Origin of the sequence: Streptomyces sp. NPDC086989 (assembly GCF_044745505.1) — a bacterium.
GTDB lineage: Bacteria > Actinomycetota > Actinomycetes > Streptomycetales > Streptomycetaceae > Streptomyces.
In genome coordinates this window covers 151,778-265,939 of the sequence record NZ_JBIVAL010000004.1, presented here as the reverse complement: position 1 = coordinate 265,939, position 114,162 = coordinate 151,778, and the positions used below count along the sequence as shown (strand labels likewise).

At 72.6% G+C, this 114,162-nt stretch carries 101 protein-coding genes and 2 riboswitches (1 of these 103 running past the window's edge); of the genes, 44 read left to right on the top strand and 57 right to left on the bottom strand.

The features are described from left to right. The 3 genes from ACIPK4_RS10880 to rsmH form a co-directional block, all read right to left on the bottom strand. Positions 1-1,144, bottom strand: the 5' portion of a protein-coding gene (locus ACIPK4_RS10880) for a peptidoglycan D,D-transpeptidase FtsI family protein (RefSeq protein WP_402311074.1). The gene continues 851 nt to the left of window position 1, outside the view; only the first 1,144 of its 1,995 coding nucleotides appear in the window; the start codon lies at positions 1,142-1,144; the stop codon falls past the left edge of the window. Between the two features lie 138 nt (positions 1,145-1,282). Next, positions 1,283-1,873 (bottom strand): hypothetical protein, encoded by a 591-nt coding sequence (locus ACIPK4_RS10875; RefSeq protein ID WP_402311071.1) that lies wholly within the window; start codon positions 1,871-1,873, stop codon positions 1,283-1,285. After that, positions 1,870-2,799 (bottom strand): 16S rRNA (cytosine(1402)-N(4))-methyltransferase RsmH, encoded by a 930-nt coding sequence (gene rsmH, locus ACIPK4_RS10870; protein WP_402311780.1) that lies wholly within the window; start codon positions 2,797-2,799, stop codon positions 1,870-1,872. Before rsmH ends, ACIPK4_RS10875 begins: the two co-directional genes overlap by 4 nt. Positions 2,800-3,141: 342 nt before the next feature. Between rsmH and ACIPK4_RS10865 the strand changes: the two genes are divergently transcribed. The 4 genes from ACIPK4_RS10865 (at position 3,142) to ACIPK4_RS10850 (ending at position 8,680) form a co-directional block, all read left to right on the top strand. Next, positions 3,142-3,693 carry a carbonic anhydrase gene (locus ACIPK4_RS10865; RefSeq protein WP_054225572.1) on the top strand — a complete coding sequence of 184 codons (552 nt, stop codon included), beginning with the start codon at positions 3,142-3,144 and terminating at the stop codon, positions 3,691-3,693. 135 nt (positions 3,694-3,828) lie between these two features. Continuing rightward, positions 3,829-4,875 (top strand): AAA family ATPase, encoded by a 1,047-nt coding sequence (locus ACIPK4_RS10860; RefSeq protein ID WP_402311069.1) that lies wholly within the window; start codon positions 3,829-3,831, stop codon positions 4,873-4,875. Continuing rightward, complete coding sequence (locus ACIPK4_RS10855) at positions 4,875-6,239, top strand: DUF58 domain-containing protein (protein ID WP_402311067.1); 1,365 nt, start codon at positions 4,875-4,877, stop codon at positions 6,237-6,239. Before ACIPK4_RS10860 ends, ACIPK4_RS10855 begins: the two co-directional genes overlap by 1 nt. Next, positions 6,236-8,680: a transglutaminaseTgpA domain-containing protein gene (locus tag ACIPK4_RS10850; protein ID WP_402311064.1), complete on the top strand. Its 2,445-nt coding sequence runs from the start codon at positions 6,236-6,238 to the stop codon at positions 8,678-8,680. Before ACIPK4_RS10855 ends, ACIPK4_RS10850 begins: the two co-directional genes overlap by 4 nt. A gap of 376 nt (positions 8,681-9,056) precedes the next feature. Here ACIPK4_RS10850 and ACIPK4_RS10845 read toward each other — a convergent pair whose 3' ends face one another. From ACIPK4_RS10845 to ACIPK4_RS10835, 3 genes are read right to left on the bottom strand one after another with little or no spacing between them, the layout of a single operon-like run. Then, positions 9,057-9,683, bottom strand: coding sequence for a TetR/AcrR family transcriptional regulator (locus tag ACIPK4_RS10845; protein ID WP_402311062.1), 627 nt, complete (start codon positions 9,681-9,683; stop codon positions 9,057-9,059). Between the two features lie 29 nt (positions 9,684-9,712). Then, the gene (locus tag ACIPK4_RS10840) at positions 9,713-11,797 is read right to left on the bottom strand and encodes a YhgE/Pip family protein (RefSeq protein WP_402311060.1); all 2,085 of its coding nucleotides are present in this window, start codon (positions 11,795-11,797) and stop codon (positions 9,713-9,715) included. Continuing rightward, complete coding sequence (locus ACIPK4_RS10835; RefSeq protein ID WP_402311058.1) at positions 11,769-12,647, bottom strand: ATP-binding cassette domain-containing protein; 879 nt, start codon at positions 12,645-12,647, stop codon at positions 11,769-11,771. Before ACIPK4_RS10835 ends, ACIPK4_RS10840 begins: the two co-directional genes overlap by 29 nt. 195 nt (positions 12,648-12,842) lie before the next feature. Between ACIPK4_RS10835 and ACIPK4_RS10830 the strand changes: the two genes are divergently transcribed. The 5 genes from ACIPK4_RS10830 (at position 12,843) to ACIPK4_RS10810 (ending at position 17,205) form a co-directional block, all read left to right on the top strand. Beyond that, positions 12,843-13,370: an SAV_6107 family HEPN domain-containing protein gene (locus ACIPK4_RS10830; RefSeq protein WP_402311056.1), complete on the top strand. Its 528-nt coding sequence runs from the start codon at positions 12,843-12,845 to the stop codon at positions 13,368-13,370. A gap of 88 nt (positions 13,371-13,458) precedes the next feature. Continuing rightward, a complete protein-coding gene (locus ACIPK4_RS10825) occupies positions 13,459-14,232 on the top strand; it encodes a methyltransferase (RefSeq protein ID WP_402311053.1) in 774 nt (257 codons plus the stop codon). A 307-nt stretch (positions 14,233-14,539) separates the two neighbouring features. Further along, on the top strand, positions 14,540-14,944 hold the full coding sequence (locus ACIPK4_RS10820; RefSeq protein ID WP_402311050.1) for a DUF3040 domain-containing protein: 405 nt from the start codon (positions 14,540-14,542) through the stop codon (positions 14,942-14,944). Positions 14,945-15,080: 136 nt separating this feature from the next. After that, entirely contained in the window at positions 15,081-15,716 is a 636-nt protein-coding gene (locus ACIPK4_RS10815) for a DUF4126 domain-containing protein (protein WP_402311047.1), read from the top strand. Between the two features lie 67 nt (positions 15,717-15,783). Continuing rightward, positions 15,784-17,205 carry a phytoene desaturase family protein gene (locus tag ACIPK4_RS10810; protein ID WP_402311045.1) on the top strand — a complete coding sequence of 474 codons (1,422 nt, stop codon included), beginning with the start codon at positions 15,784-15,786 and terminating at the stop codon, positions 17,203-17,205. Positions 17,206-17,277: 72 nt separating this feature from the next. Here the strand turns inward: ACIPK4_RS10810 and ACIPK4_RS10805 are convergent, their stop codons facing one another. The 5 genes from ACIPK4_RS10805 to ACIPK4_RS10785 form a co-directional block, all read right to left on the bottom strand. Next, positions 17,278-18,231, bottom strand: coding sequence for a hypothetical protein (locus ACIPK4_RS10805; protein WP_402311043.1), 954 nt, complete (start codon positions 18,229-18,231; stop codon positions 17,278-17,280). A gap of 51 nt (positions 18,232-18,282) precedes the next feature. Then, positions 18,283-19,200, bottom strand: coding sequence for a methylenetetrahydrofolate reductase [NAD(P)H] (metF, locus tag ACIPK4_RS10800; protein ID WP_054225584.1), 918 nt, complete (start codon positions 19,198-19,200; stop codon positions 18,283-18,285). A gap of 69 nt (positions 19,201-19,269) precedes the next feature. Next, entirely contained in the window at positions 19,270-19,920 is a 651-nt protein-coding gene (gene thiE / locus ACIPK4_RS10795) for a thiamine phosphate synthase (RefSeq protein ID WP_402311041.1), read from the bottom strand. A gap of 71 nt (positions 19,921-19,991) precedes the next feature. Next, positions 19,992-20,357: an Rv2175c family DNA-binding protein gene (locus ACIPK4_RS10790; protein ID WP_376196152.1), complete on the bottom strand. Its 366-nt coding sequence runs from the start codon at positions 20,355-20,357 to the stop codon at positions 19,992-19,994. Between the two features lie 174 nt (positions 20,358-20,531). Then, positions 20,532-21,755, bottom strand: coding sequence for an NAD(P)/FAD-dependent oxidoreductase (locus ACIPK4_RS10785; protein ID WP_402311038.1), 1,224 nt, complete (start codon positions 21,753-21,755; stop codon positions 20,532-20,534). Positions 21,756-21,847: 92 nt separating this feature from the next. Then, positions 21,848-21,960: riboswitch (TPP riboswitch) on the top strand. Between ACIPK4_RS10785 and thiO the strand changes: the two genes are divergently transcribed. The 6 genes from thiO to ACIPK4_RS10755 all read left to right on the top strand — a co-directional run bounded on the left by thiO (position 21,958) and on the right by ACIPK4_RS10755 (position 27,838). Beyond that, positions 21,958-23,139, top strand: a complete 1,182-nt coding sequence (gene thiO, locus ACIPK4_RS10780; protein ID WP_402311036.1) for a glycine oxidase ThiO — start codon at positions 21,958-21,960, stop codon at positions 23,137-23,139. Its footprint overlaps the riboswitch before it by 3 nt. After that, positions 23,136-23,336, top strand: a complete 201-nt coding sequence (gene thiS / locus ACIPK4_RS10775) for a sulfur carrier protein ThiS (protein WP_030156043.1) — start codon at positions 23,136-23,138, stop codon at positions 23,334-23,336. Before thiO ends, thiS begins: the two co-directional genes overlap by 4 nt. Positions 23,337-23,341: 5 nt before the next feature. Next, positions 23,342-24,136, top strand: coding sequence for a thiazole synthase (locus ACIPK4_RS10770; RefSeq protein WP_402311034.1), 795 nt, complete (start codon positions 23,342-23,344; stop codon positions 24,134-24,136). Between the two features lie 262 nt (positions 24,137-24,398). Beyond that, on the top strand, positions 24,399-26,309 hold the full coding sequence (pknB, locus tag ACIPK4_RS10765) for a Stk1 family PASTA domain-containing Ser/Thr kinase (protein ID WP_402311032.1): 1,911 nt from the start codon (positions 24,399-24,401) through the stop codon (positions 26,307-26,309). Positions 26,310-26,327: 18 nt separating this feature from the next. After that, positions 26,328-27,185 carry a deoxyribonuclease IV gene (locus ACIPK4_RS10760; protein ID WP_402311030.1) on the top strand — a complete coding sequence of 286 codons (858 nt, stop codon included), beginning with the start codon at positions 26,328-26,330 and terminating at the stop codon, positions 27,183-27,185. Positions 27,186-27,286: 101 nt separating this feature from the next. Beyond that, a complete protein-coding gene (locus ACIPK4_RS10755; protein ID WP_402311028.1) occupies positions 27,287-27,838 on the top strand; it encodes a DUF4396 domain-containing protein in 552 nt (183 codons plus the stop codon). 28 nt (positions 27,839-27,866) lie between these two features. Here the strand turns inward: ACIPK4_RS10755 and ACIPK4_RS10750 are convergent, their stop codons facing one another. After that, entirely contained in the window at positions 27,867-28,499 is a 633-nt protein-coding gene (locus tag ACIPK4_RS10750; protein ID WP_376196159.1) for a sulfite oxidase-like oxidoreductase, read from the bottom strand. A gap of 201 nt (positions 28,500-28,700) precedes the next feature. Between ACIPK4_RS10750 and bfr the strand changes: the two genes are divergently transcribed. Next, complete coding sequence (gene bfr, locus ACIPK4_RS10745) at positions 28,701-29,180, top strand: bacterioferritin (protein WP_054225592.1); 480 nt, start codon at positions 28,701-28,703, stop codon at positions 29,178-29,180. A 16-nt stretch (positions 29,181-29,196) separates the two neighbouring features. Here the strand turns inward: bfr and ACIPK4_RS10740 are convergent, their stop codons facing one another. Continuing rightward, entirely contained in the window at positions 29,197-29,436 is a 240-nt protein-coding gene (locus ACIPK4_RS10740; protein ID WP_402311024.1) for a bacterioferritin-associated ferredoxin, read from the bottom strand. A 155-nt stretch (positions 29,437-29,591) separates the two neighbouring features. Continuing rightward, the gene (locus tag ACIPK4_RS10735) at positions 29,592-30,956 is read right to left on the bottom strand and encodes a class II 3-deoxy-7-phosphoheptulonate synthase (RefSeq protein ID WP_376196160.1); all 1,365 of its coding nucleotides are present in this window, start codon (positions 30,954-30,956) and stop codon (positions 29,592-29,594) included. A gap of 290 nt (positions 30,957-31,246) precedes the next feature. Between ACIPK4_RS10735 and ACIPK4_RS10730 the strand changes: the two genes are divergently transcribed. After that, positions 31,247-33,163 carry an anthranilate synthase family protein gene (locus ACIPK4_RS10730; protein WP_402311022.1) on the top strand — a complete coding sequence of 639 codons (1,917 nt, stop codon included), beginning with the start codon at positions 31,247-31,249 and terminating at the stop codon, positions 33,161-33,163. Positions 33,164-33,331: 168 nt separating this feature from the next. Here the strand turns inward: ACIPK4_RS10730 and ACIPK4_RS10725 are convergent, their stop codons facing one another. The 5 genes from ACIPK4_RS10725 to ACIPK4_RS10705 form a co-directional block, all read right to left on the bottom strand. Continuing rightward, entirely contained in the window at positions 33,332-33,676 is a 345-nt protein-coding gene (locus ACIPK4_RS10725; protein ID WP_402311019.1) for a hypothetical protein, read from the bottom strand. Between the two features lie 102 nt (positions 33,677-33,778). Next, positions 33,779-34,807 carry a 6-phosphofructokinase gene (locus tag ACIPK4_RS10720; RefSeq protein ID WP_054225596.1) on the bottom strand — a complete coding sequence of 343 codons (1,029 nt, stop codon included), beginning with the start codon at positions 34,805-34,807 and terminating at the stop codon, positions 33,779-33,781. A gap of 199 nt (positions 34,808-35,006) precedes the next feature. Continuing rightward, positions 35,007-35,651, bottom strand: a complete 645-nt coding sequence (locus ACIPK4_RS10715) for a response regulator (protein WP_402311778.1) — start codon at positions 35,649-35,651, stop codon at positions 35,007-35,009. A gap of 86 nt (positions 35,652-35,737) precedes the next feature. Continuing rightward, positions 35,738-36,949 (bottom strand): MacS family sensor histidine kinase, encoded by a 1,212-nt coding sequence (gene macS, locus ACIPK4_RS10710; protein WP_402311017.1) that lies wholly within the window; start codon positions 36,947-36,949, stop codon positions 35,738-35,740. Positions 36,950-37,008: 59 nt separating this feature from the next. Beyond that, positions 37,009-37,737 carry a 1-acyl-sn-glycerol-3-phosphate acyltransferase gene (locus ACIPK4_RS10705; RefSeq protein WP_054225597.1) on the bottom strand — a complete coding sequence of 243 codons (729 nt, stop codon included), beginning with the start codon at positions 37,735-37,737 and terminating at the stop codon, positions 37,009-37,011. A 159-nt stretch (positions 37,738-37,896) separates the two neighbouring features. On the opposite strand from ACIPK4_RS10705, the gene ACIPK4_RS10700 reads away from it, so the two are divergent. After that, a complete protein-coding gene (locus ACIPK4_RS10700) occupies positions 37,897-38,676 on the top strand; it encodes an alpha/beta hydrolase (RefSeq protein ID WP_402311014.1) in 780 nt (259 codons plus the stop codon). Further along, positions 38,669-39,286, top strand: a complete 618-nt coding sequence (locus ACIPK4_RS10695) for a hypothetical protein (RefSeq protein ID WP_402311011.1) — start codon at positions 38,669-38,671, stop codon at positions 39,284-39,286. Before ACIPK4_RS10700 ends, ACIPK4_RS10695 begins: the two co-directional genes overlap by 8 nt. 1,014 nt (positions 39,287-40,300) lie before the next feature. On the opposite strand, the gene ACIPK4_RS10690 is transcribed toward ACIPK4_RS10695, so the two are convergent. From ACIPK4_RS10690 to ACIPK4_RS10665, 6 genes are all read right to left on the bottom strand, one after another. Continuing rightward, positions 40,301-41,092: an endonuclease/exonuclease/phosphatase family protein gene (locus tag ACIPK4_RS10690; RefSeq protein ID WP_402311008.1), complete on the bottom strand. Its 792-nt coding sequence runs from the start codon at positions 41,090-41,092 to the stop codon at positions 40,301-40,303. Positions 41,093-41,242: 150 nt separating this feature from the next. Then, complete coding sequence (locus ACIPK4_RS10685; protein WP_376196166.1) at positions 41,243-42,184, bottom strand: ROK family glucokinase; 942 nt, start codon at positions 42,182-42,184, stop codon at positions 41,243-41,245. Between the two features lie 183 nt (positions 42,185-42,367). Continuing rightward, complete coding sequence (locus ACIPK4_RS10680) at positions 42,368-42,853, bottom strand: DUF5304 domain-containing protein (RefSeq protein WP_402311005.1); 486 nt, start codon at positions 42,851-42,853, stop codon at positions 42,368-42,370. Positions 42,854-42,929: 76 nt separating this feature from the next. Further along, the gene (locus ACIPK4_RS10675) at positions 42,930-44,141 is read right to left on the bottom strand and encodes an ArsA family ATPase (protein WP_402311002.1); all 1,212 of its coding nucleotides are present in this window, start codon (positions 44,139-44,141) and stop codon (positions 42,930-42,932) included. 75 nt (positions 44,142-44,216) lie between these two features. After that, positions 44,217-44,666 (bottom strand): SRPBCC family protein, encoded by a 450-nt coding sequence (locus tag ACIPK4_RS10670; protein WP_054225604.1) that lies wholly within the window; start codon positions 44,664-44,666, stop codon positions 44,217-44,219. A gap of 106 nt (positions 44,667-44,772) precedes the next feature. Then, on the bottom strand, positions 44,773-45,555 hold the full coding sequence (locus ACIPK4_RS10665; protein ID WP_054225605.1) for a metallophosphoesterase: 783 nt from the start codon (positions 45,553-45,555) through the stop codon (positions 44,773-44,775). A 229-nt stretch (positions 45,556-45,784) separates the two neighbouring features. On the opposite strand from ACIPK4_RS10665, the gene ACIPK4_RS10660 reads away from it, so the two are divergent. Further along, a complete protein-coding gene (locus ACIPK4_RS10660; protein WP_402310998.1) occupies positions 45,785-47,581 on the top strand; it encodes an AMP-dependent synthetase/ligase in 1,797 nt (598 codons plus the stop codon). A 16-nt stretch (positions 47,582-47,597) separates the two neighbouring features. Here the strand turns inward: ACIPK4_RS10660 and ACIPK4_RS10655 are convergent, their stop codons facing one another. From ACIPK4_RS10655 to ACIPK4_RS10625, 7 genes are all read right to left on the bottom strand, one after another. Beyond that, positions 47,598-49,214 carry a GMC oxidoreductase gene (locus tag ACIPK4_RS10655; protein ID WP_402310995.1) on the bottom strand — a complete coding sequence of 539 codons (1,617 nt, stop codon included), beginning with the start codon at positions 49,212-49,214 and terminating at the stop codon, positions 47,598-47,600. 335 nt (positions 49,215-49,549) lie between these two features. Then, positions 49,550-50,692, bottom strand: coding sequence for a glycosyltransferase family 4 protein (locus tag ACIPK4_RS10650; protein WP_402310992.1), 1,143 nt, complete (start codon positions 50,690-50,692; stop codon positions 49,550-49,552). A gap of 67 nt (positions 50,693-50,759) precedes the next feature. Next, positions 50,760-51,890: a hypothetical protein gene (locus ACIPK4_RS10645; RefSeq protein ID WP_402310990.1), complete on the bottom strand. Its 1,131-nt coding sequence runs from the start codon at positions 51,888-51,890 to the stop codon at positions 50,760-50,762. A 24-nt stretch (positions 51,891-51,914) separates the two neighbouring features. Then, entirely contained in the window at positions 51,915-52,955 is a 1,041-nt protein-coding gene (locus ACIPK4_RS10640; RefSeq protein ID WP_402310987.1) for an NlpC/P60 family protein, read from the bottom strand. Positions 52,956-53,199: 244 nt separating this feature from the next. Next, positions 53,200-54,240, bottom strand: a complete 1,041-nt coding sequence (locus tag ACIPK4_RS10635; protein ID WP_402310985.1) for an NlpC/P60 family protein — start codon at positions 54,238-54,240, stop codon at positions 53,200-53,202. Between the two features lie 260 nt (positions 54,241-54,500). Beyond that, entirely contained in the window at positions 54,501-55,865 is a 1,365-nt protein-coding gene (locus ACIPK4_RS10630; RefSeq protein ID WP_054225611.1) for an NYN domain-containing protein, read from the bottom strand. A gap of 39 nt (positions 55,866-55,904) precedes the next feature. Continuing rightward, positions 55,905-56,144, bottom strand: coding sequence for a hypothetical protein (locus ACIPK4_RS10625; protein WP_008738811.1), 240 nt, complete (start codon positions 56,142-56,144; stop codon positions 55,905-55,907). 127 nt (positions 56,145-56,271) lie between these two features. On the opposite strand from ACIPK4_RS10625, the gene ACIPK4_RS10620 reads away from it, so the two are divergent. Further along, a complete protein-coding gene (locus ACIPK4_RS10620) occupies positions 56,272-56,994 on the top strand; it encodes a rhomboid family intramembrane serine protease (RefSeq protein ID WP_402310981.1) in 723 nt (240 codons plus the stop codon). Further along, complete coding sequence (locus tag ACIPK4_RS10615; RefSeq protein ID WP_008738815.1) at positions 56,991-57,272, top strand: Lrp/AsnC family transcriptional regulator; 282 nt, start codon at positions 56,991-56,993, stop codon at positions 57,270-57,272. Before ACIPK4_RS10620 ends, ACIPK4_RS10615 begins: the two co-directional genes overlap by 4 nt. A gap of 312 nt (positions 57,273-57,584) precedes the next feature. On the opposite strand, the gene ACIPK4_RS10610 is transcribed toward ACIPK4_RS10615, so the two are convergent. The 6 genes from ACIPK4_RS10610 to ACIPK4_RS10585 all read right to left on the bottom strand — a co-directional run bounded on the left by ACIPK4_RS10610 (position 57,585) and on the right by ACIPK4_RS10585 (position 64,898). Next, on the bottom strand, positions 57,585-59,048 hold the full coding sequence (locus ACIPK4_RS10610; RefSeq protein ID WP_402310978.1) for an aminotransferase class V-fold PLP-dependent enzyme: 1,464 nt from the start codon (positions 59,046-59,048) through the stop codon (positions 57,585-57,587). 231 nt (positions 59,049-59,279) lie between these two features. After that, positions 59,280-59,396, bottom strand: a riboswitch (SAM riboswitch). Between the two features lie 86 nt (positions 59,397-59,482). Continuing rightward, positions 59,483-60,547 carry an anthranilate phosphoribosyltransferase gene (trpD, locus tag ACIPK4_RS10605; RefSeq protein ID WP_054225612.1) on the bottom strand — a complete coding sequence of 355 codons (1,065 nt, stop codon included), beginning with the start codon at positions 60,545-60,547 and terminating at the stop codon, positions 59,483-59,485. Between the two features lie 166 nt (positions 60,548-60,713). Next, positions 60,714-62,339 (bottom strand): ubiquinol-cytochrome c reductase cytochrome b subunit, encoded by a 1,626-nt coding sequence (locus tag ACIPK4_RS10600; protein WP_054225613.1) that lies wholly within the window; start codon positions 62,337-62,339, stop codon positions 60,714-60,716. Further along, on the bottom strand, positions 62,336-63,394 hold the full coding sequence (locus tag ACIPK4_RS10595; RefSeq protein WP_054225614.1) for a ubiquinol-cytochrome c reductase iron-sulfur subunit: 1,059 nt from the start codon (positions 63,392-63,394) through the stop codon (positions 62,336-62,338). The genes ACIPK4_RS10600 and ACIPK4_RS10595 overlap by 4 nt, the downstream gene beginning before the upstream one ends. Then, a complete protein-coding gene (locus ACIPK4_RS10590; RefSeq protein ID WP_054225615.1) occupies positions 63,391-64,200 on the bottom strand; it encodes a c-type cytochrome in 810 nt (269 codons plus the stop codon). The genes ACIPK4_RS10595 and ACIPK4_RS10590 overlap by 4 nt, the downstream gene beginning before the upstream one ends. Positions 64,201-64,277: 77 nt before the next feature. Next, positions 64,278-64,898 (bottom strand): heme-copper oxidase subunit III, encoded by a 621-nt coding sequence (locus ACIPK4_RS10585; protein WP_054225616.1) that lies wholly within the window; start codon positions 64,896-64,898, stop codon positions 64,278-64,280. 198 nt (positions 64,899-65,096) lie between these two features. Here ACIPK4_RS10585 and ACIPK4_RS10580 point away from each other — a divergent pair, with 198 nt between their 5' ends. Then, positions 65,097-65,501, top strand: a complete 405-nt coding sequence (locus ACIPK4_RS10580) for a response regulator transcription factor (RefSeq protein WP_054225617.1) — start codon at positions 65,097-65,099, stop codon at positions 65,499-65,501. Between the two features lie 76 nt (positions 65,502-65,577). On the opposite strand, the gene ACIPK4_RS10575 is transcribed toward ACIPK4_RS10580, so the two are convergent. From ACIPK4_RS10575 to coxB, 4 genes are all read right to left on the bottom strand, one after another. Next, a complete protein-coding gene (locus ACIPK4_RS10575; protein WP_402310972.1) occupies positions 65,578-66,825 on the bottom strand; it encodes an Ig-like domain-containing protein in 1,248 nt (415 codons plus the stop codon). A 117-nt stretch (positions 66,826-66,942) separates the two neighbouring features. After that, the gene (locus ACIPK4_RS10570; protein WP_030291781.1) at positions 66,943-67,341 is read right to left on the bottom strand and encodes a cytochrome c oxidase subunit 4; all 399 of its coding nucleotides are present in this window, start codon (positions 67,339-67,341) and stop codon (positions 66,943-66,945) included. After that, positions 67,338-69,068: a cytochrome c oxidase subunit I gene (gene ctaD / locus ACIPK4_RS10565; RefSeq protein ID WP_402310969.1), complete on the bottom strand. Its 1,731-nt coding sequence runs from the start codon at positions 69,066-69,068 to the stop codon at positions 67,338-67,340. The genes ACIPK4_RS10570 and ctaD overlap by 4 nt, the downstream gene beginning before the upstream one ends. Further along, positions 69,065-70,039 carry a cytochrome c oxidase subunit II gene (gene coxB / locus ACIPK4_RS10560; protein WP_054225620.1) on the bottom strand — a complete coding sequence of 325 codons (975 nt, stop codon included), beginning with the start codon at positions 70,037-70,039 and terminating at the stop codon, positions 69,065-69,067. The genes ctaD and coxB overlap by 4 nt, the downstream gene beginning before the upstream one ends. A gap of 283 nt (positions 70,040-70,322) precedes the next feature. On the opposite strand from coxB, the gene ACIPK4_RS10555 reads away from it, so the two are divergent. Next, on the top strand, positions 70,323-71,702 hold the full coding sequence (locus ACIPK4_RS10555) for a cysteine desulfurase/sulfurtransferase TusA family protein (protein WP_402310966.1): 1,380 nt from the start codon (positions 70,323-70,325) through the stop codon (positions 71,700-71,702). A gap of 73 nt (positions 71,703-71,775) precedes the next feature. Here ACIPK4_RS10555 and ACIPK4_RS10550 read toward each other — a convergent pair whose 3' ends face one another. Next, positions 71,776-72,753 carry a carbohydrate kinase family protein gene (locus ACIPK4_RS10550; RefSeq protein ID WP_054225622.1) on the bottom strand — a complete coding sequence of 326 codons (978 nt, stop codon included), beginning with the start codon at positions 72,751-72,753 and terminating at the stop codon, positions 71,776-71,778. 133 nt (positions 72,754-72,886) lie between these two features. Here ACIPK4_RS10550 and ACIPK4_RS10545 point away from each other — a divergent pair, with 133 nt between their 5' ends. Both ACIPK4_RS10545 and ACIPK4_RS10540 read left to right on the top strand, forming a co-directional pair. Next, a complete protein-coding gene (locus tag ACIPK4_RS10545) occupies positions 72,887-73,111 on the top strand; it encodes a hypothetical protein (RefSeq protein WP_402310964.1) in 225 nt (74 codons plus the stop codon). Between the two features lie 131 nt (positions 73,112-73,242). After that, a complete protein-coding gene (locus ACIPK4_RS10540) occupies positions 73,243-74,727 on the top strand; it encodes a hypothetical protein (protein ID WP_402310961.1) in 1,485 nt (494 codons plus the stop codon). A 72-nt stretch (positions 74,728-74,799) separates the two neighbouring features. Here the strand turns inward: ACIPK4_RS10540 and erpA are convergent, their stop codons facing one another. Further along, positions 74,800-75,156 (bottom strand): iron-sulfur cluster insertion protein ErpA, encoded by a 357-nt coding sequence (gene erpA, locus ACIPK4_RS10535; protein ID WP_030010511.1) that lies wholly within the window; start codon positions 75,154-75,156, stop codon positions 74,800-74,802. A gap of 316 nt (positions 75,157-75,472) precedes the next feature. On the opposite strand from erpA, the gene nadA reads away from it, so the two are divergent. Next, positions 75,473-76,660: a quinolinate synthase NadA gene (gene nadA / locus ACIPK4_RS10530; RefSeq protein WP_054225625.1), complete on the top strand. Its 1,188-nt coding sequence runs from the start codon at positions 75,473-75,475 to the stop codon at positions 76,658-76,660. 69 nt (positions 76,661-76,729) lie between these two features. On the opposite strand, the gene ACIPK4_RS10525 is transcribed toward nadA, so the two are convergent. The 3 genes from ACIPK4_RS10525 to ACIPK4_RS10515 form a co-directional block, all read right to left on the bottom strand. After that, positions 76,730-79,858 (bottom strand): efflux RND transporter permease subunit, encoded by a 3,129-nt coding sequence (locus tag ACIPK4_RS10525; protein ID WP_402310957.1) that lies wholly within the window; start codon positions 79,856-79,858, stop codon positions 76,730-76,732. Positions 79,859-80,035: 177 nt separating this feature from the next. Then, positions 80,036-80,734 carry a response regulator transcription factor gene (locus ACIPK4_RS10520; RefSeq protein WP_054225655.1) on the bottom strand — a complete coding sequence of 233 codons (699 nt, stop codon included), beginning with the start codon at positions 80,732-80,734 and terminating at the stop codon, positions 80,036-80,038. 39 nt (positions 80,735-80,773) lie between these two features. After that, the gene (locus ACIPK4_RS10515; RefSeq protein WP_402310954.1) at positions 80,774-81,616 is read right to left on the bottom strand and encodes an adenosylcobinamide-GDP ribazoletransferase; all 843 of its coding nucleotides are present in this window, start codon (positions 81,614-81,616) and stop codon (positions 80,774-80,776) included. An 87-nt stretch (positions 81,617-81,703) separates the two neighbouring features. On the opposite strand from ACIPK4_RS10515, the gene ACIPK4_RS10510 reads away from it, so the two are divergent. After that, positions 81,704-82,474 (top strand): hypothetical protein, encoded by a 771-nt coding sequence (locus ACIPK4_RS10510; protein WP_402310951.1) that lies wholly within the window; start codon positions 81,704-81,706, stop codon positions 82,472-82,474. Positions 82,475-82,553: 79 nt separating this feature from the next. Here the strand turns inward: ACIPK4_RS10510 and ACIPK4_RS10505 are convergent, their stop codons facing one another. Further along, the gene (locus ACIPK4_RS10505; RefSeq protein WP_054225629.1) at positions 82,554-82,832 is read right to left on the bottom strand and encodes a hypothetical protein; all 279 of its coding nucleotides are present in this window, start codon (positions 82,830-82,832) and stop codon (positions 82,554-82,556) included. Positions 82,833-82,845: 13 nt separating this feature from the next. Continuing rightward, positions 82,846-83,640, bottom strand: a complete 795-nt coding sequence (locus ACIPK4_RS10500; protein WP_082410863.1) for a PspA/IM30 family protein — start codon at positions 83,638-83,640, stop codon at positions 82,846-82,848. A 322-nt stretch (positions 83,641-83,962) separates the two neighbouring features. Here ACIPK4_RS10500 and ACIPK4_RS10495 point away from each other — a divergent pair, with 322 nt between their 5' ends. Further along, positions 83,963-84,571, top strand: a complete 609-nt coding sequence (locus tag ACIPK4_RS10495) for a DUF3043 domain-containing protein (RefSeq protein WP_402310947.1) — start codon at positions 83,963-83,965, stop codon at positions 84,569-84,571. Positions 84,572-84,672: 101 nt separating this feature from the next. Further along, the gene (locus tag ACIPK4_RS10490; RefSeq protein ID WP_054225632.1) at positions 84,673-85,380 is read left to right on the top strand and encodes a bifunctional 2-polyprenyl-6-hydroxyphenol methylase/3-demethylubiquinol 3-O-methyltransferase UbiG; all 708 of its coding nucleotides are present in this window, start codon (positions 84,673-84,675) and stop codon (positions 85,378-85,380) included. 112 nt (positions 85,381-85,492) lie between these two features. On the opposite strand, the gene ACIPK4_RS10485 is transcribed toward ACIPK4_RS10490, so the two are convergent. Further along, positions 85,493-85,705, bottom strand: coding sequence for a hypothetical protein (locus ACIPK4_RS10485; RefSeq protein WP_054225633.1), 213 nt, complete (start codon positions 85,703-85,705; stop codon positions 85,493-85,495). A gap of 93 nt (positions 85,706-85,798) precedes the next feature. On the opposite strand from ACIPK4_RS10485, the gene ACIPK4_RS10480 reads away from it, so the two are divergent. The 5 genes from ACIPK4_RS10480 to ACIPK4_RS10460 all read left to right on the top strand — a co-directional run bounded on the left by ACIPK4_RS10480 (position 85,799) and on the right by ACIPK4_RS10460 (position 92,244). Then, complete coding sequence (locus ACIPK4_RS10480; RefSeq protein ID WP_402310943.1) at positions 85,799-87,004, top strand: bifunctional adenosylcobinamide kinase/adenosylcobinamide-phosphate guanylyltransferase; 1,206 nt, start codon at positions 85,799-85,801, stop codon at positions 87,002-87,004. A gap of 70 nt (positions 87,005-87,074) precedes the next feature. Further along, positions 87,075-88,151 (top strand): nicotinate-nucleotide--dimethylbenzimidazole phosphoribosyltransferase, encoded by a 1,077-nt coding sequence (cobT, locus tag ACIPK4_RS10475; RefSeq protein ID WP_402310940.1) that lies wholly within the window; start codon positions 87,075-87,077, stop codon positions 88,149-88,151. A 175-nt stretch (positions 88,152-88,326) separates the two neighbouring features. Next, complete coding sequence (locus ACIPK4_RS10470) at positions 88,327-90,255, top strand: phosphatidylglycerol lysyltransferase domain-containing protein (RefSeq protein WP_402310937.1); 1,929 nt, start codon at positions 88,327-88,329, stop codon at positions 90,253-90,255. Further along, on the top strand, positions 90,252-90,986 hold the full coding sequence (locus tag ACIPK4_RS10465) for a hypothetical protein (protein ID WP_402310935.1): 735 nt from the start codon (positions 90,252-90,254) through the stop codon (positions 90,984-90,986). Before ACIPK4_RS10470 ends, ACIPK4_RS10465 begins: the two co-directional genes overlap by 4 nt. A gap of 85 nt (positions 90,987-91,071) precedes the next feature. Further along, on the top strand, positions 91,072-92,244 hold the full coding sequence (locus tag ACIPK4_RS10460; protein WP_402311773.1) for a sensor histidine kinase: 1,173 nt from the start codon (positions 91,072-91,074) through the stop codon (positions 92,242-92,244). Positions 92,245-92,253: 9 nt separating this feature from the next. Here ACIPK4_RS10460 and ACIPK4_RS10455 read toward each other — a convergent pair whose 3' ends face one another. The 5 genes from ACIPK4_RS10455 to ACIPK4_RS10435 form a co-directional block, all read right to left on the bottom strand. Continuing rightward, positions 92,254-93,141: an endo alpha-1,4 polygalactosaminidase gene (locus tag ACIPK4_RS10455; RefSeq protein ID WP_402310933.1), complete on the bottom strand. Its 888-nt coding sequence runs from the start codon at positions 93,139-93,141 to the stop codon at positions 92,254-92,256. Beyond that, complete coding sequence (locus tag ACIPK4_RS10450; RefSeq protein ID WP_402311771.1) at positions 93,138-93,785, bottom strand: spherulation-specific family 4 protein; 648 nt, start codon at positions 93,783-93,785, stop codon at positions 93,138-93,140. Before ACIPK4_RS10450 ends, ACIPK4_RS10455 begins: the two co-directional genes overlap by 4 nt. A 31-nt stretch (positions 93,786-93,816) precedes the next feature. Continuing rightward, complete coding sequence (locus ACIPK4_RS10445) at positions 93,817-95,355, bottom strand: hypothetical protein (RefSeq protein WP_402310930.1); 1,539 nt, start codon at positions 95,353-95,355, stop codon at positions 93,817-93,819. Beyond that, positions 95,352-96,893 (bottom strand): GT4 family glycosyltransferase PelF, encoded by a 1,542-nt coding sequence (pelF, locus tag ACIPK4_RS10440; protein WP_402310928.1) that lies wholly within the window; start codon positions 96,891-96,893, stop codon positions 95,352-95,354. The genes ACIPK4_RS10445 and pelF overlap by 4 nt, the downstream gene beginning before the upstream one ends. Positions 96,894-96,997: 104 nt before the next feature. Beyond that, complete coding sequence (locus ACIPK4_RS10435; protein ID WP_402310925.1) at positions 96,998-99,007, bottom strand: hypothetical protein; 2,010 nt, start codon at positions 99,005-99,007, stop codon at positions 96,998-97,000. A 364-nt stretch (positions 99,008-99,371) separates the two neighbouring features. On the opposite strand from ACIPK4_RS10435, the gene ACIPK4_RS10430 reads away from it, so the two are divergent. The 7 genes from ACIPK4_RS10430 (at position 99,372) to ACIPK4_RS10400 (ending at position 110,260) form a co-directional block, all read left to right on the top strand. Next, entirely contained in the window at positions 99,372-100,931 is a 1,560-nt protein-coding gene (locus ACIPK4_RS10430; RefSeq protein ID WP_402310923.1) for a leucyl aminopeptidase, read from the top strand. 343 nt (positions 100,932-101,274) lie between these two features. Continuing rightward, positions 101,275-102,663 (top strand): dihydrolipoyl dehydrogenase, encoded by a 1,389-nt coding sequence (gene lpdA / locus ACIPK4_RS10425; protein ID WP_054225644.1) that lies wholly within the window; start codon positions 101,275-101,277, stop codon positions 102,661-102,663. Positions 102,664-102,720: 57 nt separating this feature from the next. Continuing rightward, on the top strand, positions 102,721-104,496 hold the full coding sequence (sucB, locus tag ACIPK4_RS10420; RefSeq protein ID WP_402310921.1) for a 2-oxoglutarate dehydrogenase, E2 component, dihydrolipoamide succinyltransferase: 1,776 nt from the start codon (positions 102,721-102,723) through the stop codon (positions 104,494-104,496). 115 nt (positions 104,497-104,611) lie between these two features. After that, the gene (locus ACIPK4_RS10415) at positions 104,612-106,006 is read left to right on the top strand and encodes a hypothetical protein (protein ID WP_402310919.1); all 1,395 of its coding nucleotides are present in this window, start codon (positions 104,612-104,614) and stop codon (positions 106,004-106,006) included. Between the two features lie 86 nt (positions 106,007-106,092). After that, positions 106,093-106,716, top strand: coding sequence for a GntR family transcriptional regulator (locus tag ACIPK4_RS10410; RefSeq protein ID WP_030291700.1), 624 nt, complete (start codon positions 106,093-106,095; stop codon positions 106,714-106,716). A 220-nt stretch (positions 106,717-106,936) separates the two neighbouring features. Continuing rightward, positions 106,937-109,621 (top strand): pyruvate dehydrogenase (acetyl-transferring), homodimeric type, encoded by a 2,685-nt coding sequence (gene aceE / locus ACIPK4_RS10405; protein WP_402310916.1) that lies wholly within the window; start codon positions 106,937-106,939, stop codon positions 109,619-109,621. A gap of 120 nt (positions 109,622-109,741) precedes the next feature. Then, positions 109,742-110,260 (top strand): DUF4240 domain-containing protein, encoded by a 519-nt coding sequence (locus tag ACIPK4_RS10400; RefSeq protein ID WP_402310914.1) that lies wholly within the window; start codon positions 109,742-109,744, stop codon positions 110,258-110,260. 50 nt (positions 110,261-110,310) lie between these two features. On the opposite strand, the gene ACIPK4_RS10395 is transcribed toward ACIPK4_RS10400, so the two are convergent. Continuing rightward, entirely contained in the window at positions 110,311-111,081 is a 771-nt protein-coding gene (locus tag ACIPK4_RS10395) for an SDR family NAD(P)-dependent oxidoreductase (RefSeq protein ID WP_054225531.1), read from the bottom strand. 87 nt (positions 111,082-111,168) lie between these two features. Here ACIPK4_RS10395 and ACIPK4_RS10390 point away from each other — a divergent pair, with 87 nt between their 5' ends. Beyond that, on the top strand, positions 111,169-111,864 hold the full coding sequence (locus tag ACIPK4_RS10390) for a TetR/AcrR family transcriptional regulator (protein WP_376199900.1): 696 nt from the start codon (positions 111,169-111,171) through the stop codon (positions 111,862-111,864). Positions 111,865-111,920: 56 nt separating this feature from the next. Here the strand turns inward: ACIPK4_RS10390 and glnA are convergent, their stop codons facing one another. Further along, positions 111,921-113,330 carry a type I glutamate--ammonia ligase gene (gene glnA, locus ACIPK4_RS10385; RefSeq protein WP_054225532.1) on the bottom strand — a complete coding sequence of 470 codons (1,410 nt, stop codon included), beginning with the start codon at positions 113,328-113,330 and terminating at the stop codon, positions 111,921-111,923. Between the two features lie 184 nt (positions 113,331-113,514). On the opposite strand from glnA, the gene ACIPK4_RS10380 reads away from it, so the two are divergent. Continuing rightward, positions 113,515-113,982 (top strand): RDD family protein, encoded by a 468-nt coding sequence (locus ACIPK4_RS10380; RefSeq protein ID WP_402310911.1) that lies wholly within the window; start codon positions 113,515-113,517, stop codon positions 113,980-113,982. Positions 113,983-114,162 lie beyond the last annotated feature (180 nt).

Here is a 114,162-nt window from a genome sequence, read left to right as displayed (position 1 = left end):
GCCGGTTGGGCACCTCGACGTGGGTCCCGGGCGTGGCCTTCTTCTCCTCCAGCACGGCGGCCATCGACATCACCTTGGCGGTGGAGCCGGGCTCGTACACGTCCTGGAGCGCCGCGTTGCCCATGGCGGCGGAGCTGGCCTTCGACAGGTCGTTGGGGTCGAAGCCCGGGGCGTTGGCCATGGCCAGCACCTCGCCGGTGCGGGTGTCCTGGACGATGACGTAGCCGCGGTCGGCCTCCGACTTGGCGACCTGCTCGGTGATCGCGCTCTGCGCCGCCCACTGGATGTCGCGGTCGATCGTCAGCTCGATGTCCTCGCCGGGCACGGCGGGCTTCTCGCTGGACCCGGCGGTGGGCACGCGGCGGCCGCCGGACTGGGCGTACGTGATCGCGCCGTCCTTGCCGGCCAGCTTCTTGTCGAGGGCGGACTCCAGGCCGCCGGCGCCCTTGCCCTCGGCGTTGACGTAGCCCAGTATCCCGGCGGCCAGGTCCCCGCCCGGGTACACGCGCTTGCTGCTGTCCTCGTTGAACACGCCGGCGAGGACGTTGGCGCCGGGGCCGTTGTTCTTCTTGTCGGCGGCGGCCTTGTCGGCGAAGACCCGCTTGAGGTCCTTGATCTGGTTCCAGACCTGGGGGGTCTGGCGGCGTGCCAGGACGACGTAGCGGGTGTTCTTGGTCCTGAGGCGGGCCGCGAGCTCCTTGGCGTCCTTGCCGAGGATGGGCGCGAGGAGGGCGGCGGCCTGCTCGGGGGCGTCCGGGGCCTTGCTGTCCTGCGGGGTGAACATCTTGGGGTCGGCGGTGATGTCGTACGCGTCGACGCTGGTGGCGAGGGCCACGCCCCTGCGGTCGGTGATCTCGCCGCGCTCGGCGGCCAGCGTGTAGCTGGCGAAGCGGTTCTCGGAGGCCTTGGCGGAGTAGGCGGAGGCGTCGACGGCCTGCACCTGGAGCAGCCGTACGACGAAGGCCAGCATGACGAGGGTCAGCCCGACGCTGACGAGGCGCAGCCGGGGCTTGGGGCTGCCGAGGCGGATGGTGTGCGGCTGCCTCGCGGGGCCGGGCCGCCGGGTCGCGGGCCGCGTGGTGGCGCGCGCCCGTCCCGGTCCGGAGCCGGGCCCGGGCACGCGCCGCCCGCCCGGGGCGCTCACGCGTCCCCCGCCGCGGCCGGGCCCCGGCGCCGCCGCGCGGCGCGGTCGGGCCCGGCGGGGGCGGACGGACCGGTGCGGGGGGAATCCTCCGCCGGGGGTACCCCCGGCGGGATCTGGGGGAGGGGCCGCGTCACGACGTCACCTTCCGGAGGTCGGGTTGGACTGGGGGGCACCGCCCGGCGCGGGCTGCCCGGCCTGCGGCGCGCCCCCCGGGGCTCCGCCCGGGGCGGAACCCTGGGCGCCGCCCTGGGCCGGTCCGGGGCCGGCCGCCGGGGCACCGCCCGAGGCGGGACCCTGGGTGCCGGCCGGAGCCGGGCCGGGGGCTCCCGCCGGGGCACCGCCCTGGGGCCCTGCCGGAGCGCCGGCCGGGGCCGGGGGCGGCAGGGGCTCGGCGGGGGCCGCCGCGCCCGTCACCTTGCCGTCCGGGCCGATGAAGACCGGGCTGCCGCCGGGGACCAGGCCCAGCTCCTGGGCCCGTCGCTGCAGGGCGTCGGGGGCCGAGTAGCCGTCGACGTCCCGCTGCAGCGCCTGTTCCTCGTCCGTGAGCGCGGTGGTCTCCTTCTTCAGCCTGCTCAGCTGGAAAGAGCCCTGGTTGAGCGCCGAGTTCAGGAGCAGCAGGCTGATCAGCCCGCCGGCCAGCAGCGCCACCACCAGCAGGACGAACGGCGTCCGCGCCGCCTGCCCCGAGGGGCCGCCGCGCAGCCGCCCCAGTCCCCCGGCTCTGCTCACAGCCGCGCCTCCCGGATGCGCTCGACCCCGCGGAAGCGGGCCGGGGCGGCCCGCCGGTTCTCGGCGATCTCCTCCTCGGTGGGCAGCTCCGCGCCCCGGGTGAGCAGCTTCAGCTTGGGCTGGTACTTCTCCGGCACGACCGGCAGCCCGGGCGGGGCCGTGGACGTCGCCCCCGCCGCGAAGACCTGCTTGACGAGCCGGTCCTCCAGCGAGTGGTACGAGAGCACCGCGATCCGGCCGCCGACCGCGATCCGCTCCACGGCGGCCGGGATGGCCCGCTCCAGGACGGACAGTTCGCCGTTGACCTCGATGCGCAGTGCCTGGAAGGTCCGCTTGGCCGGGTTGCCGCCCGTCCGCTTGGCCGCCTGCGGCAGCGCGTCGCGGATCAGTTCGACCAGCCGTGCGCTGTTCGTGAACGGTTCCCTGTCCCGTTCGCGGACGATCGCCGAGACGATCCGCTTGGCCTGCTTCTCCTCGCCGTACTGGCGCAGGATCCGTACGAGCTCGCCCGGCGGGTAGGTGTTGAGCACCTCGGCGGCGCTCATCCCGGTCGTCTGGTCCATCCGCATGTCCAGCGGGGCGTCCTGCGCGTAGGCGAACCCGCGGTCCGCCTCGTCGAGCTGCATGGACGAGACGCCGAGGTCGAAGAGGACGCCCTGGACGGTGGGGATGCCGAGCCGGTCCAGTACGTCGGGCAGCTCGTCGTAGACGGCGTGGACGAGGGTGGCGCGGTCACCGAAGGGCGCGAGCCGCTCGCCGGAGAGCCGCAGGGCCTCCTTGTCGCGGTCGAGGCCGATCAGGTGCGCCTCGGGGAACCGGGTCAGCAGGGCCTCGCTGTGGCCGCCGAGGCCGAGGGTGCAGTCGACGACGACGGCCCCGGGCCTCTCCAGCGCCGGGGCCAACAGGTCCAGGCACCGCTGGAGCATCACCGGGACATGTCGGGACTCGCTAGTCAAAGCGCCCTCTCAGATAACGGCGCGGCAGGCATACGCCGCGCCGCGCACGCGGAGTGTTACCAGGGGGCCGGGCGGCCGGTCAGGGCCGGGCTCCGGCCGGTTCGCGTCACTTTAGTGCAACGGTCGCCGCGGTCAACGAACCGCCCCGCGCGGCGTGCGCGCCCTCTCGCACGGAACCCGCAAAAGCCATGAATCGCCCGAACGGCCGCGCCCTACCCACTCCTGTGGGTTAGCTCACAACAACGTCGGTTGACGTTCTTTGTCCATCCTCACTCCATGTGTTCACCAGCGGTGACCACTAACGTCGTAGGCATGACGACTTCCGCATCCCTGCCCGCAGAGTCCACCCCCCAGGCGTCCGGCAGCGGCTCCGTCACGGACCGGCTGGTGGCGGCGAACGGAAGGTACGCCGCCCAGTTCCAGGACCCCGGCATGGACGCCCGGCCGGTCCTGCAGGTGGCCGTGGTGGCCTGTATGGACGCCCGTCTCGACCTGCACAAGGCCCTCGGCCTCGAACTCGGCGACTGCCACACCATCCGCAACGCCGGCGGCGTGGTCACCGACGACACCATCCGCTCGCTCACGATCAGCCAGCGCGCCCTCGGCACCCGCACGGTGATACTGATCCACCACACCGGATGCGGCCTCGAAAGCCTGACCGAGGACTTCCGGCACGAGCTGGAGGACGAGGTCGGCCAGCGCCCCGCCTGGGCCGTGGAGGCCTTCCGCGACGTGGACCAGGACGTCCGCCAGTCCATGCAGCGGGTGCGGACGAACCCCTTCCTGCCCCACCGCGACGATGTGCGAGGCTTCGTCTTCGACGTGCACACCGGACTCCTGAGGGAGATCGATCCCGCCTCGTGAGTGACACAAGGCCTGGGCGCCGTCAAGAATGCGGGAAGACGCCGCCCGGAAAACCCTCCGGGCCGGTGTCCGTGTCGGGGTGGGCCGGAGTGCGCTGAGGGCGTCGGCCCTGCGGAAAGGGCCGAGGAGAACCAGGTGACGACGTATGACGACCGAGCGAGCCATGGGGGCACCCCCGGTCGAGCGCAGTCGAGACTGGGGGAGGATCTGACGAGCACGGCCGAGCGGGTGCGCCGCTCGGTCGAGAGCGTGATCGAGGGCAAGCCCGAGGTCGTACGCCTCGCGCTGACCGTGCTGCTCGCCGAGGGGCACCTGCTGATCGAGGACGTCCCCGGCGTCGGCAAGACGATGCTCGCCAAGACGCTGGCGAAGTCCATCGACTGCTCGGTGCAGCGCATCCAGTTCACCCCGGACCTGCTGCCTTCGGACATCACCGGTGTCAGCATCTACGACCAGCAGCGCCGCGAGTTCGAGTTCAAGCCGGGCGCGATCTTCGCGCAGATCGTCATCGGCGACGAGATCAACCGGGCCTCGCCGAAGACCCAGTCCGCGCTGCTGGAGTCGATGGAGGAGCGCCAGGTCACCATCGACGGCACGACGTACGCGCTGCTGAGCCCGTTCATGGTGGTGGCCACCCAGAACCCGGTGGAGATGGAGGGCACCTACCCCCTCCCCGAGGCCCAGCGCGACCGCTTCATGGCCCGCGTCTCCGTCGGCTACCCGAGCCCCGACGCCGAGCTCCAGATGCTCGACGTGCACGGCGGGACCTCCCCGCTGGACGACCTCCAGGCCGTCACGCACGCCCACGACATCGTCAAGCTGATAGAGGCCGTCCGCGAGGTGTACGTCGCCGAGCCCGTCCGCCGCTACGTCGTCGACCTGGTCTCCGCCACCCGCAGCCACCCCGACCTGCGCCTGGGCGCCTCGCCCCGCGCCACCCTGCACCTGCTGCGCGCCGTGAAGGCCTCCGCCGCCCTGTCCGGCCGCGACTACGTGTTGCCCGACGACGTGCAGGCGCTGGCCGCACCCGTCCTCGCGCACCGGCTGCTGCCCACCACGCAGGCCCAGCTGAACCGGCGCACCGCCGAACAGGTCGTCCACGACATCCTCCAGCGCACCCCCGTCCCCGCCGCACAGCTGCGCGGCGAGATGCCGCCCGGCGCGGGCATCCGGGGCTTCTGATGAGCGCCGGTGCCCCGCGCGGCGCCGGCGGCGAGGGCCGGGGCTCCGGCGGTCTGCGCGCCTCGCTGGCGGGGCTGACCACCCGCGGCCGGTCCTTCCTGGCCGCCGGGGTCGCCGCCGCCCTCTGCGCGTACGTGCTCGGCCAGGGCGAACTGCTCCGGGTCGGGCTGCTGCTCGCCGTCCTGCCCCTGGTCTGCGTCCTCGCCCTGCACCGCACCCGCCACCGGGTCTCCGGCAACCGCCGGCTGACCCCGATGCGGGTGCCCGCCGGCTCCGAAGCCCGGGTCCAGCTGCGCATGGAGAACGTCTCCCGGCTTCCCACCGGCCTGCTGATGCTCCAGGACCGGGTGCCGTACGTGCTCGGGCCGCGGCCCCGCTTCGTCCTGGACCGGGTCGAGCCCGGCGGGCGCCGCGAGGTCTCCTACCGGGTCCGCTCCGACCTGCGCGGCCGTTACCCGCTGGGCCCGCTCCAGCTGCGGCTGACCGACCCCTTCGGGCTGGTGGAGCTGACCCGCTCGTTCAGCACGTACGACACCCTGACCGTGATCCCCCGCACCGAGGCGCTGGCCCCGGTCCGGCTGACCGGCGAGACGTCCGGCTACGGCGACGGCGGCCGCCGCTCGCTGGCCCTGGCCGGCGACGACGACGTGATCCCGCGGACCTACCGGCGCGGCGACGACCTGCGCCGCGTGCACTGGCGCTCCACCGCCCGCTACGGCGAGCTGATGGTGCGCCGCGAGGAGCAGCCGCAGCGCAGCCGGGCCACGGTCCTGCTGGACACCCGCGCCGTCGCCTTCGAGGGCGCCGGACCGGGCTCCGCCTTCGAATGGGCGGTGTCGGGGGCCGCCTCGTCGCTGGTGCACCTGCTCGAACAGGGTTTCTCGGTGCGGCTGCTGACGGACACCGGGACCTCGGTGCCCGGAGACGGCGGCGTCTCCTCGGGCGGGCAGGAATCCGCGGAGGCCGCCGGGCTGATGATGGACACCCTCGCGGTCGTCGGGCACTCCGACGGCGCCGGCCTCGCGCGCGCCTACGACGCGGTGCGCGGCGGGGGCGGCGGCGCGGGCGGGGGCTTCGCCGGAGCCGGCGGTGACGGGCTCCTCATCGCCTTCTTCGGCGACCTGGACGACGTACAGACGGAACTGGCGGCCAAGATGCGCGTCCGCTGCGGCGGCGCGGTGGCCTTCGTCCTGGACTCCGCCCTGTGGGCCGGACGGCCCTCACAGGCGGAGGCACGGGTGCGCAGGCTGCGCGACGCGGGCTGGACGGCGCTGGCCGCGCCGCCCGGCGTGGCGTTCGGCCAACTGTGGCGCCAGGCCGGGAACTCTCCGCTCGGCACGGGTACTTCCGGAGGTTGGGGATGAGCGGGCGGGCGCGCGTGACGCTCTTCGCGATGCTGGCGACGCTGCTCACGTCGTGGTCGCTGGCCTCGCTCGTGGACTCGTCGGGCTGGCTGCTCCAGGCGGCGGCCCTGCTGGCCGTGCAGAGCGGGGTGGGGGCCGGGGTCCGGCGGGTGCCGCTGGGACGCACCCTCACCGTGGCCGCACAGGTTCTGGTGTCGCTGCTGGTGCTCGTGTTCCTGTTCGCGGGCAAGGGCGAGTCCACCGGGACCGGGCCGATGGCCTATCTCGTGACGGACTTCGGCGCGCTGTTCCGGCAGGGGGTCCACGACGTCGGCGAGTTCGCGATCCCGGCGCCGCTGACCGACGGCATCCGGCTGCTGCTGATCGTCGGGGTGCTGCTGATCGGGCTGCTGGTGGACCTGCTGGCGGTGACCCTGCGGACCGCCGCCGCGGCCGGGCTGCCGCTGCTGGCGCTGTACTCGGTCGCCGCGGGGCTCTCCGGCGGTGGCGGGGCCTCCGCGGTCTCGTTCCTGCTGGCCGGCTGCGGCTACCTGTTGCTGCTGCTGGCCGAGGGCCGCGACCGGCTCGCCCAGTGGGGCCGGGTCTTCGGCGCGCCCCCCGGCGGGCGGGCGGCCTCGGCCTCCGGGTACGGGGGCGTCGCGGCCTCGACGCCGGCGGTGGCCCCCGTGCGCACCGGGCGGCGGATCGGCGCGGTCGCGCTGGGCATCGCCCTGGTGGTGCCGGCGGTGCTGCCCTCGCTCGGCGGCGGACTGCTGGGCGCACAGGGTGACGCCGAGGGCGGCGGCACCGGCATCGGCGGGACGATCTCGGCGGTCAACCCGCTGGTCTCCCTCCAGAGCAGCCTGAACACGCCGGACAACCGTGTGGTGTTGAAGTACCGCACGGACAGCCCGCAGCTCGGCGAGCAGTACCTGCGGATCCTCGCGCTCGACGAGTTCAACGGCGTCAAGTGGGAGGCCTCCGGGCGGCCCCTGACCGACGTACCGGAGCGGCTGCCGACCCCACCGGGGCTGAGCGGGCAGGTCCGGGGCACCGGAACCGAGGTGCGCACGAGCATCTCGGCGGCCGACACGTACGCGCAGCGCTACCTGCCGATGCCCTACCCGGCGACGTCCGTGGACATTCCGGGCAAGTGGCGGTTCGAGCCGGCCGGCCGGACCCTGGTCGGGGACCAGCTGGGCAAGGACAGGTTCCAGAACGTCCAGGGCGCCATGTACACGGTCCGCAGTCTGCTGCTGCGGCCGACCGCCGTGGAACTGCAGGCGGCGCCGCAGCCGGATCCGGCGATCAAGGCCGAGTACACGAAGCTCCCGGACAACCTGCCGCCGGTGGTCGCCGACACGGCCCGCCAGGTCACGAAGGGCGCGAAGGACGACTACACGCGGGCGGTGAGGCTCCAGGACTACTTCGCCGAGGACGGCGGGTTCCGCTACGACACGAAGGTCGCCTCGGGTACGGGGCCGCAGGCCATCGCCCGGTTCCTCGCGGACAAGGAGGGGTTCTGCATCCACTTCGCGTTCTCGATGGCGGCGATGTCGCGCACGCTCGGCATCCCGGCGCGGGTCGCGGTGGGCTTCACCCCCGGCGAGAAGCAGTCGGACGGCAGCGTGAACGTGTCGATGCGCGACGCGCACGCCTGGCCCGAGCTGTACTTCGAGGGCGTGGGCTGGACCCGGTTCGAGCCGACCCCGCGTCAGGGCATCACGGTTCCCGACTACTCGCGGCCCGAGACGCCGGCGGCCCAGCCGTCCGCGCCGACGGCGCTGCCCTCGCAGGGAGCGGCTCAGCCGTCGGCGGCGCCCTCGCAGGCCGACGCCTGCCCGCCGGAGCAGCGGAAGCTGGGCGAGTGCGGGGCCGCGGCACCGCACTCGAACACGGATTCCACGGGCGGCGGCCCGTCGCTGACCGCGGTCCTGGGCTGGACCCTGCCGGTCCTGGCCCTGCTGGCCCTGCCGCTGCTGCCGCTGCTGTGGCGCAGGCGGCTGCGGGGCCGCCGACTGGCGGCGGGCGACGTGATGGCGGCCTGGCGGGAGCTGGGTGACGCGGCCTGGGACGTGGGCATCGCCCCCGACGGGGCGTTGTCGCCGCGGCGGGCGGCGGGCCGCGTGGTGGTGCTGGGACGGCTCGAACCGGACGCGGCCGATGCGGTGCACCGGGTGGCGGGAGCGGTGGAGCGGGCGTTGTACGCCCCGCCCGGCGCCGAGGCCCCGTACGAGGGCCTCGCGGCGGACGTCCTGCTGGTGCACGCCGCGCTGCTCGGCTCCGTGAGCCGCCGCTCCCGACTGCGCGCGCTGTTCCTGCCGCGCTCGGCGGTGCGCCTGCGCTGGGCGGCGGCGGCCCGCTGGTCGGCCCTGACGGCCCGCGCCGCGGCCCCGCTGGCCAAGGCGGGCGCCGCGCTGGCCCGCACCCGGGCCCGCCTCCCGCTGCGCAGCCGCGGCTGATCCCGGCTCCCCGGGGCGCCGCGGCGCTACGGAAAAAGCCGGTGCGGCCGGGCTCGTTCCCCCCGAGCCCGGCCGCACCGGCGTTCCGCCGTACCGGGCCCCCTTGGTCCCTCCCGGCCGGAAACGGGGTGCCCGGCCCCCACCTGCCGCCCCGTGTCGGCGGTGCGGGCCGGGTCCCCGTCCGTTGTCCCCAGTCTGGCGTCCGTGCAGGTGGGGGCCCATCCGCGCCCGTACTCATTTCCGCGCCTAGGTACACGTACTCAGGCGGCGCGGCGACGGGCGGGCCGGACGGCGCGGCCCGCGGGCGGGCGGCGCCACCAGTTCTACGCCGTCCCGCCGCACCGCGGCACCGCCGATCGGGGGTCATGGGCCCCCGTCAGCGGTTCCCGCTGACCCGTCCCCGCAGCAGCAGCGACAGCGCCGAGTGCACGTCGTCCAGCGACCGCTCGCTCTGGAACGACTGCCAGTCCAGCGCGGCGACCAGCACCATGCCCACCATCGCGGCGGCCGTCAGCTGCACGTCGATCTCCGCGCTGAGCTCGCCCCGCTCGACGCCCTCGCGCAGCACGGTCTCCACGACGGCGACCGCCTCCCGCCGGACCACCATCAGCGTGGACTGCCAGGTCCGGTTGGTCCGCCACAGTTCGGCGACGTACAGCTGGGTGAACGCCGGGTACCGGTCGATGAAGACGAGACCGGCCCGGATCATCTCGTCCAGTGCCTCGACCCGGCTGCCGCCCCGCCGCTCGGTCTCCTCGGCCGCCTCGCGCAGCGAGGCCGTCAGCAGCCCGACGCCGTGCCGCAGCAGTTCCTCGAAGAGTTCGTTCTTGCTGGCGAAGTTGTAGTAGACCGTTCCCTTCGCCACCCCCGCCCGTTCGGCGATCTCGTCGACCGTGGTGGCGGAGAAGCCCTGCTCGGCGATGAGCGTGACGGCCGCCTCGTAGAGCCTCTGGCGGGTCGCCTGCCGGCGGCTGCCGCCGGTACCGGTGCTGCTGGTGTCCATGGCGCTGATTCTCACAGGTCAACCGCTCTCTACAGGCTCAGTTCCGGGTGCAGCCGGTCCATCGTCCACACCTGCTTGCCGCGGGCTGCGAGCGCCGTCAGGGCGAGGGAGCCGACGGTGAAGGCGGCCAGGACCGCGCAGCCGACCCAGACCCGGGTGAGGTCGCCGCCGGAGATCAGGCGGCGCAGCCCGTCGACGATGTGGGTCATCGGCAGGTACGGGTGGACCCAGTTGAAGAAGGCGGGACTCGTCTGAACGGGGTACGTACCGCCCGCCGAGGTCAGCTGGAGCATCAGCACGACGAGGACCAGGATCCGCCCGGCCGCCCCGAACTTCGCGTTGAGCCACTGGACCATCGCCGCGAAGCAGGCGGTGGCCAGGGCGAGGAAGCCGAGGGTCAGCGCGGGGCGCGCCATCTCCAGGCCGAGGCCCCAGTGCAGTACGGACATCAGCGCGAGCACCTGCAGCACGCCGATGCCCACCACGGGCAGCCAGCCGGCGAAGGCGATCCGCCAGGGCGAGGCGCCCGCGGCCAGGGCGCGCCGGTTCAACGGGGCGATGAGCATGTAGGCGACCATCGCGCCGACCCAGAGGGAGAGCGGGATGAAGTACGGCGCGAAGCCGGTGCCGTAGTTGGGCGCCTTGTGCAGGGACTGGCTGGCGAGCTTGACCGGGTCGGCCATCACCTGGGTGCGGGTGTCGCGCTGCTGCTGGTCGTAGTCCGGGATCTTGCCGACGCCGTCGTGCAGGCCACCGGCGAGCTCGCCGGTGCCGTCGACGAGCTTGTACATGCCGCCGTCGAGGCGGTGGGCCCCGTCGCCGAGCTTGCCGACGCCGTTGCCGAGGGCCTCGGAGCCGTCGGTGGCCTTGCCGAGGCCGGTGTGGAGCTGGGTCATGCCGGTGGCGACCTTGTGGGCGCCGGTGTTGAGGGCGTTGACCTGGGAGACGGCGGCGTCGAGCTTGGAGGAGAGGCCGGGCGCCGCCTTGGCGAGGTCACGGGCCTGCTTCTCCAGGGCGGTCAGCTGCCGCTTGAGCGCGGCGAGGTCGCCGTTGCTGTCCTTGACCAGGGTGTTGACGTCGCCGGCGAGCAGGGCGGCCTCGGCGGCGTCGTCCTTCAGCCTCTTCAGCTGGGGGCAGGTCGCGGGCGCCGGCTGGGCGCCTGCCGTGCAGGTCTTCGCGTAGATGTCGGCGGAGCCGGTGGAGACGCGCCGGGTCACGGCGGCGGCGGCCGGGGCCTTCTCCGCGAAGGTGTCCAGGTGGTTGTTGACGACCTTGGCGGTGTCCGCGACCAGGACGGCCGTGTCGGCGATCTGCTGGGGGTCCTTCAGGAGCGGCTTGGCCTGGGAGGCGGCGGCGGCGACCTTGTCGGCGAGGGTCTGGGTGCCGTCGGCGATGTCCTGCGTGCCGGTCTCCAGCTTGCCCGCGGCCGCGTCGAGCTTCTTCAGCCCGCCGGTGATCTCCCCGTTCTTCTCCTCGACCGTGTCGAGGCCGTCGGCGATCTCCTTGGCCCCCTGCTGGGCCTTGCCGGCCCCGTCCTTGAGCTGGTCGGCTCCGTCGGCCGCCTGGGCCGTCTTGTCGTGGAGGTCGGAGAAGGAGACGAAGATCTTGTCGAGGAAGCCGCGGGAGGCGTTGGCGGACGCGGCCGAGCGGACCTCGGAGAAGACGGTGCGCGAGATCGACCCGACGATGTAGTTGTTCGCGTCGTTCGTACGGACCTGCAGGGCGCTGGTGGTGGGGTCGTCACCCGCACTGGAGGTGATCTTCGTGCTGAAGTCGGCGGGCATGGTGAGGGAGAGGTAGTACGTGCCCTTCTCCACCCCCTCGGCCGCCTCGTCGGCGCTGACCTCGCGCCAGTCGAAGGTCTTGCTGTCGCGGAGCTTCCTGGCGATCTCGGCGCCGGCGTCCAGGTGCTTGCCGTCGACGGTGGCGCCCTTGTCGGCGTTGACGAGGGCGACGGGCACCTTGCCCAGGTTCTTGTACGGGTCCCAGAACGAGCACAGGTACAGCGCGCCGTACAGCAGCGGCAGCAGGAGCAGCGCGATGAGAGCGGCGACGGGCAGCTTCCCCCGCCCGAACCGCTTCAGCTCAAGCGCGGCGAGCTTCGGCGAGCGCATCGTCCGTCCCCTTCGTGTCTTCGATGTCTTCGGTGTCTTCGGCGTCGACGTCGGCCTCGTCGGCTCGGTCGGCGTCTGCGGCGTCTGCGGCGTCCGCGGCGTCCGCGGCGTCCGCGGGCCGTGCGCCGGCAGCGGGTCCGGTGGTGTCGGCCGCGGCGGGGCCGGTGCGCAGGACCGTCGCGTCGTCCGGGGCGTCGCTGCACACGGCGAGGACGGTGGTCCCGCGGGCGGCGATCGAGCGGAGCATGGTCCACGCCTCGGCGCGTTCGGCGTCCGGGAGCTTGAGGTCCAGGTCGTCGAGGGCCAGTAGCCGCGGCGAGCCCAGCAGGGCGATGGCCACGGACAGCCGGACCGCCTCCAGGCGTTCCAGGTCCCGTACGGAGGTGCGCGGCCCCTTGGGCAGCGTGGCGAGGTCCAGCCCGGCGGCGGCCAGCGCTGCCTCGATCCGGGCGGCGGCGGCGGTGCGCCGCTCGGCGCGCGGACGGAGCAGGGCGCGGACGGGGCCCTCGTAGCGGCGCTGGAGCAGGGCGCCCTCGCGCAGCTGCTCGGCGACGGTGAGGGACTGGTCGAGCTCGTTGACCGAGGTGACGGGGCCGAGGGCGGCGATCCTGCGGACCGCGGCCATGTGCTTCGGCAGCCGGTGGCCGGCGATCTCGGCGTGGCCCTCGGTGGCCTTCATGCGGCCGGTGAGGGCGAGGAGGAGGCAGGTCCGGCCGCTGCCGGAGGGCCCTTCGACCGCGATGAGCGAGCCGGGCCGCGCGTCGACGCCCACCCCCCGGAACACCCAGCCGCGCGGGCCCTTGAGTCCGAAGTTCTCGGCCTTGACGGCCGCACCGTGCGGGCTGTCCACGCCGTCCCCCCTTCTTTTGAACTGACCGGTCAGTTCAAAAACTACCACCTTGAAGACCACCACAGGTGCACAGGGGGGCAGTTGACCGGACAGAGCGGGCAAAAGAGCAGGTCAGGGCGATTGTCAGTGGTGACCGTCACGATGGGGGCAGGAACAAACACAGACACAGCAGTACGCAACGACAGGAGGTTCGTCATGGCCACACCGTCCCCGTCCCCTGTCCACCCCGTCCCGCGCAGGTCGGCGGCACCCTCCCCTCCGGCTCCGCCGTGGGGACACCCCAAGGCCGCGCTCGATCTGCTCGCCAAGGCCCGCGCCGGCCTGGCCGAGGCCGTCCGGCTGACCCGGCCCAACGAGCGGTACGCCACCGCCCACCTCGCCGCGCTGCGCACCGCCGCGGCCGTGCTCGCCGCGCGCGGACGGCCCGAGCCGGCCGGCGCGCGGCGCCGGCCCCGGATCCGCAGCGCGTGGGAGGTACTGCCGGAGATAGCGCCGGAGCTGACGGAGTGGAGCGCGCTGTTCGCCTCCGGCGCCGACCGCCGGGCCCGGGCGGAGGCGGGGATACGGGACGCGGCGACGGTCCGGGACGCGGACGACCTGGTGCGCGCCGTGGAGATGTTCCTGCGGCTGGTCGAGCGGATGCTCGCCCTCCAGGCACCGGCGCCGACGCTGCCGCAACCCCGCCCCGAGCACCCGCGGCCCGCGGACGCGGACGCGGGCTGAGCTGCCCGGGTGACCGGCGGGACATCACCCAGGCAATAGGGTGGGACACGCATCTCCCACCCCTTGTCGCGCCGAGGAGCCATCAGCCGTGTCGGACACTTCCCGCCCCCGCGCCTCCCTTCGCACCGCCGTGGTGTGGGAGGTCCTCAAGGAGGCCCTCGACCGCCGGGTGAAGGCGACCGGGCGGGACGTGCTCGACGTGCTGGACACCGGCGGCGGCACCGGCAAGTTCGCGGTGCCGGTGGCCCGGCTGGGCCACCGGGTGACCGTGGTCGACCCCAGCCCGAACGCGCTGTTCGGGCTGGAGCGCCGGGTCGCCGAAGCCGGGGTCGCCGACCTGGTCCGCGGAGTGCAGGGCGACGCCCAGGGCCTGCTGGAGGTCGTCGAGCGCGACGCCTACGACGTGGTGCTGTGCCACGGCGTGCTGGAGTACGTGGACGACCCGGCCGAGGGCGTGGCCAACGCGGTCGCCGCCCTGCGCTCCGGCGGCAGGCTCAGCCTGCTGGCCGCAGGCCTCGGCGGAGCCGTGTTGGCCCGCGCGCTCGCCGGCCACTTCACCGAGGCCCGGACGGCGCTCACCGACCCGGCCGGCCGCTGGGGCGCGGGCGACCCGGTACCGCGCCGCTTCACGGCCGAGCAGCTCGCCGAGCTGGTCGGCGGGGCCGGCCTGGAGGTCGGCGCGGTCCACGGGGTCCGCGTCTTCGCCGACCTCGTCCCCGGCGTCCTGGTCGACACCGAGCCCGGCGCGGTCGAGGCGCTGCTGCGCCTGGAGGAGGCCGCGGCCGAGCTGCCGGCGTTCCACGCGGTCGCCACCCAGCTGCACGTCCTCGGCACCAAGCCCCCGCGCGAGGAGCACGCCTGATCTGCGGAGTTCCGCGCACGGAGTACGCCGGACACCCTCCGGTCCAGCGGTCGGCCCCGTATGATCGTTCTCAGTGACCGGCATGGTGGACGGCCGATGGGGAATAAGTGCCTCAGTGACCGCCCACCCGGCGGTACGGTTTCGCGCAGGGTTTCGCCCGGGCAGCGGCTTCTGGGGCGGTGCCTCTCCCGGGCACTGTTTTTGTAACCTGGCGAAGAGGGCGGGTGTCACGGGGACGATTCCCCGCCTATCCTGAAGGGGACCCCTGGTCGCTACCCCCCGCGACCGACGGATGAGGAGGACTCCCGTGCCGCTCTCGGAGCACGAGCAGCGAATGCTCGAGCAGATGGAGCGAGCGCTGTACGCCGAAGACCCCAAGTTCGCGACAGCGCTTGAGGGAAGCGGACTGCGTACGTACACCCGGCGACGGGTCTACCAGGCAGTCGCAGGCATTGTGGTGGGTATCGCGCTCCTCATGACCGGTGTGATCATTCCGAACGTACTCTGGGTCAGCGTGGTGGGATTCCTCGTCATGCTCGGCTGTACGGTCCTCGTGGTCACCGGTTGGCGCAAGGCACCCAAGCCTGGCGAGCAGCCCGTCTCCGGCAGTTCAGGCGGTTCGGCCCCCGGCCGCAACCGACAGCGTCGGTCGATGATGACCCGCATCGAGGAGCGGTGGCAGCGCCGCCGCGACGAACACGGGCAGCAGTAGGGGCCCGCAGACATGAGCCGAGGGGACGGCCGCCGCACGGCGGCCGTCCCCTCGCGGCTCCGTCCCCGTGGCGGCGGTCCCCGCCCGTCTTCCGGATCGCCCCTGCCGCGGCGCGGTCCTGCGGCATGATGACCCGGTGAGTGTGCTCCCCCTGGTCTTCACCAGCGGCTGGGCCAGCGGGATCAACGCCTACGCCGTGGTCCTCCTGCTCGGCGTCTTCGGCGCGACCGGACTGACCGACGAGGTCCCCGCGTCCCTCCAGCGCACCGACGTGCTGATCGTCGCCGGGGTGCTGTTCCTCTGCGAGGCCGTCGCCGACAAGATCCCGTACGTGGACTCGGTCTGGGACGCGGCGCACACCGTGATCCGCCCGGTGGCCGGGGCGGTGGTCGGCGCCCTGCTGGCCGGCCAGAGCGGCTCGCTCCCCGACATCGCCGCCGGCGCGGTCGGCGGCTCCACGGCGCTGGCCAGCCATTTCGTCAAGGCCGGCACCCGCATGGCCGTCAACACCTCACCGGAGCCGTTCAGCAACATCGCGCTGAGCACCGCCGAGGACCTGGGCGTGGCCGGCATCGTCACCTTCGCGATGTTCAACCCGCAGGCCGCCGCGGTCATCGCGGCCGTCCTGCTGGCCGCCGGGCTGACCGTACTGGTCTTCCTCTGGACCCGGATCCGCCGCTTCCTGCGCCGCCGGGCGCAGCGCCGCGAGGAGAGAAGGCTCGCCGCCGAGGAGCGCGAGGCTGCCGCCCGGACCCCGGCGCCACCCCGCTGACCTGGGCGCCGGCCCCGCACCGACCTGCCGCCGACCTCCTGCGGACCCGCTCGGTAGGGTCATCCGCATGGCACGAATTGCGGTGATCGGCGCCGGCATGGGCGCGATGGCTACGGCGGCCCGGCTGGCCGTGGCGGGGCACCGGGTGACGGTGTACGAGCGCGGGTCCACGTACGGCGGCTCCGTCGGCCGGTACGAGCGCGAAGGCTTCGCCTTCGACACCGGTCCCGGTCTGCTGCATCTGCCCGCCGTCTACCGCGACCTGTTCGTCAAGACCGGCAAGCGGCCCCTGGAGGACTGCGTCGAGCTGGTCCAGGTCGATCCGGCCGTCCGGCACGTCCTCGCCGACGGCACGGCCGTCACCCTCCCGGGCGGCTCGCGCGGCGGCGCCGCCGCCGTCCTCGACCAGGCCTTCGGCGCGGGCGCCGGCGACCGCTGGAACGCCGTCCTGGGCCGCGCCCGGGACGCCTGGAACGCCACCCGCCGGCCGCTGCTGGAGGAGCCGCTGCGCCCCGACTGGCAGGTGCTGGGCCGCGACCCGTACCCCGCGGTGCGCGGGAGCGGCCTGCTGCGCCGCCGCCCGCCCACCCTCGCCGAGGTGGCCGCGCGCGAACTGGGCGGGGAGCTCGGCGAGCTGCTGGCCGCCCGGGTGCGGGCCTACGGGGTCGACCCGGCCACGGCGCCCGCCTCGGCGGCCGTGCTCCCGTACATGGAGCAGACCTTCGGCAGCTGGTACGTGCGCGGTGGGATGCGGGCGCTGGCCACCGCCGTCCACGAGCGCTGCCGGGAGCGGAAGGTCGACTTCGTCTTCGACACCCCGGTGCGGGAGGTCCTGGAGCGGGACGGCCGGGCGGCGGGGCTGCTGCTGGCCGACGGCTCGCAGGCCGCGGCCGACTTCGTGGTCTGCGGGGTCGACCCGCGGCAGCTGGGGGTCCCACTGCCGGCCGGCGGCGCCCCCGCTCGCGGGCCCGGGGTGACGAGCCGGCTCACCCTGCTGCTGGCACTGCGCGGCGCCCGCCCCGCGGACGCCGTCCACCGCACCCTGGTCCACTCCCCCGGCGCCCAGCTGACCGTGCTGCGCCCCGATGATCCGGCCGTACGGCTCGACGCGGACCACGAGGCGGTCACCGTGAGCGCCGTCTGCGGCCCCGAGGGTCCTGGGGGCGCCCCTGCGGGCCGCACGGAGGAGCTGCTGGACCTGGCGGCCCGGGCCGTACCGGGGCTGCGCGAGCGGCTGCTGTGGACGCAGGCGCGTACGCCCGCGGACATCGAGGCGGCGACCGGCGCACGGGGCGGCGCGGTGCCCCCGCCCGCGCTGGCAGGAGCGGCCGGCCGGATGCTCTACCCCGCCAACACCACGGCCCTGCCGGGGCTGTTCCTCTCCGGCGGCTGGGCGCACCCGGGCGGCGGGCTCGCGCACGCCGGGATGACCGGAGCCCTGGTGGCCGGACTGATCGTGGAGGGCGCGGGGTTCCGCGGCTCCCGGTGACACACCGGCAGTGGCACGCCGGCGCCCCCGGGAGGAGCTCCCGGGGGCGCGCGCGGTGTCGGTGGGCGGGCGTCAGTAGCGGTACTGCTCGTACTCGCCGGTGCCCTGGTACGGGTACTGCTGCGGCTGGGGCTGCTGCTGCGGGTACGGGTTCTGCTCGTCCCCGGGGTAGGCCTGGGAGGCGCCTTCGGTGGACCGCTGCTGCGGCACCCACACCCCGCCGGGCGGGGTGTCCATCGAGTACTGCTGCTGGCCGCCCGCGCTCGCGTACGGGTCGGCGGAGTAACCGGCGTACGGGGTGTAGTCGTACGGCTGTTGCGGGATGACGGCGCCGCCGGTGCCGATGTACGGGTCCGAGTAGGCTGCGTAGACCTGCTGTTCGCCGCCGGCCGGATAGCCCGCGGAGTAGTCGTAGCCGCCCTGGGCCTGCGCGTCGTAGGCCGGCGCGTCGTACTGGGCGGCGTACTGGTGGGCGTCCTGCTCGGCCGTGGCGAACGGCGGGGCGAACGCCGCCGTCCGGCCCGCGTCGGCGGTGGGGGCGAAGCTCTGTATCCCGTACGAGCCGGTGTCCTCGGGCAGCGGCTCGGGGCTGTAGAACTCCGCGGCCGGGGCATGGAAACGCGGTTCGGGCGCCTCCTTCTCGGGCGTGTCGGCGCCGTCCCGGTCCGCCGTCGTCCCGTCGGAGCCGTACTCCAGCGCGGTGACCTCCAGCGCGGGCCCGGGGCGCGGACCGCCCGCCCGCCGGCGCCGGGTCTGCCGTACGGGCTTGCCGCCCTTGCGCAGCGCCCAGCCGGCCTCGAAGCCCTTGCGGAAGGAGAGCGTCACCAGGGTCTGGCCCACGGCGAACGCGGCCGCGCCGATGCCGATGACCGGCACCGACGGCAGCACCACCCCGGCGACCACACCGAGGAACCCGGCGAACGCGAGCAGGCGCCAGCGCAGCCGGGCCTTGTACTGCATCAGGACCTCGGCAAGCAGCCACAGCGCGACGAAACCGAACGCGATGTAGAGGACCGTCATTCCCATGCGTGGCACCTCTCGGTACGGCCGACCGCCCAGGAAACGGGGGCCGGCCGATCAGGCCCGCTGGTGCAGGCCCAGGTTCTCGTAGATCTCGAGAGTCGCCGTGGAATTGTTCAGCGTGATGAAGTGCAGCCCCGGGACACCCTCGGACAGCAGCCGCGCGCAGAACTCCGTGGCGAACTCGATCCCAATGGAGCGTACAGCGGCTGGATCGTCCTTGACGGCGAGCATGCGCTCTTTCACGGCTGCGGGGAAGACTGCGTTGCTGAGTTGGGGCAGCCGGTCGAGCTGCTTGATCCCCACAACAGGCATGACCTCGGGGATGATCGGGGTCTCGCAGCCCGCCTTCTGCGCACTGTCGCGCAGCCGCAGATAATTCTCCGGATCGAAGAACATCTGGGTGATCGCATAGTCGGCCCCCGCGCGGCACTTGTCCACGAAGTGCCGGATGTCCGTGTCCCAGTCCTGCGAACGCGGGTGCATCTCGGGGAAGGCCGCGACGCCCACGCAGAAGTCACCGGACTCCTTGAGCAGCCGGACCAGGTCGGCGGCGTAGTGCACGCCCTCGGGGTGCGGGACCCAGGGACCCATGGGGTCGCCCGGCGGATCGCCGCGCACGGCGAGCATGTTGCGGATGCCCGCGTCGGCGAACTGGCCGATGACGTGGCGCAGCTCGGCGATGGAGTGGTCGACCGCGGTGAGGTGCGCGACGGGGGTCAGCGTGGTGTCGGCGGCGATCTCCTGGGTGGCCTTGACGGTGCCGCCGCGGGTGGAGCCGCCGGCCCCGTAGGTCACGGAGACGAAGCTCGGGCCCACCGCCTCGATCCGGCGCAGCGCGTTCCAGAGGTTGCGCTCGCCCTTCTCCGTCTTGGGGGCCCAGAACTCGAAGGAGTACGACGGGCACCCGGACGCCAGCAGGTCACGGACCGTGCGTGCACGGTCCGTACGGGTGGAAGCGGTACCAAGGGCCATACGGGCAGGTTAGACGGGCCTTCGCAGAGGCCGAAGCGGTGTCCGCCTTTTGGACACGTTTTTGGACACCTATGCGCGGACGCGCTCCCGGACCCGCTTGGCCAGGTCGGCGGCGGCCGCACGCGGGTCGGAGGCCTCGGTCAGGGCGCGGACGACCACGATGCGGGTGGCTCCGGCGTCGAGGACCTCGTCGAGGTTGCCGGCGTCGATGCCGCCGATGGCGAACCAGGGGCGGGCGGGGGCCAGCGAGGCCGTGTACCGGACCAGTCCGAGGCCGGGGGCGTGGCGGCCGGGCTTGGTGGGGGTGGGCCAGCAGGGGCCGGTGCAGAAGTAGTCCACGCCCGGCTCGGCGACGGCGGCGTCGACCTCGGACTCGGCGTGGCAGGAGCGGCCGATCAGGACGTTCTCGCCCAGGATCGCGCGGGCGGCGGGCACCGGGATGTCGCCCTGGCCCAGGTGCAGGACGTCGGAGCCGATGGCGTGGGCGACGTCGGCGCGGTCGTTGACCGCGAGGAGCCTGCCGTGGCGGCGGGCGGCCTCGGCGAAGACCTGGAGGTGTTCGAGCTCCTCGCCGGCCTCCATGCCCTTGTCGCGGAGCTGGACGATGTCCACGCCGCCCGCGAGGACTTCGTCGAGGAACGCGGGGAGGTCCCCCTGCCGCTTGCGGGCGTCCGTGCACAGGTAGAGCCGGGCGTCGGACAGCTGGGCGTTCACGGACATGGGTCCCCCGGGGTGGGAGCGGTGCACGGGCCGTCGGGCCCGCGCACCGCGGATGGATCAGGCGGCTCGGATCAGAGGGCGAGCGCCTGAGCGCGGCGCTTCACCTCCGTGCCGCGATTCTCGCTCAGTGCCTGGACGGGGGTACCGGGCAGGGTCGGGTCGGCGGTGAAGAGCCACTCCAGCATCTCCTCGTCGGAGAAGCCGTCGTCGCGCAGCACGGTCAGCAGGCCCGCGAGGCCCTTGACGACCTTGTCGCCGTCGATGAAGGCGGCGGGCACCTGCAGCGCGCGGTTCTCACCGCGGCGTACGGCGATCAGCTGACCTTCCTTGACCAGCTGGCGGACCCGGGTCACTTCGATGTCGAGCATCTCCGCGATGTCGGGGAGGTACAGCCAGGCGGGGACAAGGGCATCGATCTTTGCGTCAATCTCGGTCACGTGCACAAGCCTGCCACCTCGGACCGACAGCCGGTACCCGAGCCGACCCGTCCGGGTCCCGGCGGCGCCGCCGCGCCCCGCACCGCACCCGGACCCCGCGTCCGGCTCCCCGGTCCCGCGCCCGGCTCCCCGGACGCGGGACCGGCGCGCCCACCGGACGCGCGGCCGGCGCGCCTACCCGGCCAGCGCGGACTTCAGGGGCGTCGCGGGGTCGGCGATCTTGGCCGGATCCACCGGGGCGCCCGTCTCGATCAGCTTCCGCCCCTGCGCCAGGTCCCGCGGCCGGCCCACCGCCAGGACCGCGACCAGCACCCCGGCGCGCAGCCAGCACACCGACCACGCCGCCTCGGCGGGGTCCCCGCGCCACAGCAGCTCGTCCGCCCCCGCGTGGTGCCCCGCGTACTGCACGAAGCGCCCGAACTGCTCCGACCAGAAGTACGGCACCGGGTCGTAGACCTGGGCCGGCGCCCCCATCAGGATGTTGGCCGCGACCACCCGGGGGCCCTGGAGGGCGTTGTCCCAGTGGTGCACCAGCAGCCGCGTCCCGTAGCGCGCGGACGGGAACGACGCACAGTCGCCGACCGCGTACACGCCGGGCAGGGAGGTCCGCAGGTACGCGTCCGCCGTGACCGCGCCCTCCGGCCCGAGCTCGATCCCCGAGCCCTCCAGCCACCGCGTCGCGGGCCGGGCCCCGATGCCCACGACCACCGCACCCGCCGGCAGCTCCCGCCCGTCGGCGAGCAGGACCCGCCCGGGTTCCACCGAGGCCACCTTGGCGCCGGTCAGCAGGGCGGCCCCCGCCTCCTCGTACCAGCGGGTCATGGGAGCCGCGACCTCCGCCGGGAGCGCCCCGGCCAGCACCCGGTCCGCCGCCTCGACCACGGTCACCGCGCAGCCCGCCTCGCGGGCCGCGGTGGCGAACTCGGCGCCGATCCAGCCGGCCCCGACCACCACCGTCTCCGGCGCCGCGGCCAGCACCGGGCGCAGCCGGGCCGCGTCGTCCAGGGTGCGCAGGAGGTGCACGCCCGGGACGCCCTCGGACCCGGGCAGGGTCAGCGGCTGCGCGCCGGTCGCCAGCACGAGCACCTCGTACGGGACCGGCCCGGCCTCGGTGTCCAGCTCGCGGTCGGCGGCCCGCAGCCCGGTGACCTCCACACCGAGCCGGAGCTCGACGTCGAGCCCCTCGAAGTCCACGTCGAAGGCGGAGTCCTCGGCCTTGCCGAGCAGCACCGCCTTGGACAGCGGGGGCCGGTCGTACGGCTGGTGGGGCTCGGCGCCCAGCAGGGTCACGGGGCCCCTGAAACCCTGCTCCCGAAGGGCGACCGCAGTCTGCACCCCGGCCATTCCGGCGCCGACGATGACGACGCCGCTCTGAGTCTGTTCCGTCTGCTCGCTCACACCGCCCACCCTAGCGATCTGACTGGCAGTCAGGAACGGTGGCCCGGGGAGGCAGCCTTACCCGGCCCCCGCGGCGGGGTTAGGCTGGCCGTCGTACCTATCGCGGGAGTCCGGGCGCACCGGGCTGAGAGGGAGGCTGAGCGGCCTCCGACCGTACGAACCTGATCCGGGTCATGCCGGCGAAGGGAGGGGCTGGACGCCCATGCACTCATCTCGGAAGGGATCCGGCCGGGGATCCGACGTGCTCGTCATCGGGGGCGGGATCATCGGCCTGGTCACCGCCTGGCGGGCGGCCCGGCACGGGCTGCGGACCGTGCTCGCCGACCCGGCACCCGGCGGCGGGGCCGCGCAGGTCGCGGCCGGCATGCTCGCCGCCGTCACCGAACTGCACTACGGCGAGGAGACCCTGCTGGGCCTCAACCTCGCCTCCGCCGCCCGCTACCCGGAGTTCGCCGCCGAGCTGACCGAGGCCAGCGGCGGGATGGACCTCGGCTACCGCGCCTGCGGCACGCTCGCCGTCGCCCTCGACGCCGACGACCGGCTCCACCTGCGGGAACTGCACGCCCTCCAGCGGCGCTGCGGTCTGGAGTCCGAGTGGCTCACCGGCCGCGAGTGCCGCCGCCTGGAGCCGATGCTGGCCCCGGGCGTCCGCGGCGGGCTCCGCGTGGACGGCGACCACCAGGTCGACCCGCGCCGGCTGGCGGCGGCGCTGCTGGCCGCCTGCGAGGGCGCCGGGGTGGAGGTCCGCCGGGCCGGCGCCGAGCGGCTGCTGACCGCCGCCGACCGTGCCGTCGGCGCGCTGCTCGACGACGGTACGGAGCTGCGCGCGGACCAGGTGGTCCTGGCCGCGGGCTCGCTCAGCGGCCGGCTGGCCGGCGTACCGCCGCGGGTGCTGCCCCCCGTACGGCCCGTGAAGGGCCAGGTGCTGCGGCTCTCGGTGCCGGCGGCGTACGCGCCGTTCCTGTCCCGGACGGTGCGGGCGGTGGTCCGGGGCAGCCACGTGTACCTGGTGCCGCGGGAGAACGGGGAGCTCGTCGTCGGGGCGACCAGCGAGGAACTCGGCTGGGACACCACGGTCACCGCCGGCGGGGTGTACGAACTCCTGCGGGACGCACACGAATTGGTGCCCGGCATCACCGAACTGCCGCTGACCGAGACCCGGGCCGGGCTGCGGCCCGGCTCCCCGGACAACGCCCCGCTGCTCGGCCCGACGGACCTGCCCGGCCTGCACCTGGCCACCGGCCACTACCGCAACGGGGTGCTGCTGACCCCGCTCACCGGCGACGTGATGGCACAGCTGCTGACCACCGGCACGCTGGCGGAGATCGCCCGCCCGTTCACCCCGCGCCGCTTCAGCGCCGCACGTCAGGAGTCGTACGCATGACCATCTCCGTCAACGGCGAGCCGCGCGAGATCGCGGCCGGCACCACCCTCGACGCGGTGGTCGCCACCCTGACCGCGGCCCCGTCGGGCGTCGCGGCCGCACTGAACGAGACCGTGGTCCCCCGCGGCCAGTGGCCGCTCACGCCGGTGGGCGAGGGCGACCGGGTCGAGGTCCTCACCGCGGTGCAGGGGGGCTGAGCGCGATGGCGGACGACGCTTTCGAACTGGGCGGACGGACCTTCTCCTCCCGCCTGATCATGGGGACCGGCGGGGCGCCGAGCCTGGACGTGCTGGAACGGGCGCTGATCGCGTCCGGCACGGAGCTCACCACGGTGGCGATGCGCCGACTGGACCCGACCGTGCAGGGCTCCGTCCTGTCGGTGCTGGGCCGGCTCGGCATCGCGGTCCTGCCGAACACCGCGGGCTGCTTCACGGCGGGCGAGGCGGTGCTGACCGCGCGGCTCGCGCGGGAGGCCCTGGGCACGGACTGGATCAAGCTGGAGGTCGTCGCCGACGAGCGGACCCTGCTGCCGGACGGGGTGGAGCTGCTGGACGCGGCGGAGACCCTGGTCGACGAGGGCTTCACCGTGCTGCCCTACACGAACGACGACCCGGTGCTGGCCCGCAGGCTGGAGGACGTGGGCTGCGCGGCGATCATGCCGCTGGGATCGCCGATCGGCTCGGGCATGGGCATCCGCAACCCGCACAACTTCGAGCTGATCTGCGAGCGGGCCGGGGTCCCGGTGATCCTGGATGCCGGAGCCGGCACGGCCTCGGACGCGGCCCTGGCGATGGAGCTCGGCTGCGCGGCGGTGATGCTGGCGTCGGCGGTGACCCGGGCGCAGGCGCCGGTGCTGATGGCGACGGCGATGCGGGACGCCGTGTCGGCGGGGCGGCTGGCGTTCCGCGCGGGCCGCATCCCGCAGCGCCGCTTCGCGCAGGCCTCGTCCCCTGCGGAGGGCCAGGCCGCCCTCGACCCGGAACGCCCGGCGTTCTGACCCGGCCCCCGACCCCCGGCGGGGCCGGATTCCGGTGCCGCCGGCCTTCGGATACCGGTGCCGCCGGCGTCCGGATACCGGTGCCGCCGCGGTTCGGGGCCCGGGGTGCCCCCGGCGGGCGCCGGGGCGGGTTCCGGGGCCGGCCCCCCCGGCAACGGGGCCGCGCCGTCACGGGCCCGGGCGGGGCCGCCGGACGTCACAGCTGCGCTGCAAGACGCACCACCCTGGCCGGGGGGCCGGGGCCCGCTCGTAGAATCGCCGCGTGGACACGACCCTGGATGACCCCCTCGTCGGGCAGACACTCGACGGCCGCTACCGCATCGACGCGCGCATCGCGGCCGGCGGCATGGCCACGGTCTACCGGGCCGTCGACACCCGCCTCGACCGCGTGCTCGCGCTGAAGGTGATGCACCCGGCGCTCGCCGCCGACGCCGGCTTCGTCGACCGGTTCATCCGGGAGGCCAAGTCCGTCGCCCGCCTGGCGCACCCCAACGTCGTCGCCGTCTTCGACCAGGGCACCGACGGGCCGTACACGTACCTCGCCATGGAGTACGTCTCCGGCTGCACGCTCCGCGACGTCCTGCGCGAGCGCGGCGCGCTCCAGCCCCGCGCGGCGCTCGACATCCTCGAGCCCGTCCTGGCCGCGCTCGGCGCCGCGCACCGCGCCGGGTTCGTACACCGTGACATGAAGCCCGAGAACGTCCTGATCGGCGACGACGGCCGGGTCAAGGTGGCGGACTTCGGGCTGGTCCGGTCCGTGGACTCGGTCACGAGCACCACCGGCTCCGTCCTCGGCACCGTCTCCTACCTGGCGCCCGAGCAGATCGAGACCGGCGGCGGCGACACCCGCGTGGACGTCTACGCCTGCGGTGTCGTCCTGTACGAGATGCTGACCGGCTCCAAGCCGCACTCCGGGGGCACCCCCGCCCAGGTGCTCTACCGGCACCTGCACGAGGACGTGCCGCCGCCGTCGGCCGCCGTCCCGGGGCTGCCCGCCGGCCTGGACGAGCTCGTGGCGTACGCCGCCGCCCGCGATCCGCAGCTGCGCCCCGCCGACGCGGCCGCCCTGCTCGGACTGACCCTCGACGTGCGCGCGCGGCTCGGCGACGCCGAGCTGGACGCCGTGCCGCCGCAGGCCCGGGCCGAGGCGCGGAGCGCCACCGAGGACCGCACCAGCGTGATCCCGCGGCCCGCCGCGGTGCAGCCCGTGCACCTCACGTCGCGGCTGGAGCTCCCCGAGCGCCCCGAGGCACGGCCGGCCGAGGCGCCGCCGGCCCCGCGCGGACCGCGGCGCGGCACGCTGCTCGTCATCGCCGGGATACTCCTCGCCCTCGGTCTGGGCACCGGGGTCTGGTACATCAACGCCGGCCAGTTCACCAAGGTCCCCAACCTGCTGGGCAAGAGCGAGGCGCAGGCCAGGTCGGACCTGTCCGCGGCGGGCCTCGGCGTGAAGCGGATCGACCGGAAGTTCAGCGACGCCTTCGACCGCGGGACGGTGATGAACTCCGACCCCGAGAGCGGCAAGCGCATCCGCGGCAACGGCGCGGTGGTGCTCACGATCTCGCGCGGCCCCGAGGTGGCCGTCGTGCCGGACCTCAAGGGAAGGACGCTGGACGACGCCAAGGCCGAGCTGGCCAAGAGCAACCTGGCGCCCGGTCTGGTCACCCAGGCGTTCAGCCAGGACGTCCCGCAGGGTTCGGTGATCAGCACCGACCCGGCGGGCGGGCAGAAGCGCTCGCCCGACACGGCGGTCGCGATCCTGGTCAGCAAGGGCCGGCCGGTGCAGGTGCCGAACGTGGCGGGGCGGCCGCTCGACCAGGCGCGGGCCACCCTCCAGGACGCCGGCCTCAAGGTCGAGACGGCTGCCGACCAGGTCAATTCGCCGTTCCCGGCGGGTACGGTCGCCAACCAGTCGGTCGGCGCGGGTGCCCAGGCCTCGACCGGTGACACGGTGACGCTCACCGTCTCCAAGGGCCCGCGGCAGATCCCGGTGCCGAACGTGACCGGCCAGGAGGCGGAGGTGGCCCGCAGGACGCTGGAGGCGGCCGGTTTCAAGGTGAAGGTGGAGCGTCCGCTCATCTCCTTCAGCACCACGGTGGACGCCCAGTCGGTGCCGGGCGGCCAGAGCGCCCCCGAGGGCAGCACGATCGTCCTGCGGACCAAGGGGCTGTAGCAGCAGATGGACCAGGCCATGCGCAATCCCGTGGGCGGGCACGTACCCGTCGCCGGCGGCCTTGCCTCGGTGGGGCTGACGTACGCGCGGGAGATGGGTGCGGAGGCCGTGCAGGTCTTCGTGGCCAATCCGCGCGGCTGGGCGACGCCGGTGGGGAACCCCGCCCAGGACGAGCTGTTCCGGACGGGGTGCGCGGACGCGTCGATCCCGGCTTACGTGCACGCCCCGTATCTGATCAACTTCGGCTCGCACACCGGGGCGACCGTCGAGAGGTCCGTGGAGTCGCTGCGGCACTCGCTGCGCCGCGCCCGCCGGATCGGGGCCCTCGGGGTGGTGGTGCACACCGGCTCGGCCACCGGAGGGCGCCCGCGCGAGGCGGCGTACGCGCAGGTCAGGGAGCACATGCTGCCGCTGCTGGACGAGCTGGTGCACGACGACGACCCGTTCCTGCTGCTGGAGTCCACGGCCGGGCAGGGGTCTTCGCTGTGCTCGCGGACGTGGGACTTCGGGCCGTACTTCGAGGCGCTCGACCATCATCCGAAGCTCGGGATCTGCCTGGACACCTGCCACATCTTCGCGGCGGGGCACGATCTGGCGGAGCCGGGCGGGACCAAGCAGACGCTGGACCTGCTGGTGGACACGGTGGGCGAGGGGCGGCTGAAGCTGATCCACGCCAACGACTCGAAGGAGGGCGTGGGCGCCCACAAGGACCGCCACGCCAACATCGGACAGGGGCACATCGGCCGGGACGCCTTCGCCGAGCTGTTCACTCACCCCGCGACGGAGGGCGTCCCGCTGATCATCGAGACGCCGGGCGGCAAGGACGGTCACGCGGCGGACGTGGCCCTGCTGAAGGAGCTGCGCGAGCTCCACTGATCCGTGGAGGACCCGGGACACCGGGAGTGCGGGAATACCCCTGGGGGGTATACGGTTCTGCGCAGTGCAGAGCCGCTGTCAGGCGTTCCCAGGGGGTTGTCATGAACCACGAACACCACGAGCACCACGCACACGCCCACCACGCACACGCAGAGCACGCACACGCAGAGCACGCGCAAGCAGAGCACGCGCAGCACCCGCACCCCGGCGCCGGCCGGGCGAGCTGGGCCACCGCCTCGAAGGCGACCCTCCACTGCCTCACCGGATGCGCCATCGGCGAGGTGCTCGGCATGGTCATCGGCACGGCGTTCGGCTGGGGAAACATCGCGACGATGGTCCTGGCCATCGTCCTTGCGTTCTTCTTCGGCTACGCGCTCACGCTGCGCGGGATCCTCGCCTCGGGCGTGGACCTGCGCGCGGCCGTCCGGGTGGCGTTGGCGGCGGACACGCTTTCGATCGCCGTCATGGAGCTGATCGACAACGGCGTGATCGCCGTATGGCCGGGAGCGATGGACGCGCACCTCTCGGAGGCGCTCTTCTGGATCGCCCTGGCGATCTCGCTCGCGCTCGCCTTCGTCGTCACGACCCCGGTCAACAAGTGGATGATCGGTCGCGGCAAGGGGCACGCGGTCGTGCACCGGTACCACCACTGACGGGCGGACCCCGCAGGGCCGGCCCCGGCTACAGCTCGGGGCCGTCGCCCGGCTCCTCCTGGTACGAGTAGCGCTGCTCGCGCCAGGGGTCGCCGATGTTGTGGTAGCCGCGCTCCTCCCAGAAGCCGCGGCGGTCGGCGGTCATGTACTCGATGCCGCGGACCCACTTGGGACCCTTCCAGGCGTACAGGTGCGGGACCACGAGCCGCACGGGGAAACCGTGCTCCGCGGTGAGCAGTTCACCGCCCTCGTGGGTGGCGAAGACGGTCCGCTCGGAGGCGAAGTCGGCCAGCCGCAGGTTGGAGCTGAAGCCGTACTCGGCCCACACCATCACATGCGTGACCTGCGGCGAAGGCGGCGCCAGGGCGAGGATGTCGCGCGCGAGCACCCCGCCCCATTCGGCGCCCCGCATGCTGAACTTCGTCACGCAGTGCAGGTCGGCCACGACCGATTCGAACGGCAGGGCCGTGAACTCCTCGTGGTTCCAGCAGTACTTCTCACCGTTGGCGGTGGCCCCGAAGACGCGGAACTCCCAGCGGTCCGGCTTGAACTTGGGGACCGGGCCGTAATGGGTGACCGGCCAGCCGCGCTGCAACCGCTGCCCCGGTGGAAGCTCCGGCTGCTCTGCTCCCGGAGATTCCCGGCTTTCCGGCTGACCCATGACTCCATGGTGACAGACGCGGCAGGGTGGTCACGACCAGCTACGCCCCTATACGGGCAAGTCACACCAACTCACACTAAGGAGGCACTTACTGGACGGCCCCCTGCGGCGGTGCGAGGATGCGCGCACTCCCCCAGCCACGGCTGGGGCGATATCCCAGCCCCGTCACACAGCTGACATTGCCTGGAAGGAGCCTCTGCGATGCAGGGCGACCCCGAGGTCCTCGAGTTTCTGAACGAGCAGTTGACCGGCGAGCTCACGGCGATCAACCAGTACTGGCTCCACTACCGGATCCAGGACAACAAGGGTTGGACCAAGCTCGCGAACTACACGCGTTCCGAGTCCATCGACGAGATGAAGCACGCGGACAAGCTCACCGAGCGCATCCTCATGCTGGACGGGCTGCCGAACTACCAGCGACTCTTCCACGTCCGGGTGGGCCAGACCCTGACGGAGATGTTCCAGGCGGACCGGCAGGTCGAGGTCGAGGCCATCGACCGCCTCAAGCGCGGGATCGAGGTGATGCGCGGCAAGGGCGACGTGACCTCGGCGCGGCTCTTCGAGGACATCCTGGGGGACGAGGAGCACCACATCGACTACCTCGACACCCAGCTGGAGCTGATCGAGAGCATCGGCGAGCCGCTCTACATCGCGCAGCTGCTGGAGCAGCCGGAGAGCTGAGCCCCGCGCGCGAGCCCTACGCGGCTTCCACGAGCTCCGGGTCCGCGGCGAGCACGGCGGCCGCGTTGCCCTTCTCCAGGAGCTCACGGCGCGGGCAGGCCCCGCGGCCCAGGATCCCCTGGATGGTGCGCACGCAGGATCCGCAGTCGGTGCCGGCCTTGGTGACCGAGGCGATCTGGCGGGGGGTGCAGGCGCCGGCGGCCGCGTGCTCCTTGACCTGCTTGTCGGTGATCCCGAAGCAAGAGCAGACGTACACGCGGTTCACCTCCCTGGAAGGAATGGTTTCTGCAGCCATCCCTATTCGGTGAGGCTTACCTAACCGTACCCAAAGCGAGGCTTGCCCAAAAGCCCCCGGAACGCCGATGGGGCACGGATCACATCGATCCGCGCCCCGTCGTCGTACGAAGCCACTTACTGATCGCGGTACATCTCCGCGACGAGGAAGGCCAGGTCCAGGGACTGGCTGCGGTTGAGCCGCGGGTCGCAGGCCGTCTCGTAGCGCTGGTGCAGGTCGTCGACGAAGATCTCGTCGCCGCCGCCCACGCACTCGGTGACGTCGTCACCGGTGAGCTCGACGTGGATGCCGCCCGGGTGGGTGCCCAGCGCCTTGTGGACCTCGAAGAAGCCCTTGACCTCGTCGAGCACGTCGTCGAAACGGCGCGTCTTGTGGCCGGAGGCCGCCTCGAAGGTGTTGCCGTGCATCGGGTCGGTGACCCAGGCGACCGTCGCACCCGAGGCCGTGACCTTCTCGACGAGCTCGGGGAGCTTGTCGCGGACCTTGTCGGCGCCCATGCGGACGACGAAGGTCAGCCGGCCCGGCTCGCGCTCGGGGTCCAGGCGGTCGATGTACGTCAGCGCCTCGTCCACGGTGGTGGTCGGGCCGAGCTTGATGCCGATCGGGTTGGCGATCTGCGAGCAGAACTCGATGTGCGCGTGGTCCAGCTGGCGGGTGCGCTCACCGATCCAGACCATGTGGCCGGAGGTGTCGTACAGCTTCCCGGTGCGGGAGTCCGTACGGGTGAGGGCGCCCTCGTAGTCCAGCAGCAGCGCCTCGTGGGAGGAGTAGAACTCCACCGCCTTGAACTCGGCCGGGTCGGTGCCGCAGGCCTTCATGAAGTTCAGCGCGTTGTCGATCTCCCGCGCGAGCTGCTCGTAGCGCTGCCCGGACGGGGAGGACTTCACGAAGTCCTGGTTCCAGGCGTGCACCTGGCGCAGGTCGGCGTAGCCACCGGTGGTGAAGGCGCGCACCAGGTTCAGCGTCGACGCGGACGCGTGGTACATGCGCTTGAGCCGCTCGGGGTCCGGGACGCGGGCCTCTTCGGTGAAGGCGAAGCCGTTGACGGAGTCGCCGCGGTAGGTCGGCAGGGTGACGCCGTCGCGGGTCTCGGTGTCCTTGGAGCGCGGCTTGGAGTACTGGCCCGCGATGCGGCCGACCTTGACGACGGGCACGGAGGCCGCGTACGTCAGGACGGCGCTCATCTGGAGCAGCGTCTTCAGCTTGGCGCGGATGTGGTCGGCGGACACGGCGTCGAAGGCCTCGGCGCAGTCGCCGCCCTGCAGCAGGAACGCCTCGCCCTTGGCGACGGCTCCCAGGCGGGCGCGCAGCTGGTCGCACTCGCCCGCGAAAACGAGCGGAGGATACGACTCGAGGTCCGCGACGACAGCGCGCAGTGCCTCGGCATCGGGGTACGAAGGCTGCTGCGCCGCGGGAAGGTCTCGCCAGGTCGCCTTGGCGGCGGGGGCTTGGGTTTCAGCGTTCACGGTCACCTCGTACACATTACGGCGTCTTGCGCCACGTCCAGCCCGGTGCCCACTCCGTGAGACGGGTGTCTCTCCGGGGCGCCCGGGGCGCGTGGGGGCTGCGGGCGCCGCGCCGGGTGGGCTATGGTCGGCCGCATGTACGCGCACTCGAACCAGAACTGGTGGTGGCCCGCTTCCGGCGGCCCACTCCTCGCGCGTACCCACTGACACGCACGACGCGAAGGGCCGCCCGAGGGGCGGCCTTCGGTGTTTTCCGGGCCCGGCCGTTCCTCTTCACCCCGCCGACGGAGAAGGACGCCCGCCCCATGGAACCCAGCCGCCTGCTCGACCTGCTAGACGACTCCTGCCCGCCGTTCGCCCTGCTGCGCCGCCGGACCCCCGGCCGCGACCACGACACCGTCGAGGTGCTGACCGGCCCGGTCCACGAGGCCGGGCTGCTCGCCGAGCTGCCCGTACGATCGCTTCCCACCCTCGCCCTCGTCCCGTTCCGGCAGATCCGCGAGCGCGGGTTCGACGTACGCGACGACGGCACGCCGCTGACCGTGCTCGCCGCAGAGGAGGCGTACGAGGTCCCCCTCGCGGAGGCGCTGGCCGTGCTGCCGGACCACGCGGTACGGGTCGGGGGCGGCGCCTTCGACGTGCCCGACGAGGAGTACGCGGCCACCGTCGAGCGGGTCGTCCGGGACGAGATCGGCCGCGGCGAGGGCGCGAACTTCGTCATCCGGCGCACGTACGAGGGCCGCATCGAGGGATTCGGCCCGGCCGACGCGCTCGCGCTGTTCCGGCGGCTGCTGCTGGGCGAGCGGGGCGCGTACTGGACGTACGTCGTCCACACCGGGGAGCGCACGCTGGTCGGGGCCAGCCCCGAGGTCCACGTGCGGATGTCCGGCGGCACCGTGGTGATGAACCCGATCAGCGGGACGTACCGCCATCCGGCCGGGGGCCCGACGGCCGAGTCCCTCCTCGCCTTCCTCGGCGACCGCAAGGAGACCGAGGAGCTGTCGATGGTGGTCGACGAGGAGCTGAAGATGATGTGCACGGTCGGCGACTGGGGGTCCCCCCAGCGAAGCGAGGGGGAGGGCGGGGTCGTCGTCGGGCCGCGGCTGAAGGAGATGGCGCACCTCGCGCACACCGAGTACGAGCTGCGCGGCCGGTCCTCCCTTGACGTGCGGGAGGTGCTGCGCGAGACGATGTTCGCGGCGACGGTGACCGGCTCCCCCGTGCAGAACGCCTGCCGGGTGATCGAGCGGTACGAGGCCGGCGGGCGCGGCTACTACGCGGGCGCGCTGGCGCTGCTCGGCCTCGACGAGGCGGGGGCGCAGACACTGGACTCCCCGATCCTGATCCGGACCGCGGACATCGCGGCGGACGGCGCGCTGCGGGTGCCGGTGGGCGCCACGCTGGTCCGCCACTCCGACCCGGCGGGCGAGGTCGCGGAGACCCACGCGAAGGCGGCCGGGGTCCTGGCGGCGCTCGGGGTCCGCCCGGCGGCGCCGCGGCCGGACTCCGCCGCGCCGGGCCTGGCCGCCGACCCCCGGGTCCAGGCGGCCCTGGCGGCCCGGCGCCAGGACCTGGCGCCGTTCTGGCTCCGGATGCAGGAGCGGCCGGCCGCGCCGGACGGGCACGCCCTGGTGGTGGACGGCGAGGACACCTTCACGGCGATGCTGGCCCACGTGCTGAGGGTGTCGGGGCTGGAGGTGACCGTACGCCGCTACGACGAGCCCGGGCTGCGGGAGGCGGCCCTGTCGTGGGCCGGCCCGGTCGTCCTGGGCCCGGGACCGGGCAACCCGGCGGACGCCGCCGACCCGAAGATGCGGATGCTGCGCGGGCTGACGGCGGAACTCCTGGCGGGGCACCGGTCCGGGATCCTGGGCGTCTGCCTCGGGCACGAGCTGCTCGCGGCCGAGCTGGGCCTGCCGCTGATCCGCAAGGCGGAGCCGGCGCAGGGGGCGCAGACGCGGATCGACCTCTTCGGAACGCAGGAGGTGGTGGGCTTCTACAACACGTACACGGCGCACTGCCCCGACGAGCTCGCCGGCCGGCTGGCCCGGTCGGGCGTCGAGGTCTCCCGGGACCCGGTGACGGCCGAGGTGCACGCCCTTCGCTCGGCGTCCGGCGGCTTCGCGGGGGTCCAGTTCCACCCGGAGTCGGTCCTCACCCTGCGCGGCGCGGACCTGCTGCACGAGCTCCTGACGGGCCTGCGCACCGCGGCCCCGGCCTGACCACCGCGCGAACGGGCCTGCCTCCTGCGGGCCTCCCTCCGGCTGCCCCGGTCCGGCGGGCGGCCGGGCCCGGCGCCGGTCGGTTTCCGCCCGGCCGGGGCGCCCGGTCCGGGCACCCGGCCGGCCGCGGCGCGACGGGCCCGCGACAGGCCCGCCACGGGACGCGTCTCAGTCGGCGGCGCCCACCGCCGGGCCGTGGTCGCCGGGGGCGGCCCCGGCGGCCCCGGTGGCGGCCTTCGCCCCGCGGCGGGCCCGGACGTCCCGGACGCCCTTCCAGACGATGACCGGCGCGAGCAGCAGCAGGGCGCCGAGGGCGAGGCCGTCGTACGCGCCGGGCGTTGCGAGGGACGCGGCCAGCAGCATGCCGAGGCCGTGGTCGGCCGTGTCCAGCCACGGCCCGGCCCGCTCGCCCGGGCGGGCCCGCAGCGCCCGGCGCAGCGCGCGGACGGCGAGGAGGAACTGCAGGAGGGCGAGGGCGAGCAGCGCCCAGCGGGCCACCACGGGTATGTTCACGTGGCAAAATCTAGCCGCCGGACCCGCGCGGCGCGGATGACGTACGGCTGAACTCCGGCCGAACTCCCGGCACGAGGGGCACGCCCGCCCACCCGCTCCGGGTCAGCCGAAGAACACCCCGACCTCCTGGTACAGCGCCGGGTCGACCGTCTTGAGCTTCGCCGTCGCGTCGGCGATCGGCACCCGCACGATGTCCGTCCCCTTCAGCGCGACCATCTTCCCGAAGTCGCCCTCGTGGACGGCGTCGATCGCGTGCAGGCCGAACCGCGTCGCCAGCCAGCGGTCGAAGGCGCTCGGCGTACCGCCGCGCTGGATGTGCCCGAGCACCGTGGTCCGGGCCTCCTTGCCGGTCCGCGCCTCGATCTCCTTGGCCAGCCACTCCCCCACGCCCGACAGCCGGACGTGCCCGAACGAGTCGGTGGTGGCGTCCTTCAGCACCATCTCCCCGTCCTTGGGCATGGCGCCCTCGGCGATCACCACGATCGGCGCGTAGCTCGCCTTGAACCGGGAGGTCACCCATGCGCACACCTGGTCCAGGTCGAAGCGCTGCTCTGGGATGAGGATGACGTTGGCGCCGCCGGCCAGCCCCGAGTGCAGGGCGATCCAGCCGGCGTGCCGGCCCATCACCTCGACGACGAGCACCCGCATGTGCGACTCGGCCGTGGTGTGCAGCCGGTCGATGGCCTCCGTGGCGATTCCCACGGCCGTGTCGAAGCCGAAGGTGTAGTCGGTGGCCGACAGGTCGTTGTCGATGGTCTTCGGGACGCCGACGCAGGGGATGCCGTACTCCCCGTACAGCTTGGCGGCGACGCCCAGGGTGTCCTCGCCGCCGATCGCGACGAGGGCGTCGACCTCGTACTTGGCGAGGTTCTCCTTGATCTGCCGGACCCCGTTCTCCTGCTTGAACGGGTTGGTCCGGGAGGAGCCGAGGATGGTGCCGCCGCGCGGCAGGATGCCGCGGACGGCGGGGATGCCGAGCGGGACCGTGTCCCCCTCGACGGCGCCGCGCCAGCCGTCCTTGAACCCGATGAACCCGCACCCGTACTCCTGGACGCCCTTGCGGACCACGGCCCGGATGACCGCGTTGAGCCCGGGGCAGTCTCCGCCGCCCGTCAGCACTCCGACCTTCATGCCAATCTCCTTGTCTGGGAGTCCCCGGCTCGAAGCCGCGCAGCAGGAATCTCCCTTCGCCGCATCACCCACGCTAGCGGCGGGGCAGGTCGCGACAAGGCGCCAGGAAGGGCCAATTCCGGTGAAATCGAAGGGCCTTGTGTACCCGGGTTCACTCGTATGAGGACGTAAGTACGACGTACGCCACCGCTCACGCGGGTCAGGCGTCGTCGAGGCCGCGTTCGATCGCGTAGCGGACCAGCTCCACCCGGTTGTGCAGCTGGAGCTTGCCCAGGGTGTTCTGCACGTGGTTCTGCACCGTGCGGTGCGAGATGACGAGGCGCTCCGCGATCTGCTTGTACGAGAGCCCCTTGGCCACCAGCCGCAGCACCTCGGTCTCCCGCTCGGTCAGTTGGGGGGCCTTCGGTTCGTCGGAGGCGGCGGGCGCCGGGTCGGTGGCCAGGCGCCGGTACTCGCCGAGCACCAGACCGGCCAGGCCCGGGGTGAACACCGGGTCGCCGGCCGCGGTGCGGCGGACCGCGTCGATCAGCTCCTGGGCGCCCGCGGACTTCAGCAGGTAGCCGGTCGCGCCGGACTTCACCGCCTCCAGGACGTCGGCGTGCTCACCGCTGGCGGACAGGACCAGGACGCGCAGCGCGGGGTTGGCGCCGACGAGCTCCTTGCAGACCTGCACGCCGGGCATACCGGGCAGGTTGAGGTCCAGGACCAGGACGTGGGGGGCCGCGGGCACGGCCCGGCGGACCGCCTCGGGGCCGTCGCCGGCGGTGGCGACCACGTCGAAGCCCGCGGCGGACAGGTCGCGGGCGACCGCGTCGCGCCACATCGGATGGTCGTCGACGACCATCACCTTGATCGCACCGAGCTCGTTCGTTGCGGTGTTCGCGGTGTTCGCGGTGTTCGCGGTGGACGCGTCCGGCCCGTCGGTCTGGCTCACTGGGTTCTCCCCCTCGGTACTTTCAGTTCCACTTCGGTGCCCTGCCCGGGGACGGACACCAACTCGGCGCTGCCGCCGAGGTCCCGCAGCCGGCCGCGGATGGACAGGGCCACGCCCATCCGGCCCTCGCCGGCGGCCTGGTCGAGCCGGCCCGCCGGGATGCCCGGGCCGTCGTCGCGGACGGTCACGATCACCTCGTCGCCCCAGTCCTCCACCAGGATCCAGGCCCTGGCCCCGTCCCCGGCGTGCCGGCGCACGTTGTCGAGCGCGGCACCGACGGCCGCGGCCAGCTCCTTCGCCGCGGGCACCGGCAGCAGCACCGGGGTGCCCGGCTCGGCGAAGCTGACCCGGGATCCGGCGTGCGGGGCGAGGAGGGTCCGAAGATCCAGCTCGCCCTCGTCGGCGCCGGGCTCCTCCACCTCGTACGCGGTCACCAGCGCGCCGAGCGACTCGTCCCGGGAGACCCGGGAGGCGGGCAGCAGTCCGCTGGAGACCAGGGTGCGCAGCGCCACCTCCTGCTCCCCGGCCATCCGGCCGAGCTCGGCGGCCTCGCCGCCCAGCTCGGTGCCGCGCCGCTGGACCATGGCCAGGACCTGGAGGACCCCGTCGTGGATGTCGCGGGCGAGGCGTTCGCGTTCGCGGGTGGCGGCCTCGATCTCCAGGGCGCGGGCGAGGGTGGCCTCACTGGCGCGGGCGACCTCGACGACGTACCCGATGGCTATCGAGGCGACCCAGACCAGCAGCACGTTGTGCAGGGTGTCGCGGTTGGGTTGGCCGCCGTGGGCCAGGATGTTGGCGGCGGCCACGAAGGTCGAGGCGAACCCGGCCCAGCGCCAGCCGCCCTTGAGGGCGAAGGCGAGGACGGAGCCCGCCGTCCAGATGCTGGGGAGGGTGGGGCCGCCCGCGGCGATCCGCTCGTGGGTGTCCGCGTACGGGGTGAGCAGGATGCCGGCCATGGCGACGGTCAGGTCCGCGCCCAGGAAGCGCTTGGTGCAGGCGGCCGCGTTCGCGACCTTGCGGTGGGTGACCACGGTCCACACCGCGAGGCCGCCGAGGTAGCCGGCCGCGACGCCGGGGTGGTCGAACTTCCGGTACGCGGAAAGGAAGAGCAGCACCGCGTAGACCATGGTCAGCAGCCGGTACGCCGTCAGGGCGCGCCACAGCGGCTGCTCCACGGACATGCGCACGACACGTTCGCGCTTCGCCAACTCCCCCACCCCCGCGGGCGGACCTGCCCGTGTCCCGCGAACTGCCTGCTCTGCTCGCTCTACTCGCTCTTGTCGGCGTCGGCGGCCTTTTCGCCCTTGGCCGCCTTGGCGGCCTTCTCCGCGTCGGCGATCTGCCGCTTGGCGGCCGTCGCGTAGATGTCGACGTACTCCTGGCCGGACAGCTTCATGATCTCGTACATGACCTCGTCGGTCACCGAGCGCAGGATGAAACGGTCACTGTCCATGCCCTGGTAGCGGCTGAAGTCCAGCGGCTTGCCGATCCGGATGCCGGGGCGCATCAGCTTCGGGACGACCTTGCCGGGCGGCTGGATCTTCTCCGTGTCGATCATCGCCACGGGGATCACCGGCGCCCCGGTGGCCAGGGCCACGCGGGCCAGACCGCCGGGCTTGCCGCGGTAGAGGCGCCCGTCGGGCGACCGCGTGCCCTCCGGGTAGATGCCGAACAGCTCGCCGCGCTCGATGACCTCGATACCGCTCTTGATCGCGGCCTCGCCCGCGCCGCGCGCGCCGGAGCGGTCCACCGGGAGCTGGCCGACGCCCTTGAAGAAGGCGGCCGTCAGCTTGCCCTTGACGCCCGGGGAGGTGAAGTACTCCGCCTTCGCGATGAAGGTGACCTTCCGGTCCAGCACGGCCGGCAGGAAGAACGAGTCGGAGAAGGACAGGTGGTTGCTCGCGAGGATCGCCGGCCCCTCGGCGGGGATGTTCTCGAGGCCCTCCACCCACGGCCTGAAGGCGAGCTTCAGGGAACCCCCGATGGAGAACTTCATTGCGCCGTAGATCAACTCGAAAGCCTTCCTGTGTCTGTCGAACAGACCTTAACCCCTGGCTCGGGGCGGAGCGGTCGACGACCCTGGTCGGTGTCACCCCTGTCGCGTACGGTGAAGTCACACAGCGCTACGCACCCCCACCCGTCGAAGGAGACCCTGGTGCCCGTCCTCCCTGGAGCCGAGCCGTTCCGCCACGAGGGCGGAGAGGTCGGTGTCCTCCTCTGCCACGGCTTCACCAGTACCGCTCAGTCCATGCGCCCGTGGGCGGAGTACCTGGCCGAGCAGGGTCTGACGGTCTCCGTACCGCTGCTGCCCGGGCACGGTACGCGCTGGCAGGACATGCAGCTCACCGGCTGGCAGGACTGGTACGCCGAGGTGGACCGGGCGCTGCGGGAGCTGCTGGAGCAGTGCACGCGGGTGTTCGTCTTCGGGTTGTCGATGGGCGGGGCGCTGACCCTGCGGCTGGCCGCCCGGCACGGGGACGCCGTCAGCGGCATCGTCCTGGTCAACCCCGTCAACAAGATCAAGGACCCGATGGCCTTCGCCCTCCCGGTGGCACAGCACTTCCTGCGGTCCACCGCGGGCATCGCGAGCGACATCGCCAAGCCGGGCGTCGCCGAGATCGGCTACGCCCGGGTGCCGACGCGGGCCGCGGCCTCGCTGCGGCAGTTCCTGAAGCTGGTCGACACCGAGCTGCCGCAGGTCACGCAGCCGGTGCTGCTGCTGCACAGCCGGCAGGACCATGTCGTGTCGCCGGCCGACTCGGCGCGGATCCTCGCGCGGATCTCGTCGACGGACGTCACCGAGACGCTGCTGGAACAGAGCTACCACGTCGCGACGTTGGACCATGACGCGGAGCAGATCTTCGCGGACAGCTATGCGTTCGTCGGGCGGCTCGCGGAGAGCGTCGGCAGGGAGGGGGCGGCCAGCGGTGGCTGAGCACGAGGAGTCCCCGGGGGGTGTGCCCCCGTTGGACGAGGAGGCGGCCTGGGCGGCGATCGTCGCCGGGTACGGGCAGGAGCCGCCGGATCCGCCGGGGGCCAGGCCGTTCCGGCCGATCGAGAACCTGATGCTGCCGGAGGAGGACGTGGAGCCGGCTCCGGAGTCCGCGGCGGCGTCCCCGGAGGCCCCTGAGGCCGCTGGGGCCCGGGCGGCGGACGCTCCGCAGGAGCCGTCCGCCGAGCCGCCGGCGCCGCCCGCGCTGGGCAGCTCGGTGGTGTTCGCCCCGGGCGTGGGCGTGGGGGCGAACAGCACCGTGGCCGGGCCCCGGGACCACACCCCGGCGGAGCCGGACGAGAAGGACGAGGGCCACTTCGTGCCCCCGGAGCCGGAGCTGCCGCCGGCGGACACGACGGCGAAGTTCGCGTGGCTGGCGGTGGTGGGCGGGCCGGTGCTGCTGCTCGTGGCCGTGCTGTTGCAGTGGGACATGACGTGGTGGCTCACGACGCTGGGCATCGGCGGCTTCCTGGGCGGCTTCGCGACGCTCGTGGCCAGGATGTCGCAGGGCGACGACGAGGACGACGACCCGGGCCGCGGCGCGGTGGTGTAGCGGAGGAACCCCCGGACGGGGTCCGGGGACCCCGGCGGCGCACGGTGTACCTGCGCGGGCCCTTCTCCCGTCCCCCGGCGCGCTGGCACGGCGGCCCCGGCCCGGCGCCGGCCGCGACGCCTTCGCCCCCGCCGCCGCCGAACCCGGCGGGTGCCACGGGCCCGGCGCTGCGGGGCCGGGCGGTGCCAGGGGCCCGGCGGTGCCAGGGGCCCGGCGGTGCCGGAGGCCCGGCGGTGCCGGAGGCCCGGCGCTGCCACAGACCCGGCGCGTCTCGGAGCCGGGCGCTGCCAGGAGCCCGGCGGGTCCAGGAGCCAGGCGATGCCAGGGCCGGCCGGTGCCAGGGGCCCGGCGGTCCCAGAGGCCCGGCGGTGCCAAGGGTCAGGCTGTGCGGGGGGCTGTGCCAGGGCCGGCCGGCGCCCGAGGCCAGGCGGCCCCAGGGGCCCGGCTGTGCCAAGGGTCAGGCTGTGCGGGGGGCTGTGCCGGGCCCCGAGGCCCGGCGCTGCCAGGGGTCCGGCGCTGCCGGGGCCGGCCGTACCAGAGGCCCGACGGCGCCGGAGGCGGCCGGTGCCAGCGGTCGGCTGTGCCGGGGCCGACAGGTTAGGGCTGGCCGGTGTCAGGAGCCCGGCAGTCCCAAAGGCCCGGCTGTGCCAGGGGCCCGGCGGTGCCAGGGGCCCGGCGGTGCCAGGGGCCCGGCGGTGCCAGGGGCCCGGCGGTGCCGGAGGCCAGACGCTGCCCCAGAGGCCCGGCTGTGCCAGGGCCGGGCGGTGCCGGAAGCCAGGCGGTGCCAGGGCCGGCCGGCGCCAAAGGCCCGGCTGGGCCTGGGGCCTGCCTGTGCCGGAGGACCGCCGCGCCAGGGGCAGGTTGTGCCGGAGCCACGCGGTCCCAGGGGCCAGGCTGGGCCGGGGCGCGGCCGTGCCGGAAGCCCGGCTGTTTCAGGGCCCCGCTGCGCCGGGGCCAGGCTGTGCCGGGGGGACGTTGAGGCGGGGGCAGGGGCGGTCCGGGCGGGGCCGCGTGTCATGCCGCGGTGGAGCCGGATGTGGTCGGGGGCGCCGGGGCCGTCGGGTTGCGGGTCGCGGGGAGGCGGAGGGCGGCCAGCACCGGAAGGTGGTCCGTGGCCGCCCCGAGGTCCGTTTCCGTGATGCCCGGCAGGGGCGTGGGGACGCCGCAGCCCAGGACTTCCACCCCGGGCGTCGCGAAGATCGCGTCGATTCGCCGGGGCGGCCCCGAGCGGACGAACGTGTGCTCGCCGCCCCAGGGGGAGACCGTCCAGCAGTCCTGGAGGGCCGTGGAGAGGCGGCGGAACGCCGGGTCGGACGGGGTCTCGTTGATGTCACCCGCCGCGATGGCGTACGGGACGTCCGCCGCCGTGAGGCGGTCGACGAGGAGGTCCGCCTGGGCCCGGCGTTCGGCCCCGTCGAGCGACAGGTGTGCGCTCAGCACCGCGACGCGCACACCCCCGAAGCGGACCACGGCCGTGGCGAAGCCGCGCCGGTGCCGGCCCGGGGTCAGCGGGAGCAGGACGTCCTCGGTCCGTTCCACGAAGGCCCGCAGTGAGCACAGCAGGAGCGGGCCCGCGGCGGTGGCGCCGCCGCTCAGCACCACCAGGTCCGTCTTCGCGGCGAGCCGCGCCGCGTGCTTGCGCCAGCGGAAGAACCGCGGGGCCTCCTGGATGAAGACCAGGTCGGGGGCGCATGCGCGGATCACCCTGGCCAGCGCCTCCTCGTCGTCCCGCATCGAGCGGATGTTGTAGCTGAGGACACGGATCACCGCGGAGCCGTCGGGTTCCGTCGCAGAGTTCGGCAGCATGAAGGGCAACATAGCCAGACTGCCCGCCGTGCCCCAGAGGGCGCGGCGGGCAGTTCTGTGAACGAACGGCGCGAGCGAACGGCGCGAGCGAACGGCGCGAGCGAACGGCGCGTGCCGCCGGCGTCGACGAAACGGCGTGGGCGAACGTCGTCAGCCCTGGCGGGCCAGGTCCGCGGCGCCGACGAGTCCGGCCTTGCCGCCGAGCTGCGCGGCGAGCACCTGCGCGTGCGGGCGCCACGCGCCGCCGATCAGCCAGCGCTTGAAGGACTTGCGGATCGGGTCGAGGACGAGGTCGCCCTCGTCGGAGACCCCGCCGCCGACGATGAACGCCGACGGGTCGAACAGCGACGCCAGGTCGGCCAGGCCCGCGCCGGCCCAGCGGGCCAGCTCGCGGAAGGAGTCGATGGCGACCAGGTCGCCGGCCCGTGCGGCCTCGCTGATGTGCTTGCCCTCGATGCCCTCGGGGGTGCCGTCACCGAGGGAGAGGAGGACCGCCGCGTTCTCGGGGGTGGCGTTGGCGCGCTGCTTCGCGTACCGGACGAGCGCGCGGCCGGAGGCGTACTGCTCCCAGCAGCCCTGGCTCCCGCACCCGCACAGCAGGCCGTCCGGGACCACCCGGATGTGCCCGAACTCGGCGGCCACGCCGAAGCGTCCGCGGCGCAGCTTGTTGCCGATGATGATGCCGCCGCCCAGGCCCGTACCGAGGGTGATGCAGATGACGTCGTCGTGGCCCTGGCCGGCGCCGAAGCGGTACTCGCCCCAGGCCGCGCAGTTCGCGTCGTTCTCGACGACGACCGGAAGGCCGATGCGCTGCTCGACCTTGTCCTTGAGCGGCTCGTGCCGCCAGTTGATGTTCGGCGCGAAGAGCACGGTCGCGCGCTTGTCGTCCACGTATCCGGCGGCGCCGATGCCGACGGCCTCGATGGTGTGGCTGCTGCTGACTTCGGACACTGCGGCGCAGATCGCGTCCGTCACTCCGTCCGCGGTCGGCGGGGTGGGCACCTTGTACGTCTCAAGGATGGTGCCCTCTTCGTCGACCACGCCGGCCGCGATCTTCGTGCCGCCGATGTCGACGCCGATGGTGAGTCCCATTAGTCCCTCGGTTTCCGGTCAAACCCCGCCACGGCCAACGGTACCCGAGGGCGAGGGGGCATCCGGCGGATCAGGGCCGGAAAGCCCGGGGGGTGCGGTGCCGTGGATCGCAGGGCGGAGGAGAGAGCCACCGCGGCCGGGCCCCCGGGCCCGGCCATGATCCGCCGGACGCCCCTGAGGGTCTCAGTCGAGATCGATCCGCTGCGTCGGGCCGCTTCCGCCCTCGTCCCCGGGGTCGTCGCGGGGGTCGGAACGGTCACCGGAGGGCCGGTCCGAGGGGGCGCCGGGGGCGGGCTCGTCGCGGGTCCAGCGGCGTTCGTGGCCCTCCACGGCCGAGCGGTACGCGGCGAGCAGCTCGGAGCCGGCGGCCGCGAGGTGGTCGAAGACCTCGGGGTTGCGCTCGACGACGGGCTTGGCGGCTGCCTTCGCCTGGTTGACGAACTGTCGTACGGCGCCCTGGGCGGCGGCGCCGAGCACCGGGTTGTTCAGCGCGGAGACCTTGTCCGCGACGGCCTCGAAGAGCCTGAACAGTTCCTCTGCGGCGGTGCCCGTGCCGGTGCCGGCGCCGCCCTGCCGGGCCCGGCGGCGTTCCTGTTCCGCGGCGAGGTCCTCGGCGCAGGCCTTGGCCCAGGCGTCGTCGTCGGTGGGACGGTCGGTGGCCTCGCTCATGGCGGACTCTCCTGCGGCAGCTGCTGGGCGTGCGGTACGTACTACCTTCGACGGTACCCGAACGGGGGTACGCGGTTCAGGGCCTGCGGGGCCACAGGTCCGGGTCGGGGGTGAAGCGGATGCGCAGCTCCCCGTCGGCCAGGGCGGCGCCGGAGACCGTGCAGCGGCGCAGCGCCGAGGGCAGCGGAACGATCCTGCGGTACGGGCCCGCCGCGAGCAGCAGCTCGTCGCCGCGCCGTACGAGGTCGAGGTCCCGCTTGTGGGCGCCGGGCAGCGGTACCACCCAGACGAGTACCCCGTCCTCGGCGCGGCGGTCCTCGACGACCCAGGCCCTGCGGGCCGGGGACGCCTCCGCCGGAGCCTGCGGAACGAGCGCCTCCGCGCCGGGGAGGCGGGTGAGGTCCTCCGGTCCCAGGGGGTCGCGCCCGAGGTGGCCGAGCGGGAGCACGGGGGTGTCACCGGCCCACTGGGCGGCGTACTTCTCCTGCTGGGCGGCGATCCCGGCCAGCCAGGGGTCGGGCGAGCCCTGCGGCACCATCCGGTTGGCGACGATCGCGCCGACCGGGAGCTGTTCGAGGGCGAGGCCGAGCAGTCCGGTGCGCAGTGCGGCGTCGGCGCCCGGTCCCGGCTCGGCGACCAGCCGCAGCGAGGTGGTGTCGGCCTCGACGACGGCCTGGACGGCGGCCAGCTCCTCGTCCCAGCGCGCCGCGGCCTCGTACAGCCACTGCGCGGGCATGGGTACGCCGGCCAGCTGGGCCAGTACGGGGCGCAGGGCGCGGGCCGCCTGCCGCTCGGCCGGCAGCAGCCGGGCCAGGTAGCGGCGCAGCTGGGCGGGGAGGGCGAGGGTGGCGACGGCCCGGTGCAGCGGCGGCATGTCGACGACGAGGAGGTCGACGCCGGGTGCGGCGGCGGCCCGGCGCAGGGCGCGGAGCAGGGCGAACTGCTCGGCGCCGGGCAGCTCGGTGAGCTCCTCGGCCCCCAGCGGCCGGGCCCCGACCATGCCGAGCAGGGCGGATCCGCGTTCCTGGAGGGCGACGAGCTCCTCGCGGAACTCCTCGCCGGAGTCGACGCGGGCCACGAGGACCCCGTCGGCGGGTACGGCGGTGAGCCCCGGCGCGGCCTGGACGGGCTGTCCGCCGGGCTCCCCGACCAGTGCGGCCACGGGGTCGCCCGGGTCGCCGGAGAGCAGCAGCACCCGCTGCCCGGCCTGTGCGGCGGCGAGGGCCGTCGCCGCGGCGACGGTGGTCCGGCCGGCCCCGCCGGGACCGGTGATCAACAGTGTGTGCATGGTGCAGGTGCTCCTCGTGCGCACCGGCGGAGCGGGGCTCCGTCCGGACCCGGGTCCTGGCCCCGGCCCCGCGCCTCAGGCAGATTCGGTGGATTCGACGCGCTTCTTCAGGCCGGCCAGGGCGCGGTCGATGATGACCTTCTCGGCCTTGCGCTTGATCATGCCCAGCATCGGGATCTTGACGTCGACGGTCAGCTGGTAGGTGACCTCGGTGCGCTTGCCGCCCTCCAGGGGGGCGAGCCGGTAGGAGCCGTCGAGCTGGCGCAGCATCTGCGACTTGTCCAGGGTCCAGCTGACCTCGTCCGTGCCCTTCCAGGTGTAGGCGAGGGTGTGGTCGTCCTTGATGGCGCCGGCGTCGAGCAGCAGCCGGACCTTTTCGGCGCGGCCCGCGGAGTCGGTGGCCAGCACCTCGGCCTCCTTCACCTCGCCGGTCCAGTCGGGGTAGCGGGCGAAGTCGGCGATCACGGCCATCACGTCGGCCGGCGACGCCTCGATCGTGATGGTCGAGCTGGTGTGTTCGGCCATGGCAGTCCGCCCTCCAGGCTGGGGGTACCTCCCAGCGGTGGCTGGGGGAGTTCGAGGAAGTGTGCGGCCTACGGCCGCCGCGTGCAGGCTACCGTGCGTGTGGGGGTCACCACTCCAGGGCCCAGGGCGTTCCGGTGGCGGCGAAGTGCCCGACGTTCACGCATTCCGTGCCGCCGATCCGCATCCGCCGGGCGAGCGGCTGGTGCACGTGCCCGAACAGCGCGTACCGGGGGCGGGTCCGCCTGATCGCGGCGAGCAGGGCCTCGCTGCCGCGCTCGAACCGGCGCGCGACCGTGTCGTAGCAGAGCTCGGGCACCTCCGGCGGGATGTGCGAGCAGAGCACGTCGACTTCGCCGAGGGCCTCGACCTTGGCGGCGTACTCCTCCTCGTCCACCTCGTACGGGGTGCGCATCGGGGAGGGCAGTCCGCCGCCGACGAAGCCGAAGACGCGGCCGCCGATCTCCACCCGCTGCCCGTCGAGGACGGTGGTGCCGGGGGCGGCGTACTCGTGCCACAGACCGGGGATGTCGACGTTGCCGTAGGTGGCGTACGTGGGGTGGGGGAACGCGGCGAACATCTCGGCGTACTGGCGGCGCACGGCGCCCTCGATCAGTTGTTCGCGGTCCAGGCCGGCCCAGAGCCGCCGCCCGAGGTCCCGGGCCTCGTCGAAGCGACGCGCGGTGCGCAGCTCCACGATCCGGTCGGCGTTCTCGACGCCGAACAGGTCGGGGAAGATGCCGCGCGAGTGGTCGGCGTAGTCGAGGAAGAGCACGAGGTCGCCGAGGCAGATCAGGGCGTCGGCGCCCTCTCCGGCCCGGGCGAGGGCCTCGGCGTTGCCGTGGACGTCGCTGACGACATGGACCCGCGTGCTGCTTTTCCTGCCACCCATGCGCTCCACCCTAGGGGGGCCCGGGGGATGCGGGTAGAGCGGGTGGCACAGGCGGCCTACCTGCGGTTACTTCCGAGTCCTCCGAGGGGTCGACTACTGTCGGCATGGCACGGCCGCGTCATGTGACGCACGGAACATCTGGCCGGTTCCCCCTATCCGGAACCCACTACCGGTGGGTAACGTCCGGTCGGTCCACATGGTGGCGATGGCGCCCAGAGGAGCAGCAGTCTTGCGCGAGTTCAGCCTTCCGGCCCTGTACGAGGTCCCGTCGGACGGGAACCTGACGGATCTCATCCGCCGCAACGCCGCCCAGCATCCCGACACCGCCGTCATGGCCCGCAAGGTCGACGGCCGGTGGCAGGACGTCACCGCGACCGAGTTCCTCGCCGAGGTGCGCGCCGTCGCCAAGGGTCTGATCGCGGCCGGCGTCCGGCCCGGCGACCGCGTCGCGCTCGTCTCCCGCACCCGCTACGAGTGGGTGCTCGTCGACTTCGCGATCTGGACGGCCGGCGGCGTCACCGTCCCCGTGTACGAGACCAGCTCGCCCGAGCAGATCCAGTGGATCCTCGGCGACTCCGGCGCGGTCGCCGCCGTCGTCGAGAGCCCGGGGCACAGCGCGGCCGTGGCCTCGCTGCGCGACCGGCTGCCGGAGCTGCGCGAGGTCTGGGAGATCGAGCAGGGCGCGCTCGCCACGCTGAAGACCGCCGGTGCGGACGTCACCGACGCCGAGGTCGACGCGCGCAGCTCGCTGGCGAACGCCGACGACCCGGCCACCATCGTCTACACCTCGGGCACCACCGGCCGCCCCAAGGGCTGCGTGCTGTCCCACCGCAACTTCTTCGCGGAGTGCGGCAACGCGGTGGAGCGCCTGAGCCCGCTGTTCAAGACCGGCGAGTGCTCGGTGCTGCTGTTCCTGCCGGCCGCGCACGTCTTCGGGCGGCTCGTGGAGGTGGCGGCCGTCCTGGCGCCGATCCGCCTGGGCTGCGTACCCGACATCAAGAACCTCACCGACGAGCTGCAGTCCTTCCGCCCCACGCTGATCCTCGGCGTCCCCCGGGTCTTCGAGAAGGTCTACAACTCGGCGCGCGCCAAGGCGCAGGCCGAGGGCAAGGGGAAGATCTTCGATGCGGCGGCCGACACGGCCATCGCCTACAGCCGTGCGCTGGACACCCCGCGCGGCCCGTCGTTCGGGCTCAAGCTCAAGCACAAGGTCTTCTCGAAGCTGGTCTACAGCAAGCTGCACGCCGTCCTCGGCGGCCGCGGCGAGTACGCGATCTCCGGCGGCGCCCCGCTGGGCGAGCGGCTCGGCCACTTCTTCCGCGGCATCGGCTTCACGGTCCTGGAGGGCTACGGCCTGACCGAGTCCTGTGCGGCGACCACCTTCAACCCGTGGGACAAGCAGAAGATCGGTACGGTCGGCCAGCCCATGCCGGGCTCCGTGGTGCGCATCGCGGACGACGGCGAGGTGCTGCTGCACGGCGAGCAGATCTTCACCGGGTACTGGAAGAACGAGACGGCGACCGCGGAGGCGCTGACCGACGGCTGGTTCCACACCGGCGACGTCGGCACCCTCGACGAGGACGGCTACCTGACGATCACCGGTCGCAAGAAGGAGCTCATCGTCACGGCGGGCGGCAAGAACGTGGCCCCCGCGGTGATCGAGGACCGGATCCGGGCGCACGCGCTGGTCGCGGAGTGCATGGTGGTCGGCGACGCGAGGCCGTTCGTGGCCGCGCTGGTCACGATCGACGAGGAGTTCCTGGGCCGCTGGGCCGCGGAGAACGGCAAGCCGGCCGGGGTCACGGCGGCGGAGCTGCGCCAGGACGCGGACCTCATCGCCGCCGTCCAGAAGGCCGTGGACGACGGCAACGCGGCGGTTTCCAAGGCGGAATCGGTGCGGAAATTCCGCATTCTGCCCTCCCAGTTCACGGAGGAGTCGGGTCACATCACGCCTTCGCTGAAGCTCAAGCGGAATGTGGTGGCGAAGGACTTCGCGGACGAGATCGAGGCCCTGTACCGGGGCTGATCGCCCCTCCGGGTGATCAGCGGGGGTCCTCGGCAAGGATCCTCTCCATGTTCCGCTCCGCGAGTGCGGTGATGGTGACGAACGGGTTCACCCCGAGCGAGCCCGGGACGAGGGAGCCGTCGACGACGTACAGCCCCCGGTAGCCCTTGGCGCGGCCGTAGTCGTCGGTCGCGTCACCCAGGACGCAGCCGCCGAGCGGGTGGTACGTGAAGTTGTCGGCGAAGTTCCTGTTGTCGCCGAACAGGTCGTACCGGTAGATCGTGAAGTTGGCCCGGTTGATCCGGTCGAAGAGGCGTTTGGCGGCCTGGACGGACGGGGTGTTCTGGTCCCGCCGCCAGTTGAGCCGCGCCGAGTCGCTCGCGGCGTCGTACGTGAAGTGCCCGCGCTCGGGGTTCTTGGTGATGGCCAGGTACATCGAGATCCAGTGCTCGAAGCCCATCGGCAGCGGGGCGATCTCCGCGAAGACCGGGTTGGCGGCGTTGTCCCAGTCGTCGATGCCCAGGGCGGGCATGGTGGCCTGGTTGGCGCCGACCGTGTCCCAGAGGTGGTTGGCCCGCGCGGTCATCACGTTGCCGTTGTGGCCCCAGCCGAGTCCGACCTTCTCGCTGAGCGCGGGCAGGGTGCCGCGCTCGCGGGCGCGCAGCAGGATCTCGGTGGTGCCGAGGCTGCCGGCGCCGAGGAAGAGCTGTTTGCAGCCGAGTTCCCTGACCTGGGTGACCCTCCCCGTCAGATCACCGGTCTGCACCGTGAGCACGTAGCCGCCCGCGGGGTCCTGGCGGACGCCGACGACGCGCTGCATGGTCTCGATGGTGACGTTGCCCGTGCCGAGCGCGGCCGCGAGGTAGGTCTTGTCGACGCTCTTCTTGCCGTGGTTGTTGCCGTAGATGACCTCGCCGGCCAGCGCCGAGCGGGTGGCGGTGCCCGCGGCCTCGCGCTGCATGTACGAGAAGTCGTACACGTTGGGCACGAAGGTGGTCTTCAGGCCGGTGTTCTGGGCGTGCTTGCGGGAGATCCGGGCGAACCGGTACCACTCCGTGGACTCGAACCAGCCCGGGTCGATGTCGTTGACGCCGAGCGCGGCGCGGGCGCGCGGGTAGTAGGTGCCGTACATCGCGTCGGCGTCGACCTGGGGCAGCACCTCGGCGAAGTAGGAGCGGCGCGGGGTCGGGGCCATGCCGCCGTTGACGAGGGAGCCGCCGCCGACGCCGCGGCCGACGTACACGGACATGTCGCCGTAGTTCACCCGGTCGAGGACGCCGGGGTACGGACTGATGTCCCGGTTGACGACGTCGAGCCAGAGGAACTGGGCGAGCGGGGCCTCGGTACGGGTGCGGAACCACATGGAGCGCTGGTCGGGCGCCGACGTGGAGGGGAAGACCTTGCCGTCGGGGCCGGGGGTGTTCCAGAGCCGGCCCATTTCGAGGACGACGGTGCGTACGCCGGCCTGCCCGAGCCGGAGGGCGGCGACCGCCGAGCCGTAGCCGGAGCCCACGACGATGGCGGGGGCGTACTGCGCGGCGGGGGGCTCGGCGGCGGCGGCCGACTGGAGCCCTATGCGGGTGAAGCCGAGGGCTGCGGCGGTCTGGAGGGCGCCGATACCCAGGAAGTGACGGCGCGTCAGCTGAGGTGTCATGGCCGCATCATGGGCGGAATCAGGCCGTCCACCCAGAGGCGGTGTTGACAGACATCTGAGGAACAGTCAGGTGTGGCGAAGGATCACCTGGCGGTGCCGCGCACCGTCCGGCCGCCCTGACCGACGCGGCCACCGGCACGGAGGGGCGCGGGCGCCGTGCGGCCCCGCGGCTGGCGCGGGCGGGGGCGCCGTCCGGCCCTGCGGCTGGGGCGGGCGGGGGCGGGGGCTCCGTGGGCCCCGCGGCCGCACGCCCGAGGCGGCCGGCGGGAGCGTCGGGACAGCCACTTGGCAGCTGCGGGAGCGTCGGCGCAGCCACCCGGCAGCTGCGCGGAGTGTCAGAGCAGGTCGCGCAGGCGGTCCGCCAGCAGGTCCCAGCGCCATTTCTCCTCGACCCAGGCGCGGCCGCGCTCGCCCATGCGCCGGCGCAGCTCCGGGTCCCGCAGCAGGGCGATCACGCGGTCCGCCGCGTCCTCGGGGACACCGCCGCGGACGACCCAGCCCGTCTCGCCCTCCAGTACCGCGTCCGGCGCGCCGCCCGAATCGCCCGCGACGACCGGCAGGCCCGTCGCCGAGGCCTCCAGGTAGACGATGCCCAGGCCCTCCACGTCCAGCCCGCCCCGCCGGGTCCGGCAGGGCATCGCGAAGACGTCCCCGGCGCCGTAGTGGGCGGGCAGTTCGCCCCACGGGACGGCGCCCGTGAAGACCACGGCGTCCGCGACCCCCGTGGAGGCCGCCAGCGCCCGCAGGTCCGCCTCGTACGGGCCGCCGCCCACCACCAGCAGCACGGCGTCCGGCACCGCGGCCAGGATCCGTGGCATCGCCTCGATCAGCGTGTCCTGCCCCTTGCGCGGGACCAGCCGCGAGACGCACACCACCACCGGCCGGTCCGACAGCCCCAGCCGGGCCCGGACCGCGTCACCGCCCGACCCGGGGTGGAAGGTCTTCTCGTCCACCCCCGGCGGGAGTTGCACCATGCGCGCCGCCGCCCGGTCCGTCAGCGCCGAGGCGATCCGCGAGCGCGTGTACTCCCCCAGGTACGTCAGCGTGTCCGTGCCCTCGCCGATCCGGCGCAGCAGCTGCCGGGCCGCCGGGAGCTGCGCCCAGCCGGCCTCGTGCCCGTGGGTGGTGGCCACGATCCGCCGGGCGCCGGCCCGGCGCAGTGCCGGGCCCATCAGACCCAGCGGGGCCGCGGCCCCGAACCACACCGACTCGCAGCCGTGTTCGCGCAGCAGCCCGACCGCCCGCCGGGTCACCCGCGGGGTCGGCAGCAGCATCGTCGTCCGGTCGCGCACGACCTGGAACGGCTGCTCGGCGTCGAAGGCCGCCGTGGCCTCCCGGCCCTCGGCACCGTGCTTCCAGGTGGAGGCGTAGACGACGATCCGGTCGTGATCCAGCCGCAGTGCCATGTTGTGCAGGAAGGCCTGGATGCCGCCCGGGCGCGGCGGGAAGTCGTTGGTCACGATCAGCGTCTTGTGCATCGCCAGCCAAAGTACCGGACGCCCCCGCACCCTCCCTCCCCGGCCGCGAGCCGGGCGGGGAAGGCCTTCAGGGCGCGCCCAGCTCCTGGCGCAGGGCCGCCTGCCAGGCCAGGGTCAGACCGGGCGGATCGCCGCCGACGGTCTCCTCCAGGGCGCTCGCCAGGGGTTCGCGGCCCGCCCGCTCGTACAGGCGGACCAGCACGGCGTCGCCCCAGCGGGACGCGATCAGCCGGCAGGCCAGCCAGGCGCCCTCGTACGCGCGGGCCAGCGCCTCCGGGTCGCCGCCGAAGGCGAACTCCCCGTCGGCGGGCAGCGCCCCCGGCAGCACGCCCCGGCGTACGGCCCGGCCCAGGGCCGGCGCGGCCTGCTGCGGGGTGGTGGCGGTGCCGCGGTACGCCACCCAGTCGGCGAGGCCCTCCGACAGCCACAGCGGGGTCCGGGCGGTGGTCGCGGCGCGGGTGGCCACGTGGGTGACCTCGTGGGTGAGGACGACCCCGCGCCCCGCCCCGCTGAGCTCCGCCCACCCCTTGGGGTTGACGACGACCCGGTCGGCGGGGGCCGCGGCCGCGCCGACGCGGCCCGTCGTCACGGCCCCCATGCCCCGGTACTCGGCGGCCGGACGGCCCAGCAGCTGCGCCATCCGCTCCAGTGAGGCCGGTACCAGCACCACCACCCGGCCCGCCCACGGCCGCGGCCAGCCGGCGCTCACCGCGGGCACCGCCCGGTCGGCCTCCGCCGCGACCGCGGACAGCGTCCCGGCGTCCTGCCCGCCGCCCAGCACCAGGGAGTGCGCACCCCGGACCACCGCCACCGGCCCCTGGTCCCACAGCTCGGGCGGGGCACCCGGCGCCGGGCCGTCCCCGCTGACCCGCCAGCGGCCGCCGTCGCGGCTCAGCCGCACCTCGCGCGCCGAACCCGCGGGGGCCTTGTCGTAGCCGGTGAGCCGGTAGTGCAGCTGTGCCCGGGCGGTGGCCCGGTCGCCGCTGCGGCTGACCGCGGAGACCTCGTACGCCCATCCCTCCAGGGGGATCCCGGCGAGCTGTGCGGGCGGGGTCCGCGACCAGGCGGCGACGGCCTCCCGGACGTCCCGCTCGGCGGTGCCGGGTGCGTCCGGCGCGACGGACGCACCGCACCCCGTGAGCAGCACGCTCAGCAGGAGCGGCAGTGCGCGTACGAGGAGCCGGCGGAGCGGGGACATCCGTCGATCGTACGCACGGCCGCGTCAGGGCCGGGTGACGGAGGACACCGGCATCATCCCGACCGGGTCGTACCGCACCCGCGCCCCCGGGTACGGGGCGTGGACCACCTGGCCGTTGCCGACGTACATGCCGACGTGGCTGGCGTCCGAGCGGTACGTGACCAGGTCGCCGGGCTGCGCCTGCGAGAGCGGGACCCGGCGGCCGGCGTACCGCTGGGCCTGCGAGGTGCGCGGCAGGGAGACGCCCGCCTGCCGGTACGACCACACCATCAGCCCGGAGCAGTCGAAGCCGGAGGGCCCGGTGGAGCCCCAGACGTAGGGGCGGCCGACGGCGGACCGGGCGGCCATCACGGCGGCGGCGGCCCGCCCCGAGGAGGGGACCGCCGCGCCCAGGTCGGGCAGTCCCCCGGGCCGGTCGCCGGAGCGCGAGGCCCGCTCGAAGTCGGCCCGCTCCTGCGAGGGCATGGCGTTGAGCAGCCGGCGGGCCTCGGCGAGTTTGGCGGTGACGGCGCGCTTCTGGCGGGCCACGTCGGCGCGGACGGTGTCGAGTTCGGACAGCTTCTGCGAGGCCTCGTGGCGCTGCTGGCCCAGTCGGCGCTGCTCCTTGCGCAGTTCGTCGAGCTGCCGGGCCTGCCGGTCCGTCAGCCTGTCCAGCTGGGAGGCCCGGTCGAGGTACTCGTCCGGGTCGTTCGAGAGCATCAGCTGGACGGCGGGGTCGATGCCGCCGGAGCGGTACTGGGCTCCGGCGAAGGCTCCGAGGACGCCGCGCATGGTGTTGATGCGGTCCTGGCCGCGGGCCAGCGCGTCCTGGACGCGGTCGATCTCGGTGCGCAGCCGCTCGGCCCGCTCGCCCGCCCGGTTGTAGCGCTCGGTGGCCTGTTCGGCCTCCTCGAAGAGCCGGTCGACCTGGGCGCGGGCACCGGCCGGGGGCTCCTGCGGCAGGGCCGGGGCGGCGCTCGCCGTCGCCCCCGTCATGGCTGCCGCGGCGGTTGCGGCGACGGCGAGGACGGTGACCTTGGTGTTCCGGTCGAGGCTGCCGAGCCCGGTCCGGCGATGGGACGCCACGTGGAACCGCTCCCTTCCGCTGCGCGGGCCCGGGTCCGCCCTCCGTGGACGGACGTGTGCCGGGTTCCGCGCTGGCAGACAGTAACCGCGCCACCACGCACCGGCCAACGACCGCCGGAGGGCGTGCACGCCGACGCCCCGCCGGAGACGCAGGTCACCGGCGGGGCGTGTGGTCACAGCGGGGCCGCGGAATTCGCCCGGATGGGCGGTGTGCGGCGCGTCTCCCCGGGCCGGGGAGAACGGGTCAGCCGACGCGGACGCCGAACTGGAAGGGCATGTTCTTCATGGCCTCGTAGCGGACGCCGCCGGTCGGGTTGGAGGCGTGGAAGACCTGGCCGTTGCCCGCGTAGAGGCCCACGTGGTGCAGGTCGCTGTAGAAGAAGACCAGGTCTCCGGGCTGGAGTTCGCTCATGCCGATGCGCGTGCCGTCGTTGGCCTGCGTGTAGGTGGTGCGGCTGATGTCGACGCCGGCCTGGCCGTAGGCCCACTGGGTCAGGCCCGAGCAGTCCCACGAGTCGGGACCCGTGTCGCCCATGTGGTAGCGGTCGCCCTTCTGGGTGATCGCCGCGGCGAGGGCCGCGCCGGCCCGGCCCGAGCCCTTCACCGCACCCCCCTTGGCACCCCCGCCGGCGGCGTCCGCGGCGGCCTGACCGTCCTTGGCCGCGTCGCTCTTGAGCTGGCTGCGCTCGTCCGCGGTCAGGGTGTTGAGGAGGGCCTGGGCGTCGGCGAGCTTGGCCTGGGCGGCCGACTTCTTCTCGGCGAGTTCCTTGCGGACGGCTTCGAGGTCGGCGAGCTTGCCGGTGGCCTCCTGGCGCTGCTGCGCGAGGCTGCGCTGCTTGGCCTGGATCTTCGATATCGCCTCGACCTGCTTGCCGCTCAACTGCTGGAGCGTGGAGGCCTTGTCGAGGTAGCCGTCCGGGTCGTCGGACAGCAGGAGCAGCACGGACTGGTCGAGGCCGCCGCCGCGGTACTGGGCGGTGGCCATCGAACCGAGCGTGTTGCGCAGGCTGTTGAGCTCGTCCTGGCCGCGCGCGACCCGGTCCTGGAGCTGGGAGATCTCCTTCTCCAGCTGGTCCTGGCGCTCCTTGGCCCCGTTGAACTTCTCGGTGGCCTGCTCGGACTCCTCGTAGAGGGCGTCGACCTTGCTCTTGACCTCGTCCTTGCTCGGCTTGTCCGGGGCGGCCATGGCCGACTGGGAGGAGAGGGCGACGGCCGCGGTGGCGAGGGCGGTGAGCACGCTCACGCGGGTGCGGGTCGGCGGCTTGGGTCGACGGTGGGACGCCACGAACGCGAGCTCCTTCATTCCTGGAGCCGCCGAAGACGGTCGCAAGGCTCGGCAGCGCGCCTCCGCCGTCACCCCGAATGAGTGACTTACCGCACGAAGGTTTGAGGTGACCTTAGTGACCTTGCTGTGATCAGTTCAAATCCTGCCGGGAAAAAAGTGGCCCCCCGACCAGGTTCTTTACCAACAGCCCACGCTCCGTGCAGGGCACTTGACGGTACGTTCCCCAACCGCCCCACCAAATCGGGCATACCGCCGAGGAGTTACGAAACGCGCGAAAGCCGCTTCAGCAACAAGGCGGACGCAACCGGCCGGGCGCCGGCCTTCGCCACACCGTCGGCCACCTCGCGGTCGGTGGACACCACGACCACGGGCCGGCCGGGCGGTTCCGCGCGCACCAGCTGGCGGATGAGCTCGTCCGCCGTCACCCCCGGCTTGGAGAACAGCACCCGCACCCCGCGCGGCGGCGCGAGCAGCACCGGGGCCGCCAGTTCCGCACCGTCGAAGACGCAGGTCATCTCCGCGCCGGTCTGCGCGGCCAGCATCGACAGCCCGCCCAGCAGCCGCAGCCGCTGCTTCTCCAGCGGCATCGTCGGATAGCCGGTCTTCGTCACGTTGTAGCCGTCGACGACCAGATGGGCCTGGGGCAGCGCCAACAACTGGTCCAGCAGCGCCGGATCGGTCTCCGACAGCGCCCGCGCCGCGATGTCCTTCGGTGTCATCCGGCCCGGCTCCACCGCGTCCACGGTGTCGGCCGGCCGCGTCGACACCGGCGGCAGCGCCAGCTCGCGGCGCAGCCCCTGGGCCGCGTCCAGCACGGTGTCGAGCAGCAGCCGCAGCCGCATGTCCTCGACGCTGCGGCCCTCGCGGGTGGCCCGGCGGGAGGTCTCCAGCGCCGCCTCCACCTCGGCGAGGCGGGACTTCAGGCGCCGGCTCTCGCTCTCGGCGGCCGCCACCTGCGCGGCCGCCTCGCCGCGGATCCCGTCGATCTCGGCGGTGACCTTGCGCAGGGCCGCCTCCCCGCGCTTCACGTCGCTCTGGGCACTGCGCAGCTTGCGCTGAAGCGATTCCGCTTCCCTGCGCGCCGCGTCCAGCTCGGCCCGCACCTGCTCTCCACCGAGCCGCTGTACGTCCCGGGCGTGCGCCAGTTCCTCGCGGAGCCGGTCCAGTTCGCGCCGGGTCTCCTCGCCGACCCGCTCGGCGTCGGCGCGCTGCGCCTCCTCGCCCGCGGCGGCCACCAGCTTCACCCAGCCGACCGGCCGCAGCACGTACGCGGCGGCCGCCACGTCCAGCGGGTCCGCGGCGGCCGGCGGTGCGCCGGACTCCAGCGCACCGGCCAGTTCGGCCTGGGCCTCGCGCAGCTTCTCGGCGACGCGGCCGCGGAACACGGCGTCCGTCTCCACGGCGGCGGCCATCGCGTTGCCCGCGAACTTGGCGCGCCGGGTCGGGGTGAACCGGGCGTACTGGCGCAGCTGTGCCGGGAGGTCCGCGACCGTCAGGCCGCCGAAGGCGTCCGAGACGAGCGCGACGACCCGGCGCCGCACGCCTTCCGGCAGCGGGCGGTCGAGCACCTCGGCGGCGTCGCCGGCCGCACCGGCCGGCTCAGCGCCGCTTGCTGGCTCCACAATCCGTCACCCCTACCGTGATCTACTGTGGGCCCGGCTCCTTCAGGAGTCCGCGCCCGGCCTGTCCACGAGCTCGATCTGGTCCACCGCGTTGCACCAGCGGCAGCGGACCGACTCGATGGTCTCATTGACCACCTCGCGCTCCTCGACCTTGGGCTCCCCGGCGAGATCCAGGTGGACGTACTCGACGACCTTCGACGAACGAGTGACGTCGAAACGCGTGAGGTTGCCGCACAGCGTGCAGCGCCACCGGGTGGTGTCGGTCGGCAGGGGAACCGTCATCAGGCCGCTCTCTCCTTCGTAGTGCTTTCAATTAAAGCCGCCGTCCGCGTCAATCGGCGGACCGCAGCACGTAACCCTACGGCCTGCCGGTGCCCGGGGCGGGTCCGCTTGGGTCATGCTCGATCGCATGATCGTAAGGTGGCAGGCCCTCCGGGAGGCCGCGCGGGGCCCGGTGGTCGTCCACGCACTGATCGCCGGCTGCTGCGCGGTGTTCCTGCTCGGCCCGGCTTCGGGGCTGAATCCCTCGTACGGGACGGGCCAAGGGTTACTGGAGACGGGGACCGCGTACTTCCGGCGCTGGGGCGTGGTCCCGGACGAACTGTTCGGCGGCTCCGCGCGGGCCCTGCTGACTCCGCTCACCGCGCTGTTCGTGCACGGCAGCTGGCTCCACCTGCTCGGCAACATGCTCTTCCTCTACGTCTTCGGCGTGATGACGCAGGAGCGGATGGGGCGGCCGGAGTTCCTGGCCTTCTACATCTGTACGGGTTACCTGGCGCTGGCGGCGTACGCGGCGGCCAACGCCGCCTCGGCCCAGACCCTGGTCGGCGCGTCGGGCGCGATCTCGGCGGTCCTGGGCGCGTTCCTGTGCCTGTTCCCCCGGGCGAGGGTGACGAGCCTGTTCCCGTTCCTCTTCTTCCTGCCGCTGCGGTTCCCCGCGTGGATCGTGCTGATGTTCTGGTTCGGCCTGCAGTGGCTGGCGGCGCACCGCGCGGGGAGCGGTCCGGGGGTGGCGTACCTGGCCCACGTCGTGGGCTTCTCGCTGGGCTTCGTCTACGCGTGGGTGCGCTATCGGCGTACGACTAGAGTGAGGCGACCAGCGACGGCCACCGAGGGAGACAGCCAGCCGTGATCACCGCGATCGTGCTCATCAAGACCAGCGTGGACCGCATCCCCGAGATCGCCGAGTCCATCGCCGCGCTGGACAGTGTCAGCGAGGTCTACTCCGTCACCGGGACGTACGACCTGATCGCCCTGGTCCGCGTGGCCCGCCACGAGAACCTGGCGGACATCATCCCGGGCCGCATCAGCAAGATCCCGGGCGTGGAGGCGACGGACACCCACGTGGCGTTCCGCACCTACTCCCAGCACGACCTGGAAGCGGCCTTCGCCATCGGCCTGGACGCGTAGCGCGTAGCCCGACACTCCGGGCCGGGTCACGGTCCCGGAAGACTCCCGCCGGGCGGCGCCACCCGGCCGTCGGCCGGCCGGAAGACGCAGCCGCGCAGGTATCCGGCGAGGCCACCGCCGATGCGGGCGACGTATGCGCGGACCCCGGCGCCCGCCCCCGCCCGTCACCCCGCTCCGAAACCCGCCACTTCCGGCCCAGGGCCACTCCGGTCGCGCCGCACCGGGCCGCGCCCCGGCCCCACCGGGCAGCGGCCTGCCCACGCTCGCGCGGACGGCCGGTACCGGGCCCCGCACGTCATGGTCGGCAGCGTGTCACACCGCCGGGACGCAGCGGCCCTCTTCGGTGCGGTACTGCCACTTGGCGCCGTCCGCGACGAGCTCCTTGACGGCCCGCACGAACCGCTCCACGTGCTCGTCGGGGGTACCGGCGCCGAAGCTGACACGGATGGCGTTGAGGGTGGGGGTCCCCCCGGACGAAGTCTGGGCGAGCTCGCCCGGGCCGGCCTCCGGGGCTCCGCACTCGCCCTGGGCCTGCGGCTCGCTGCCGAGCAGGGTGCGGACCAGCGGGTGGGCGCAGAACAGGCCGTCGCGGACGCCGATCCCGTACTCCGCCGACAGCGCGGCAGCGAAGTGCGAGCTGTTCCAGCCGCCCACGACGAAGGAGATGACGCCGACGCGCGGGGCGTCGTCGCCGAAGAGGGAGAGCACGCGCACGGCGGGGACCTCGGCCAGGCCTTCGCGGACCTTCGCGATGAGGTGCCGCTCGCGGGCGACGAGGTCCTCGAAGCCGGCCTCGGTCAGGGCCCTGCAGGCCGAGGCGATGGAGTAGACGCCGATGACGTTCGGGGAGCCGGCCTCGTGGCGGGCGGCCGTCGTGTGCCACTCGACGTCGACGCCGCCGTCCTCGCGACGGGCGACCTTGCGGGAGGCGCCGCCGCCGGCCAGGTACGGCTGCGCCTGCTGGAGCCAGTCCGCGCGGCCGGCCAGCACGCCCGAGCCGAACGGCGCGTACAGCTTGTGCCCGGAGAAGGCCACCCAGTCCACGTCCAGCTCCTGTACGGAGACGGGGTGGTGCGGGGCCAGCTGGGCGGCGTCCAGGACGATCCGCGCGCCGTGGGCGTGCGCGGCCGCGGCGAGCTCCTTCACCGGCCACAGTTCACCGGTGACGTTGGACGCGCCGGTGACGCAGACCAGGGCCGGGCCCTGGGGGCCTCCCCTGCCCGAGCGAGGCAGGGAGCCCGGGGAAGGCTCGCGGTCGGCGAGCGCGCGCTCCAGGATTTCGACGGCCTGGTCCGGGGTCCGCGGGGCGTCGAGGTAGGTGACCTGGGCGTTCGTCCACGGCAGCAGCGAGGCGTGGTGCTCGGTCTCGAAGACGAACACCTCGCAGTCCGCGGGGAGTGCGGCGGCGAGCAGGTTCAGCGAGTCGGTGGTGGAGCGGGTGAAGACCACCTGGTCGGCGGGCCGGCAGTCGAGGAACTCGGCGACGGTGGCCCGGCTCTGCTCGAAGAGGTCAGTGGAGAGCTGGGAGAGGTACCCGGCCCCGCGGTGGACGCTGCCGTAGTAGGGGGCGTACGCGGCGACGTCGTCCCAGACCCGCTGGAGGGCGGGGGCGCTGGCCGCGTAGTCCAGGGCCGCGTACGTGACCTCGCCGCCGGTGACGAGGGGGACGGTCACGTCCCGGCCGAGGACCGGCAGCGGCCGGGCACAGGCGGGGCCGGCGGTGGGGGGCACGGCGGAGGCGGTGGTGGCGACGACGGTGTTCGGGTACGTGGACATGGCGGTATCTCCCGGCAGGACAGGCTGAATGGCTTCGGAGGGCCCGTACGTGGGTGCACGGATGCACGGCGCGCGGGTACGCGGATGCACGTGTGCCAGTGGTACGGGAGTTGCCTCGACGCGCGGACGACTCGGGGCCGCACGGAGGGTGAAGAAGGGGCGGAGTCGCCCTATCGCATTCGCTTGCTCACGGAAAAGCTCCTCGGGAGACCAGGACCCCTGGTGTCGAGGGATCCGCGCTTGCCGTAGGCCTTTGTGGCTACGACCTGGTCATCACCCGGGGCACCCCGCCACGGAAGGAGGGTTGCCGGACAGCAAGCCGGGGCCGAAACGCTGTCACTCGTGACCTGGTCAGCATCCTGCCACAAGATCCCCGGCGCACAAGGCCCCGGTCCGCATGCTGGACCGGGGTCATGGGCGCCGTAGCCGGGGGCCTATGCGTTGCTGGCTGCCACCCAGCGGTCCAGGGCCGCCTTCGCCGCCCCCGAGTCGATGGACTCGGCCGCGCGGGTGATCGCCGCGCGGATCTCGTCCTCCAGGGAGCCCGTGCCCGGGTCCAGCGCCACCAGGGCCGCCGCCGAGTTCAGCAGGACCGCGTCGCGGACCGGGCCGGTCTCGCCGGCCAGCAGGCGGCGGGCGACGTCCGCGTTGTACGAGGCGTCCGCGCCGCGCAGCGCCGAGACGTCGACCAGCGGGATGCCCACGTCACGCGGGTCGAACGGCTGCTCGTCCACCCGGCCGTCGCGGACCCACCACACCCGGGAGGTGGCCGTGGTCGTCAGTTCGTCCAGGCCGTCGTCGCCGCGGAACACCAGCGCCGAGGAGCCGCGCTCCGCCAGCACGCCCGCCACGATGGGCGCCACCCGCGGGTCCGCCACGCCCGTGGCCTGCGCCCGCACCCGCGCCGGGTTGGTCAGCGGGCCGAGGAAGTTGAAGGTGGTCCGGATGCCCAGCTCCTTGCGGGCCGCGGCCACGTGCCGCAGCGCCGGGTGGAACTTCACCGCGAAGCAGAAGGTGATGCCGGCCTGCTCCGCGACCTCGACCACCCGCGCCGGGGTGAGGTCCAGGTTGACGCCGAGCTTCTCCAGCACGTCCGAGGACCCGCTCGCGGAGGACGCGGCGCGGTTGCCGTGCTTGACCACCTTGGCGCCCGTACCGGCCACCACGATCGACGACATCGTCGAGATGTTCACCGTTTTGGCCCCGTCGCCGCCGGTGCCGACGATGTCCACCGTCCGGCCCGGCACCTCGATCAGGTTGGCGTGCCCGTACATGGACCGGACGAGGCCGTTGATCTCCGCGACGGTCTCCCCCTTGGCCCGCAGTGCCACCGCGAAACCGGCGATCTGGGCGTCGGTGGCCTCGCCGCGCATGATCCGGTCCATGGCCCAGGCCGTTTCCTCGGCGCGCAGGTCCTGACCGGTCAGCAGGGCGTCGAGGAGACCCGGCCAGCTGCCGGCCGCCACGCTGTCGCCGCCTGCCGGGGTCGCAACGTTCATGGTCCGCTCCTGCTGTCCGTCGGCCACCCGGTCCCGGGGCCCACTCGAATGGGAAGGAGATCAGCCTATCCAGCCCCGGGGACGGCAAAGAGCCCCGTCCAGACACTGGACGGGGCTCTCGCCGTGGCGACACCGGGACTGACCTGAATCAGCCCCTCAGGTGGGATCAGTGGTGGCCGTGGCCGCTCTGGATCTCCTTGTACTCCTCCACCGTGGGCTTCGGAATCTGGTTGTTCTCGGCGTAGAAGCCCTTGCTGAGCTTCGCGCGGAGCTTCTCCATGCGGCCGACCTTGCGCTCGACGCCGTTCTCGTCGACCGTCGGGCCGATCTCGACCGGCTTGTACTGCTCGTGCGCGGTGAGCGTGTGCAGCTTGCCCTGCGAGAGCGGCTCGTGGACCTCGACGAACTCACCGTGCGGCAGGCGCTTGATGATGCCGGTCTCGCGACCGTGCAGCACCTTGTCGTGGTCCCGGCGCTGGAGGCCGAGGCAGATGCGCTTGGTGGCGATGAACGCGAGGACCGGGACGACGAAGAAGCCGATCCGGACGAACCAGGTGATGTTGTTGATCGAGAGGTGGAAGTACTGCGCGAACATGTCGTTTCCACCGCCGATCAGCAGCACGATGTACTCCGCGATCCAGGCGACACCGAAGGCCGTACGGGTCGGGACGTTGCGCGGGCGGTCCAGGATGTGGTGCTCGCGCTTGTCCCCGGTGACCCAGGACTCGATGAACGGCCAGGCGGCGATCGAGCCCAGCACCAGCGGGAAGAGCAGCAGCGGGACGAACACGCCCAGGACGAGCGTGTGGCCCCACAGGTTGATCTCCCAGCCGGGCATGGCACGGATCAGGCCTTCCGGCATACCCATGTACCAGTCGGGCTGCGCACCGGTGGACACGTGGTCCGGGCGGTACGGGCCGAGCGCCCAGATCGGGTTGATCGAGGCGATCGCCGCGATGGCCGCGATGACACCGAAGACCAGGAAGAAGAAGCCTCCGGCCTTGGCCATGTAGACCGGCAGCAGCGGCATGCCGACGACGTTGTTGTTCGTCTTGCCGGGACCCGCGAACTGGGTGTGCTTGTGGTAGAAGACCAGGATCAGGTGGGCCACCAGCAGGCCCATCATGATGCCGGGCAGCAGCAGGATGTGGATCGAGTAGAACCGGGCGACGAAGTCGCCGCCGGGGAACTCGCCGCCGAAGAGGAAGAACGAGATGTACGTGCCGACGATCGGCACGGACAGGATCGCGCCCTCCATGAAGCGGACACCGGTACCCGAGAGCAGGTCGTCCGGCAGGGAGTAACCGGTGAAGCCGGTGAACATGCCGAGGACCAGCAGCAGGAAGCCGAAGATCCAGTTGACCTCGCGCGGCTTGCGGAACGCGCCGGTGAAGAAGACGCGCATCATGTGCACGACCATGCCGGCGACGAAGATCAGCGCCGACCAGTGGTGGATCTGCCGGATGAGCAGACCGCCGCGGACGTCGAAGCTGATGTCCAGCGTCGAGGCGAAGGCCTCGGACATCTGGACGCCCTGCATCGGCACGTACGAGCCGTGGTACACGACCTCGTTCATGCTCGGGTGGAAGAACAGCGTCAGGTACACACCCGTGAGGATGATGATGATGAAGCTGTAGAGGCAGATCTCACCCAGCATGAAGGACCAGTGGTCCGGGAAGATCTTGCGCATGTTGGACTTGGCCAGGCTGTAGATGCCCAGGCGGCCGTCCGCCCAGTCGGCTACCCGCTCGCCGGCCGGCGCTTTGCGCTTCGAATCGGTGGCAGTGCTCATCCGCGCTCCCAGAATGCAGGACCGACGGGCTCTTCGAAGTCGCCGAGCGCTTCAAGGAAGCCTTCGCCGTTCACGCCGATCCGCAGCTGCGGAAGCGCGTGGCCGGCCGGGCCGAAGATGACACGGGCGCCGTCGGAGAGGTCGAAGGTGGACTGGTGGCACGGGCAGAGCACGTGGTGCGTCTGCTGCTCGTACAGGCTGATCGGGCAGCCGACGTGGGTGCAGATCTTCGAGTAGGCCACGATGCCCTCGTGGGACCACTCCAGCTCCTGCTTGTCCTTGATGTCCTCCGGCTTGATCCGGACGATCATCAGGGCAGCCTTGGCGATCTGCGTCTGGAAGTCGTGCTGCTCCTCCTCCAGGCCCTCGGGCCGGGCGAAGGTCAGCGAACCGACCTGGACGTCCTCGGGACGCAGCGGCTCGTTCGTGTTGTCGTTGATGAGCAGCTTGCCCTTGGCCCACACGGTCTTGCGCAGCTTGTCCTCGGGCAGCGGGCCCAGGTCGCGCATGATCATGACGGCGGACAGCGGCAGCATGGCCAGCGCGCCCAGCATCGTGTTGCGGATCAGCGGACGACGGGCGATGCCGGACTCGTTGGCACCGTCGGCGAAGTCCGACAGGACCTTCGCCTTGACCTCCGGCGACGCCGCGATCTCGTGGCGCTCGTCGGCGACCTCGACGTCGGACATCAGGGTGCGGGCCCAGTGGACCGCGCCCGCGCCGATGCAGAAGAGCGCGGCGCCCAGGGTCAGACCGAGGGCGAAGTTGAGCGCGCTCACCTTCCCGATCGGGAAGATGTAGACGATCTTGTCGACCGGAATGATGACGTACGAGGCGATGAAGCCGATCGTGGCCAGCATCGACAGCGTGAACAGCATCGCCACGGTGCGCTCGGAGCGCTTCGCGGCCCGCTCGTCGATGTCCTGGATACGGGGCTTGTGGACCGGCAGGCCCGGGTCGGCGAACGGATCGTCCGCGACTGCTACGCCACCGTGGTGCGCGTCGCCCTGCTCGCTCGGCAGGTGCTTCTCTTCGGGAATGTCTTGGCTACTCATGACTTCTTGGCCTTAGCGGTGTGGGCCGCGACCCAGACGGCGACAGCGATCAGCGCACCCAGGCCGAAGATCCAGCCGAACAGACCTTCGGAGACGGGGCCGAGGCCACCGAGCTTCAGGCCGCCAGGGCTGACCGACTTCTCGCCGTTCACGTGCTGGAGGTACGCGATGATGTCCTTCTTCTCCTTCGTCGGCATGGTGCTGTCCGGGAAGGAGGGCATGTTCTGCGGGCCGGTGAGCATGGCCTCGTAGATGTGCTTCGGCTCGACGCCCTCGAGGTTGGGGGCGTACTTGCCGTTCGTCAGTGCGCCGCCTTCGCCGGTGAAGTTGTGGCACTGCGCGCAGTTGTTGCGGAACAGCTCACCACCCTTGGCGATGTCGGCACCCGCCGGGTCGTACTGCTTCTCGGTCGGCGTGATCGGGCCGGCGCCGAGGGAGGCGATGTACGCGGCCAGCTGGTCGATCTGGGCCTGGTCGTAGACGACCGGCTTCTTCGGCACCTGCGCGCCGGGCTGCTGGGCGGGCATGCGGCCCGTGCTCACCTGGAAGTCGACGGCCGCGGAGCCGACGCCGACCAGACTGGGGCCGTCAGTGGAACCCTGACCGCTGGCTCCGTGGCAGCTTGCGCAGCTCACGGCGTAGAGCTTCTTGCCCTCGTCGATGGCGAGGGACTGGGCGGTTTCATCGGCCTGCGCCTTGCCCGCGGGGGCGAAGGCGGCGTACAGCCCCCCAGTGGCCGCCAGCGCGAGGAGTAGAACGACGACCGCCGCCAGCGGATGGCGTCGTCGTGCGGAGAGCTTTTTCACGGATTACCCCGGTGTCAGGATCTTCTGCGTCGGTGTGTCTGGATGGAGTGCCGGGTCTGGGCCCGGTGACGTGTTCGCTACTTGATCAGGTAGATCGTCGCGAAGAGGCCGATCCAGACGACGTCGACGAAGTGCCAGTAGTAGGACACGACGATGGCCGACGTGGCCTGTTCGTGGGTGAACCTCTTGGCCGCGTACGTCCGGCCGAGGACCAGCAGGAAGGCGATGAGACCGCCCGTCACGTGCAGACCGTGGAAGCCGGTGGTCAGGTAGAACACCGAGCCGTACGGACCTGACTTGAGAGACATGCCCTCGTGCTTGACCAGCTCGGTGTACTCGAACACCTGGCCGCCAATGAAGATCGCACCCATGACGAAAGTGATCATGAACCACGTCCGGAGCTTCTTCACGTCACCGCGCTCTGCGGCGAATACGCCGAGCTGGCAGGTGAGGGAGGAAAGCACCAGGATCGTCGTGTTCGTCGCCGAGAAGGGCAGATTCAAGGCCGAAGCCTGCTCTGACCAGTACTCGGCGCCTGTCACGGATCGCAGGGTGAAGTACATCGCGAAGAGGGCCGCGAAGAACATCAGCTCGGAACTCAACCAGATGATGGTTCCGACGCTGACGAGGTTCGGCCGGTTGACCGTCGGGTGCGCGTGCCCGGTATCTACTGTCGTTGCTGTCGCCACGACCGACATTATGTCGGTCGCTTATCCCGCCCTCACCCCGGGGGGTGCCGTTCGGAGTGTCAGGGGCGTGTGCAAGGCCCGAACGGCCCATCAGATCGGCCCGGTACGCACACCGGCGGGGCTGTTCGAACCGATGTTGACATCGGGTCGGACGGAGTAGCATCCCGCGCAACATCAACGTGATTCACGGCACCGTGGAGGAACGAAATGCGGTCGACTGCACGGGTTCTGGTCTACAGCGACGACGCGAGCACCCGGGAGCAGGTGCGACTGGCGGCCGGGCGCAGGCCGGCCGCGGACCTGCCGCCGGTCGAGTTCGTGGAATGCGCCACGCTCCCGGCCGTCCTGAGCGAGCTGGACGCGGGCGGGATCGACGTGTGCGTGCTGGACGGCGAGGCGGTCCCGGCGGGCGGCATGGGCGTGTGCCGGCAGATCAAGGACGAGATCTTCCGGTGCCCGCCGGTGCTGCTGCTGATGGGGCGTCCGCAGGACGCCTGGCTGGCCACCTGGAGCCGCGCGGACGCGGCGGTGACCCTTCCGGTCGATCCCGTGGAGTTCGCGGACGCCCTGGCGGCCCTGCTGCGTTCGCGGTTGTCCCACAACGCCGCCTGACCCGCGCCGGCTCCGCCGTCCCCGTGCGGGGTCGGCGGAGCCGGCGCGGCGTGCGGCGCGGGCCCTGCGGGGATGCTCAGACGGTGGGCCGCAGGCGGGTCCGGTCGACCGGGCTGCGGCCTTCCGTGGTGCCCTTCAGGAGGGCGCTGCCGTCGCGCCATTCCTTCCAGTCCAGGTTCCAGTCGCCGAAGCCGTTGCCGAAGGGCTCCATCTCGTCGCCGATGCTGTTGATCACCTTGACGATGTCGCCCTCGGTGATGTTCTCGTAGAACCAGGCGGCGTTGCCCGTGCTCATACCGGTGCAGCCGTGGCTGACGTTCTCGGAACCCTGCGATTCGACGGACCACGGCGCGGCGTGGACGTATTCACCACTCCAGGTGACGCGGGTCGCGTAGTAGACGGGCAGGTTGTAGTACTCGCTGCCGCCGATGCCCACGGTGTCGCCGCGCATCTGGACGAAGTACTGCTTGCCGAGCACCACCTTGATCCCGTTGCGGGTGGAGAAGCCGGGCTTTCCGGTGGTCACCGGAATGGTGTTGATCACTTCTCCGTTGCGCTCGAACGTGAGGTAGTGGGAGGACGCGTCGGTGGTGACCTCGACGCGGTCCCCGATCTCCAGCGTCAGCGACTTGCTGGCGGCCCCGCGGAGGTTGTCGGAGATCTTGATGCCCTCCAGGTTGCTCCGTACGGAGACGGTGGAGTGCGCGGGCCAGTACTCCTTCGGGCGGTAGTGCAGGTGCTTGTCGTCCACCCAGTGCCAGGCGCCCTCGACGCCCGAGGGCGCGTCGACGACCAGGCCCCGCTCGACGAGGGCGCGGGCCGCCTTGTCCTGGATGGGCTCGTTGAGTTCGGCCGTGATCGGCTGCCCGACGCCGTACTTGCCCTCGTCCGGCCCGAATTCGACCTTGAGGACCTCATGGGCCGGGGTGGTCTTGAACGTCAGCCTGCGCTGCCCCGGGGCGCCGCGCTCGTCCTCGGTCTCCACCAGGACCGTGTACTGGGTGCCGGCGGCCATCGGGGCGGTGCTGTGCCAGCGGTCGCCCTTGGCGCTCAGCTCGCCCGCGAGGCGGCGCCCTTGGGTGTCCACGGCGGTGACGTCGGTGATCCGGCTGCCGCCGGTCCCCTTGGCGGTGATCTCCAGCGGCCGCTCGGGGTCGACCGGCCGGCCGCCCGGGGGCTGGTTGAAGACGACCTGCTCGCCCGCGTCGTACGGGCGGGCTGACAGCGGGTTCTCTCCGGGCCCGCAGCCGGTGGCGCCTGCCCCGAGGGACGCCACCAGCACGGAGCAGCCGACTACCGTCCAAAGACGCGGTGAGTGCTTCATGGAGCCAACGCTATGAAGATATGACCATTACTGCGCGCGGGGTGACTGCAAACGAGGGGCCCGGACTCCTCCGTCGGAGGTGTCCGGGCCCCTGGTCACTGCTGCGCGACTGCGGTCCTACTGGTTCTGGTTCTCACCGCGGTAGTACTCGTACACCCAGCCCCACAGGCCGATCACGATGATCGGGGCCGAGAAGTACATGAGCCACCATCCGAAGATGACGCCCATGAACGCGAGCGCACCGCCGATGCCCAGCGAGAGCGGCTGCCAGCTGTGCGGGGAGAAGAACCCCAGCTCGCCCGCCTCGTCGGCGACGTCGGCCTCCAGGTTGTCCTGGGCCATCTCGTCCACGCGCTTGGCCGTGAAGGCCAGGTAGTAGCCGATCATGACGCTCAGGCCGAAGGCCAGGAAGAGCGCGGTGGTTCCGACGGGCTCCTTCGACCACACGCCGTACACGACGGCCATGATCAGGATGAAGAAGGAGAGCCAGAGGAACATCTTGCCCTGGATCTTCACTTGCCGGCCTCCTTGCCACCCGCGACGGCCTTGGGGGCCACGCCGTGGTCCTCAAGGTGGTCGAGGGCCGCGATCTCAGGGTGGTGCAGGTCGAACGCCGGGGACTCGGAGCGGATCCGCGGCAGGGTGAGGAAGTTGTGCCGCGGCGGCGGGCAGGACGTCGCCCATTCGAGCGAACGGCCGTAGCCCCACGGGTCGTCGACCTCGATCTTCTTGCCGTACTTCGCCGTCTTCCAGACGTTGTACATGAACGGCAGCATCGACATGCCCAGCAGGAACGAGCTGATCGTCGAGATCGTGTTCAGGGCGGTGAACCCGTCGGCCGCGAGGTAGTCCGCGTAACGACGCGGCATGCCCTCGGCACCCAGCCAGTGCTGCACCAGGAACGTGCCGTGGAAGCCGATGAACAGCGTCCAGAAGGTGATCTTGCCCAGGCGCTCGTCCAGCATCTTGCCCGTGAACTTCGGCCACCAGAAGTGGAAGCCGGCGAACATCGCGAACACCACGGTGCCGAAGACGACGTAGTGGAAGTGCGCGACGACGAAGTACGAGTCGGAGACGTGGAAGTCCATCGGGGGCGAGGCCAGGATGACGCCGGTCAGACCACCGAAGGTGAAGGTGACCAGGAAGCCGATCGTCCAGAGCATCGGGGTCTCGAAGGACAGCGAGCCCTTCCACATGGTGCCGATCCAGTTGAAGAACTTCACACCGGTCGGTACCGCGATCAGGAAGGTCATGAAGGAGAAGAACGGCAGCAGCACACCGCCGGTGACGTACATGTGGTGGGCCCACACGGTCACGGAGAGGCCGGCGATCGCGATCGTCGCGGCGATCAGGCCGATGTAACCGAACATCGGCTTGCGCGAGAAGACCGGAATGATCTCGGAGACGATTCCGAAGAACGGTAGCGCGATGATGTACACCTCTGGGTGTCCGAAGAACCAGAAGAGGTGTTGCCACAGCAACGCGCCGCCGTTGGACGCGTCGAACACGTGCGCACCGAACTTGCGGTCGGCCTCCAGCGCGAAGAGCGCGGCGGCCAGCACCGGGAAGGCGAGCAGGACCAGGACACCGGTCAGCAGCACGTTCCAGGTGAAGATCGGCATGCGGAACATCGTCATGCCGGGAGCGCGCATGCAGATGATGGTGGTGATGAAGTTGACCGAACCGAGGATCGTGCCGAAGCCGGAGAAGGCCAGACCCATGATCCACATGTCGGCGCCGATGCCCGGCGAACGGACCGCGTCCGACAGCGGGGAGTAGGCGAACCAGCCGAAGTCGGCGGCGCCGTTCGGCGTCACGAAGCCGGCCACCGCGATGGTCGAGCCGAAAAGGTACAGCCAGTACGCGAACATGTTCAGCCGCGGGAACGCCACGTCGGGCGCGCCGATCTGCAGCGGCATGATCCAGTTCGCGAAGCCCGCGAAGAGCGGGGTGGCGAACATCAGCAGCATGATCGTGCCATGCATGGTGAACGCCTGGTTGAACTGCTCGTTCGACATGATCTGCGTGCCCGGACGAGCCAGCTCGGCGCGCATGAGGAGCGCCAGCAGACCGCCGATGAGGAAGAACACGAACGACGTGACCAGGTACATCGTGCCGATGGTCTTGTGGTCGGTAGTGGTCATCCACTTCACGACGACACTGCCCGGCCGCTTGCGCCGCACCGGAAGCTCGTTTTCATACGAGTCGGCGGCGGCACCCTGAGATTCGTTGAGGATGCTCACAGTTTGTTCGTCTCCGCATTCCGGGCCGGGTCAGTCTGCTTGATGCCGGCCGGGAGGAAGCCGGTCTGCCCCTTCTCGGCCAGTTCCTTGAGGTGCGCCCGGTAGGCCTCGGGCGAGACGACCTTGACGTTGAACAGCATCCGGGAGTGGTCGACGCCGCAGAGCTCGGCGCACTTGCCCACGAAGACGCCCTCCTGGGACGGGGTGACCTCGAAGACGTTGGTGTGGCCCGGGATGACGTCCTGCTTGAACAGGAAGGGGACCACCCAGAAGGAGTGGATGACGTCGTTCGACGACAGGATGAAGCGGACCTTCTCGCCCTTGGGCAGCCAGAGGGTCGGCCCGGGGTTCCCGGTCTGGGGGTTCCGGTCGCTCGGGACGCCCTTCTCGTAGACGCCCTCGGCGCCCGCGGGGAAGTCCTTGGTGAAGCGGTCCGGAATGTTGGCGAGCTCCTTGGGAACCTCGCCGGCCTTCGGGGTCGCCGCATCGCCGTCGACGTTCTCGACGTAGTTGAAGCCCCAGCTCCACTGGAAGCCGATCACGTTGATCGTGTGCGCCGGCTTCGGGGTGAGGGCGAGCAGCTTCGACTCGTCACGCGCGGTGAAGTAGAAGAGCACCGAGACGATGATGAGCGGGACCACGGTGTACAGCGCCTCGATGGGCATGTTGTACCGGGTCTGCGGGGGGACCTCCACCTTCGTCCGGCTGCGCCGGTGGAAGATGACGCTCCAGATGATCAGGCCCCAGACCAGGATGCCCGTGATGAGGGCAGCTGCCCACGACCCCTGCCACAGGGACAGGATGCGAGGCGCCTCCTCCGTGACCGGATAGGGCATTCCGAGCCGGGGGAAGTCTTGCCAGTTGTACGAGCAACCAGTGGCGGTCGCCAGGACCGCGCCCGCAGTCAGCGCCTGCAGCAGCTTCCGCCGCATCGGGCGCCGCGGCGAGCGGTCGGAGCCGTAGGGACTCACGTAGCGCCTTCCCGAGAGTCTCGGCCCGCGCGGCCGGCCGCGGCCGTATTCGGGTCGGTCGCCGGCCCTGACGCAGGCAGGGGTTTGGATGTTTATGCGGACCAAACCCTACTGGACGCTATTTGGGGTCGCGCGGGGAGGGTGCCCAACGCGCCGCTACTGCCCCCGAAGGGATGGATCCGCCGTACGGGGGACGGCCCAACCCCCCCTGAATGGAGCCCTCCGGAGGGCATCTGACGGCCCCTGACCTCGAACGTCCCCGGCCGCCGGTTAGCGTGGCCGGATGCCGTACTTCGACACCGCGTCCGCCGCCCCCCTGCACCCCGTGGCCCGGCAGGCGTTGCAGGCGTCCCTGGACGAGGGCTGGGCGGACCCCGCCCGGCTCTACCGGGAGGGCCGGCGCGCCCGACTGCTGCTCGACGCGGCCCGGGAGGCCGCCGCGGAAGCCGTCGGCTGCCGGCCCGACGAGCTCGTGTTCACTCCTTCGGGGACGCACGCGGTTCACACGGGCATCGCGGGGGTGCTCGCGGGACGCCGACGCGTCGGCGGTCATCTGGTCGTATCGGCGGTCGAACACAGTTCCGTCCTCCACGCGGGGGCGGCGCACGAAGCCGCCGGAGGGACGGTGACCCAGGTCCCCGTGGACCGCACGGGCGCGGTCTCCCCCGCCGGGTACGCCTCCGCGGTGGACGACTCGACGGCCCTGGCCTGCCTCCAGTCGGCCAACCACGAGGTGGGCACGGTGCAGCCGGTGGCGGAGGTCGCCGAGGTCTGCGCGGCGGCGGGGGTCCCGCTCCTGGTGGACGCGGCCCAGTCACTGGGCTGGGGCCCCGTGGAGGGCGGCTGGTCGGTGCTCACCGCGAGCGCGCACAAGTGGGGCGGCCCGGCTGGGGTCGGGCTCCTCGCGGTCCGCAAGGGAGTCCGGTTCTCGCCCCAAGGACCCGCCGACGAACGGGAGTCGGGCCGCTCCCCCGGCTTCACCAACCTCCCGGCCGTCGTGGCGGCCGCGGCGTCCCTGCGGGCCGTACGGGCCGAGGCCGACGCGGAGGCGGCCCGGCTGCGGATCCTCGTGGACCGCCTGCGGCGGCGCGTGGCCCGCCTGGTGCCGGACGTGGAGGTGGTCGGGGACCCGGAGCGGCGGCTGCCGCACCTGGTCACGTTCTCCTGCCTGTACGTCGACGGCGAGACGCTGCTGCACGAGCTGGACCGGGCGGGCTACTCCGTCTCGTCCGGCTCCTCCTGTACGAGTTCCACGCTGACCCCGAGTCATGTGCTCCGGGCGATGGGCGTGCTGTCGGAGGGCAACGTACGGGTCTCCCTGCCGCGGGGGACGACGGCGGAGGAGGTGAACGGCTTCCTGGAGGTCCTGCCCGGGGTGGTGGCGGGCGTCCGGGCCACGCTCGGCGTGGGCGAACCGGAGGCCGTGGAGCCGGTGTCGGACGCGCTGGAGATCGACGCCCTGGGGCTGCGCTGCCCGCAGCCGGTGATCGAGCTGGCCCGGGTCATCTCGTCGGTCGCGGTCGGCGGCACGGTGACCGTCCTGTCGGACGACGAGGTGGCCCGGCTGGACATCCCGGCCTGGTGCGCGATGCGCGGCCACGCCTACCTGGGCGAGTCACCCCGCACGGCGGGCGTGGCCTACACGGTCCGCCGGCAGGTCTGACGCCGGCAGGTCTGACGCCCGGCGGGGCCGGTGTCCGGCCCCGCCGGCGTCCGGGACGCGCGGCCGCGGCCGGCTACGCGGCCAGGTGGGAGCGGACCTCGGAGGCGGCGTCTTCGCCGTAGGCCTTCGTGAAGCGCTCCATGAAGTGGGCGCGGGCCAGGGTGTACTCCTGGGTGCCCAGCGTCTCGATCACCAGCGTGGCCAGCATGCAGCCGACCTGCGCCGCCCGCTCCAGGCCGACGCCCCAGCCCAGACCGGTCAGGAACCCGGCGCGGAACGCGTCGCCGACGCCCGTCGGGTCCACCTTCGACGTCTCCTCGGGGCAGCCGACGACGATCGGCTCCTGGCCGGCCCGGTCGATGCGCACGCCGCGCGAGCCCAGCGTCGTCACCCGGGTGCCGACCTTGGCGAGGATCTCCTCGTCGGACCAGCCGGACTTCGTCTCGATGAGGCCCTTCTCGTACTCGTTGGAGAAGAGGTACGTCGCACCCTCCATCAGGGTGCGGATGTTCTCGCCGTCCATCCGGGCGATCTGCTGCGAGAAGTCCGCCGCGAACGGGATCCCCCGGGTCCGGCACTCCTCGGTGTGGCGCAGCATCGCCTCGGGGTCGTCGGCGCCGATGAGGACGAGGTCGAGCCCGCCCACCCGGTCCGCGACCGCCTTCAGCTCGATCTGGCGGGCTTCGCTCATCGCGCCCGTGTAGAAGGAGCCGATCTGGTTGTGGTCCGCGTCCGTGGTGCACACGAAGCGCGCGGTGTGCAGCACCTCGGAGATCCGCACGGAGGCGGTGTCGACGCCGTGCCGGTCCAGCCACGCCCGGTACTCGTCGAAGTCGTAGCCGGCCGCGCCGACCAGGATCGGGCGGGTGCCGAGCTGGCCCATGCCGAAGCAGATGTTCGGGCCGACGCCGCCCCGCCGTACGTCGAGGTTGTCGACGAGGAAGGAGAGGGAGACCGTGTGCAGCTGGTCCGCGACCAGCTGGTCGGCGAAGCGGCCGGGGAAGGTCATGAGGTGGTCGGTGGCGATGGAGCCGGTGACTGCGATGCGCACGGCGTGGATGCTCCTGCGGAGGACGGCGAGGGGGACAGTCAAAACTACCCGGTCGCGGCCCGGCAGCCGAACGCACGAAACTACCCCGTAGTAGGTCTTTCTCCGCCCGCGGCGCCGTGCCTACCGTGCCTCCATGACCTACACCGATGGTTTCGGGTACGCCGGCACGGCCGGGAACGCCGCCGACACGCGGCCCGCTTTCGCCCGGCTGCTGGGTGACTGCGCCAGGATGGCACCGCACTGGGCGGTCCCGGCGGATCCCCGGCCGGACCGGGTGGCCCCTTCCCAGATCCACGGGATCAGGGTCCCGGCGGCTTCGGCCCGGCTGATCGCCTCCACGGCGGAGTACGGCGACTGAGTCGTCCTTTCGGGGACCTTCCGGGAGCTTTCGGAACCTTTCCGGAGCCTCTTGCGGAGCCGGGGAACCGGTTCGCCGTCTGTTCCGTCACAGCCGCATCAGTCAGTGCGGCGAGGGCGAAGGAGCCAGCGGTGACCAGCGAACAACCCGACACATCACGCGCCACACGGCGGCGGCCGGCCTGGGCCATCGGCTCGATCGCGGCCGCCGTCCTGCTCGCGGGCGGCGGTACGGCGTACTGGGCGTCGACGGCCTACGGCGACGGCGGGCGGGCCGGCGGTAGGGGTGACAGTGCGGCCTCGGCGCCCCGCGTCGCGCCGGGTACCCCGGGACCGGGCATCGCCCCCGGGGAGCCGGATCCGCACGGCAGCGGGGTGACGTACCGGGCCGACGTGGCGCTGCCCGAGGCCCCGGCGACCGCGCCGGCCTTCGCCGCGACGGGCGAGGTCACCTCGGAGGAGGTGGCCCGGCTCGCGACGGCCCTCGGCATCCCCGGCACCCCGCGGCTCACGGGCGAGGTCTGGCAGGCCGGGGAGAGCGCCGACGGCAGCGGGCCCCGGCTCACGGTGAACCGCACGGCCCCGGGGACCTGGAACTTCTCGCGTTTCGCGGGGACGGGCGGCGCCGGGGACGACTGCAAGCGCGGCAAGGACACCTGCGGCCCCGCCACCCTGCCCGAGGGCGCACGGAACGCCCCTGGGGCGGACGCGGCGGCGGACGCGGCGGCGGGCGCCGCCGCGGATGGCAAGGGCGGGACCCCGGTGAGCGAGGAGGCCGCCAAGGCCGCCGCCGCCCCGGTGCTGGCGGCCCTCGGCCAGGGCGGCGCCAAGCTGGACGCCCGGCTCACGCAGGGCGGCGTACGCGTGGTGAACGCCGACCCGGTGATCGACGGGTTCCCCACGCAGGGCTGGGCCACGAAGGTCAGCGTGGGGGCGGACGCCCAGGTGGTGGCCGGCAGCGGCGAGCTGAAGGCGCCCGTCCGCGCGGCGGAGCGGCCGGTGGTCGGGGCCGTCGAGGCGCTGGCGCGGCTGAACCGCTCCTCGGCCGGGTCCGGCGGTACGGATCCCGGGCCCAGCGGCTGCGCGACCTCCGTCCCGCTGACGCCGGACACCCCGGTCGGCCCGTCGGACACGCTGCCCTGCAACCCGGAGCCGCGTCCGATGAAGCCGCCGAAGACCGAGACCGTGAAGGGGGCGGTGCTGGGGCTGGCGCCCGGGACCGTGGACGGGACGCGCGGCCTGGTGCCGGCCTGGCTGTTCGAGGTGGCGGGCGGCAACGGCGCCCCCGGGCGCACGGTGGTCCAGCCGGCCGGCGAGGACGCCACCGGGGCTCCGCAGGCCCCCAAGGGCGGGAAGACCGTGCCCGGGTTCTCGTACAGGGAGGACGACCGGAAGCTGACCGTCAACTTCTGGGGCGGGGTGTGCAGCACCTACGCCCTGGAGGCGCGCGAGGAGGCCGGGTCGGTGTCGGTGAGGATCACCGAGACCCCGAACGAGCCGGGCCGGTCCTGCATCATGCTCGCCAAGGACATGACGGTGTCGACGACCCTCGGAAAGCCCCTCGGCGAGCGCAAGGTGATCGACGCGACCACGGGCAAGCCGCTCCCCCGGCAGTAGCCCCGGCGCACACGAAAGGCCCCCGGCACCTCTCGGTGCCGGGGGCCTTCGTCGTACGGGGGCCGTCCAGGCTTAGCTGAACGAGTCGCCGCAGGCGCAGGAGCCGGTGGCGTTGGGGTTGTCGATCGTGAAGCCCTGCTTCTCGATGGTGTCCACGAAGTCGATGGACGCACCGTGCAGGTACGGGGAGCTCATCCGGTCCGTGACGACCTTCACGCCGTCGAAGTCCTTGACGACGTCGCCGTCGAGGGAGCGCTCGTCGAAGAAGAGCTGGTAGCGCAGGCCGGAGCAGCCGCCGGGCTGGACGGCGACGCGGAGCGCCAGGTCATCGCGGCCTTCCTGCTCCAGCAGGGTCCTGACCTTCTCGGCGGCGGCGTCGGACAGGAGGATGCCGTCGCTCACAGTGGTCTTGTCGTCCTGTACGGACATCTGCATTCACTCCCGAAGTGGGCGGCTCCCCGCCGCGGGCGGGGAAACGTCGGACTCTTGCCGTCGATGGCAACGAGCGGGGCCGCGGATTCATTCCGGACCCGACGCATGTTTCACATTCATGCTCGCACACCGGCGCGGGGAGGTGGCCCCGACGGACCCCGGGCTGCGTCACGGGGCGAATTCGTCACATCGACACTATCGGCATCGTCAAAGTGACGTGAAGCGGCTATCATAGATAACGTCAAATAGACGAGAAGTCGAATCCGGCTTCAGAAGCCCTGCTTCGGAAGTCCCTTGTCGCGGAACAGAAAGGGTGCGTGTCGTGACCACCGCCCAGCCTTTGGACGTCCAGCCGACGCCCCTCGCCCTGCTGCTGCTCGGCCGTGAGGCCGACCCCAAGAGCGAGCGCGGGGTGGAGTGCCCGGGCGACCTGCCGTCGCCGTCGGACCCGGACCTGGTCGCGCGCGCCCGCGCGGCCAAGGAGAAGCTCGGGGACAAGGTCTTCATCCTCGGCCACCACTACCAGCGTGACGAGGTGATCGAGTTCGCGGACGTCACCGGCGACTCCTTCAAGCTGGCCAAGGACGCGGCCGCCAAGCCGGAGGCCGAGTACATCGTCTTCTGCGGCGTCCACTTCATGGCGGAGTCCGCGGACATCCTCACCTCGGACGACCAGAAGGTCGTCCTGCCGGACCTGGCCGCCGGCTGCTCGATGGCCGACATGGCCACCGCCGAGCAGGTCGCCGAGTGCTGGGACGTGCTGACCGAGGCGGGCATAGCCGGGGCGACGGTCCCCGTGTCGTACATGAACTCCTCCGCCGACATCAAGGCCTTCACCGGCAAGCACGGCGGCACGATCTGCACCTCGTCCAATGCGAAGAAGGCCCTGGAGTGGGCGTTCGAGCAGGGCGAGAAGGTGCTCTTCCTGCCGGACCAGCACCTGGGCCGCAACACCGCCGTCCGCGACATGGGCATGTCCCTGGACGACTGCGTGCTCTACAACCCGCACAAGCCGAACGGCGGCCTGACCGCCGAGCAGCTGCGGGACGCCAAGATGATCCTGTGGCGCGGCCACTGCTCGGTGCACGGCCGGTTCTCGGTCGACTCCGTCAACGACGTGCGCGCCCGGATCCCCGGTGTGAACGTCCTGGTCCACCCCGAGTGCAAGCACGAGGTCGTGGCGGCCGCGGACTACGTCGGCTCGACGGAGTACATCATCAAGGCGCTGGAGGCGGCCCCGGCCGGCTCCAAGTGGGCCATCGGTACCGAGCTGAACCTCGTCCGCCGCCTGGCGAACCGGTTCGCCGCGCAGGACAAGGAGGTCGTCTTCCTCGACAAGACGGTCTGCTTCTGCTCGACGATGAACCGCATCGACCTCCCCCACCTGGTGTGGACCCTGGAGTCGCTGGCCGAGGGCACCCTCGTCAACCAGATCCAGGTCGACAAGGAGACGGAGAGCTTCGCGAAGCTCGCCCTGGAGCGCATGCTCGCCCTCCCGTAGCCGGCCGCAGCGGTTCGACGAAAGGGGCGCCCCGCCGTGCGGGGCGCCCCTTTCGGTTCGGGCAGGCGGTCAGACCCCGGCCGGCGTCTCCTCGGACACCTCCGGGACCACCGTCAGGCGGGCCGTGCGCCTGGCCTCGCGCTTCGTGCGGCGGCGCTCCTTGCGGAGTTCGATCATCGTGTACAGCGTCGGGACCAGCAGCAGAGTCAGCAGGGTCGAGCTGACCAGGCCGCCGATCACCACCACCGCGAGCGGCTGCGAGATGAATCCGCCCTCGCCGGTGACGCCGAGCGCCATCGGGAGCAGCGCGAAGATCGTCGCCAGGGCGGTCATGAGGATCGGGCGCAGCCGGTGCCGGCCGCCCTCGATGACGGCCTCGACGACCCCGAGGCCCTGGGCGCGGTACTGGTTGACCAGGTCGATCAGGACGATCGCGTTGGTCACGACGATGCCGATGAGCATCAGCATGCCGATCATCGCCGGGACGCCCAGCGGGGTGCCGGTCACCAGCAGCAGGCCGAGTGCGCCGGTCGCCGCGAACGGGATCGACACCAGCAGGATCAGCGGCTGGACCAGCGAGCGGAACGTGGCCACGAGCAGCATGAACACGATCGCGATGGCCGCGAGCATGGCCAGGCCCAGCGAGGCGAACGCGTCGTCCTGGTCCGAGGAGACGCCGCCGATGGTGGCGGTGGCCCCGTCGGGCAGGTCCAGTGCCTTGATCTTCGTCTGGAGCGCGGCGCCGATCGCGCCGGTGTTGTCGCCGACCGGCTTCGCGGTGACGGTGGCGGCGCGGGCGCCGTCGATCCGGGTCATCGAGACCGGGCCGGGGACCTCCTTGACCTCGGCCACGTCGCCGAGCCTGACCGGGCCGACGGGCAGCGCCTGCAGTTCGGCCAGGGTGGTGGCCGGGTGCGCGGACTTGATGACGATGTCGCGCTCGGTGTCGTCCAGTACGGCCTTGCCCGCCGGGGTGCCGCGTACGGCCTGGGCGACGATCGCGCCGAGGGCGGCCTGGCTCAGGCCCGCCTCTGCGGCCTTCGGGGTGGCGGTCACCGAGATCCGGGGCACGGACTGGGACAGGTCGCTCTGGACGTCGGTGACGTCGTCGAGCGTGGCCACCTCGGCGCGGACCTGCTCGGCGGCCTTGGCGAGGACGCCGGCGTCGCCCGCCTTGACGACCACGCTGAGGTTCTGGCTGCCGAAGCCGCCGCCGGCCGAGATGCTGGTGTCGCCGATGCCGTCGAGCGTGCCGAGCGCGTCCTCGATGCGCTTCTTGACGCCCTCGGAGTCGCCGGAGTCCTCCAGGGTGACCTGGTACGAGGCCTGGTTGGAGCCCGTGCCGCCGCCGAAAGCGGCCAGGAAGCCCGAGGAGCCGACGGTGACCTGGTAGTCCTTGACGCCCTTGACCTCGGTCAGGGCCTTCTCGACCTTGCGGCTCGCCGCGTCGGAGGCGGCCAGCGAGGTGCCCGGGGGCAGCTGCTGCTTGACCGTCAGGACGCTCTGCTCGCCCTGGTCGAAGAAGTTCGTCTTCAGCAGCGGGGCCATCCCGAAGGTGGCGAAGAGGACGACGACCGCGACCACGAGGGTGGCGATCCGCCTCCGGGTGACCAGGCCCAGGGTCCGTACGTAGAAGCGCTGCAGGCGGCTGTTCGCCTCCTTCTCCTCGGCGTCGCGGCGCGCCTTGGCCGCGCTCTCGGCGTTCGCGGGGTCGACGCCCTTCGGAGCGCGCAGGAACCAGTACGAGAGCACCGGGACGACCGTCAGGGAGACGACCAGCGAGGCCAGCAGGGCCGCGGCGACGGTGAGGGAGAACGGGCCGAAGAACTCGCCGACCATGCCGCCGACGAAGCCGATGGGGAGGAAGACGGCCACGGTGGTGAGCGTGGAGGAGGTGACCGCGCCGGCGACCTCCTTGACCGCGGCGATGATCGCGGCCTCGCGCTCCTCGCCGTAGCCGAGGTGGCGCTTGATGTTCTCCAGGACCACGATCGAGTCGTCGACGACGCGGCCGATGGCGATGGTGAGCGCGCCGAGGGTCAGCATGTTGAGCGACAGGTCGCGGGTCCACAGCACGATCAGCGCGAGGACGACGGACAGCGGGATGGAGACCGCGGTGACCAGCGTCGAGCGCAGCGAGGCCAGGAAGACCAGGATCACGATCACCGCGAAGAGCAGGCCGAGGAGGCCTTCGGTGGTGAGCCCGGAGATGGACTTCGCGACGGGCGGGCCCTGGTCGCTGACGACGGTCAGTTCGGCGCCGGCGCCGAGGGCGGAGCGCAGCTCGGGCAGCTTGTCCCGGACGGCGTCGGAGATCGCGACGGCGCTGCCGTCCTTGTCCATGGTGAGGACGAGGGCGAGGCTGGGCTTGCCGTTGGTGCGGGTGAGGGAGACGGCCTTGGCGGGCTCCTGCGTGACGGTGGCGACGTCCCCGAGGCGTACGGCCGGCTTGCCGGGGGCGCTCAGGCGCAGGTCCTGGAGCTGGGCGAGGGAGGTGTAGCCGCCGCCGACGCGGACGGTGCGGTTCTTCCCGGCCTCGTCGAAGGAGCCGGCGGGGACGGTCGCGCCACCCGCCTGGAGGCCCTGGGCGAGGGCGGCGCCGTCGAGGCCGGCCGCCGCGAGCTTGGCGTTGTCGGGGGTGACGGCGACCTGGAGGTCCTGGACGCCGTCGACGCTGACCTGGCCGACGCCGTCGATGTCCTCGAGGACGGGGACGACGGAGCGGCCCAGCTGGTCGGCGAGCGCCTGCTGGTCCTTGTCCGAGGTGACGGCGAGGACGACGGTGGGGATGTCGTCGGTGGAGCCGGCCACGACCTGCGGGTCCACCTCGGCGGGCAGTCGTACGCGCGCCCGGTTCACGGCCTGCTGGACGTCGGCGACGAGCTGCTTGGTGCCCTCGTCGCCGTAGTCGAACTTGGCCATGATGAGGGCGTTGCCCTCGCTGGCGGTGGAGGTGATGCCGGTGATGCCGTCGACGCCCTTGAGGGTGGCCTCGATCGGCTCGATGACCTGCTTCTCCACCACGTCGGGCGAGGCGCCCTGGTAGGGCGCGAGCACGGACACCATCGGCAGTTCGATGGACGGCAGCAGTTGCTGCTTGAGCTGCGGGATGGCTATGGCGCCGAAGAGCAGTGCGGTGATCGACACGAGGCCGATCAGCGCTCTTTGGGCCAGGCTGAAGCGGGACAGCCAGGACATGGGTGTGGGATCTCTCTGCAGTGGCGTGCGCGGGGCGTGGCCTGAAGGCCGCGGGCCTTCAGCCTTCCGTACGCGGGGGCGGCGCTGCGTCGCTCCCAGGTGCCGCGTCTTTATGCGCCGCATACCGCGTCCGCAGTACGCGGGCGTACTGCGTGGCCGTGCCCCGCGGGCGCGTGCTCACTCGGCCCGGGGCCGGACCAGTCCCGATTCGTAGGCGATGACCACCAGTTGGGCCCGGTCGCGGGCACCGAGCTTGGCCATGGCCCGGTTCACGTGGGTCTTGACGGTGAGCGGGCTGACTTCGAGCCGTCCGGCGATCTCGTCGTTGGACAGTCCCGCGGCGACGTGGACGAGGACCTCGCGTTCGCGGACGGTCAGCGCGGCGAGCCGCTCGGCGTGCGCGGCGGGGGCGGTGGGGTCGGCGCCGCCACCCTGGGCGAGGAACGTGGCGATGAGCCCCTTGGTGGCGGCCGGGGAGAGCAGCGCCTCGCCGGCGGCGGCGACGCGGATGGCGTTGAGGAGTTCCTCGGGCTCGGCGCCCTTGCCGAGGAAGCCGGAGGCGCCGGCCCGCAGGGACTGCACGACGTACTCGTCGACCTCGAAGGTGGTCAGCATGACCACCCGGACGGCGGCGAGTTCGGGGTCGGCGCTGATCATGCGGGTGGCGGCGAGCCCGTCGGTGCCGGGCATCCGGATGTCCATGAGGACCACGTCGGGCCGGGACCGGCGGGCGAGTTCGCAGGCCTGGGCGCCGTCGGAGGCCTCGCCGACGACCTCCATGTCGGGCTCGGAGTCGACCAGCACCTTGAACGCGCTGCGGAGCAGGGCCTGGTCGTCGGCGAGCAGCACCCTGATGGGCGTCGGCGTCTCTTCCACGCCCCGCACCCTACGCGGTCCCCTCGGGGGGCAGGGTGGTCAGCCCAGGGCCAGGACGACGAGGGCGGTGGTCCCCGCGACCTCGGCGAGGGCGCCGAAGACGTCGCCCGTGACCCCGTCGAAACGGCGTACGCACCGCCGGAGCAGCAGCTCCGCGGTCGCCAGGGCGATCAGGACCGCACCGGCGCACTGGACGGCGGCGCCCGGCCCCACCGGCAGGGCGGCGGCCCCGGCCAGCACGGCCACCACAGCGGCGAGCCCGGCGGCCGAGCCCTTGGGGAGCACCCCGGCGACGGCCGCCCCGAGCCCCTCGGGGCGGGCCGGCGGTACGCCGTCGCGGGAGGCCAGGGTCATGGCCAGCCGGGCGGTGACGGCCGCGATGACCGTCGCGAGGGCGCCGTGGACCCAGCTCTCGGCGTAGAGGTCCGCCAGCGCCCCGGCCTGGACCAGCAGCACCAGCAGCAGCGCCACCACCCCGAAGGGGCCGATGTCGGACTGCTTCATGATGCGCAGCGCCACCGCGGCCGGCTTGGCGCTGCCCAGCCCGTCGGCGGTGTCGGCGAGCCCGTCGAGGTGCAGCCCCCTGGTCAGGGCGGCCGGTACGGCGACGGTGACGGCCGCGGCCAGCAGCGGCCCGCCGCCCAGGACCAGCAGCAGCACCCCCGGCACTGCCGCGAGGAGGCCCACGGCGAGCCCGGCCAGCGGGGCACAGGCCATGCCGGTACGGGCCGCGGGCCGGTCCCAGCGGGTGATGCGGGCGGGCAGCACGGTGAGCGTGCCGAATGCGAAGCGCACGCCGTCGCGCAGCGAGGCGCACTCGGCGGGCGGCGTCAGCGGCGGCTCGGGAGGCTCGGGGGGCTGGTCATCGAACGAATCTTTCATCGGCGCGAACGCTACCTGCTCGCCGCGAGCGGTAAATTGCCCCATACGGGAAAAATGGGGAGCTGCCATGACAGGGGAGCCGGCGGTATGGGTCACTGGTGGTACCGGAACATCGTCGAACCGGGGAAACTCCCGCTGCTCCTCGCCCTGCTCTCGTTCGTTATGTCGTTCCTGGTCACCCGTGTGATCACCCGGCTGATCCGGGCGGGGCGGGGGCCCTTCAAGAACATCACCCCGGGCGGCGTCCACATCCACCACGTGGTGCCCGGGGTCATCCTCGTGATCATCGGCGGTTTCGGAGCGGTCGGCAGCGGCGGGCGCGGGTTCGGCGCCATGGCCTCCGCCGTGATCTTCGGACTGGGCGCGGGCCTGGTACTGGACGAGTTCGCGCTGATCCTGCACCTCGACGACGTCTACTGGAGCGAGCAGGGCCGCAAGAGCGTGGAGATCGTGGTGCTGACGGCCGCCCTGGTGGCGCTGATCCTGGGCGGTTTCCTGCCGTTCGGCGTCAACGACCTGACCTCCGAGGAGCGCCAGAGCCGGGGCCTCATCATCATGAACACCGCCACCAACTTCTTCCTGGCCCTGATCGCCCTGTGGAAGGGCAAGGCCCGCACCGCGCTCTTCGGCATGGTCATCCCGTTCGTGGCGCTGGTCGGGGCGATCCGCCTGGCCCGGCCCGGCTCCCCGTACGCGAAGCGGTTCTACGCGAAGCGCCCGCGGGCCCGCGCCAAGGCCAGGCTGCGCGCCTTCCACCACGACCGGCGCTGGGCGGGCCCGCGCCGCAAGTTCGAGAACTTCATCGGCGGGACCCCGGACCCGGCGCGGGCGCCGGTCTCGAAGCCGACCAAGCACTGAGCGGACGCGACGGCGCCCGGCCCGCCCCCGCGGAGGGGACCGGCCGGGCGCCGTCGCGTCCGGGTCCTGCCGCCGGGACTCAGCCCGGGATCAGGCCGTCGTCGCTGAGCATCTCCCTGACCTCGTCGAGCGAGGCGTCGCCCGCGGGGAGGATCAGCTCGGAGGGCTCCAGGGCGTCGTCCGGCAGGGGCTCGCCGAGCCGCCGTACGGCGTCGAGCAGCGCGCCCAGCGTCCGGCGGAAGCCCTCCTCGTCACCGGACTCCATCTCCGCGAGGAGATCGTCGTCCAGCGTGTTGAGCTCGGCGAAGTGACCGTCGGCCACCGTCAGCTGGCCTTCCCCCATGATGCGGACAATCATGACGGACCCCGTCCTACTGCTTGTCGAAGCGGTGCTGGGTCTGCGACGGCTGGGCGCTGCCCGGCGCGCCGCCCTCGATGGCCTGCTGCTGCGCCGACGGGCCGCCCGCCAGCTCGGCCTTCATCCGCTGGAGCTCCAGCTCCACGTCCGTACCGCCGGAGAGGCGGTCGAGCTCGGCCTGGATGTCGTCCTTGGAGCCCAGACCGCTCTGGTCGTCGAGGGCGCCAGAGGCCAGCAGCTCGTCGATCGCGCCGGCCCGGGCCTGGAGCTGGGCGGTCTTGTCCTCGGCCCGCTGGATGGCCAGGCCGACGTCGCTCATCTCCTCGGAGATGCCGGAGAAGGACTCCGCGATGCGGGTCTGGGCCTGCGCCGCCGTGTACGTGGCCTTGATGGTCTCCTTCTTCGTGCGGAAGGCGTCCACCTTGGCCTGCAGGCGCTGCGCGGCGAGGGTCAGCTTCTCCTCCTCGCCCTGGAGGGTCTGGTGCTGCACCTCCAGGTCGCTGACCTGCTGCTGCAGCGAGGCGCGGCGGGACAGCGCCTCGCGGGCCAGGTCCTCGCGGCCCAGGGCGAGGGCCTTGCGGCCCTGGTCCTCCAGCTTGGCGGACTGGCCCTGGAGCTGGTTCAGCTGCAGCTCCAGGCGCTTGCGGGAGGTCGCCACGTCGGCAACGCCGCGACGCACCTTCTGAAGCAGCTCCAGCTGCTTCTGGTACGAGTAGTCGAGGGTCTCGCGCGGGTCCTCGGCCCGGTCCAGGGCCTTGTTCGCCTTCGCGCGGAAGATCATCCCCATACGCTTCATGACACCGCTCATGGGCTTCGCGCGCCCCCTTCTGACGGACTTCGCTCCAGGTCACCAGCCATGGCGATCATCCCGGTCCCCCGGGCCGACCGCCATCAGAACCCACAGTACGGGCCCTGTCTCCATTACCGCACTGTTCGTGTACGGATGTGCTCCTCCTCCAGGACGACTCCACCCCCGCCCTTGTCAGGCGTAGGGAGTAGGTGCTTCCCCGACGGTGCCGGGGGTCCGGGACGAGGGGCCGCCCGCAGTGCGAACCCTGCACAGGGAAGACGCCCGCCGTTGCCGGATCGTTCCCCGGGAAAGTGGGGTACCCGGCCGTGACCACGTAGGCTTGGGTTTTGTGTTTGGTAGCCGTTCCTCCAAGGAAGAGAAGACCGCCGCCACCGACAAGGTGAGCGCCGACCTCTCGCAGCCCCGTCACCCGCAGGCCCCGAAGGGCCGCCCGACGCCGAAGCGTGCTGTGGCCCAGTCGCAGCGCAAGGCCGTCGTGGCCTCGACCGGCAATCGCAAGGAGGATGCAAAGCGCGCCCGCGAGCGCCGTCGCGAAGAGATGGCCAGGCAGCGCGAGGCCCTCGCCAACGGCGACCAGCGCTACCTGCCGGCCCGCGACAAGGGCCCCGTGCGCAAGTTCGTCCGCGACTTCGTGGACTCCCGCTTCTCCGTCGCCGAGATGTTCCTGCCGCTCGCGGTGATCATCCTCGTGCTGAGCATGGTGCGGGTCCCGTCGATCCAGAACATCGCCCTGCTGCTGTGGCTCGCGGTGATCGCCCTGATCATCCTCGACTCCATCGGCCTGGGCTTCCGCCTGCGCAAGGCCCTCGCCCAGCGCTTCCCCGACGAGCCGCGCCGCGGCGCCGTCGCGTACGGCCTGATGCGCACCCTCCAGATGCGCCGGCTGCGTCTGCCGAAGCCGCAGGTCAAGCGCGGGGAACGGCCCTGAGCGGAGGGAAGCCCGGAGCGTCGGGGGACGGCTTCGCGGGGGGCGCCAGGCTGTGGCTCGAGGGACTGGGCGGACTGCGCAACGCCGTCCGCCAGGAACTCGTGGGCCGACAGGTCGACGAACAGATCGCGCAGCGCTTCCCGGTCGGGCAGCGGCTGCGCGTCCTCGACGTCGGCATGGGCCAGGGCACCCAGGCGCTGCGTCTGGCCCGTGCCGGGCACAAGGTCACCGGCCTGGAGCAGGACCCGGCCATGCTCGCCGTCGCCCATGCGGCGCTGGCGGCCGAGCCCGCCGGGATCCAGGACCGGGTCGAGCTCCTGGAGGGCGACGGCCGGGAGACCGGCGCGCACTTCACGCCCGGCAGTTTCGACGTGGTGCTCTGCCACGGCGTCCTGATGTACGTGCCCGAGCCCGACGCGATGCTGGCCGGGCTGGCCCGGATGCTCGCGCCCGGCGGCCTGCTGTCCCTGCTGGTCCGCAACGGCGACGCCCTCGCGATGCGGCCCGGCCTGGACGCCGACTGGGCGGGTGCGCTGGCCGCCTTCGACACCGTCGACTACACGAACCGGCTGGGCCTGGACGTACGGGCCGACCGGCTGTCCGGGCTCACGGCCACGCTCTCCGGGATCGGCGCTCCGCTGCAGGCCTGGTACGGCGTGCGCGTCTTCACCGACGGGACCGAGGCCGGCGCGACGCTGCCCCCCGACGAGGAGCTGGAGCGGCTGCTGGCCGCCGAGGACCGCGCCGGGCGGACCGATCCGTACCGCGGGGTCGCCGCACTGCTGCACCTGTGCGGCGTCCGCGGCTGACCCCGGCGCACTGACGGGCGCGCACACGGGCGCACACGAGCCCACACCCGGGAACGACGGAGCCCGGGCCCCCTGGGGGCCCGGGCTCCGTGCATGCGTCGGCGGGCGCCGCTCAGGCGTCCAGCGCCTCGCGCAGGCTCATCGCGTACAGCTCGGTGCCGTTGTCGTCGGACAGCTTCACCTTCTCGGTGCCGCCCTCCAGCAGCTCCTTCCAGTACTCACCGATCCAGGATTCCGCGTCGCCCTGCGTCGTGAACTCCTCCGGCTGCACCGACGGGCTCGTCTCGCTGCCGTCGGCCGTCTCGAACCGCCACGTCCACGCCATGTCCGCCTCCGTTGCTCGTCCGCATCTCGCCTAGAGTCTGCCCGCAGAGTAGCCGGGCGCGCAGCAGTCTCGGGGACGCGGGAGGATCTTCCTGTGGAACTCACTCTGCTCGGCACCGGCACACCCGAAGGACTGCCCCGCCCCGGCTGTTCCTGCGCGGTCTGCGCGGTCTCCGTCGGCCCCCGGGCGCGCGCCGCCACCTCCCTGCTCGTCGACGGTGCGCTGCTGCTCGACCTGACCCCCGGGGCGGTGCTCGCCGGCGCCCGTGCGGGCCATTCGCTGGCCGGCGTGCGCCAGGTCCTGCTCACCCATCCGCACGACGGCCCGCCGGTCGAGCTGCCGCCCGGGCTGCCGGCCGCCGGCCGGGTGCCGGACGGGCGGGAGCTCGCGGTGATCAGCGGGCACCGGGTGCGGGCGGTGCCGATGGACGCGCCGGGCACCGGGTACGAGGTGACCGGGCCCGACGGGACGCGGCTGCTGTACCTCCCGCCCGGCGGGGCACCGGCCGGGACGGACAACGGCGAGGTGCAGCGCCCGTACGACATGGTCCTCGCGGACGTACTGGGCCGGCCGGAGGCGCTGGTGCGGCTGCGGGCGAGCGGCGCCGCCGGGCCGACCACGGACGTGATCTCCGTGCACCTGGACCACGGCACCCCGCCGGGCCGGGAGCTGGAGCGCCGGTGCGCGGCGGCCGGAGCCCGGGTGGTGCCGGACGGGGCGACGCTGACGGTCGGCGAGTACCACGCGGTGCCGGACCTGCCGCGCCGGACGCTGGTGCTCGGCGGGGCCCGCTCCGGGAAGTCCTTCGAGGCGGAGCGGCGGCTGGCGGGGTTCCCGGAGGTGGTCTACGTGGCCACCGGCGGCTCGCGCGACGGCGACGCCGAGTGGGCGGCGCGGATCGGCCTGCACCGGGATCGCCGGCCGGGGAGCTGGCGGACGGTGGAGACCTGCGAGCTGGTGCCGCTGCTGGTGGAGGGCGGCCCGCCGCTGCTGATCGACTGCCTCGCGCTGTGGCTGACGGACGCGATGGACCGGGCGGGGGCCTGGGACGACGCCGTCTGGGCAGGGCAGGGGCAGAGGGAGCTCCGGGGGCGGGTGGCCGAGCTGGTGGCGGCCGTGCGGGCGACCCGCCGCACGGTGGTGGCCGTCAGCAACGAGGTGGGCTCGGGGGTCGTTCCGGCGACGGCGTCGGGCCGGCGGTTCCGTGACGAACTCGGGCGCCTGAACAACCTGGTGGCCGCCGAGTGCGAGCACGTCCTGCTGGTCGTGGCCGGGCAGGCGGTGGTCCTGAAGGACTGACCCGCGGCCCGGCCGGCGGGGACCCCGGACGGGGCTTGGGGAGGGCCTTACCCGCTGTACGCTCTGGCAGATGACCACGCTGAATCTCGACGACTTCTCCGATCTGATCGAGCGCCCCGACGGGGGCGTCCGGCGTGACGCCGAGGAACGCCGTGAGCGGCTGGCCGTGCCGGCCGGGGCGCTGGGGCGGCTCGACGAGCTCGCCGAGTGGCTCGCAGCCGCACAGGGGCGGGTGCCCGTCCGGCCGGTCGAGCGGCCGCGCGTCGTGCTGTTCGCCGCGGACCACGGGATCGCCGCCGAGGGGGTGTCCGCCCGCGCCGCCGGCAGCGCGCACGAGCTGGTGCGCGCCGTCCTCGACGGGAGCTCCCCCGTGTCGATCCTCGCGGCGCGCCTCGGCGCCGGCGTGCGGATCGTCGACGCCGGCCTGGACTGCGAGCCCTCCCTGCTGCCCGAGGACGTGGTGCGCCACCGAGTGCGGCGCGGCAGCGGGCGGATCGACGTCGAGGACGCGCTCACCCGCGAGGAAGCCGACGCGGCCCTGCGGCTCGGCATGCGGATCGCCGACGAGGAGGCCGACTCGGGCACCGACCTCGTGGTGCTGGGGGACTTGAGCGTCGGTGGAACCACGGTCGCGGCGACGCTCGTCGCCGCCCTGTGCGGAACCGATGCCTCCGTGGTCACCGGGCGCGGCGGGCGGCCCATCGACGACCTGACCTGGATGCGCAAGTGCGCGGCGATCCGCGACGCGTTGCGCCGGGCCCGCCCGGTCCTCGGCGACCAGGTGGCCCTGCTCGCCGCGGTAGGCGGCGCCGATGTGGCCGCGATCACCGGCTTCCTGCTCCAGTGCGCTGTCCGCCGTACGCCGGTCATCCTCGACGGCGTCGTCTCGGCGGCCTGCGGACTGGTGGCCCAGCGCGCCGCGTTCCGGGCCCCCGACTGGTGGCTGGCCGGGCAGGCCAGCGGCGAACCGGGCCAGGCGAAGGCACTGGACCGGATGGCACTCAACCCGGTCCTCGACCACGGCGTCACTGTGGGAGAAGGAACCGGGGCATTGCTGGCTCTCCCCCTGGTCCAGGCGGCCGCCGCACTCGCGGCGGAACTCCCGGAGCGGGCACAGGAGCCGAAGGACCAGGGGGAGACCCCCTGAAGGCTGTCCCGTAATCCGCGGTGGGTCGGCGCGCGGCGTCAGACGCGGTGCACCGCAAGGCGGGGATTACGGGACGGCCTTAGGCGTCCGCTCCGGGGTGCCGTGGCTCGGGAGCGGCCGCAGTGCCCCGGACCGGGCCACCCATGGACGGCGACGCCCCATATCATCGCGTTTCATGGGAGAGGCCCGCTTGACCAGCGCAGACACCGACCGGACCGCCGCACAGGCAGCACAGGCACAGGCCGCCAAGGCGGCCCGGGGATCCGGCAAGGACACGAACAGCAGGAAAGACGACAGGAAAGACGACAAGAAGGACGAAGGGGGCGGCCGGGAGACCGGCCGGGGGTCCGCCCGGTCACGGCGCAGCGCCGCGTTCGCGGTCTGGTACCTGCGTGCCGTCACCTTCGTCAACTTCCTGAGCGCGGTGTGGCTTTCGCTCGGGCAGGACCTGCGGCGGCACAACACCGCCGATTTCTACACCCCGTACCTGCTCACGGCCGGCTTCGCGTCCGGTCTGTTCTCGCTGTTGCTCGCCGTCACCATGGGCCGCCGCAAGCGCGCCGCGTGGATCCTGAACCTCGTGCTCAGCGGCATGCTGCTGCTGGCCTTCGCCACCGCCGCCTTCGCCCCGTGCACCAGCGGTGACTTCAACCTCTGCTACCCGGAGTTCCGGGACCACACCCAGAACTGGGTCTCCCTCGCGCTGACCGCGGGCTTCGTCGGCGCCCTGCTGCTGGGCCGCCGCGAGTTCTACGCCAAGGGCGACCGCTCCAACCCCAAGCTGGCCACCGCCGTCGGCGCCGTCGGCCTGCTGGTCACCTCGCTCCTCGCCGCGCTGATCGTCGGCGCCGCCAACACCGACCCGGACGCCGCCGACGCCACGTTCCTGGCCCGCTGGCGGTACGGCGTGATGCGGCTGATCACCCTGGAGCCCAACGCCCGCGACTACGCGTCGATCACCACGCCGGGCTGGGTCGACATCGTGATCAACGTCATGTCGACGCTGCTCCTGATCGCCGTGCTGCTCGCCGCCTTCCGCTCGCGCCGCGCCGTCGACCCGCTCACCGCGGAGGACGAGGAGAGGCTGCGCGCGCTGCTCGCCCGGCAGGGCGACCGCGACTCCCTCGGCTACTTCGCGCTGCGCCGCGAGAAGTCCGTCATCTGGTCCCCGACCGGCAAGGCGGCCGTCACGTACCGCGTCGTCGGCGGTGTCTCGCTGGCCTCCGGCGACCCGATCGGCGACCCCGAGGCCTGGCCCGGCGCCATCGAGCCGTGGCTGGCCGAGGCCCGCGAGCACGGCTGGGTGCCGGCCGTGATGGGCGCCAGCGAGGAAGCCGGCCAGATCTACGCGCGGCACGGACTGGACGCACTGGAGCTGGGCGACGAAGCCATCGTCGAGACCGACGAGTTCACGCTGGAGGGCCGCGCCATGCGGACCGTCCGGCAGGCCTACAACCGCGTCAAGCGCGCCGGGTACACGGTGCGCATCCGCCGCCACGCCGACATCCCCTCCGACGAGATGGACGTGCTCCTCACCCGCGCCGACGACTGGCGCGACGGGGCGACCGAGCGCGGCTTCTCCATGGCGCTGGGCCGACTGGGCGACCCCGGCGACGGCCAGTGCGTGATGCTGGAGTGCACCGACGGCAACGGTGACCTGCGCGCCGTGCTGTCCTTCGTCCCGTGGGGCCCCAAGGGCCTGTCGCTGGACCTGATGCGCCGCGACCGCGATTCCGAGAACGGTCTGATGGAGTTCATGGTCATCGAACTCCTGGAACGCTCCAAGGAGATCGGCGTCACACAGGTCTCGCTGAACTTCGCGATGTTCCGTTCCGTCTTCGAGCGGGGGTCCAAGCTCGGCGCGGGTCCGGTGCTGCGCATGTGGCGCTCGCTGCTGAGCTTCTTCTCCCGCTGGTGGCAGATCGAGTCCCTCTACCGGGCCAACGCCAAATACCGGCCGATCTGGGAGCCGCGGTTCATGCTCTTCGAGAAGAGCTCCGACCTCCTGCGGATCGGTATCGCGGCGGGCCGGGCCGAGGGCTTCCTGGAGGCACCCGGGCTGCCGAAGTGGCTGAACCGCAAACATCTGGAGACCAATCGTTGACGGCTTGGACGACCACCCCCCTGCGGCGGTTCGCCCGCCGCGAGTGGGGGCCCCTGTTCTGGACCGTCCGGGACGCCCTGGTCCGCGACAAGTGGCGGGCGGCCCCGATGACCCTGGGGGCCGTCTGCCTGACCTCGGTCTTCCAGATCGTCCAGAACACGTCCTGGGGGTTCCAGCCGGTCCAGAACCTCGGATCGGTCAAGGCCGTCGATCCGCTGTGGCTGGCCCTGCTGCGCACCCCGCTGTCCCTGTTCGTCCCCGCCCTCGACCTGCCCGTGTGGGGGGCGCTCGCCCAGATCCTGCTGGTCTTCGGGATCTCGGAGATCTGCATCGGCTGGTGGCGCACGCTGGTCATCGGCTACGTCGCCACCCTCGCCGGGACCACGTACGCGCGGGTCGGGCTCTCGCTGGGCCCGGACCACCCCTTCGGCCTGCCGCTGTCCGACCGGGTCGTCAACGACACCGGCCCGTCGGCGGCGGTGGTCGGCCTCGCGATCTACGTGTGCTGGCGGTACCGGGCGTACCTGACCGGCGCCGTCGTCATCGCAGTGATGATCGGCGAGGTGCTGGTCAAGGACAACCTGGCGGGCAAGGAGCACCTGGCGGCCATCGCCGCCGTCATGGCGGTGTGCGTGGTCCGCGCGAAGTGGGGGCCGGAACGTTCCCGCGCCCCCCTCGGCCGGCGCCCGCCCCCGGCGGCCCCGCTGCCGCCGCAGCGGCCCGGGTCCTGACGGGCCCGCCCTGCCGTCCGGAGGCAGGCCGTACCGTATCGGGGTGACGACAGACCTCGGGCCGTTCGCCCCCACCCGGCACTGGATGCGGGCCCACCCGCTCGCCACCGATGCCGTCCTCGCGCTCGGGGCGCTCGTCTCCATGGTCGTCGGCTCCTTCGCGGATCCGCACGGCCCGCACGGGCCCACCTTCGGGACCCGGACCCCAGAGCCGTTCTCGCTGCTGCTGATGGTGCTGGGCGCGGCCGCGCTGGTGTTCCGGCGGCGGCGCACCCGCACGGTGCTCGCCGTGACCATCGGGCTGTGCCTGCTGGAGCTGGCCACCGGCGAGCCGCGGGCCCCCGTCGCCATGTCCACGGTGATCGCCCTGTACACGCTGGCCTCCCGCACGGACCGGCCCACCACGTGGCGGATCGCCCTGCTGACGATGGCGGGACTGACCGGCGTGGCCATGCTGGCCGGCCCGCTGCCCTGGTACGCGCAGGAGAACATCGGCATCTTCGCCTGGACCGGGATGGCCGCGGCCGCCGGTGACGCGGTGCGCAGCCGGCGGGCGTTCGTCGACGCCATACGGGAGCGGGCCGAACGGGCCGAGCGGACCCGCGAGGAGGAGGCCCGGCGGCGGGTCGCCGAGGAGCGGCTGCGGATCGCCCGGGACCTGCACGACGTGGTGGCCCACCACATCGCCCTGGTCAACGTCCAGGCGGGAGTGGCCGCGCACGTCATGGACAAGCGGCCCGACCAGGCCAAGGAGGCCCTGGCCCACGTACGGGACGCGAGCCGCTCGGCGCTGAACGAGCTGCGGGCGACGGTCGGGCTGCTGCGGCAGTCCGGCGATCCGGAGGCGCCGACCGAGCCGGCCCCGGGGCTGGCCGTCCTGGACGAGCTGGTGGACACCTTCCGGCACGCAGGGCTGCCGGTGAAGGTGATGGTCGAGCTGGGCCGTGACCGGGACCCGCTGCCGGCGGCCGTGGACCTGGCGGCGTACCGGGTGATCCAGGAGGCCCTGACCAATGTCCGCAAGCACGCGGGGCCCGAGGTCCGGGCCGAGGTCAGCGTGGTCCGGTTCGGCACGTCGGTGGAGGTGACGGTGCTGGACGACGGCGGCGCCGCCGGGGCCCCCGAGGACGACGGCGCGGGTGGCGGCCACGGGCTGCTCGGCATGCGGGAGCGGGCCACGGCGCTGGGCGGCTCCTGCTTCGCGGGGCCCCGGTTCGGCGGCGGCTACCGGGTACACGCGGTCCTCCCCGTCGCTTAGCGCCCGCGGCTAGCCCCCGTTCCCGTTCCCGTTCTCGTTCTCGTTCTCGTTCTTGGGCGGGCAGAACTGCCGCCAGGCGTCCAGGTCGTATTTCTTCTGCAGGGAGCTGAACCGCAGTTCCTGCGAGCGCGGACACCACTGACCGATCCGGCCCTCGTACTCCACGTGGAAGACGGCCTTGCCCGCGGCGACGAACGGAGCGAGCCGCTCGCACTCGTCGTACTCGAAACACTGCTCGTTGACCGCGAAGTCGAAGTCCCCCACCAGCTGCGGGATCTGGTCGAGGTCGTTCTTGAGCCCGACCGCGAGCCCCCGGTCGTGCGCCAGCTTCGCGATCAGCCGGTTGTACCTGAGCTGGTCGTCGGCGGTGAGCGGGAAGCCGGTCTCGTTGCGGTAGCCGTCCATGTTGTCCGGTTCCACCGCGTCGAAGCCCTTGTCGCGGCACATGTCGAACCGTTTCGCCATCAGCGGCTCCAGTTCGGTCAACCCCCGGACGTCCAGCCAGCGTTCGCCCTCCCAGCCGTTGCCCTTGCCGAGCAGCGCCTTCGGGAAGGCGCCGGCGTCGGGGCGGAACTCCTCCCAGGCTCCGGTGGACAGGTAGCAGACGGTCCGCCGGCCGGCCTGCCTCAGCCCGGCTACCTGCTCCTTGGTGGTGTTGAACCCGTCGACGTCGTACACCGCCGCCTTCACGGAGGTGTCGAGCCTCCCGGTGAGCTGCCACTGCCAGCTGACCCCCGGTTTCGGCTGCCAGCGCTGCCCCGGCGCCGGGGCGGGCGCCGGGGCGGGCGCCAGGTCGTCCGGCTCGTCCGGCCGCTCGGTGGTGCAGGCGGCCAGCAGGAGCAGCAGGACCAGCGGCAGGGCGCGGCGGCCACGGCCGCGTCCGGGCGTGCGCGTCATCCGGCGGCCTCCAGGGCGTAGGGGAGGGTCCCCCACGGGTGCGCGCCGGTCCCGGGGACCGCGCAGTGCACCGCGGCCCCCCGCCGCAGGGCCAGCTCGGCGGCGGGCGCGCCCGGCGGGACGGCGTACACGAGGTGGCAGAACCGCTGGGCGGGGTGGTCGGCCGTCCAGGGCGGCACCGCCGCCTCCCGGTAGGCGTCCCAGGGGCCCTCGAAGGTGACCAGCAGGTCGGCGAGTGCGGCGTAGTCGGGGTGCGGGTGGACCCCGTGGTTGAGGACGAGGGTACGGGCGCCCGCGGCCCGAGCGGCCACGGCGAGCCGCCCGTAGTGCGACAGCAGGGCCGGATCGGCGGAGGCCTGGTCGAGGAAGGCCCCGTCGGCGCCGTACCAGTCGCGGTGGCGCAACAGGTCCTGCACCACGGCGGAGTGGGGGCGCCGGCCGTAGTCGGTGTCGGTGTAGCCGAGGACGGGCACCCCGGCGTCGCGCAGCCGCTGGGCGACGGCGGCGAACCGTTCGTCGGGTGCCTCGCCCGGCCCGCTGGCGGGGTTGAGGACCACGGAGTGCAGTCGTCCGGCCGAGCGGATCAGCCGCTCCCAGTCCTCGGGACGGTCGGCGGGATGCTCGTAGAGGGGCACCAGCAGCATGGGGGCCTTCTTCTCGTACGGGGTCACGGGATCAGCGGTGGGCCGTCGCACGGCCGAGCAGGAGGCACACCAGCGTGCCCAGCGCCGCCGCGGCCGCAGCGGCCACGACCAGCTGGACCAGCCGCGGCTGCCCCAGCCCCAGCAGCAGCGCCAGGCTCTGGGCCACGGCCGCCGTGGCGCAGACGGCCGCGGCCGGCCGGACCGCCCCGAAGGACTGGAGCAGCAGCCCGGTCCACATGACGGCGCCGAGCAGCAGCAGGGTCGCGGCCCGCACCCCGGTCAGTCCGGGGGCTCCCGGCCAGAGCAGGGTGCCGGCGACCCCGAGGAGCAGCAGCACCGCCAGGTACGCGGCGAGGCAGCGGCCCAGCGTGCCGAGCATCCGCAGCCAGAACTGGCGGGTTGAGCGGGCCGCCCGCAGCCCGGCGAGGCTTCCGCTGCGGAACCGGTGGAGGAGCCATTCGGCGGGCCCCATGCTGAGGGTGAGCGCCACCGCCGACGGGGCGGCGACGGCCTCGGCGGGTCCCCCGGCGAGCACCTCCCCGAGGGCGGCGTACAGCACGAGCAGGCCGGTGCCGAGGCCGAACACCCCGTAGGGCACGGAGTCCCCGATCCGGGGTCCGCGCGGGCCGTACTCCTCCTCGGCGCCCCGCAGCATCCGCCAGCGCACCGGGCCCTCCCCCGGGCCGTATCCGGACCAGCCCCGGATCCGGCGCACGCCGGCGCGTACGCCCCGGGCCAGCGGCAGTTCCCGTACGGCGAGGATGCAGGCGGCCAGCAGGGACACCAGCAGCAGGCCCACCCGTACCGGCAGGGGCGGGTCGGTGAACAGCGCGAGGAGGGACCCCGCGGCCATCGGGGCGAGCGCGGCAAGCAGCACCCGCTCCCGGCCGAGGACCAGCAGCACGGTGGCGGCGCCCACGTACAGGGCCTGGCCGGCGGCGAACGCGTACGAGAAGGGCGGCCCGCCGGGCACGGACAGCGCGGCGGCGGTGCCGAGCAGGGCGCCGACGGGGGCGCCGGCCAGCAGGGTCCGTCCGGCGGCGGCCCGGTCGCCCAACCCCAGCCAGGAGTAGGCGCGGTGGGACAGGGTCTGGTCCCACACCCAGCCGATGAGCGCCCCCGCGAGCAGGGTCAGCGTTCCGGCGGGCAGGCCCAGGCGGTCCTTGGGGCCCTCCAGCAGGGGGGCGCCCAGGACGTAGGCGAGGCCGGGCAGCGCGAAGATCACCCCGCGCAGCAGGCAGGCGGTGAGGGAGACCTTCCAGGGGTCGGGGACGTGCTCCGGTTCCGGGAAGGAGCGGGGCACGCGGGCGTAGAGCTCCTCGGCGAGACCGAAGGAGTCGTGGCGTCCGTAGGCCAGCCGGATGTGCTCGTCGGTCAGCCCGTCGGATTCGAGGATGGCGGCGATCTCGTCGGGGTGGACGGCCGCCGCGATGAACGGGCCCAGGCGTTCGGCGAGTTCGTCCAGCGGGTCGCCGGCGGGGCCGGGGTCCCCCGGCCCGGTGCGCCGGGGCCGGGGGATGGCGGGCAGGGTGTCGCCGCCGGGGACGCGCAGCCAGAGGGATCCGCTCACCACAGGCTCCCGTCGGCGGCGAGTTCGCGGTACCAGGGGTCGGCGAGCCGCTGCGTCCATTCGTCGCCCGCGCGGACGGGCAGGACGGGCTGGCCGGCGAGTTCCCGGTAGATGTGGCGGAAGCCGTCCACGGACTGGTGGAGGGTGAACTTCTCGACGACCCGCCGGCGGGAGAGCCGGCCCAGCTCGGCGCGGCGTTCGTCGTCGCGGAGCAGGGCGAGTGTGGCGCGGGCCATGGTCTCCGGTTCGCGCGGCGGGACGACGAGCCCGGCGTCGCCGACGGCCTCGCGCACCCCGCCGACGTCGGTGGAGACGGTGGTGCGGCCGCACGACATGGCCTCGATGATGCTGAAGGGGAAGCCCTCGCTGATGCTGGAGAGCATGACGACGCTGCCCGCCGCGTAGGCCCGGGCGACGTCCGTGATGCGGCCCTCGTACGAGATCCCGTCGGTCACGCCGAGTTCGGCGGCGAGCTTCTCCAGGCGGAGCCGGTACTCCTCGCAGCCGGCCGGGACCGGGCCGAAAAGCCGCAGCCGCAGCGCGGGCAGCTCCTCGCGCATGAACGCGTAGGCCCTGATCAGGGTTTCCAGGTCCTTGATCGGGTCGATGCGCCCGCACCAGCTGAGGGTGGGCACGTCGGGTTCGGGTCCGGCCTCGGGGAAGGCGTACGGGTCGACGCCGTTGTAGACCGTACGGATCCGGTCGGGGGCGGCGCCGCCGCGCTCCTCCCAGCGGCGGTTGTACTGGTTGCACGGGGTGATGAGGTCGGCCTGCCGGTAGCCCTCGGTGTTGAGCTCCCGGTAGAAGCCGAGCAGCAGGGCCTTGACCGGCCAGCGCTGCTGCGCGGTGCGGTAGCCGAGGTAGCGCTCGCGCAGGTAGATGCCGTGCTCGGTGAGGAGGAAGGGCACCTGGTCGAGGTACTTGGCGGCGAGGGCCGGGAGGGTGGCGAGGCCGCTGCTGACGGAGTGCGCGACGCTGTCGGGCGGGATCCGCACCGCGAGCGGCCGCAGCGCGTGCTCGATCAGGTCCGTGGCGGTGAGCGCGTCGTGGATGGTGGGCTCGGCGGCGGCGGTGGAGCAGCCGGGGCGCGTCCACACGTCCATCAGCAGGCGCAGGACCGTCTCGGAGCGCAGGGCCGGGGCGAGGCGGCCGGCCCGGGCCAGGACGGCGAGTTCGCGCAGGGCTTCGGAGAAACCGTCGCGGCCGGGGGTGGCCCCGGCGGCGTTCGCAGGCGGGTCCAGGAGCGAGAGCAGTAAGGTTTCGTAGGCTTCGGTGAACCGGCGGTGCGCCTTGCCCCGCAGGGCCGGGCGGCGGCCGCGGCCCGGCGTCGCCCCCCAGAGCGGGACGGCGGTGTGCCGGTAGACGTTGCGGGGCAGCTCCCAGGTGACCGGTTCACGGCCGGAGCCGGTCAGGGCTATGACGTTGAAGTCGACCTCCGGCATCCCCCGTACGAGCTGGTCGCACCAGGTGCTGACTCCCCCGTGGACGTGCGGGTAGGTGCCTTCGGTGAGCATGGTGACATGACGCCCATGGCTCATGCGCTGTGTCCCCCCAGGACGGAAAAGGGGCCGGCGCCCGTGGGTGTGCGGAGCGCCGGCGCTAGGTGGTACGAGGTGGTACTGGCGTCGGAGTGACGCGGCGGTCAGCTGGGCAGCTTGAGCGTGACCGCGCTCTGGAGCGCCTCGGGCGAGGTCCACGCCGAACGGTTGCCGGCGTAGGCGGTGCCGAAGTCGGCGGTGCCCAGCAGGAGCTGCTTCCTGGTGCCGTTCGGCGCGGTCACCGGGGCGAGGATGCCGGAGGGCGCCTTGACGGTGACGTCCTTGCCGATGCGGTAGGCGGTGACCTGGCCGGCGGCCAGGGCCTTGTCCCAGGCGGCCCGGCGGCTGAGCTCGACCCCGGTGTCCTTCATGCTCTGGTTCACGATCGGGGCGCTGGGCGCGTAGAGCGCCCGGTAGGTGTCGAGGACCTGGTTGAGCACCGGGTAGAGCGTGCGGTCCTCGGCGAGGTTGGACTGGTGGACGTAGTGCGGACGCGGGTCGTTCGCCAGGACGTGGCGCAGGGCGGTCCGCGCCTCGGCCGGGACGATGTAGTCCAGGTAGCCGGTGGCGGTGCTGAGCGGGGCCGGCAGACAGGTGGAGGTCGCCGGGTTGTCCTCGCAGGTGCCGCTGCCGCCCTGGGCGCGGCTCGTGTAGATCCAGTTGTACTCGTCGGCCATCTCCGCGTAGGTGCCCGTGTTGTAGTACACGTTCATCGGGTAGCGGGGGACGGTCAGGGCGGCGCCGACGGCGCGCTGGGCGGGCTCGCGCGAGTTGTCGCTGCCGGCCCACTTGACCCCGTTGTCGGCGAGGGCGCCCGCCAGGTTCGGGTTGTCGACGGGCTGCTCCGGGAGGGTCTTGAGGCCGGAGTGCTCGCCGGTGACGAGCTCGGTGCGGTCGGTGGTGATGCCCTTCGCGGCGGCCCAGTTGTTGTTGTCGCGGATCTGGGCGGAGATCTCGGCCCGGCTCATCCAGTTGACGGCGCCCTGGGCGTTCTTGGTGCAGGTCCACGGGACGGTGGTGGTGTCCTGGACGCAGCCGAGGAAGGGGTGGGTGTAGGTGTGGTTCATCCAGCGGTATTTGGCCCGGTCCGCGATGAGCTGTGCGGTGAGCGCGTCGGTGCCGCCGTTCTCGGCCTTCCACTCCTCGCCGGCGCCGGCGTTGAAGAGAAGGTCGAGTTTGAAGTTCTTGCTCGTCTGCCACTGCGCCGCGTACTGGGCGTCGGCGGCCGTCATGCGGATGGTGCTCTCCTTGCCCTCGCCGCCCGCACAGGCGTAGTCGCCCGGCGTGCAGTTGAGGTCCTTGCTCCACCGGGCGTCGGGGGCGAAGACGTCGTCGACGTGGACGGCGAAGTACTGGCGCTCCTGGCCGAGGTGGACCCCCTGGGTGAGCCAGTCGACGATGCCGCGGGCGAGCAGCCGGAACTGCTGCTGGTACTGGTTGTAGCCGAAGGTGACGACCAGTTCGCTGCGGCCGTCGTGCGCGTACTCGCCGACGAGCGAGGCCCGTCCGCCGGAGACGGGCGCGTCGAGGTAGCTGGTGTAGCCGGCCCGCGGCTTGCCCATGAACCCGTAGCTCTCGGGAACCAGGGCGGAGTTGTCCTCGAAGGTGACCTGGCCGGCCAGGTAGTTGAACGGGCCGGCCTTTCCGGCGGTGGTGACGGCGGCCTGCGTGCCGTCGAGCTGCCCGCTGTAGCCGCCGTTGTCGGTGTATTCGAGGCCCACGCCCGGGTGGGCCCAGGTGTAGGCGTCGACCTGGCGGATGCCGTAGGTCGTCTCGTACGCGCTGAGCGCGGCCATCTCGGCCGACCCCTCGCCGAACGGGTTCTCGTTCGGCAGCACGACGCCCTGGTACTTGGCGCGCGGACGGCCGTCGACCGTGTCGGCGAGGAACCCGGCGTTGATCACCGGGCGGCCGGAGCCGCCCAGGTCGACCCGGGTGTAGGGCACCCCGGTGTCCCGGAGCTGGGCGGTGATCGCCTCGACCGAGCTGCCGCCGTCGTCGACGACGAGCACCTTCAGGTCGATGCGCGGTGTCACGGCCGCCTGGGCGGTCGCGGCGGGCATTGCCACGGACATCAGCGCAGCCACGGCCATTGCGGCGGCAGCCCTGTTCATCCGGTTCCTGTTGACCATTTCGGCCTTTCCCCCCGCAGGCATCACTCGACTACGGCCCTGTGGCGGTCGGCCGGGCCGAGGAGGCTCTGTGGAAATCATGCAAAGGGACCCCGCGTCCCCTTGCGAGAGTGGACCGAGTCTCTCGGACCTCGTCAGGTCGGAAGGGCAAACCTGGAACAGAAGCCACAGATGGGTGAACCTGTCGGCGTCTTGATCGAACACCTTGCCAAACCTTCGAGTGGCGTACGGACGAGCCGCTACGCGTAGGCTCATTTCTGGCGGCCGTCGGGCCGGAATACGATCGCTACGGATGGCCGTCCACCCACTCGGCCCACAACACAAACGGAAGCGAGACTTCACCACCGTGACTGCTCTGACTCTCAGCACTGCCGGCGCGGCGACGCTGCGCGCCGACGCCCTCGTGGTCGGCGTGGCGAAGGGCCCGAAGGGCCCGGTCGTCGCCGCAGGCGCCGAGGCCGTGGACAAGGCGTACGACGGAAAGCTCGCCGCCGTGCTCGACGCACTCGGCGCCTCGGGCGCCGAAGGCGAGACCACCAAGCTGCCGGCCCCGGACGGCCTGAAGGTCCCGGTCGTGCTGGCGGTCGGACTCGGCTCCGTCCCGGAGAAGGACGAGTCGTACGACGAGGAGGCCCTGCGGCGCGCCGCCGGCGCCGCCGCCCGTGCCCTGCACGGCTCCAAGAAGGCCGCCTTCGCCCTCCCCCTGGACGACGCCTCCGCCGTCACGGCCGTCGCCGAGGGCGCGCTGCTGGGCGCGTACGCCTTCACCGCCTACCAGGGCGGCGAGAAGAAGGCGTCCGGCAATGGCGGCACCTCCCGGACGAAGTCCGGGGGAAGCGGCCCGAAGCAGCCGCTCGCCGAGGTGGTCCTGCTCGGCGCCAAGCCGCGCGACAAGGACCACAAGGCGGCCGCCGAGCGCGCGACCGTCGTGGCCACCGAGGTCAACGTCGCCCGCGACCTGATCAACACCCCGCCGAACGACCTCACCCCCGAGTCCTTCGCCGCGGTCGCCTCCGCGACCGCCAAGGAGAACGGCGTCAAGGTCCAGATCCTCGACGAGAAGGCGCTGGTCAAGGGCGGCTACGGCGGCATCATGGGCGTCGGCAAGGGCTCCGAGAACCCGCCGCGCCTGGTGAAGCTCTCCTACACCCACGCCAAGGCGGAGAAGACCCTCGCGTTCGTCGGCAAGGGCATCACCTACGACTCGGGCGGCATCTCCCTCAAGCCGGCCGGCCACAACGAGACGATGAAGTGCGACATGGCCGGCGCCGCCGCCGTGTTCGCCGCCGTCATCGCCGCCGCCAAGCTGGGCCTCCAGGTCAACGTCACCGGCTGGCTGGCGCTCGCCGAGAACATGCCCTCCGGCTCCGCCACCAAGCCCGGCGACGTGCTGCGCATGTACAGCGGCAAGACCGTCGAGGTCCTGAACACGGACGCCGAGGGCCGCCTGGTCCTGGGCGACGCGCTGACCAAGGCCTCCGAGGAGAACCCCGACGCCATCGTCGACGTCGCCACCCTGACCGGCGCCATGGTGCTGGCCCTGGGCGACCGCACCTTCGGCATCATGGCCAACGACGACGCCTTCCGCACGGCGATCCACGAGATCGCCGAGGAGGTCGGCGAGGCCTCCTGGCCGATGCCGCTCCCCGAGGACCTGCGCAAGACCATGGACTCCCCCACCGCCGACATCGCCAACATGGGTGTCCGGATGGGCGGCGGTCTGGTGGCCGGCCTCTTCCTCCAGGAGTTCGTGGGCGAGGGCATCACCTGGGCCCACCTCGACATCGCGGGCCCGGCCTTCCACGAGGGCGCCCCGTACGGCTACACCCCCAAGGGCGGCACCGGCTCGGCCGTGCGCACCCTGGTGCGGCTGGCGGAGCGCACGGCCACCGGCGACCTGGGCTGACCCGTCTCGCCCACGGCACCTACCACGTGCCAGGCGGGCCGCCTGACACGTGATGTGTGACGCGTGACGCACCCCGGGGCCTCGAAGATCAGTCGATCGAGGCCCCGGGTTCGTTCACCCACAACGAAATCCGTAGGTTTCTACGCTTCGGTAACCCCTGCTTCGGGCAGATCGACCTGCCGCAGTCCGGGCCCGGCGTCCCGCGTTCCCCCGACAAATGCGAAGATGGGTTCTCGGCAGGACAGGGCCCCCACCACAGGGCCGAAGAAACAAGCGGCCGATTACCAGCCGCCGCCCGGTCACAGAGGACCGGTGCCCGGCGCACATGCATGGAGGACGTGACGTGGCGAACGACGCCAGCACCGTTTTCGACCTAGTGATCCTCGGCGGTGGCAGTGGCGGTTACGCCGCGGCTCTGCGCGCATCCCAGCTGGGTCTGGACGTTGCCCTGATCGAGAAGAACAAGCTCGGCGGCACCTGCCTGCACAACGGCTGCATCCCCACGAAGGCCCTGCTCCACGCGGGCGAGATCGCGGACCAGGCGCGCGAAGCCGCCCAGTTCGGCGTGAAGGCCACCTTCGAGGGCATCGACATCGCGGGTGTGCAGAAGTACAAGGACGAGGTCATCTCGGGCCTGTACAAGGGCCTGCAGGGCCTGGTCGCCTCCCGCAAGGTGACGTACATCGAGGGTGAGGGCCGCCTTTCCTCGCCGACCTCCGTCGACGTGAACGGCCAGCGCATCCAGGGCCGCCACGTCCTGCTGGCGACCGGCTCCGTGCCGAAGTCGCTGCCGGGCCTGCAGATCGACGGCAACCGCATCATCTCCTCGGACCACGCGCTGGTCCTGGACCGCGTCCCCGAGTCGGCGATCGTCCTGGGCGGCGGCGTCATCGGCGTCGAGTTCGCCTCGGCGTGGAAGTCCTTCGGCTCCGACATCACCGTGATCGAGGGCCTCAAGCACCTCGTCCCGGTCGAGGACGAGAACAGCTCGAAGCTGCTGGAGCGCGCGTTCCGCAAGCGCGGCATCAAGTTCAACCTCGGCACCTTCTTCGACAAGGCCGAGTACACCGAGACCGGCGTGCGCGTCACGCTGGCCGACGGCAAGACCTTCGAGGCCGAGGTGCTGCTGGTCGCCGTCGGCCGCGGCCCGGTCTCGCAGGGCCTCGGCTACGAGGAGCAGGGCGTCGCGATGGACCGCGGCTACGTCCTGGTCGACGAGTACATGCAGACGAACGTGCCGACGATCTCGGCCGTCGGCGACCTCGTCCCGACCCTGCAGCTCGCGCACGTCGGCTTCGCGGAGGGCATCCTCGTCGCGGAGCGCCTGGCCGGTCTGAAGACCGTCCCGATCGACTACGACGGCGTTCCGCGCGTGACGTACTGCCACCCCGAGGTCGCCTCCGTCGGCATCACCGAGGCCAAGGCCAAGGAGATCTACGGCGCGGACAAGGTCGTGGCCCTGAAGTACAACCTGGCGGGCAACGGCAAGAGCAAGATCCTTAAGACCGCGGGCGAGATCAAGCTCGTCCAGGTCAAGGACGGTGCCGTGGTCGGCGTCCACATGGTCGGTGACCGGATGGGCGAGCAGGTCGGCGAGGCCCAGCTGATCTACAACTGGGAGGCTCTGCCGGCCGAGGTCGCGCAGCTCATCCACGCGCACCCGACCCAGAACGAAGCGCTCGGCGAGGCCCACCTGGCCCTGGCCGGCAAGCCGCTTCACTCCCACGACTGATCCACGGTCACGGGCGCGACGACCACTTCCGCACTTTCGTAAGGAGCAACTGAAACCATGTCGGTTTCCGTAACCCTTCCGGCGCTCGGCGAGAGCGTCACCGAGGGAACTGTCACCCGCTGGCTGAAGGCCGAGGGCGAGCGCGTCGAGGCCGACGAGCCGCTGCTCGAGGTCTCGACCGACAAGGTCGACACCGAGATCCCCTCGCCGGTCTCCGGCGTCCTGGCCTCCATCAAGGTCGCCGAGGACGAGACCGTCGAGGTCGGCGCCGAGCTGGCCGTCATCGACGACGGCTCCGGCGCCCCGGCCCCCGCCGAGGCCGAGACGGTCGTCGCCGAGGTTCCGGCCGCGCCGCAGGTCCCGGCTGCCGAGGCCCCGCAGGCCGCCCCGTCCACCGAGGTCCCGGCCGGTGCCGAGGCCCCGGCGCCGACCGCTGACGCGGCCGTCGGCGGCAGCTCGGCCGAGGGCACCGACGTCGTTCTCCCCGCCCTGGGCGAGAGCGTCACCGAGGGCACCGTCACCCGCTGGCTGAAGCAGGTCGGCGAGTCCGTCGAGGCCGACGAGCCGCTGCTCGAGGTCTCCACGGACAAGGTCGACACCGAGATCCCCGCGCCGGTCTCCGGCACGCTGCTGGAGATCCGGATCAACGAGGACGAGACCGCCGAGGTCGGCGCCGTCCTGGCCGTCATCGGTGCCGCCGGCGCCGCTCCGGCCGCCCCGGCTCCCGCCGCCCCGGCTCCGGCCGCGGCTGCCCCGGCCGCTGCCGCCCCGGCTCCGGCTGCCGCTCCGGCTCCGGCCGCCGCCCCGGCTCCGGCCGCTCCGGCTCCGGCTCCGGCCGCCCCGGTCGCCGCCCCGGCCCCCGCGGCCGCTCCGGCTCCGGTCGCCGCCCCGGCCTCCGCCGGTGACGAGGGCGCGTACGTGACCCCGCTGGTGCGCAAGCTCGCCTCGGAGTCCGGCGTCAACCTGGCCTCGGTCTCGGGCACCGGCGTCGGTGGCCGTATCCGCAAGCAGGACGTCCTGGCCGCCGCCGAGGCCGCCAAGGCCGCCGCTGCCGCCCCGGCTCCGGCCGCCGCCCCGGCCGCCAAGGCCCCGGCTGCCGCCGCGGTCTCGGAGCTGCGCGGTCAGACCGTCAAGATGACCCGCATGCGCAAGGTCATCGGCGACAACATGATGAAGGCGCTGCACTCGCAGGCTCAGCTCAGCTCCGTGGTCGAGGTGGACATCACCAAGATCATGAAGCTGCGCGAGCAGGCCAAGGCGTCCTTCCTGGCCCGTGAGGGCGTCAAGCTCTCGCCGATGCCGTTCTTCGTCAAGGCCGCCGCCCAGGCGCTGAAGGCCCACGCGGTCGTCAACGCCCGGATCAACGACGACGAGGGCACCATCACCTACTTCGACTCGGAGAACATCGGCATCGCCGTGGACTCCGAGAAGGGCCTGATGACCCCGGTCATCAAGGGTGCCGGTGACCTCAACCTGGCGGGCATCTCCAAGGCGACCGCCGACCTGGCCTCCAAGGTCCGCGGCAACAAGATCACGCCGGACGAGCTGTCGGGTGCGACCTTCACCATCAGCAACACCGGTTCGCGCGGTGCGCTGTTCGACACCGTCATCGTGCCCCCGAACCAGGTCGCCATCCTGGGCATCGGTGCCACGGTCAAGCGCCCGATGGTCATCGAGACCCCCGAGGGCACCGTCATCGGCGTGCGCGACATGACGTACCTGACCCTGTCCTACGACCACCGCCTGGTGGACGGCGCGGACGCGGCCCGGTACCTGTCGGCCGTCAAGGCGATCCTCGAGGCGGGCGAGTTCGAGGTCGAGCTCGGCCTGTAAGGCTCACGCCGCACCGGCAGACACTCGTACGGCGCCCCCGCCCGGAACCACTTCGGGCGGGGGCGCCGTCGTCATACCCTGGTGGGTCCATGTGTGACATCTCGGGGGGCGTCGTATGGCACGGGCACGGGTGACGGATCTCGTCGTGGTACTGCCGGGCATCATGGGCAGCCGGCTGGCGGACGCCGACGGCGGGGCGGTCTGGGACCTGTCGGGCGCGGACCTGTTACGCGGCCTGCGGGACTTCGGCCGGTCCCTGAGCGCGCTGCGCCTGCCGAAGGACATCGGTGACGGGGATCCGGGCGACGGGGTGGTGCCCGTGGGCCTGATGCCCGACCTGCACGCCCTGCCCGGCGTCTGGCGCCCGGTCGACGGCTACACGGACCTGCTGCGCTGGCTGGAGCGCCATTTCACCCTGTCCGTTTCGGACAACCTCCTCACCTTCCCGTACGACTGGCGGCTGTCCTGCCGGTACAACGCGGAGCGGCTCAAGGGCCGGATCGACCTGGAGCTGGAGCGCTGGCGGGCCTCGGCCCCCGAGCGGCGCGGGGCCCGGGTGGTCTTCCTGTGCCATGCGCTGGGCGGGCTGGTGGCCCGGCACTACGTGGAGCGCCTCGGCGGCCACGAGATCACCCGCCGGCTGATCACGCTGGGCACCCCGCACCAGGGCTGCCTGGAGGCCCTGGCCGCCCTGGTCGACGGGGGTGACCCCGTGGGCCTGGGCCCGGATCTCAGCCGGTTCGCCCGCAGCCTGCCCTCCCTGCACCAGCTGGCCCCCGACTACGCGTGCATGGCCGGCCCGGACGGCCCGGTTCGCGCCCGCGACCTGCCGGGGCTGCCCGGCGTGGACGCCGCCCTGCTGGCGGACGCCGCCCGCTTCCACGCGGACCTGCGCAGCGGCCCGTCGCGGGCCGAGCTCCTGGTGATCGCCGGGGCCGGGCAGCCCACGGCGACGGCGGCGGCCTGCGACGGGGACCGCCTGACCCTTCTGCGGGAGGCCGACGGCGACGGCGCGGTCCCCCGCGAGGTGGCCCTCCCGGCGCGGGCTCACGGCGACGGCGAGGGCGAACGCGAAGCGGGCGCCGGGTCCGTGGCCCGGCCCGCGGCCGAACGGTTCACCGAGCCCTTCGCCGAGCCCGTCGCCGTGTACGAGCAGCACGGCTCGCTCCAGAACAACCGGGCCGTACGGGTCGCCCTGCAAGGCCTCATGGGCCACGGGCGGGACCGGACCGGGGGACCCGCGGACCCGGCGGCCCGGCTGGGCGTGCGGGCGCCCGCCGTGCTGGCCGCGGGGGCCCCGTATGAGGTCACGGTCACGGCACCCGGCGAGGGGCTGCGCCTGATGGCGCAGCTGCGCCCGGCCGACGGCGGCCGGGCGAGCGCCCGCCCGCTGCGGGGCCTGGGCGGCGGCCGCTACAGCGTCTCGTTCGCGCCGCCGCGGCCGGGTCCGTACCGCCTGACGGTGGGCCCGGTCACGGCTCTTGTAACCAGCCTCACCCAACGGCCCTGACCAGGAAGGCATCCCGGCGGGCTACTGCGCCGTATTGTCTACGCATCGAAGCGATGCGTGCCGTCACAGGAGATGAAGCCCGGATGATCACCCCACCCGTCGTGCACTCGCTGCGCGAGCAGATCCGCGAGCACATCGTGGAGGGGATCGTCAGCGGGCGCTGGAAGCCCGGTGAGCGGATCGTGGAGCGCCGGATCGCCGTCGAACTGGAGGTCAGCCAGACGCCGGTGCGCGAGGCGCTGCGGGAGCTGGAGACGCTGCGGCTGATCGAGTCGGCGCCGAACAAGGGCGTGCGCGTACGCAACCTGTCGGCGGCCGACCTGGAGGAGATCTACCCGGTCCGGGCGGGCCTGGAGCAGATCGCGGCCGAGCTGGCCGCGCCCCGGCTGGCGGCGGACTGCTCGGCGCTGGAGCCGCACGTGGCGGCGCTGTGGGAGGCGGACCGCACGGAGGACGGGACCGCGCAGGTGCGGCACACCGTCGGGTTCCACCGGGAGCTGGTGCGGGCGGCCGGGAACAGCGTGCTGCTGCACACCTGGGAGAGCCTGGGCATCGAGGTCTTCACGGCGCTGTCCATCCGCTGGCTGGGAACCGTCCAGAAGTCGTACGCGGAGGAGCACGCGGCCCTCGTGGAGGCGTTCCGCAATCAGGATCCGGACATCGGCGTGCTGGTCAAGCGGCATGTCCTGGGGTGCGCCCCGCGCGCCTGACGGGGTCGTTCTGCCCTGTTTTGCCCGGCACCGGGTGCCTATTTTCATGGCACCCGGTGCCGACTTTCGCCCGCTGGACATTTCTTCGCCACATTCGTTTGATCGATCATCGATCAGCGATTTACAGTCGACGACGGACCCCACCCGGGTCCACCGACCCTGTCCTGCCCGTCAGGGATTTTTCACCACCTCTCCTTTGTCCGGAAGGCGGCGCACACCGATGTCCGACCCCGTAGGAAAGCTTCCGAGCGAGCTCGACCAGCTCCCGGACCGCGACACGGAGGAGACCGCCGAATGGGCGGCCTCCCTCGACGCCGTCGCCAAGGCCGCCGGTACGCGCCGCGCCGAATACCTGCTCCGCCGCACCCTCCAGCACGCCGAGGCCGCCGGCCTGGCCCTGCCGAAGCTGCTGGAGACGGACTACGTCAACACCATCCCCACCGCCGCGGAACCCGAGTTCCCCGGTGACGAGGAGATGGAAGCCAAGATCACCGCCTGGAACCGCTGGAACGCGGCCGCCATGGTGACGCGGGGCTCCAAGTACGGCGTCGGCGGCCACATCGCCACCTTCGCCTCGGCGGCCTGGCTCTACGAGACCGGCTTCCAGCACTTCTTCCGCGGGAAGGAGGCCGACGGATCGGGCGACCAGCTCTACATCCAGGGCCACGCCTCCCCCGGCATCTACGCCCGCGCCTTCCTCGACGGGCGCATCTCCGAGCAGCAGCTCGACAACTTCCGCCAGGAGTCCGGCGGCAACGGCCTGCCGTCCTACCCGCACCCGCGACGCCTGCCGTGGCTGTGGGAGTTCCCGACGGTCTCCATGGGCCTCGGCCCGCTCTCCGCGATCTACCAGGCGCGCTTCAACCGCTACCTGCAGAACCGGAACATCAAGGACACCTCCAACTCGCACGTCTGGGCCTTCCTCGGCGACGGCGAGATGGACGAGCCCGAGTCGACCGCCGCCCTGGCCCTGGCCTCCCGCGAGCAGCTCGACAACCTGACCTTCGTCATCAACTGCAACCTGCAGCGCCTCGACGGTCCGGTCCGCGCCAACTTCCGCGTGGTCCAGGAGCTGGAGGCCCAGTTCCGCGGCGCCGGCTGGAACGTCATCAAGACCCTGTGGGGCTCCGCCTGGGACGAGCTCTTCCAGCTCGACACCACGGGCGCCCTGGTCCGCCGCATCCGCGAGGTGCCGGACGCGCAGTTCCAGACGTACGCGACCCGCGACGTGGCCTACATCCGCCAGCACTTCTTCGGTGCCAGCGCCGAGCTCGTACAGCTGGCCGGCGTGCTCTCCGACGCGAAGATCGCCGAGTGCTTCCACTCCTCGCGCGGCGGCCACGAGCCCCGCAAGGTCTACGCCGCGTACAAGGCCGCCCTGGCGCACAAGGGCGCGCCGACGGTCATCCTGGCGCAGACCGTCAAGGGCCACACGCTGGGTGCCGGGTTCGAGTCGAAGAACGCGAACCACCAGATGAAGAAGCTGACGATCGACGAGTTCAAGGACATGCGTGACCTCCTTGGCCTCCCGATCCCGGACAGCGCCTTCGCCGACGGCAAGGTCCCGTACGGCCACCCCGGCGCGAACAGCCCCGAGGTGCAGTACCTGCACGAGCGCCGGGCGGCCCTCGGTGGGCCCGCCCCGGCCCGCAAGGTCCACCACGTGGCCCTGCCGGCTCCGGCCGAGCGCTCCTTCGCCCCGCTGCTCAAGGGCTCCGGCAAGCAGGAGATGGCCACCACCATGGCCTTCGTCCGCCTGGTCAAGGACCTGATGCGGGACAAGGAGACCGGCAAGCGCTGGGTTCCGATCGTCCCCGACGAGGCCCGCACCTTCGGTATGGAGTCCCTGTTCCCGTCGGCCGGCATCTACTCGCCGCTGGGTCAGACGTACGAGCCGGTCGACCGCGACCAGCTCATGTACTACAAGGAAGCCAAGGACGGCCAGATCCTCAACGAGGGGATCACCGAGGCCGGCGCCATGGCCGACTTCATCGCCGCCTGCACGTCGTACGCGACGCACGGCGAGCCGATGATCCCCTTCTACATCTTCTACTCGATGTTCGGCTGGCAGCGCACCGCCGACCAGATGTGGCAGCTCGCCGACCAGCTCGGCAAGGGCTTCATCGTCGGCGCCACCGCCGGCCGCACCACGCTGACCGGTGAGGGTCTCCAGCACGCCGACGGCCACTCGCACCTGATCGCGTCCACGAACCCGGCGTCGCTCAACTACGACCCCGCGTTCGCGTACGAGATCGCGGTGATCGTCAAGGACGGTCTGCGCCGGATGTACGGCGAGAAGCCGGAAGACGTCTTCTACTACCTGACCGTCTACAACGAGCCGAAGCCGCAGCCGGCGATGCCCGAGGGCGTCGAAGAGGGCATCCTGCGCGGTCTCTACCGCTTCAACACGGCGGCGGACCTGGCGGAGGCGGCCCCCGCCGCGGACGCCCCGAAGATCCAGCTGATGGCCTCGGGTACGGCGATCCACTGGGCCCTGGAGGCGCAGCGGCTGCTCGCCGCCGACTGGAACGTGGCCGCCGACGTGTGGTCCGCCACCTCCTGGGGCGAGCTGCGCCGCGACGCGCTGGAGTGCGACGAGGCGCTGCTGCGCGGCGAGATGCGCACCCCGTACGTCACGCGCGCGCTGGAGGGCGTCACGAGCCCGGTCCTCGCGGTGTCCGACTGGATGCGTCAGGTCCCGGACCAGATCAGCCAGTGGGTGGAGCAGGACTGGACCTCGCTCGGCACGGACGGCTTCGGCCTGTCCGACACCCGCGAGGGCGCCCGCCGCCACTTCGGCGTCGACGCGCAGTCGATCGTGGTGGCCGCGCTGGCCCAGCTCGCCCGCCGCGGCGAGGTGCCGGCGTCCGCCATCAAGGAGGCGCGCGAGCGCTACGGCCTGTAGCCGGCAGGCACAGGCACGGCAGGCCGAAGGCCGGTGTCCGACCCGTGGGGGGTCGGACACCGGCCTTTGGCCGTATGCGCGGTGGCGGCGAGGGGGCGCACCCGTGATGCTGGAGCGGTGATGGACGAGACGGAGTTCTGGGAGATCGTCGACCGTACCCGCGAGGCCGCCGAGGGCGACCCCGAGGAGCATGCCGAGCTGCTCGTGGAGCGGCTGGTCCAGCTCGACCCGGACTCCGTACTGGACTTCGCCCGGCACTTCGAGTCCCGGTACAACCGGGCGTACACCTGGGACCTGTGGGGCGCGGCCTGGGTGCTGCTCGACGGGGCGAGCGACGACGCGTTCGACTACTTCCGGTGCTGGCTGATCGGCCAGGGCCGGGAGGTCTTCGAGGGCGGGGTCCACGAACCGGACGCCCTCGCGGAGCTCCTGGAGGAGTTCGACGAGGAGATCGACGGGGACGGCGAGGAGTTGGGGTACGCGGCCGACGAGGCGTACGAGCAGCTGACCGGGGCGGTGGCGCCCGATCTGGGGATCCCGCTGCAGGCCGCCGAGCCGGAGGGCACTCCGCTGGACTTCGAGAACGAAGCCGTGCTCGCGGAGCGCTTCCCCCGGCTGTGGGACCGCTTCAGGGGCTGAGCAGGCGGCGGGGGCCGGCTGGTCGGCTAGTCGGCTAGTCGGCTAGTCGGCTAGTAGTGCGTACCGCCGTCGATGCGGATCTCGGTGCCGGTGATGAAGGCGCCGTCCTCGGAGCCCAGCATGGCGACGACGCCGGCGACGGTCTGCGGGCCGGCGAAGCCCTGGCCGATGGCCGGGGCCAGCTTGGCGAACAGGCTCCAGTCGGTGTCCTCGGGCAGGCCGGGGCCGTTGCCGGTGGTCATGCCGCTCTCGATGGAGCCGGGCGCGACGGCGACGAAGCGCAGGCCCTGCTTGCTGTACTCGGCGGCCAGGGCGTGGGTCATGGACTGGATGCCGCCCTTGCTGGCCGCGTAGGCGGACATGTAGGGGTGCGCGAAGGACGCCGAGGTGGAGCTGAAGTTCACGACGACCGGCTGGTCGCCTTCCAGCAGCGCCGGGAGCGACTCGCGGATCACCAGGAAGGTGCCCGTGAGGTTGACGGCGATGACCTTGTTCCAGAAGTCGAGCGTGGTCTGGTGGGTGTGCGCGGAGCGCAGGATGCCGGCCGCGTTGACCAGGACGTCGAGCCCGCCGAGGGACTCGACGGCGGCGGCGACACCGCTGCGTACGGCCGCCTCGTCGGATATGTCGAGGACGGCGGTGGTGAGCCGGCCGGCGTGCCCGTCGGCGGCGGCCCGGTCGGCGGTCGCCTTCAGGCCGGCCTCGTTGACGTCCACGGTGTGGACGCGGCCGCCCTCGGCGAGGATGCGGTGGACGGTGGCCTGGCCGATGCCGGAGCCGCCGCCGGTGATGAGGACGCGACGTCCTTCGTAACGGTTCATGGGGCCGAGCGTATCGAGCGGGCGACACGTTTTGCCAGAGTGTCAAAGCATGTAATCCATCTCATTTCCGGGAGGTAGGCTTCACCCGTGAGATCCCCGCGTCCGTACTCTCCCCTGGCAGGCCCCGGAGCCCAGTCGCTGACCGAGCGCCGCAAGGCCGCCACCCAGCTGGACATCGCCCGCGCGGCCTGCGCCCTGTTCGCCGAACACGGCCCCGACGGCACCACCGCCGAGGACATCGCGCACCGCGCCGGAGTGGCGCTGCGCACGTTCTACCGGTACTTCCGCAACAAGCAGGAGGCCGTCGCCCCGCTGCTCGCCGGAGGCGGCGACGCCTGGCGCGCCCTGCTCGCCGAGGAGGACCCCGGCACCCCGCTCGACGAGGCCCTGGAACGCGCGGTGACCCGCTCGCTCAGCGACTCCCGCACGGTCGAGGAGGGCCTGGAGGTCACCCGCGGCCTGCTCCGCGCGGCCCAGGCCGACGAGGCGCTGCGCGCGGTCTGGTACCGGGTGAACCAGGACTCCGAGGAACGCCTGGTCCCGGTGATCGCCCGGCTGGCCGGCGAGGACGCCGACCCCCTGGGCGTGCGCCTCCTGGCGGCGGCCGCCACGGACGCCATCCGCATCTCCCTGGAGCTCTGGTCGACCACGGACGCCCCGGTCGCGGGCCCCGGCTCCCCCGCGGAACTCGCGGTCCGCTGCCTGCGCGACCTGACGGGCGCAATGCCCCTGCTCCACCGGCCCGGGGGAACGGCTGCGGCACCGGCGGCCCCTGGCGCCTGAACGCGAACGGCCCCGCCGCTCTCCGGAGAGAGTGGCGGGGCCGCTGCATGTGCTTCTTAGATGTCGAAGTACATCTCGAACTCGTGCGGGTGCGGGCGCAGGGCGATCGGGGCGATCTCGTGCGTGCGCTTGTAGTCGATCCAGGTCTCGATCAGGTCCGGGGTGAAGACACCGCCGGCCAGGAGGTACTCGTGGTCCTCCTCCAGGGCCTTGAGGACGGCGTCCAGGCTGGTCGGGACCTGCGGGACGCTCGCGTGCTCGTCGGGCGAGAGCTCGTAGAGGTCCTTGTCGATCGGCTCCATCGGCTCGATCTTGTTCTTCACGCCGTCGAGGCCGGCCAGCAGCAGGGCCGAGAACGCCAGGTACGGGTTCGAGGACGGGTCCGGGGCGCGGAACTCGACGCGCTTGGCCTTCGGGTTCGAGCCCGTGATCGGGATGCGCATGGCGGCGGAGCGGTTGCGCTGCGAGTACACCATGTTGACCGGCGCCTCGAAGCCCGGGACCAGGCGGTGGTACGAGTTCACCGTCGGGTTGGTGAAGGCCAGCAGCGACGGGGCGTGCTTGAGGATGCCGCCGATGTAGTAGCGGGCGGTGTCCGACAGGCCCGCGTAGCCGGCCTCGTCGTAGAACAGCGGCTCGCCGTTCGCCCAGAGCGACTGGTGCACGTGCATGCCCGAGCCGTTGTCACCGAAGATCGGCTTCGGCATGAAGGTCGCGGTCTTGCCGTTGCGCCAGGCGACGTTCTTCACGATGTACTTGAAGAGCATCAGGTCGTCGGCCGCGGCCAGCAGCGTGTTGAACTTGTAGTTGATCTCGGCCTGGCCGCCGGTGCCGACCTCGTGGTGCTGGCGCTCGACCTGGAGGCCCTGGGCGTCCAGTTCGAGGGAGATCTCGGCGCGCAGGTCGGCGAAGTGGTCGACCGGGGCGACCGGGAAGTAACCGCCCTTGTAGCGGACCTTGTAGCCGCGGTTGTTCTCCTCGGAACCGGTGTTCCAGGCGCCGGCCTCGGAGTCGATGTGGTAGAAGCCCTCGTTCGCGGAGGTCGCGAAGCGCACGCTGTCGAACACGTAGAACTCGGCCTCGGGGCCGAAGAACGCGGTGTCGGCGATGCCGGTGGAGGCGAGGTACGCCTCGGCCTTCTTCGCGATGTTGCGCGGGTCGCGGCTGTAGGCCTCACCCGTGATCGGGTCGTGGATGAAGAAGTTGATGTTGAGCGTCTTGTCCTTGCGGAACGGGTCCAGGCGCGCGGTGGTGATGTCGGCGCGCAGCGCCATGTCGGACTCGTGGATCGCCTGGAAGCCGCGGATCGAAGATCCGTCGAAGGCGAGCTCCTCCGCCGGGTCGAATGCCCGAGCCGGGATGGTGAAGTGCTGCATCACACCAGGCAGGTCGCAGAAGCGGACGTCGACGAACTTGACGTCGTTCTCCTCGATGTACTGCTTCACTTCGTCGGCGTTCTGGAACATCCAACTCCTCCTACTCCCGACCCCGGGGCAGGGCGGGCTTTATAGCTCGTGGTGCGTCAGTGCGGTGCCGCACGCTGACCCGACCATAAGCAGGCGGGATTTCTCAAGCATGACCCATTTGTTTCGCTCAAGTTAACCAGGGTCCCGCGGGAAGGCCGTGGAGCCGCACAGGTACCGTGGTCGGGTGGACAACAGGCAAGCACTCGGATCCTGGCTCTCCGGCCCCCGCGCGGCCGCCGAGGACATGGGCGTCGACTTCGGCTACCCGGGTCAGCGGCTCGGCCTGCCCCGGCAGGGGCCCGGCTCCGCGGCCCGCTTCGGCCGCCGTCTCGGCGGGGTCGCCGTCGACTGGGTCGGCTGCCAGCTGATCGCATACGGGCTGATCACCGGCGGCAACCCGACCGCCACGGGCAACTGGACGCTCGCGCTCTTCGTGCTGCTGAGCATCCTCACCGTCGGCACGGTGGGGTTCACGCCCGGGAAGCGGCTCGTGGGCCTGCGGGTCGTCGCGGAGGGCGGCGGCCGCCTCGGCTTCGGCCGGGTCGTGCTGCGCACGGTGCTGCTCGCCCTCGTCATCCCGGCGCTGGTCTGGGACCGCGACGGGCGCGGCCTGCACGACCGTCTCGCCCGCGCCGTCCAGGTCCGCATCTGAGACCTCGCACGACAGAACACCGCAGCGCGACAGAACGCCGCAGCGGGACAGAACATCGCAGCGGGACAGAACATCGCAGAAGGGGCGCCCCCGGCCGGGCGGGGGGGGGGGGGCCGGGGGGGGGGGGCCCCGGGCGGGGGGGGGGGGGGGGGGGGGGGGGGGGGGGGGGGGGGGCCGGGG

Coding starts and splice junctions, on each gene's coding strand:
- ACIPK4_RS10455 (WP_402310933.1), bottom strand. CDS start 93,141: ATGACGCGCACGCCCGGACGCGGCCGTGGCCGCCGCGCCCTGCCGCTG.
- rsmH (WP_402311780.1), bottom strand. CDS start 2,799: ATGCTCCAGCGGTGCCTGGACCTGTTGGCCCCGGCGCTGGAGAGGCCC.
- sucB (WP_402310921.1), top strand. CDS start 102,721: ATGTCGGTTTCCGTAACCCTTCCGGCGCTCGGCGAGAGCGTCACCGAG.
- ACIPK4_RS10395 (WP_054225531.1), bottom strand. CDS start 111,081: ATGAACCGTTACGAAGGACGTCGCGTCCTCATCACCGGCGGCGGCTCC.
- ACIPK4_RS10415 (WP_402310919.1), top strand. CDS start 104,612: ATGGCACGGGCACGGGTGACGGATCTCGTCGTGGTACTGCCGGGCATC.
- thiE (WP_402311041.1), bottom strand. CDS start 19,920: ATGTCCGTGAACGCCCAGCTGTCCGACGCCCGGCTCTACCTGTGCACG.
- ACIPK4_RS10680 (WP_402311005.1), bottom strand. CDS start 42,853: ATGAGCGAGGCCACCGACCGTCCCACCGACGACGACGCCTGGGCCAAG.
- ACIPK4_RS10500 (WP_082410863.1), bottom strand. CDS start 83,640: ATGAGCGGTGTCATGAAGCGTATGGGGATGATCTTCCGCGCGAAGGCG.
- ACIPK4_RS10760 (WP_402311030.1), top strand. CDS start 26,328: ATGCGCAATCCCGTGGGCGGGCACGTACCCGTCGCCGGCGGCCTTGCC.
- metF (WP_054225584.1), bottom strand. CDS start 19,200: ATGGCCCTTGGTACCGCTTCCACCCGTACGGACCGTGCACGCACGGTC.
- ACIPK4_RS10670 (WP_054225604.1), bottom strand. CDS start 44,666: ATGGCCGAACACACCAGCTCGACCATCACGATCGAGGCGTCGCCGGCC.
- pelF (WP_402310928.1), bottom strand. CDS start 96,893: ATGAGCCATGGGCGTCATGTCACCATGCTCACCGAAGGCACCTACCCG.
- ACIPK4_RS10510 (WP_402310951.1), top strand. CDS start 81,704: ATGGGTCACTGGTGGTACCGGAACATCGTCGAACCGGGGAAACTCCCG.
- ACIPK4_RS10450 (WP_402311771.1), bottom strand. CDS start 93,785: ATGCTGCTGGTGCCCCTCTACGAGCATCCCGCCGACCGTCCCGAGGAC.
- ACIPK4_RS10485 (WP_054225633.1), bottom strand. CDS start 85,705: ATGGCGTGGACGTGGCGGTTCGAGACGGCCGACGGCAGCGAGACGAGC.
- thiS (WP_030156043.1), top strand. CDS start 23,136: ATGACCATCTCCGTCAACGGCGAGCCGCGCGAGATCGCGGCCGGCACC.
- ACIPK4_RS10750 (WP_376196159.1), bottom strand. CDS start 28,499: ATGGGTCAGCCGGAAAGCCGGGAATCTCCGGGAGCAGAGCAGCCGGAG.
- ACIPK4_RS10470 (WP_402310937.1), top strand. CDS start 88,327: ATGGGAGAGGCCCGCTTGACCAGCGCAGACACCGACCGGACCGCCGCA.
- ACIPK4_RS10755 (WP_402311028.1), top strand. CDS start 27,287: ATGAACCACGAACACCACGAGCACCACGCACACGCCCACCACGCACAC.
- ACIPK4_RS10580 (WP_054225617.1), top strand. CDS start 65,097: ATGCGGTCGACTGCACGGGTTCTGGTCTACAGCGACGACGCGAGCACC.
- ACIPK4_RS10770 (WP_402311034.1), top strand. CDS start 23,342: ATGGCGGACGACGCTTTCGAACTGGGCGGACGGACCTTCTCCTCCCGC.
- ACIPK4_RS10850 (WP_402311064.1), top strand. CDS start 6,236: ATGAGCGGGCGGGCGCGCGTGACGCTCTTCGCGATGCTGGCGACGCTG.
- ACIPK4_RS10595 (WP_054225614.1), bottom strand. CDS start 63,394: ATGAGTAGCCAAGACATTCCCGAAGAGAAGCACCTGCCGAGCGAGCAG.
- ACIPK4_RS10840 (WP_402311060.1), bottom strand. CDS start 11,797: ATGCGCTCGCCGAAGCTCGCCGCGCTTGAGCTGAAGCGGTTCGGGCGG.
- ACIPK4_RS10665 (WP_054225605.1), bottom strand. CDS start 45,555: ATGGGTGGCAGGAAAAGCAGCACGCGGGTCCATGTCGTCAGCGACGTC.
- ACIPK4_RS10625 (WP_008738811.1), bottom strand. CDS start 56,144: ATGACGGTTCCCCTGCCGACCGACACCACCCGGTGGCGCTGCACGCTG.
- ACIPK4_RS10655 (WP_402310995.1), bottom strand. CDS start 49,214: ATGACACCTCAGCTGACGCGCCGTCACTTCCTGGGTATCGGCGCCCTC.
- glnA (WP_054225532.1), bottom strand. CDS start 113,330: ATGTTCCAGAACGCCGACGAAGTGAAGCAGTACATCGAGGAGAACGAC.
- ACIPK4_RS10505 (WP_054225629.1), bottom strand. CDS start 82,832: ATGATTGTCCGCATCATGGGGGAAGGCCAGCTGACGGTGGCCGACGGT.
- erpA (WP_030010511.1), bottom strand. CDS start 75,156: ATGTCCGTACAGGACGACAAGACCACTGTGAGCGACGGCATCCTCCTG.
- ACIPK4_RS10690 (WP_402311008.1), bottom strand. CDS start 41,092: ATGCTGCCGAACTCTGCGACGGAACCCGACGGCTCCGCGGTGATCCGT.
- ACIPK4_RS10845 (WP_402311062.1), bottom strand. CDS start 9,683: ATGGACACCAGCAGCACCGGTACCGGCGGCAGCCGCCGGCAGGCGACC.
- ACIPK4_RS10610 (WP_402310978.1), bottom strand. CDS start 59,048: ATGTCCACGTACCCGAACACCGTCGTCGCCACCACCGCCTCCGCCGTG.
- thiO (WP_402311036.1), top strand. CDS start 21,958: ATGCACTCATCTCGGAAGGGATCCGGCCGGGGATCCGACGTGCTCGTC.
- ACIPK4_RS10705 (WP_054225597.1), bottom strand. CDS start 37,737: ATGAAGTTCTCCATCGGGGGTTCCCTGAAGCTCGCCTTCAGGCCGTGG.
- ACIPK4_RS10435 (WP_402310925.1), bottom strand. CDS start 99,007: ATGAACAGGGCTGCCGCCGCAATGGCCGTGGCTGCGCTGATGTCCGTG.
- ACIPK4_RS10685 (WP_376196166.1), bottom strand. CDS start 42,184: ATGGGACTCACCATCGGCGTCGACATCGGCGGCACGAAGATCGCGGCC.
- ACIPK4_RS10805 (WP_402311043.1), bottom strand. CDS start 18,231: ATGGGAATGACGGTCCTCTACATCGCGTTCGGTTTCGTCGCGCTGTGG.
- ACIPK4_RS10600 (WP_054225613.1), bottom strand. CDS start 62,339: ATGAGCACTGCCACCGATTCGAAGCGCAAAGCGCCGGCCGGCGAGCGG.
- ACIPK4_RS10575 (WP_402310972.1), bottom strand. CDS start 66,825: ATGAAGCACTCACCGCGTCTTTGGACGGTAGTCGGCTGCTCCGTGCTG.
- ACIPK4_RS10650 (WP_402310992.1), bottom strand. CDS start 50,692: ATGCACAAGACGCTGATCGTGACCAACGACTTCCCGCCGCGCCCGGGC.
- trpD (WP_054225612.1), bottom strand. CDS start 60,547: ATGAACGTTGCGACCCCGGCAGGCGGCGACAGCGTGGCGGCCGGCAGC.
- ACIPK4_RS10460 (WP_402311773.1), top strand. CDS start 91,072: ATGCGGGCCCACCCGCTCGCCACCGATGCCGTCCTCGCGCTCGGGGCG.
- bfr (WP_054225592.1), top strand. CDS start 28,701: ATGCAGGGCGACCCCGAGGTCCTCGAGTTTCTGAACGAGCAGTTGACC.
- ACIPK4_RS10830 (WP_402311056.1), top strand. CDS start 12,843: ATGGCCACACCGTCCCCGTCCCCTGTCCACCCCGTCCCGCGCAGGTCG.
- ACIPK4_RS10855 (WP_402311067.1), top strand. CDS start 4,875: ATGAGCGCCGGTGCCCCGCGCGGCGCCGGCGGCGAGGGCCGGGGCTCC.
- ACIPK4_RS10545 (WP_402310964.1), top strand. CDS start 72,887: ATGACCTACACCGATGGTTTCGGGTACGCCGGCACGGCCGGGAACGCC.
- ACIPK4_RS10525 (WP_402310957.1), bottom strand. CDS start 79,858: ATGTCCTGGCTGTCCCGCTTCAGCCTGGCCCAAAGAGCGCTGATCGGC.
- ACIPK4_RS10620 (WP_402310981.1), top strand. CDS start 56,272: ATGATCGTAAGGTGGCAGGCCCTCCGGGAGGCCGCGCGGGGCCCGGTG.
- ACIPK4_RS10645 (WP_402310990.1), bottom strand. CDS start 51,890: ATGTCCCCGCTCCGCCGGCTCCTCGTACGCGCACTGCCGCTCCTGCTG.
- cobT (WP_402310940.1), top strand. CDS start 87,075: ATGACCACGCTGAATCTCGACGACTTCTCCGATCTGATCGAGCGCCCC.
- ACIPK4_RS10720 (WP_054225596.1), bottom strand. CDS start 34,807: ATGAAGGTCGGAGTGCTGACGGGCGGCGGAGACTGCCCCGGGCTCAAC.
- aceE (WP_402310916.1), top strand. CDS start 106,937: ATGTCCGACCCCGTAGGAAAGCTTCCGAGCGAGCTCGACCAGCTCCCG.
- ACIPK4_RS10585 (WP_054225616.1), bottom strand. CDS start 64,898: ATGTCGGTCGTGGCGACAGCAACGACAGTAGATACCGGGCACGCGCAC.
- ACIPK4_RS10515 (WP_402310954.1), bottom strand. CDS start 81,616: ATGAAAGATTCGTTCGATGACCAGCCCCCCGAGCCTCCCGAGCCGCCG.
- ACIPK4_RS10715 (WP_402311778.1), bottom strand. CDS start 35,651: ATGGTCGTCGACGACCATCCGATGTGGCGCGACGCGGTCGCCCGCGAC.
- ACIPK4_RS10675 (WP_402311002.1), bottom strand. CDS start 44,141: ATGCACACACTGTTGATCACCGGTCCCGGCGGGGCCGGCCGGACCACC.
- ACIPK4_RS10810 (WP_402311045.1), top strand. CDS start 15,784: ATGGCACGAATTGCGGTGATCGGCGCCGGCATGGGCGCGATGGCTACG.
- ACIPK4_RS10555 (WP_402310966.1), top strand. CDS start 70,323: ATGCCGTACTTCGACACCGCGTCCGCCGCCCCCCTGCACCCCGTGGCC.
- ACIPK4_RS10730 (WP_402311022.1), top strand. CDS start 31,247: ATGGAACCCAGCCGCCTGCTCGACCTGCTAGACGACTCCTGCCCGCCG.
- ACIPK4_RS10865 (WP_054225572.1), top strand. CDS start 3,142: ATGACGACTTCCGCATCCCTGCCCGCAGAGTCCACCCCCCAGGCGTCC.
- ACIPK4_RS10400 (WP_402310914.1), top strand. CDS start 109,742: ATGGACGAGACGGAGTTCTGGGAGATCGTCGACCGTACCCGCGAGGCC.